The organism is Scytonema sp. PRP1 (assembly GCF_036697665.2).
Lineage (GTDB): Bacteria > Cyanobacteriota > Cyanobacteriia > Cyanobacteriales > Nostocaceae > Kalymmatonema > Kalymmatonema gypsitolerans.
The window spans coordinates 57,672-173,014 of the sequence record NZ_JBAHYJ020000084.1 but is presented as its reverse complement, the minus strand read 5'-3'; the positions used below and the strand labels follow the sequence as shown (position 1 = coordinate 173,014).

Here is a 115,343-nt window from a genome sequence, read left to right as displayed (position 1 = left end):
GGAGAGTCAATAAAGGCTGAAAAGCTTTTGCTTAATGTATGTTTCAGCATTTTTGGGGAAATTGACGCATCTTACAATTGACGCTAAGGGGGCAAGCGCTTTTAACGGAGCATGACAACGCTGCTAAACAATCGCTATCAAGTTATCGAGGTGCTGGGCGGTGGTGGCTTTAGCGAAACCTTTTTGGCAGAAGATACCTACGTACCTTCTCGCCGTCGCTGTGTTATTAAGCAACTGAAACCAATCACCCATGATGCTCAAATTTACGGAAAGATTCAACGGCGGTTTGAACGCGAAGCAGCAACCTTGGAGTATCTAGGCGAAGGTAGTGACCAAATTCCCAAACTGTTTGCCTACTTTACAGAAAATGGGCAATTTTATTTAATTCAGGAATGGATTGAAGGATCAACCCTGTCAAATGTTGTCAAAGCGAAGGGATCAGTCAGCGAAACTGTAGTCAGGGAAATTTTATTGAGTCTGCTGTCAGTATTGGATTATATTCACAGCAAAGGTATTATTCACCGGGACATCAAGCCTGATAACATCATTCTCCGCTCCTCCAATAGTAAGCCCGTGTTGATTGATTTCGGTGCAGTCAAGGCAATGATTCATTCAGTAGTGTCTCCAGGAAACCTTACTCAATCACTCGTCGTGGGTACACCAGGGTATATGCCTAGCGAGCAAGCTATTGGACGCCCAGTTTACGCGACTGATATTTACAGCCTAGGCTTGACAGCAATTTATTTATTGACTGGTAAACGTCCGCATGAGTTCCGAACCAACCCTGAAACAGGGGAAATAGTTTGGCAAGATTATGCTTCTGGGGTGTCTGCAAGTTTGGCGAAGGTGCTGAATCGAGCAATTAAGCCGCAAGCAAGCGATCGCTACACCACTGCTAGTAAAATGTTACGTGCTTTGCAGTCTGCTATTGCTCGACCATTGTGGTTACAAAGAGGGTTCTTCCCCCAACGCAGTGCTTTACACCAGTTCCATAGCAATGGCTACAACCCAAACAAACCCCCACAGGCTGCTGATTCCCCTACACCAACTGCTGCACAACCTACAGTAGCCCAATCTCCTACAACTCCATCAGTGCAGCAAACCCAGCTATTGTCTTCTTCACAAAATACTCTAGCGACACTTGTGTATTCCAGTAGGAAAAACTGGCAAAAGCCGAGTTGGATCGTCAGTAGTGTGGTTGTGGGTGGGTTGATGAGTGTGCTGGCGATCGCCCTTATAACCCGCAAACCAGCATCAGAAGTTCCGATTGCGACATCACCTGCATCCAAATCTAATACCACAAATCCAAAACTTTCACCACAATCCCCGGCTTCCACTTCTAAAAAACGCAATACGCCTGTAGCTTCGCAACCTACCTCACCTGCTCCTGTAGTTCCTGTCACTTCGGTACCACTAGAAAAAGACAATCAAAATTCTCCAGTTTCCACACCCAAGACACGTACAGCACCACGTAAAAACTCACTCGGTACTAGTAGTAACATAGCTCGCGTTCCAGCATTTCCTACTGGTACATCAAGAAGCAGTGTAGAACAAGTTCTTGGTAAACCAGTTCGAGATTCAAGAGGTATTTGGCGTAATACTCGTGCTGTCAGTTATGTATTAGTGCCAAATCAAATCCAGCTTGGTTATTTATTTGACCGTGATTCTGGAGTCATTCGCCAAACCGAAGTCGCTTTTGCTCAATCTGTAGACTTTCAAGTTATGCTGACAACTTTAGAAGGAATGTTAGGCAATAAAGCAACACAAGAAATTAACCAGGGGCTGCAACAGGTACAACAGCGTCAATTGGATCATTTCCGTTTTTCCACAGGTTCGTTGAAGGGTCAGATTGTGCGTCAAGACTGTGATTTTATTTATATCAGTATATGGGATGCAAATTTACATGATTTTGTGAGCCCTTCTGATGCTAGGAAATGTTGAACTGGATAACTTGCTTGTAGAGATTTAACGATATCAATAACACTGGCAAAGTCTTGTAGCTCAACTTCCAACCGACCACAAATAGAAGAAAAGTACGCCATAATCTAATATTTACCATACGGTTTAGATAAGACCAAAACCGTTATCAGGATGTCAATGTAAAGACGCGCTCTCATGAAAGCGCCTCTACACATCACCAAATCTCACTAAAAATTCTTAACTCAACCATATTGCACCATAACCTCTAAAAAATACCAACTGCTATCTGAATTCCTCTTTGAATTCGCTCTAGAGATTCAGTACTCATTTGACCATAAGGACCGCGCTCTAAATACGACTTTTGGACTGCTGAAATATTGTCACATATAGCCAGCGAATCTATTTCCAGTCCGCCCTCGCCAGCCACAATCAAGATGCGAGTCGGTGTCTCACCTGTGCTCAAATCACTGGTAAACGGAACAAGCAGTACTGTGCGGCTCAATTCGTTGCGGACATTGATCGAAACAACGACAACCGGACGCTTTTTAGTATCTGCTATCGAGGGTAATGCTCTAGCAAGATAAATTTCCCCTTGGCGTGGATAGCCTTGTGTCATCATCAATTCAAAGATTCTCTGCCCTTAAGCTGTCTTCCATTTGTTCTTGAGCAAATGTTGCCCATTCCTCTTCAAAATCAACATCAGCCTGTGTACGAGATTCGTAAAATTTCCGCAGTTGCTCTTCAATTTGTTTAGCGTACCAAAGGCGTATCCCTTCTTCAAAGGCAGCAGAACGGTTATTTGTCAGCTTGTCAACTTCTTCAAGCAGATGTGAGTCAACCGTAATTGAAACTCGTTGCTTTTGTTGAGATTGCGTCATCATCTAGAACAGATAAAATATGAGTCAAAGTATGATTATAAATATTACTTTTTATCCTATCATGATTATCTTGATAAACTGGCTGTGAAGTACCCCACCGCATAGGCGGATGGGGCTTCGCGTCTCACTCGCCGTTGCTCTGTTGGGTACACCTATTGCTAGATGTCGAGAACCAAATCTCGTCTGAGTCTGACACAGCGTCTCTGGTGATGTTTACCTTTATCTAGCTATCTGTTCACCGCAACCGCTTTCTATGATAGATAACTGCAAGTTGCACAAATACTAGAACCCGCGCAGCCGCCCTGCTTCCCAAGGCAGTTATTATTTCTTTCCCGTACAGTAGGCTTGGCTTATTCTTTTACCGCAGGGCGTAACCGATGCGTACCAGTGGTCTACTCTTTCCCCTTTTCTCACGCTAGTTACTTTGGCAAGCATATTACTGCTACTGTAGCCTGTTGTTTGCAGCCGTGTGGGTGGGTCGCAACCAGTACTATAATAGCACTAAAATAGTACTATTTTTCAATATGAAAGCGCTAAATATTCGTTTTTCTGACAAAGAACACAAAGACTTACAGCAAGCAAGTCAAGAATTGGAACGTTCCATCAATGAGTTAGTACGAGAAGCCGTTAGAGAATATTTGCTAAAGTTGGGGGCATCGAACCCCCAACTTTAGCCTGCTATCCATCCCCACCTCATAGGAGGATGGGGAATTCCGCAGAATTTGTTAAATCCTTCTCTCCTCCTCTGCGCTCTCTGCGGTTCAATAATCCAAACCCCCTCACCTTTTGAAAGCTTTATTGATACACTTGAACTTCATTAGCCCAGTTAACCAGCGCCTATGGTCTATGTAAAGCGCGTGGAACTCACCAACTTTAAATCCTTCGGCGGTACGACTTCTGTCCCCCTGCTGTCGGGGTTTACTGTCATTTCTGGTCCCAACGGTTCCGGTAAATCAAACATCCTTGACTCGCTGCTGTTTTGCCTGGGACTTTCCAGTTCTAAGGGCATGCGTGCAGATCGCCTACCCGATTTAGTCAACACCACCCAAACAAGCAAATCTCGTTCCGCTGTCGAAGCTAGCGTCACGGTGACGTTTGATTTGTCAGATCATCAACCAGAGGATGAACTGGAAACCTTGCCTGTTGTATCCATTGTTGAAGATGAGGAAGTTGGGGAAGTAGAGGAAGCGCCAAAGGAAGAAAGCGAGGAGCAAAAAAATCGTCAAGAAAAAATCCGCGCGACACCAGGTAGCGAGTGGAGTGTTACCAGAAGGTTGCGAGTCACTCCACAAGGAACCTATACATCGAATTACTACATTAACGGTATCTCCTGCACTCTGACAGAATTACACCAAGAACTAGAAGAGCTACGTATTTATCCTGAAGGGTACAATGTCGTACTACAGGGTGATGTCACCAGCATCATCTCGATGAATGCCCGTGAAAGACGGGAAATTATTGATGAATTGGCAGGGGTGGCAGCGTTTGACCGTAAAATTAACCAAGCAAAAGAAACTTTAGATGAAGTTAAGGATAAGGAAGACAGCTGTCGGATTGTAGAGACAGAGTTAATTGCACAGCGCGATCGCCTGTCTCAAGATCGCGCCAAAGCGGAAAAATACCAAAGACTCCGCAGCGAATTTCAAGAAAAACAATCTTGGGAAGCAGTTTTATCATGGCGTTCCCTACAAGCACAACAAGAAAAGTTAGTTGCAACTATTCAAGCAGGCTCTAGCACCTCGGCTGAAATCACAAATCAACTCACAACCCTTAACACAGAAATCGCCCAAAAAACCGTTGAACTAGAGCAACTCAACGCCCATGTGAAAGCATTGGGAGAAGAAGAACTTTTGGCGGTACAATCTACCCTTGCGACTCAAGAAGCCGAACGCAAACAACTTCAGCGTCAACAAAAGGAACTAGAAACAGCTTCCCAAGAAACCGCTAAGCGCCTGCAACAAACTCAAGAGGAAATTCAACAGCATCAGCAAACTATAGAACAACTCGGACAACAACAAATTGTAGACACGTTGCATGCAACATCTCTACAGCAACAACGAGATCAGGCGCAACAAGCATTAGAAAATTCCCGTGAAGCCGCAGCCGAAATTGCTTCTGCTTCCGAAGCGTGGGTACAGCAACAAACAGCCCTGAACCGCCAAATCGAAGCTGTGCTGCAAACGGTAGAACCTCAGCGCACAGAACAAGCACAACTGAGAGAACGTAATAACCAACTCCAGCAGCAAATTCAGGAGCAAACTCAGCTCATTCAAACATTAAAACCGGAAATTGCTGATAAACAATCTCAAATTATTAATGTAGAACTCTCAGATGCAACGTCTTTACAACAAGTCGAATCTTTAGCCGAAACGGTATCCGCCACAGAACAAGAACTGCAAATCCAGCAAGAAACCCAAAAGCGGCTGTTGCAAGAGCAACGAGAGAAACAACGCCAATTGGATAAACTAGAGGCGCAACAAGCAGCCCAGCAGGAAGTCCAAGGAACCCAAGCAAGCAAAGTCATCCTACAATCAGGTATGCCTGGTGTCTGTGGGTTGGTTGTGCAGTTGGGACGCGTGGAACCCCGTCATCAATTAGCTTTGGAAATAGCCGCAGGGGCGCGTCTGGGGCATATAGTTGTGGAAGATGACAGCATCGCAGCCACAGGAATTGAACTGCTTAAACAAAAACGTGCAGGTAGAGCGACTTTCTTACCGCTGAATAAAATTCATGCTTCCAAATTTACCCAAGATTTTACGTTGCGTTATGCCAACGGCTTTGTCAACTATGCCGTTAACTTGATTGAGTGCGATCGCCGCTATAAGGATGTGTTTACCTACGTGTTTGGTAACACAGTCGTGTTTGAAACCATAAATCAAGCGCGTCAGCATTTGGGGCTGTATCGCATCGTCACCTTAGACGGGGAATTGTTGGAAACCAGTGGTGCGATGACTGGTGGTAGCACAAATCAGCGTTCGTCGTTGCGGTTTGCGGGGGTGGAAGCTGCGGAATCTGAGGAAGTTTCTTCTTTGAAAAGTCGCTTGGCGGATATTGAACGGATTTTAGAACGTTGTAGCGAGGCAATAAGTACTTTATCTAGTAGAACAAAACGACTGACGCAAGAACTGACGGAAGCACGACAGACGCGGCGAGAACAACAACTGCAATTGGAACAGTTGCACAAAGAAATTAAGAGTTTGACGGCGCAATTGGAAACAACGCGATCACAGCTTTCGCAAAATCGTGAAAGACTGGCCACCGTCCAAGTCCGCCTAGAAGTTTTGGATCGGGAATTACCTTCTCAAGAGCAGCAATTGCAACAACTACGACAAGCTTTGGCGGAGTTGGAACAGTCGCAAACTCCTCAAGAATGGCAACAAATCCAAGCAACAATAAAAATCCAAGAGCAACAATTGCAACAGGGGGATGCAGCTTTAAGGGAAGGAGAGCAAAAGTTAAAAAATTTGGAAAATCAGCAGCAGCGGTTGCAAGAAAAAATTGCCGTAGGGGAACAGCGTATAGAAGAATACCATCAAGACCAAATAAATCAGCAAACTCAACTTACAGCACTCAGCACTCAGCACTCAACACTCAACAGTCAAATTGCTGAGACTCGCGCTGCTTTGAGTCAAATGGAACAAAATCTGGGGGAAGAGAAACAAAAACGCGACGCCACAGAACAAGAATTGCGATCGCACACGATGCGTCAACAACACTTGGAATGGGAACTGCAAAAACTGCAAGAAACCCAGCAAACAAGGGCGGAGGAACTCACTGCATTACAAACTCAAATGCAAACTATGGCGGCGGAATTACCCAATCCTTTACCAGAAGCGCCAGATAAAGTCAATTTAGAAGAATTGCAAAAAGAATTGCGCTCTCTTGGCAAACGCCTGCAAGCAATGGAACCTGTGAATATGCTTGCCTTGGAACAATATGAGCGCACACAAAAACGTCTTGAAGAACTTAGCCAAAAATTGCAGACTTTAGAAGCAGAACGCACGGAATTACTGCTGCGGATTGAAAATTTTACAACTTTGCGTCAACGTGCATTTAAAGAAGCCTTTGATGCCGTAAATGAAAACTTTCAATCAATTTTTGCCACTCTTTCTGAAGGTGACGGCTACCTGCAACTCGACAATCCAGAAGATCCGTTCAACAGCGGATTGAACTTGGTTGCACACCCCAAAGGCAAACCTGTGCAGCGACTGGCTTCTATGTCAGGAGGAGAAAAATCTCTGACTGCTTTGAGCTTTATTTTTGCTTTGCAACGCTACCGTCCGTCGCCATTTTATGCATTTGATGAAGTAGATATGTTTTTAGATGGGGCAAACGTAGAACGATTAGCTAAAATGATTAAGCAACAGGCGCAACAAGCACAATTTATCGTTGTCAGTTTGCGTCGCCCGATGATAGAATCAGCCGAACGCACAATTGGCGTTACTCAAGCAAGGGGAGCTTATACCCAAGTTTTGGGTATTAAGTTACAATCCAACCATAATTCTGCTTGAGTTTTTGTTAATAATAGTGTATAGATAAACCGGATTCGAGATCAGGACTCGGTATAGAATGACCTCTGAACAAAGTATTAGACGTTCCGATATTTTAAACACCCAGGTAATCACTCGCGACAACGGCAAGCGATTAGGAATCGTGAGCCAAGTTTGGGTTGATGTAGATCAGCGAGAGGTTGTGGCTCTTGGCTTGCGAGACAGCCTGATCTCTATTTCTGGAGTGCCACGTTATATGTACCTCAACAGCATCAACCAAATCGGTGATGTCATCCTCGTGGATAACGAGGATGTCCTTGACGATGTTGAGGTTGATCTCTACAGCAACCTGATGAACTGGGAGGTTATTACAGAGACTGGTGAAGTCTTAGGCAAGGTGCGGGGCTTCAAGTTTAATGGCGAAACAGGCAAGCTTTACTCAATTGTCATTGCCTCTTTGGGAATAGCGCAAATTCCCGATCAATTCTTGAGTACCTACGAGTTTTCAGTAGATGAAATTGTCAGCACAGGTCCTAACAGATTGATTGTCTTTGAGGGGGCTGAAGAGCGAGTCACCCAATTGACTGTTGGTGTGCTAGAACGCTTGGGTATCGGCAGAGCACCGTGGGAGCGCGATGTCGAAGAAGAATACTCCACCTACACTCCTCGCACAGTGACACCAGACAAGCAACTGCCAAGTGGAGTGCCATTAGAGCAACCTAAGCCGAAAATTATTCGTACACCCGAACCTGTAGCGCAGGAAGAATGGGATGAAGACTACTACGAAGAAGAACGTCCCCAGCGCCAGGTTATGAAGGCGCGACAGTATGAGCCTGTGCAATACGAAGAGGAAGAAGAAGATAACTGGAGCGAGGCAACAGGTAAAGACAGGTATCAAGCACAACCAAAGTATGACTCAGGTTCTTACAATAACAAGTCATACGCTGATCCATACGACGATTTAGACGACGATTTAGATCGTGATGCTTGGGATGATGAGCCACCAAAGCCAGTGAATATTCCCAAAAAAGTCAAAGAAAGACAGCCAGAGTACGAAGAAGAAGGTGGTTATTAAAACAGTTATCAGTTATCAGTTATCAGTTATCAGGCGTATGGTGGCGGGTTTAAATCCCCCACCAAAGCGAGCCGTCACTGCGGCTGGTACTGGTCACTGTTTTAAGCTAGGCTTCACGTCCCCTAACCCTGCGGGTATCTCCTCGCCTTGAGGCTGCGCCAACGCCCCTGGCGTTGGTTTCCCTCCGTAAGAAACTGCGGTACTGGTCTCACCTCCTACAGCGCTGGACTCACCGCTTGCGGCAAACTCACCAGTTCCCTTAGGGGATTAAGGAGTGGGGTGCAACGAATGTGGCAACTCTAATTAACCAAACATAATATTGCCCCCCCATTTGTGCTAATTTGTGCTGAAAAAGCAACAAAAAGCCCCCGAGATAATTCGGGGGCAAAGTCCATATAAGACTATTTTGCTCTTTTAGCTTTTGCCTATTCGACTTCAAAGCTAAAAGAGTTCAATTTATGAACCTTAGTAGCGGCCACGTCCGCCGCTGTAGTTTCCTCGGTTCCCGCCATTGCCGCCAAAGGAACCGGAACCTTTTTCTTCCCTGGGTCTTGCCTTATTTACTTTCAAGTCACGACCCATCCACTCAGCGCCATCAAGAGCTTCAATAGCTGCTGATTCTTCAGCATCTGTACCCATTTCCACAAAACCAAAACCGCGTAGCCGACCTGTTTCACGGTCAGTAGGAAGCTGAACTCGCTTTACAGAACCATATTCTGCAAAAACAGCATTCAGATCATCTTGTGTAACTTCGTAAGAGAGGTTACCTACATAAAGTGACATACATTGTCTCCAAAATCATAACTGTGTAGAGATTTAGATTTCGGAGACAAGCCTGTCAAGACTAAAAGGAAGAAGCCTGTCAATACTAAAAACAAACACTATCACCGAATTTATTCTCATCTACCATCATAACATAGCTGTCCGCCCAAAAGACGGCGAGCATGAAAAACTCTGAAGAAAATTTCTGCACTGACCTAGAGAAAGATTGCTATCTTGTGGAATTTTGGGAAAATTAAGGCAATGGCAGCTGTTATGGAGGTTGAGATGACAGATGGCAGTTTAAGAATTGTCTCGCTAATTCCAAGTGGAACAGAAATTGTAGCAGCACTCGGGTTGACTGATGCAATTGTCGGGCGATCGCACGAATGCGATTATCCCCCAGAAATCAAAGACCGTCCTGTTTGCACTCAAGCCCGGATAAATAGCGCTGCTCCTAGTGGCGAAATTCATGACAAAGTCAATAATCTCTTGCAATCGGCCCTGAGCATTTATCAAATCAAAACAGATGTTTTAGAAAAGTTACAGCCTACTCACATCGTTACGCAGGATCAATGTGATGTTTGTGCCGTGAGCTTAAAAGATGTTCAACAAGCAGTTGGCACCCTCACCAAGAGTTCACCTCAGATTATTTCTCTACAACCAAATATTCTCAACGATGTTTGGGAGGATATTCGACGAGTCGCTAACGTCTTTGGGGTAGACTCGCTACAGGTGATAGAAAACTTAGAAGCGCGGGTGAAAATCGTAGACCAAAAAACACAAGGTCTTTCTCAAACAGAGCATCTCCCTACCGTTGCTTGCATCGAGTGGACTGATCCTTTCATGGTTGCTGCGAATTGGATTCCTGAACTAGTGACCTTAGCAGGAGGACAGCCACTACTAAGCATCACAGGTCAATCTTCTACTCCTTTGAAATGGGAAACACTCATTTCTACCAATCCAGATGCCATCATTTTTATGCCCTGCGGGTTTGATTTAAATCGTACCCGTCAAGAAGCCCAATTGTTCAGCCAACGTCCAGAATGGCAACAATTGCATGCGGTACAAAGTGGCAGAGTTTACATCACAGATGGTAATTCCTACTTCAACCGTCCAGGACCACGACTCGTAGATTCCCTAGAAATTTTGGCGGAAATGCTGCATCCAGAAATCTTTCAATATGGGTATAAAGAACAGGCTTGGCAACTGTTATAAAAATAAAGAAATTTTTTTCTTTTTTCATGCTTAATTCTTTCGTCCTTATCCAGATGAGAGAATTAAGCATTTTTTCTAAATTCATTCTTTTTTCTTCTATCTTTTTTGCAGCCATTCTATCAAGGGTCTTAACGTTCCTGGTAAAGCAGCCTCACTCACAGTAACTGTGTGTTTTCTCCCCTTGTCTTCTACCGTTAACGTGTATTGAAAACGGTCAGCTTGAGCCGTAGAAGCTGTGATTTTTTCGGGTAAATTGAAGAAATCTGAGGCTTCTACCAGTTGGGGGAGTTGGTCGGCTTCATTTGCCGGAATGTCTGCCGTATCGACAGTTTTTGTGCTGCTTATCCCAGCAAAACCACCCGTGCGTTCAAATGATATCCGCATTTTCTTGCTCTCCGTCTTGCCATTTTTTGCAAGAGATAGTAAAAACTGGGAGAATAATATAATATCTCCCAGTTTAGCAAGAAGTAACAACAGTTAATGATGAATTATGAGACGTTAAAAGTTTCATAATTCATCATTCATAATTTTAAAGAACTCCTACCTTTTGCCAAGCATTCTGCACTGCTTTTTGTTCTTTACTTGCTTGACCGTACAGTTCTCCAGCCACTTGGATAGTTGTATTGGCAGCTTGTTTGAAATTGGCTTTGGATTTCAGGCGATCGCGTAAAGTTATGTACCATATTTTACCAGCTTTTTCCCAAGCAAAGCCGCCAATCTCTACCGCTGCTAGGTAAAAGGCATAATTGGGGATACCCGAGTTGATATGGACACCACCGTTATCTTGAGTACCCTTGTAGATGTTTTTCATATGCGCTGGCTGCGGGTCTTTACCCAATGCTGGGTCATCGTATGCTGTTCCTGGCGCTTTCATTGAGCGAACACCGACGCCTTTGACCTTAGGTGTAAATAGACCTTCTCCAATGATCCAGTCTGCCTGATCCGCCGTCTGTTTTTTAACTCGTTGTTTAACTAGAGAGCCAAAAACATCAGAAAATGACTCATTCAAGGCTCCAGGTTCTCCTTTATACACAAAACCTGCTTCGTATTGAGTAACACCATGAGTTAACTCATGTCCAATCACATCTATTGCCTTGGTAAACCGTTGAAACAGTTCTCCATTGCCATCACCATAAACCATCTGGTCGCCATTCCAGAAGGCATTGTCATATTTTACACCGTAATGCACGGTAGAGTCTAAACGCAGCCCCTTGTCATCAATAGAATTGCGCCCAAAAATCTCTTTAAATAAGTCATAAGTTGCACCTGCGCCATCGTAGGCTTCGTTAACAGCCGGATCACTGCTAGGGGGGTCGCCTTCTCCACGCACAAGTACCCCAGGGAGTTCTTCACTATTTTTAGCATCGAAGATGCTACGGCGCTTTTGACCAGGGGAAACCGCAAAATTGATAGCACCTATTACGTTGCGTCGTCCGCGAAATTGTGCTGAAACATTTAATGTGCGAAACGCCCACTCACGCTGTTCTTGGTTACCATTGACTGCAACGTGTTCGAGTATATGGGGTGGCAAAATACAACAGATAGGGCATCTGGAGTAAATTTGATAGTCACATTCAAACCCAACAGATTTTTTCTTTTTTCGAGCCATCTTAAAGATGTTCTCCTTTTTCAGATAAGTGATGAAAAACAGTGGCTCTTACTCTTTATTGACAAGGAGCAGAGAATGACTGCAAACGACAAACACCTGGTATTTTCTACTTTCTATTTTCAGATCTGCCTGTTAAGACAACACAGTACCTTACAGGGTACTTTCAAAATACTCGTTGCACCTTGATATCGCAAGTACAATCAGCAAACAGTTGTGTTAATGGGTCGCTTCTCGTTTATAGACCCAACGGTTTTAGATCATAGTTCCTCCTAAGAGGTAATTGTGGCTTTATTACTATTTTGTTACTACAAATTTGATTATATGTATCTTAATAAATTTTAAAAAATGAAAATTAGTACCGTGTTTATACAACGGCTAACTTCTACCTCTTCCTTTGTCTGACATAGGGTAGTAGCTCAAACGGGCACTTTTTAAACATTATAAGCTTGACTCAAGTTCTTGTTTGATTGCTCATCACTTACGAACAGATATCTTTCCCAAAATTAGGATAACTAGAATATTAAGCTTTTTTGTAACCTAAGCTTCTCTTATCCACCTGCAAACAATATCTACATGAATAAAAAAAAACGAAGGATGCTTCTGTTCTGAGAGACTCCTTAAATGAACTTCAAACACTGAAAAATAAACAAGGAGTTCGACTAAACGAGTAAGGTGAGCAGCGTTTGAGTAGACTGAAGCACAAGTATGCCATAAAAGTATTGGCTTCATCTGATCAGAAAGTAGAAGCATTGACACTCTCCGCCCTAAAAGTGCGGAGATTCTTGGTTCACAGTCCAACCGTAACCCCGCAGGATTGCTCCAACGAAGCTAGAGGGTCGAACTCCCCAAGCTTATAAGATTCCGTTTGCCCAACGGTACTTAGTCCCTTCTGCAAAATGTTGATTGCAGCGTTTACGTCCCTATCTTCCATGTAATTACAATGACTGCAAACATGAGTTCTAGTTGATAGGGATTTTTGCACTTTCTCACCACAGCTAGAACAGTTTTGGCTGGTGTTGTGAGGAGAGACAGCAATCGTTATCTTTCCATATTTGTAGCCAAAATAATCCAACCATCGGCGAAAAGTTGACCAACCTGCATCGGTTATCGACTTAGCTAGATGCCGATTTTTAACCATGCCCTTTACATTTAAATCTTCATAGGCTATTAAGTCGTTTGACTTGATTAAACGGAGTGCAACTCTTTTGCAAAACTCTTCTCGCTGCCTACTTACCCTTAAATGTTTTCGGGCATATCTAACTCTAGCTTTGTGATAATTTTGGGACTGTGGTTTGCCTTTTTGGTACTTTTTAGACTTGAGACGATTGAGAAGGGATAGGTGTTTTTCTCCTTGACGATAAAACTGTGGTGATGGTTCAATATTTCCACAGGATTCTGCTAAGAAATACTTGATACCTACATCAATACCCACTGCCTTTTGACTAGGAATTAGTGGTTTCACCGTATCTCTAGGGTCTAATTGCACCGAGAATTGCACGTAGTAACCATCGGCACGACGCACAATTCTCACTCGTTTCATCTGCTCTATTTGGTAGAAATTTAAATCTCTAGAACCTACCAGCCTTAGAGTACCTATTCCCTTTTTGTCTGTAAAAGTAATATGCTTTCTGTTTTCTGACAACTTCCACCCTGAGACTTTGTATTCAACAGAACGAGCATTTTTCTTGTACTTCGGATACCCTTTCTTCCCGGAAATCTGTTTTTTGCAATTGTCGTAAAAACGATTAACTGCTTTTAGAACTCGCTCAACAGCAGTTTGGCAAGCGTGAGAGTTTAATTCTTCTACAAATTTGAACTCTTTCCTTAGTAGCGTGTTGTATCTAAACATCTCGGTCTTGCCCACACCACGATTATCCATCCAATAACGAAGCACTTTATTTCGGACAAATTGAGATGTCCTGATAGCTTCATTTATGGCGTTTATCTGCTGTGGTTTGGGGTTGACTTTGTACTCGTAGACAAACACGTTTGATACTATATCGTTGGGTATCAAATCTTATGATAACACAAAATAAAAAGCCGCCCTCCACTTCGTTAAAGGGCGGGGCTTGTATCCCTTTATTTTTGGTCAAAATGCTCAAGGAAGTGTCACCTAAATACAGCGAGTTTGGAGATTTGACGAGGGACACCGGGATCCGGTAATGCGGGGAATCATTAAAGCAAGTGTTCCGCATTTCCATGTCTGTCTACACCCAACCACCAAACACCGCTAGCCCATAGTACTTCCAAGGAACTACCACCATTTCAAAACCAGCTTTTGTTAGCATCTGCAAATGAGCATCTAAGGTAGCAAGCTGGTCTTGACTAGAGTGCCCGTAAGTACTTGTAGTGCCAATTTTAGCACGAATCTCTGTGAGGGTTGTTCCCTGTTGGGCTGCCCATTCCTCTCGTACTGCCTTGTAAACTTCTGCTAAAGTGGGTGACTCCGGTAGAATGGGGTCTGCATTCCAAAAACAACCGCCCTCACAAAGACTTTCACGAATTCGCTGAAATAATTTTAATTTCATTTCATCGTGAAGATGATGAATTGCCAAAGATGACACACAAGCATCAAATTCCTGACCAATGCCTATTTTCTCTGGATGATTTGCCCACTCGCCAAAGTCCACTTCTACACCTGTCCACCTTTGCCCATATCCAGCTGCTGTGATTTTACCTTGGGCAAATTGCAACATTCGGGGTGAGTAGTCTATGGCAACGACTTGGGCATTTGGGCAACTGTTGAGTATCCTTAGACTGAGTTCACCTGTACCGCAGCCTAGTTCCAAGATGCGACGACTTGTAGAAGGTAGACAGCGCGTGATGACTAAAAGTATTTCATCATATCGCGGCAACAGCTGGCGAATACCAGTGTCAAAATCAGCAGTGTTGGCGAACACTTCTCCAGGAAATAGTTGTTGCATGAGAATTTGCACCGATAGACACACCTAATAATAATGCCTCATTTTAGACTTAGTCCTCTCAATTCTCTGTTATGGCAATCCGATTTCATTTATGAAAATTGACTGCCCTTCAGCTCCCCGACTTCTCTAGAAGTCGGGGAGCTTGTTTTTCATTAATTATTTAGGATTGCTATATGCTAATTACTATCAATAAGAAAAATGTCAATAGCAGGTAGTGGCAGTAAAAATCTAGACCAAAACCGCAAGATTGTTTAAGATGGTAAAAGACCCCACTAAATTGTGTGTGGTTGTGTGTTGTAAAACTTGGTTAATCAATGGTCAGGGGGTTTGACCCCTCTTGACCATTTTGTTTTTTTTTCGGTGAAATTCAAATTTTAAACCAGCTAAGGCTTGATTTTTAGACTTCCCTTTACTCATATAAATACTAGAATTTTCCTCAATGATTGGTAATTATAGTTAGTCGTTTTCCTGGATCAGTTGCATTAAGTCCTGACGGTTAAACCAAGGCTTGTGGTAGTCAAAATAAAACAATGAGATCGACTTAACAGCAGCAACGCTTCACAAAATCGTAAAAGCTTGGCTATTGAACGTTTTGTGGAAGTGGCTAGCTTTAATTGATTGAAACTACACCACGGAAGGAATGAAGTATCTTCAAAAACTTATTGAAATCAAAACTTCTAGGATCGATTTTTTGACCGGAACGATCCACTAATTTATGAGTTGTAATCCTTTGATCTGGAACATTACTTTGAGCAATGAGCCAAGCAAGAGATTCGTATTGAGCTTCTGTGTAGCCGCTATGGGTTTGTTGGTTATTCCCTATACCGGAAGGCGGGGTTTCTAAACCGACGTGATAAGCAAAGTTATTTACAGACGCGGGTAGCAGGGGATTAGTCTTGACAGTTTCTGAACCCAGTGGTCCATCAAACACTGAATTAGCCGCACCAAACGCTCGCTTTTCTGGAGGGACTAGGTAAACAACCGTGCCATCTAGCTTAATCATAGTATGGTAGCTTGCCTGAATATTCTCGTCCTCGTTAGGGTTTTTAAAGAAATTAACCGCACTGGAGGCTGGTGCATCGGTTTCATGAAGCACTATAATTGGCTGATTGTTAACAGGTCTACCATAAACGTCTGTGGTAAACCGCTCTCCAAAGTTAGTTGGATTTGCCCAAGCAATCTCGTATCTAGGTTTGTAAGCCCTAAAAGCCGCAGTGGTTTTGACTGAACCACTGGGAGTCTTTTGGGATTTGCCCTTTTGGTTTGTCTTGTCTTGAGGTTGGGATTTTGAAGCTTGAGTGGAGATAGCCGTGTTTGGATTTGGTGTTGTCTTGACTTCTGGTTGGCTGTTTTGGTTTGTCTTGTCTTGAGGTTGGGATTTTAAAGCTTGAGTGGAGATATTAGCCTTTGGACTTGGCGTTGCTGTCTTGATCTGAGGCTGTGACTTTGAATCTTGGCTAGACACCGTCTCTGGATTTGATCTTACTGTCTTGAGCTGAGGTTGGAAGTCTGAATATTCACTAGAGATAGCTGTTTCTGGTTTTGAGGTTGTCTTCTCCTGAAAAAACTCTACTCTTCTCAGAAGCAGCCCCAATGTAAAACCAACAAACACCAAAAGAACTACAAGCCATTGAGTTGTCTTTACTCTGAATCTCATTTTTTTAATGATTTTGATAAATAATTTATATATTTAAATTGAAAAAAAATAAATGTTAATATATATCACTTATACAAAATTACACACAAAATATTGATTTGTCTACGGGTTTCTTTCCCAAAGATACTGTAGGTCTTTCTGATTCTTGTAATCACAATGACATCCGCTTTCTTTGTGAGAGTTGAAAGCCACAGATCCCCGACTTCTTTAAGAAGTCGGGGATCTTGTTTCTCACGTAAACATTTGGCACTTCGATCAACGACCGACAAGACGTTTTTCCAAGCTTTTGAGCTTAGAGTCTATTGAAGCTAAGTTTGGAGATGTGGAGGAGTCTTGAGTTGCTTCCAAGGAACGCTTTGCCTTAAGTTCTGTAATCTTCGCTTTGATAGCTTCCGATACAGCATCATTGACAGCGAGTTTGTTGTCTGGCTGTATTTTAGCAATGCGTTGCGACAAGCTTCCAATCTGAGAGTCGATTTTTTGCATGACTGGGGCTTCTGAGGTAAATACAGGCTCTAGCAATGCTCGCTTGACTTCTAGTTCTGCAATCTTCGCTTTGATAGCTTCAAATACAGCATGATTAACAGCTGCTTGATTACCATCTGGCTGTACTTGTGAAAGGCGTCGCCGCAAGCGTTCAAGCTCAGATTCAATTTTTTCGATAATGGAAGCATCTGCTGTAAATACAGGCTCTAGCATTGCACGCTGTATTTCCAGTTTCGCAATCTGTTGTGTTACTGTCTTTATAGAGTCTTTGGAAGTCGATTCAGAATCAGCGATCCCAGTAGAAGCCGTGCGAACGGGCTGTTGTACTAACACTACACTTATAGTTGCTAGCCCTGAAACTATAATCATGACTAGCATAGAGAGCATAAGTGGCTTGTCCCTCATAGAAATTTCCTCCAGAGGTCAGATTAAACTTAAGTTTTTAAAAGTTTGCACTTAGGGTTGAGCTTGTTATTATACAGTAGCCGATGTATTTATTTACCAAATTTTATTTAAATTTAGAGATTTTCTTAACCACTAAAAGGTTCCAAATAATTTATAATTCGTAATTCGTAATGATAAACTCAATTACGAATTACGAATGACAATTTACGAATGATGACTACTCATCAATCTGACCGACGCGACGAATATTAAGAATGTCGCTAAGTTTCTTGATTTGGGTGAACAGTTGTTCGAGTTGTGGTTGATCGCGTATCTCGATCCCCAAGTCCATTAATGCCGGTTGACCATTAGCAGTTTTTACCTGAGCATAGCGTACGTTGATCCCCTGGTCACTTAAGCGAGAGAGAATATCCTTTAGCACTCCCACCCGATCTAGCGCTTCAATTTGAATATTCACGGGGTAAGTCTGAGGACGGCTTTGGGGTTCGCTTGCTGGGTTCCAATGAACTGGTACTAAGCGATCGCACTCCACAGTTTCTAGATTATGACATCCTTGGCGATGAATCGAAATACCTCTACCTCGTGTTACGACACCAATAATTGATTCTCCAGGGATAGGAGTACAACATTTCGCCAGATAATACACTAATCCTTCTACCCCAACTATTGGCGAATCAGTCGTGCGTGAGGTAGTCGGAGGGACATCTCGCAAAGCTTTGGCTGTTGAAGCTGGTTCTTTCGTAGCAACTAGGGCTGTCGTCGCAATAGGTTGTTGTGCTTTGACGAGTTCTCGCCAACGGTTTAGCACCAAATTCAGCGTCACTTCACCATAACCCAAAGCGGCGAGTAAATCTTCCATTGAATGATAATTACATCGCTCTGCAACTATCTGCATCGGTTGGGACTTAATTAGGTTTTCCACACCAGATCTACCCAATTCTTTTTCTAACAATTCCCGACCATGAGCAATATTTTCTTCCCGGCGCGATCGCTTGTACCACTGCTTAATCCTATTCTTCGCCGCTGAAGTTCTGACAAAATTTAACCAATCCAAACTGGGGTGGCCGTTTTTGTGCGTGACAATTTCTACGATATCACCATTTTGCAGCCGTGTTGAAAGTGGTACCATCCGCCCATTTACCCGCACCGCTGCACAGTGGTTCCCAATTTCTGTATGAATACGATAGGCAAAATCTATAGCTGTAGAACCAGGATTTAAAGCAACTAAATCTCCCTTAGGAGTGAAAACATAAACATCGTCTTCAAATAAGTTATCCTTGATGCTTTCAAAATATTCTTGAGCATCCTTGAGGTCATTCTGCCATTCTAATAGCTGCCGTAACCAAATAAACTTTTCATCTGCAGCCGTTCAATCTTGTATTATTTGAGAATCCTGTATTCTTTATAATTCCGGTGACCCAATTCCATACTCAATAAAGTGGTGCATTTCCAATGTCCTGATTTGCACCTCCAAAGGACGACCCCATGGAGCAATGACTCCAGTATGCAATGATTGGTAACGGCTGGGTTTGGGCAATCCTATGTAATCCTTAAATCTACCAGGTATTGGACGACAAGCATCATGAACAATTGCTAAAGCACGGTAACATTCCTCATTACTGTTGACAATTAGCCGCAAGCTGCTAGATCGTAAATTTCGTGAAATTCTTTGTTTTTCCGCTGCATCTTTTGGTAAATGCTGTAGAAGTGCTTTGGTCGTCCACTAAGGTCCAGACACTTAATTCCCGCTTCCACAAGCCGAGTCTGCAAAGTTTGGGCAATTTTTGTTAATCTCTCTTCCCGTGCCGTCCGTTTTTCGGCGACATACTCCTGAATTTGACGGTAAGCTTCTGGTTCCAGGTACTTGAAAGCTAAATCTTCCAGTTCCCATTTCATGTGCCAAATTCCCAACCGATTCGCTAGGGGAGCAAAAATTTCTCGTGTTTCCAAAGCTATCCGGCGGCGTTTTTCGTCAGGAAGGTGTTCCAGAGTCCGCATATTGTGCAAGCGGTCTGCTAACTTCACCACAATCACTCGAATATCTTGCGCCATTGCCAAAAACATTCGACGAAAATTCTCAGCTTGACTTTCGGTCTTGCTTTTGAAATTAATTTTAGAAAGCTTTGTCACACCTTCTACTAATAGTCGCACTTCTTTACCAAAGCGCTGCTCTATCTCTTCAATGGTGACATCTGTATCTTCCACTACGTCATGGAGAAATCCAGCTGCTATCATATCACCACTGCCCCCTAAATCTCTTAGCATTCCAGCAACAGCAACAGGATGACAAATGTATGGTTCTCCTGACTTGCGGTACTGACCCTCATGCAACTGATAAGCAAATTCAAATGCTCGACAAATCAAAGCCGTATCGCTTTGTCTTCGGTCATCTTCTGCTGCGGCGCTTTGTATAGATGACCCTTTTAGACAAATCTGTAGCCATTCCGGAAGGGTAATATCAATTCTGGAAGTTAATAGAGTGCTGCTCATAGAATAGGCGCGCCTACGTGATTACTACTAAAGTGCAAAAGTGGAAAATCTTGACGGTCTCGCCGTCACAAGAAACTGTAAATGACACACGCACTCTCGCATTTTTGTGCGGAGTGGATTTTCCAGTGCGGGTGTCTAGCATCATAGTTGGGAAAATGGATTGATACCAAATCCAGCCCCAAATTCTAAATGAGGCGAGAGATTCGGAAATAAAATTTAAGAAAGTTTAACCTATTAGAAAATTTTCTTGACATTACCTTGATTTTAATAGTATCTCAAGAAGAACTTGATGTCTCTAACTCGCGAGAAATACCACGCATTGAACATATTGCTGAAGCAATTGCATTCAGACGTCACGACTACCAAAGTAGATGCTCCCCAACTGCGGCAGAGTGTGACATCCTTGCAGCAATTTTTTCAGCAGCAGATTGTGCCTTTAGTTAATGACACAGACAGTATCGATGAGGGTCGGTTACAGTCTTATCAGACGGAGATAAGTAAGCAGCTGCGGCTACTGGAAATAGATGTGATATTTTTCCAAGGAGCGCGGCAAGCTTCCACTGCCAGGCATAGACTTGATGCCATCGGCGATCGCCTGACCACTCTCATTGAATACTCTAATGCCATATTGCAATAGAAAGTACCAGCAGGGCAAGCATTCGCACAAGAAAAAATGACAAATAAAAATTAAAAATTGAAAATGAAAAAATCTTAACTTTTTTGGTTCATATTCTTCCTCTATTTGTAGTCATCATTACATATTTAATTGGCACAATTTGTCGTAAATTTCGTCAAAAGTCAAGAGGTAAAGTCAAGAATTCTTGAAATTTGAGATTTTGACCAATAAAAAACTCGGAACGGAACCATCAAAAATCAGTATGAATACTTTATAAGCCAGTTACCAATCGTGGTAAAAGTATCCGAAAATTTCCGTGGATATCAAAGGATCGGTTGATACTGAATCCCCTGGATTTATCAGTGAATTTATGATGAACTTTATTTACGTTTTGTATTATTCTCAAAAAAATACTTAGGTAAAAACCCTGACATATGTAATGTGATACACTATCTTAATTTTAAAATTTAAAAGCTGAATAACTAATTATGAGTGAAGCCTTATTTTGTATTGAAAATTTACGAGTCGCCTATCCTCATCATGGTCATGAAGAACCTCGGTGGGCGATAGATGGTGTATCCTTCACATTGCAGCCTGGTGAAAGAATGGGATTGGTTGGAGAGTCGGGGTGCGGTAAGTCTACCCTAGGGCGGGCTGCAATGCGCTTGCTACCGCCATCTAGCCAAATTGAGGGACGCGTGACGTTTCAAGGGCGTTCAGTGTTTGATATGATGCCGGAACAGTTGCGAAAATTCCGGGGAGAAGCAGTATCATTGGTGTTCCAAGATCCGATGACGCGCCTCGATCCGTTGATGAGTATAGGCAACCACTGTCTAGAAACATTAAAGGCTCACTCACCGCAATTGTCGAGCAAACAAGCCAAGGAAAAAGCGATCGCTACTTTAGAAAAGGTGAAAATTCCTGCCAATCGTTGGCATCAGTATCCTCATGAGTTTAGTGGAGGAATGCGCCAAAGAGTCGCGATCGCCCTAGCCTTACTTCTCAACCCCAAGTTGATTGTTGCGGATGAACCCACCACAAGCTTGGATGTCACCGTCTCCGCACAGATTTTGCAGGAACTTACACGGCTGTGCAGCGAAGAAAACATGGCACTGCTGTTAATTTCCCATGATTTGGCTATGGTTGCCGAGTATTGCGATCGCATTGGGGTGATGTACTACGGCAAAATGGTGGAAATGGGTTCTTCAAAAGCTGTGTTCCAGCAACCCCAGCACGAATACACCCAGTCTCTCCTAAAAGCAGCTTTGCATATTCAAACAGTGGATGAAACAGAGACTGGGAGACATTCTTCCCAATCACCAATCTCTGATCCCCGAACCCCGATTTTACGCATCCGAGAATTAAAACAGCATTACACCTTAGAACCCAACATTGTAGAACGACTGTTGAAACAGCAAAATCAGACGATTAAAGCAGTGGATGGAATCAACCTAGAACTTTATGCAGGAGAAATTCTCGGATTGGTTGGGGAGTCTGGTTGCGGTAAAAGTACTTTATCGCGGACAATATTACAACTTATTCGTCCGACTGCGGGTAAAGTCGAGTTTTTGGGACAAGATTTAACTCATCTGTCGCGCCAAGAAATGCGTGTTTCTAGGCGGCAAATCCAAATGGTGTTTCAAGATCCCCATGCTTGCTTAAATCCAGCGATGACAGTAGGACAAAGTATAGCTGACCCTTTGCTGATTCACAAGCTAGCCGATGGGGCAAAGGCAAAACAAGAAGTGCTGTCGATGCTGGAAAAAGTCGGGTTAAAACCACCATCAGTTTACTATGAGCGTTATCCTTCAGATTTATCTGGTGGACAGCAGCAAAGAGTTGCGATCGCCCGTGCTTTGATTACTCGTCCTAAACTGCTCATCTGCGATGAACCAGTGAGTATGTTAGATGCTAGCGTACAATCGCAAGTTTTAGATTTGATGTTGGAGTTGAAAGAAGAATTTGAGTTAACGTATTTGTTTATCACTCATGACTTGTGGTTAGCACGGTTTTTGTGTGATAGAATTGCCCTGATGAACAGTGGCAAGATTGTAGAAATTGGTCCCACTAAACAGATTTTTGGCAATCCGCAACACCCTTACACAAAAACCCTACTTGCAGCGGCTCCTTTGTTGGCACGAGCATAAATAAGTCTCGAGTCTCAGATCTTGCACCCAACAAGAGCCAGAGGCTCTAATATCTCGTTACGAGGTTCAACCTGGTAACGAGGGTTTGGAGGCTTCGCCTGCTCAGTGTTGCAACAGGTGCAAGATGTTAGGAGTGCTACATCTGATATACTTACTCCTGTCACGCTCGAAGATTACCTATTAACGAACCGCCAAGACGCCAAGAACGCCAAGGAAAAGATAAGTAATCTTGTACCGGGAAGGGAGTAGCACTCGATAATCACGATTTAGGACTTTCTCATTTGCTTGCTTCAATTAATTTGGGCATTTCTACAGTCGAACCATGTAGCTCAACAAATCTGTTAAAAAGCCACATCGTTTCGTGGTTTGAAATCCTGTTTCGGTTGAGTAGATGACTTATATTTCTATCAGCCAGTTTCCGTAGATAAGGCAAATCCTCAAACAAAGTCAAACAAGAGGCAATGTGCAAGAGAATTTGCAATATGGGTTTAGGCCACTCTAGGTCACTGTAGATCTCAATAAAGAAATAATGCTCGTTTTCTGTTAACGGGCAGGCATAAAACATCACAGTTATTCTTTTGTCTCTGTAGACTGGAATACTCAGTTCTACGGTGTATGGATTATGCAATATTAAATCTACTTCAACAATTGGTTGTCTCCAAATTCTCAAAATATTAACTGGAGAATCCAACATTGTTTGAAATGTGATCATTCCCCCAATAGACGTAGATTGGACATTGCTAACCTTAATGACTCTCAAGTTATTCAGGCTGAACTTGTGAATACTTTCCAAATGTTTTAAATTCAACAGATGGTAGATTTGGCAGACATAAGGAAAAGGTAAAAGGTACTCCTGGCTAATCATATGCCGCTTCTTTAACTCAAACTGGCTGCCTTGAGTCGGACATAAATAGGATTGATGTAGATAACTTTGAACGCTCTCTACATCATCCACATCAAAACTCTGCTCTGGTTTTAAAAACAGCCAAGTCAAGAAAAAGAATGAGGCTGTAAAGATATGTATGATTTCTATAGGAGATAAATATCCATCAGCAAACGCAACAAGGCTTCTATCTGTTAGCCCAAAAAGAAAAGATGGAATTCCAATGAACCAAATACCACTTTTAAGTCTCAATATAGACAGAGCAAGATCTAATTCTATAGAAGGACGGTTTTTCTCCGTTTTGATGTCGTCATCTTTAATAAGATTAATAGACATAGTGATTCAAAAAGTTATTCACAAAATTGATAACAACTGAAGCTAAGAAATAATTTTGGTTCTTACTTCCACCTTAGATGCAGATAATGTAACAGCCCTCTGCCTTCAGTTATAAATCTTAATGAAGAGAATTTGCCGAAATTGAATTATCAGTAAATTCTCGCTATTTTTAGCGAACAAAAAAAGCAATATTATACATTTTGCTGTTTTGTATTTAATTTTACTTATAGTTAAAACTAGAGCATAGACTTTTTATGTCAGTCATTTTTTAGGCTCATAAAAATCAATAGGGTTCAGATAAGACCAAAACCCTTATCAGTAAGACAATGTAGAGACGCGCCACCTCTCGTCTCTACAAAGAACTGTATTGTCATAAAAATGGTGTTCCTTGACCAATGCCTTAAGTACCGATAATTACGGCGATAGCGAAGCTAATAACTAGTGAAAATATGTATAATTATTATCTAAATATTTTTCTATACTTTGTTTGAATCATCAGCAATGATTAAGGGACTTCTAATTAAAAAAATCTCCAATTTGTAGTACTCTCCAAAACAATGGTGGGTTACGGCGCTGCGGCAAGTCCTGTATCTAAAACCTCAACTGTCGTGTGCCTAACCCACCCTACATAATGGATAATTTATTTTTTGGTACTCCCTAACCACAATGCCACTGAGATTAACTTGCTAGCAGTTGTAGTCATTTATAATGCTGCAATTCCTAGCCTCATGATGAATAACTTTATTTTATTGCAATGACTCGAATACGTTTATAGTCTGCAAACCAAGTACCGTTTTTGTATAAAGTTGGACGCAACTGATTCTCGATATCAGTTAAGATGCTCATCTGAGCGTCAAGAGATAATCCATTAAAAAAGCTATTTGCAAACATTTTCAGCCAGTTTTGCATCCCTTGTTCTCCATCGTCCAAAGGCGTTGGACGTTCAAAAAGAGTTGCAAAAGTTAACTGCAAGCCATGTTTTTCTAGTAAGGTTCCGTATTCGCCAATACTCGGGAAGTGCCAAGGGTTTAATCCTGCATCAGCAGGATAACCAGCTTTTTGTAAGGCGTTATAAATTGCGGTAACAATGGCTTGTACGTTGCCTTTGCCACCAAATTCTGCCACAAATCGCCCACTAGGTTTTAGTGCCTTGTTTATACCAATGACAACTTCTTCAGCTTCTTTAATCCAATGAAGCACAGCATTAGAAAAGACAGCATCAAATTTTTCTGTAAATGGCAATTTTCTGGCATCCACCACAGAAAAATCTATCTGAGGATAGTTATGAACAGCTTGTTCAATCATTGTGGGAGCGCTATCAATGCCGATAACTTCTGCTCCCTTGCTAGCAATTTTATGAGTTAAATGACCTGTGCCACAACCTAAGTCGAGAATACATTGTCCGGGTTTTGGGGAGAGTATTTCGACTAAATCAGCCGCAAGTTCTGAAACAAAAGAATGTTTACTATCGTAAAGTTCTGCATTCCACTGGTTTTGAAAATCAGTTGCTGTTCTGTCCATATAAATACCTGAGTAATAAAAGTTGAATATTATGCATAAATTTGCCCTTAGGTTTGTGAACGCACCCATGCTCTAAATTCTCGCATTCTAGCGTTCTCACCTTTTTGAGAGTCTAGGTGGATAAATTGTGCTAATTCCTTTACAGGAAACGAGCCAAAAGCCAAACTTGTTTCAGACTCAATATAACCAGCATCTGTCAGAATATAAATTGTTAGTTGACCATCAGCAAAACGCCAAACTTCCGGCACTTTAAGTTCAGCATAAACAGCCATCTTATCGATTGATGAGTTGGTTACGTCAATTTCAATTGCTAAGTCAGGCGGTGGATCAACTTTGAGATCAATTTTGATTTTTCCCCGCATGATAGCTTCATTGTGGATATAAAAACATTCATCAGCTTCTTTGCCAACAGCCTTTGGTCTTGAACGCCAAGTTGTCGATTTCAACCCCAAAATTTCTAATTGAAGTTCTTCAGAGAGGATAGTTACTAGCCGTCCAAAAGTCCAGCCATACCTTTCATGTTCTGGTAGGGGCGTCATCAGTTCCAGAGTTCCTTTATAGTAAGCCATGCGGGGCGTAGGACGTTCAGCAAATACTTCTAAAAGCTGCTCGTACATTTCCCAACTGACGTCATATAGAACGAGGTGAGAACCCTCAAAAGGTGGTGTGGCTGGAGTTAGGGTTTGAGTCATGTTTAACTTAAGCGCTCATCTGATTACAAATTTAAACCAAGCATTGAATTCCAGCTATGCTGCAGTATAAACGCCATCGACAAAAAGCAGGGATTCGGTGGCTGATAGCGTTGATTATTGCGGTGTTATCACTGCTGGCACAGTTATTGGCAAATATGATGATCGCCGTCTTTAAATAGCTGTGTGACATAACTAAGTAGAGCTTTGCATAAATTCATAGCGAAAATTTGAACGAAGACTCTGTGTACCTTTGTCTTGAAAAGTTTCCTAGGTCGGGAAACCCCTTCGGGTATCTCCTATGCCTGCGGCACGCCAAGGGCGAACGGAGACGCTACGCGTATGCCTAGCGGCACGCTTTGCGCTTACGCCAGTTGCCTAGGTCGGGAAACAAGGACTGCAGCACTGGTCTCACCTCCTGCAGAACTTTTCGCTGCGTTTACCTCGGCTACCTGGAGCGTTTAAAAACGTTACGAATTAATGAAATGCTGTACTAAGTTAAGAGAGCTTTAGATAGTATTCAAACCGCTCCCGGAGTTGTTCAACACTCAAATTCCTAGTCCAGTATTCTACTAGAGCGTGACCAAATGCCCAAGCGTTGCGGTCAGGTGAAGCAGAGTTTTCCAGCAGCAGCGGCCACAGCGATCGCAGGTCAAAGTTGAGCGTGTTAGAATTGCCCGTATTTAAGAGCGAGAAAACGTCATATGCCATCTGGAGCTTACCAATGACAACTGGTGTTTGTTCGACTGGAATTTTCTCTGCTAGCAGATATGCCAGAGTTGGTGCTCCAGTTGATACAGTGGAAATGAACTGAAGAACGGGACTTTTGAGCAGTGCAGCTAGCCCTTGTGTAGTTGTCATTTGGAAGGTATAGTGGTCGATAATTTTGGCACTAGCAACGGTGCGCGCTTCGAGGTTACGCAAAAAGCGGGCAAGACGGAGTTGTTTGGCAGGTGCGATCGCATTTATCAGCCCCAAGGATAACGCGTCTACTCCCCAAGCAGTTCGGCTCGTTTTGTTATCACTTGTGACGACAGGCAAAACTAAATTAGAGAAGTCGCCCAGAAGCTTAGCACGATACTCAGTAGCTTGGCGAATGGCAATTTCCTTTGGGCGATCGCCCCATTGCCAGTCATAAGGTGGCTCCCACTCGCGGATGGGGCGGAGGCGATCTACTTGGGTGACGATAGTAATTGCAGGCAAGTCTGCAATTTCCGCTTTCATGTCTGTGAGAAAGTCTACATCCATTTGTAGCGCTGGATCTAGGGCGGGGGTGACGAGTAGCAGCAAATCGGCGTTTTTGGCATAGTCTAGCACGAGTTTGCGGAAGTCACCACGGTTGATTTGTTCATAACCAGGGGTATCCCAAAGTGTCAGAGTTTCCCCGGTTTGGGTTTGCCACTGGTAATTCTGAATTTTATCTGTACTAGGCAAAACATCGACGGCTGCTAAATCTGCCTGAAACAGCGTGTTAATCAGGCTGCTTTTTCCGGAGCCTGTTCGCCCAGTGAGCAGAATATTGACTGGTTTTTGCTCAACCGCCTCGGTGGGTTCTGCTTGAACAAGGATGTCTCGGAGTGTTTGAGTCTTTGCTTTGGGTAAAGTTGGTGTGGAAACGGAGGATGGTGAAGTGGGCAGTGTGCTACCGCCATAGAGGGCGATCGCCTGCCGACATAAGTTTCTCAGGGCAGCTTCCCGCAAAAGCTGACTCAAATTTACCAGCAGTTGCTCAGTTGCTCGGTTACTGGAACGCTGACTGGCAACTTTAGCCACCGCCACCACCGGGTTCAACACCCACTGTGCCCAGCTCCATGCTTGAGCGAGTTTACGAGCGGATGGTTCCAACTTACGGTAGACTTCGTATCCCTGGTATGCCTGCCCAACCGTGACTTGATTGAGGGCAGGGGATAACTTCTGTATCCACTGATCGAGATCATCCACTGTTCCCCGGATCAGCGCGTAAGCCTGGGGAACGTAAATGTTTAGCAGGGGATACTTTTCTTGGGGATTGTAGATATGAGCGATCGCAACTACAACATCCTGGCATCGCTGCCAAAAAGTTTGCCAGTCTTCCCAAATCGGGCGATCGCTTTGTGCCGTTTTCAGGATTTCTTGGAGTGCCGCTTCTGCTTGCTTCGCGGCGTCAGTTCCTTGTAGGGGCATATCATCCGCAGTGGATTCCAGTTCTTGGCTGACTTGCGCCATTACGGTTTCCACCTGCTCTACCGCAGATCGAGTCCATTTGGCTAGTAGCCAACGCCAGCCCACGAATATGAGGATGAACACGCCCCAAATCCAATTTATGCCCCACTCGTGAATTTGCAACCCTGCGGATACTAGCAAGAAAATGATGATGAAAGCGATCGGTGTTGCTAATACGATCCATTGCCAGAGTTTCAAGCGTACCATTGCTCTGTGCCTGCCTTGATGAGATTTCTTATATCACTATTGTCGATCTAATACTCGTTTAATGAGTGCTGCATAGGGTAGAGCGCTCTTATTTCGAGTGATAGACCTCTTAGTGCGAGATAACATGATGATTGACACTCTTCGCCCTTAGCGATTTCCAAGAAATAAATTATCCAATCTTGTGTGAGATGGGCATCCTTGCCCGCCCTCAATCTGAACAGGCGAGACGCCTGTTCCACAAGAGATTTTTGAATACTTTTTTATTTGGAAGTCCCTTATAGGGCGGAGAGTGTCAACGATATGCTAGGCAAAAGGGTGATGCTTCGCAGGAGCCAGCCCAACGAGACGATTGCCCAAGGCTTCGCCGTGAGCGCTCAGCCGAACCGGGCAGTGGCAAAGCCAATCGCACTGGATAGTAAAGAAGCAGCACCGAGTCATACAATGGTTGTATGCCAATGCTTGAAGAAATTCGTTGCAAAATTGCTCGCTAGCAATTTGAATTCTCAAAACATGCAGTTGACCAGTCTATCTTGCGTAGCATTCGGGTGCAGGAAATCAAGGAGGCGATTGCAGCCGGACAGGTTATCGAAGACTATCCTGATGATAAGTACGGACCTAGCTGCTTGATAAGTGGCTTGACGCCGACAAATCGACCAATTCATGTTCAATGCAGCTATCCCTCTCGCCGATTAATCAAAATCATCACCGTTTACGAACCTGATCCCAAGCGATGGAGCAATAACTGTACAACAAGGAGAATCAACGATGATGAGTGATTGGAATGAGATGCTAGTGGAGCAAAAAGTAACTTACTCCCTAGAGATGAATGGCAAGTTTTTTGTGATTGAAAATGTGCCTGCTCGGGTGAATCCAGAGACTGGAGAGCAGTTCTTTTGTCCATCTACAGTAGAACGCTTGCAGCAGATTATTCTGAACCAAGAAGAGCCTGTCCGGTTTGTTGAAACGCCAGTGTACAATTTTGCTGCATGAGGCGAACCTAACAAATGACTACACCCCATCGAAGTCAATGCAGCCTCCTTTACCGGAAGCAGCGATCCCGCCGAGGCGGGTACTTCGTGCGATTGCGGAAAGCGCACTACCCCTTGGGCAATCGCGCTCCCTTGCAATTGCAAGCTGGTTGTGGGAGTATGATCGCCCTATCCAATCGGTGATTAGCCTGCTACCCCAGAAACAGCTTATATGCAGGGTTGTGGCTTTCATCCCAATACCGATAACCGAGTGTATCGAGAAATGCTTGCCATTCCTCCATCTCGTGCGGGGGTACTTGCATCCCAACGACAATTCGCCCGTAGTCTGCGCCGTTGTTGCGGTAGTGGAACACGCTGATATTCCAGTTGGGACTCATGGAAGCGACGAACTTCATCAATGCACCAGGACGTTCGGGAAACTCAAAACGATAGAGTAATTCATTGTGGGCAAGGAGAGAACGCCCACCAACCATGTGCCGTAAATGCAATTTTGTCAGTTCGTCATCGGTTAAGTCAATGGTTTTGAATCCACAGGCTTCAAAGGTTTCAACCATCTTTGCTGCATCAGCACGGTTTTGAATTTGTACCCCCACAAAAATATGTGCTTCTTTTTCATCCGCAATGCGATAGTTAAATTCAGTCAGATTGCGTTTGCCAATACATTCACAAAACTTGCGCAGACTCCCCCGTTCTTCGGGGATCGCCACAGCAAAGATGGCTTCGCGGCGTTCACCCAACTCTGCCCGTTCGGCAACAAAGCGGAGTCGATCAAAGTTCATGTTGGCACCGCAAGCAACCGCAATTAACGTTTGTCCCTCGATTTGTTCCCGTTCTACGTAGGCTTTCGCACCGGCGATCGCCAGTGCCCCTGCTGGTTCCAGAATCGAGCGTGTATCCTCAAACACATCTTTAATTGCGGCACAAGTATCGTCCGTATCCACCAGAATAATGTCATCTACATATTGCTGACACAAACGGAAGGTTTCTTCACCCACTTCCCGCACTGCGACTCCATCAGCAAATAAACCAACTTGAGGCAAGCGTACCCGTCTCCCTGCTTTCAACGATTGATACATGGCATCGGCATCGACTGGTTCAACGCCAATAATCTTAATTTCGGGACGTAACCGTTTCACGTATGCCGCAATACCGGAGATCAATCCACCACCGCCAATCGCCACAAAAATCGCATGGATGGGTTGCTGGTATTGCCGCAGAATTTCCATCCCTATCGTTCCTTGTCCAGCAATCACATACGGATCATCAAAGGGATGAACAAAGGTTAACCCTTTTTCTGCCTCCAATTGACGGGCGTAGGCATAGGCATCGTCGTAGGTATCCCCATGCAACACAACTTCTCCCCCACGGGCTCTGACTGCATCCACCTTCATTTGTGGTGTCGTTACCGGCATAACGATAATTGCTCTTGTTCCCAGGTGACGAGCACCAAGGGCAACCCCTTGGGCGTGGTTTCCGGCAGATGAAGCAATTACACCCTGTGCCAACAGATCCGGCGGCAGTTGTGCCATTTTGTTATAAGCACCACGCAATTTAAAGGAAAATACTGACTGCATATCTTCCCGCTTGAGCAGCAGTTTATTATTTAGCCGTGTAGACAAATTTGGGGCATACTCCAGTGGTGTTTCCTGGGCTACATCATACACACGGGCAGTCAGGATTTGAACCAGGTAATCACAAAACATGGGCGTCAACAGAATGGTAAATGCCGGATGGATGATAATTTTACGATACTTGCGTACCTATTCTGTAGACAATGTTGACTATTTCAAAAATTGAGCCATTTGATAAGCCATAACTGCTTCATCGGCAGTCAGGATTGTCAAGTTGTGCTTTTATGGTGGAAGTTCAAGTAGGAAAGACACAAGAGCTAGAGCCAGAAACTTTGTCAAGTAGAGCAAGTTAAAATTGCCCCTATGCTAGGCTAGCAGCAGAGAGTATATAGAGTAGCGCAGGCGCAAGTGCGGTGAGCCGAGTTTTAACGCTAGAACTGAGCGAGGAAGCTTATAAAGCTTTACAGCAACAAGCTGAAATTGCAGATGTATCGATATCCGATTGGATAACTACTTCTCTTGAGCAACTGTACGGCTTACAGAAAAAACAACAAACTGAGGCATAAAAGGAAGGAGCACGTAAACCTTTCCGTCATCATGCTGCAGCTATTGATCTGGGTTGTGCGATGTACTAGATGGTTGAGGTGTTTCTTTAGGACATTATAAATATATATACAGGCACACAGGTTTTGTACTCGGTAGTTGCAATACATAGGCATTAGTAGGTTCAGGAATGCCACATACATAGTGGATTTACTCATATCTTGCACCTGTACGGGTAAACCACTAATACCCAAATGGGTGAGTAAGAAATTAAGACTAGAGATGAGGAATGAGCTTACGCGCAGAGAAAGCAATTTGTATAACTATGTTAATAATGATATTACGCAAGAGCGAAAAACACGGGCGATCGCCAACTTGGCAGAGAGGGTAAATTTGCATTCACGACCCAAAATATGCGAAAAAAGGGCGTGAAAAGCATATATAAAAGCAAGAACAATGGAATCAATTCTTGCCCACGCCCAAGAGTTAGTTTACACCCTCCTGTCATTGATGCCTTCTGTGTACCAACGAGATAATCTAGAAGCGATGTTGGGATTGTTTCTAGAAGCTCAAGGTTACCCCCTACCACAACACAGTCAAACCAAGTCAGCCAGCGCCCTGAGTCGTTTTCTCAATATTTACGCTTGGTCAACTAGAAAGATGATTCGCACGACTCGTGAACACGTACTCAAGGAGATTTTATCCCAGTGCCCCAAAGGACGCAAACCGTTTTTACAAGTCATCATTGATCTAACAACCCTAGAGAAATGTGGAAAATTTAAGTCCTTTAAGCATTTAATCACTGTCTACAACGGTAAACGAGGATTGCATTTGGTGGTGATGTATCTAGTCGTAGGGCAGTGGCGAGTACCGTGGAGTTTCCGTGTTTGGAGGGGCAAAGGGACTCCCTCTCCCGCACAACTGGGATTAAAGCTGGTCAAATGTTTACCTAAGAAATTAACCAAACACTTCAAGGTGATGATTTTGGCAGATACTGCATTTGGCAGCATTGAGTTTTTGCACGGTATACGCAAGCTTAAATATCACACAATTGTTGGTGTGCGCGTTGACCGTAAATTAGTTGATGGGCGTATCTTACGACGTTTACACAAACGGGGGCAACAAGTCTGGTTAGTGGGTTTAAACTTTCCGCTCACGGTGTCTTGGTATTACCTTAAGCGTGATCATGGCAAGTTGGAAAAACGCTTTGTTCTTTCTATCAGACCTCTCAAAGCTAGCACTATCAATTGGTGGGGTAAACGTCGTTGGCAGATCGAGGGTTGGTTTAAGACTGCAAAACATCGATTTGGATTACACCGCTTTGGTCAAGGAACACTTTTAGGCGTTTATCGTTGGCTAGTACTCTCACTTATTACCTATATTTTGGCACATTGGGCTTATTTATCGATCGCCACCACAAATCTACCAGATTGGGGAGAAGCTGCACAAATCGCATTTCAAACAATATTTCCACACTTACTTCTGTGTTGTTTTTTACTTGACGTTGAACGAATGCGTCCAATTGCACTTAGTCATGGAATTGACATTCAAATTTCCAGGTGCAAGATATGAGAATACAGAACTTATGTGTTTGTTTTATAGGGGTTATTTGTGATCGCTTTGTTAGTATGGAGTAGTAAGCGTCACTGTGTCAAACGTTCATACGTAAAAGCAAACACTCACTCTTTATCATTAAAAGAGTATAGAATTAACCAAGAAACCATACTCGTATTAGTACTGACGTTAGAAAATGAGTAGTCTGTTTTTAACCCCGAATGATTTTGAAATAATTTTTACTTCTCACTTAAAGATAGAGACTTACTCTAAATCAATAGACTCTCTTTTTAGTTTACGGAGCTTACACAAGATAAATTACAAGCCATATTATCAGAGAAACTATGTGTGGGATGATCACAAGGCAACTTATTTTATAGAAAGTATCTTATTGGGAACTGAAATTCCGCCTTTAATATTTTTCAACAATGGTGCTGGCATAGAAGTTATTGATGGAAGACAAAGATTTGAAACTATAAAGCGCTTTAAAGAAAATCACTTCTCTCTAACAATAAATGGTTTAGCATCCTTGAAACAGCTTGCAAAATCAACGTATGAATCTTTACGAACAAATTCTGAGACGGCAAGTATTATTGATTTATTTCTTGATGCAAAAATTAGAATTATAGAGTTTGAGATAGTTAATGAGCCTAAACTTGAGCTAGCTTTAGAAGATAAGATTAAAAAGGAAATCTTTGGTCGATACAATTCTGGTATAACCCCTTTGAAGAAGCCAGAGATAGATAACGCTATTTACGACACAGATTTAATCTTTCAATATTTCAGGAGAACTGTAAAAGATAATGTTGAGTTTTGTAATATAATTGATGAGGTATTTTTGTCACTAAGAGAAAGTAGGAAAGAGTTTGATAGTGGGAAAATACTACAATTTATTAGGAGATATTTGGTTATTCATCAATTTCCTATTAGATATTATGCGTGGGGAAATAACAGAACCGAAACACTGGATAAATTGTACGAGCATTTGGTTAATCAGACAGAAGATATAAATAAACTCTGTAATAGATTTATAGAAAAAATTCATATTGTTTACAAAATTAAGCGTATTTTCACGGAGCTTCACCTGAATTACAATCGTTTGGTTTTTGAATGCTTACTATGGGGTTTACAGGTATTAAATTCAGAAGGGGTTGACTTATATCAATTTGAAGACAGTAATTTGATTAAGCGCTTAGGTTATGAAATATCAGAGAATATTGGTAAGTATACAGAGATAGAATTACATTACTATAGTCAAGTTTATGAACGTTTCTCATTCACAGCAAGCTTACTAGAGAAAGAATTCAGTATCAATCTCCGTGCTTATGTCGATGGGGATAAAAAAACTAGAGATGACTTAAAGCAGCTTAGGAGAAGTGAAAACAATGATACTGTTACAAAATTAGGAGAACTTGCATCTCTGAGGGTAACAAAGCCGGAGCCATCGCGGAATTCAATTGATGATATTGCGAGGGTAATGGGACGTAATATGTTTCTCGTTCGTCCTTCTTACCAAAGGTCAGAAGTTATTAGTGTTTCTAAAGCATCTTCTATTATCGAGAGTATTCTCTTGGACATTAGCCTTCCTCCAATATTTATTTACAAGCGCAAGGATGGTACTTCAGAAGTGATAGATGGTCAACAACGACTATTAACAATTTTGGGATTTATTGGTGAAAATTACATAGATGAGAATGGTCGTAAATGTACAACTAAAAATTCTGGTTTTGCATTGAAAGGGTTAAAAATTTTGGAAAAATTAAATAACAAAACATATAAAGATCTAAGAGATTTGAATCCCTCTCTACAGGATAAAATCTTAGATTTTGAACTATTTGTAGTTGAAATTCAGGAGAGCCTCAATCCAGAATTTAATCCAGTCGATCTATTTGTAAGGCTGAATAATAAACCATATCCTATTCGCGAGAATTCCTTTGAAATGTGGAATTCGTGGGTAGATAGAGAAGTAATTGAAACGATTAGAAAAAATGTTGAAAAGCATAGGGAATGGCTTTATACGAAGCTGATTAAGGGACGTAATGATAGGGATAGAATGGAAAATGAAGAACTTTATACGTCTTTAGCATACCTTGAGCTTCAGCGAATGAAGAGTAAGGAATCCGAGAAATATCTATACATTTATAGTAGAAATGATGGAATTAATGTAAGAATGGGTTCATCTCAAGACATTACAAGGCTACTTCAAAGTGTTTCTGAAGATGAAGAAATGAAAGGTAACTTTTTGAAGGCAGTTAAAAGTGTAGAAAGTTTTGTAAGGAAGATAAAACTTGTTCTGCTTGATAGAGATGTTGAAGGAGATAAACGTATATTAGAAAACTTTTTTAGCAATGAATTAAATTCGGTTTTCAAAGCTCAAAGACAATCTCGTTCATTCAAGCGTACAAAACAAGACTTTTACATTCTTTGGTATCTCCTTGCCCCACTTAATTATGAAATGGTTAAGTTCTATAGATTAGAGATTAAAGAAGACCTACAAAGTCTTTTCTATGCTTTGAGGAATAATTCCGAAAACTCTTCAAAAGAAGCTTTTCTCTCACAGGCTCAGAACTTTCACGAAAAATACTCAGTTGAGAAAAGGCAAACTAGACTTTCTGAAACAGACAAAATTGAACTGCTAAAGGAACAAGGTAATCGCTGTGCTATTTCAGGAGCACCTCTTTTTATGGGAGACGAGATTGAGGTAGATCATCATGTTCCTCTGAGCATAGGAGGTGTAGACTCTGTAGAAAATCTTCAAATGGCTTATAAGGATAGTAATCGTAGGAAGGGAGCTAAACCTCCGTCTGATTAGAATTCAGTACGAGCACCTCAACCTGAATCAACGCTGAGTCATTCTGCATCAATCCCTTCCCACACTTGAGAAACAGGTAAAGTGTTTCCTGTCATGGCATCATACCAACCCTGACGAAAACTTTCTGCGGCAGATTCAGAGATTTCCTCGTCCTCTTGGTTGTTTTCTTTCTCAACTTCTTCTGGAAGCAGTACAATTACTCTAACGCGAGTATGCTTATCCACATTTAACGGTACATCTAGGGAAAGTTGCCCCTCCTCATCCACAGTTCCCATCCCTTCAATCGCTTTCATTATTCCTCCAGTGGGATTTGCCTTCACTAGTTTAAGTACCAAGTCATTAGAAGTGAGAGAAATTTAATTTGAATTATGGCAGAGTTGAGGAGAAACAAGTGCAATGACGCACAAGGTGCCTTTGTGGCGATTATGCGTTCTTTGTAGCGTGTCCCAAAGGGGACTCAGTCCACAGCAGTCCTGGCGATCGCTACTTCCGTTTTGCCTTTACTGCCCTAGACTCCACTGTGAACGCTGGAATGTCTTGCAGTTCAGTTTCACTCAGGCTGTATTGTTCACAAACCAAGCTGAGACGAGTGCCGCTGGTTTTAACCGCATTCACAGAATGCATCAGATCGCCCTGGAAATACACAAGTGTGTTAGCTTGTGGCTTAATCTGCCCGACTTGCTGTTTTTGACGGCGCAGCACCAGTTCTCCGCCTTGCAAGTTTGGCGGTACTTGCACATAAAGAACACTAACCACTACCGGAGGCTCAATGGTTTTGCAGTAAGATCGCAGCGAGCGATCAATATGTGGATCGACGCGGGAGCCTTCTTTAAGCAGGAGGGGGTTAAGATAGAAAGCGTTGCAGGTGGGCTGTAGCGCCTGGTCGAGATAGGGCTTAAAAAAAGGAAACCGCCGTTCCACTTCTGCAAGTTCTGAACGTTGGAATACCACAGAAAACCCTTTGGTGTCAACAAAGTCGCGGTTAAGGTTGTTGATTCCAAGATAAGGACACGCTAGAATTTCTCCTCGCAAATCGTTGAGGTAAGTGATTGGGAATGCGTCTTGGTGTTGAGAATAGTAGTTCAAGTGTTCAAGGAGTTCAAGAGTTTCAAGGTGAGCAGAGATTCAGATTGGTAATCAGGCGGATGCCTTTGGCAGGCTACAAAAAACGCCAGGCTGAATAAAGAAAGCGATCGCTCAATTATCTTGTGTCAAATGCTTCCTGGTCAAATTTTAACTAATGTGGGTTCTGGAAAGCAGTAAGTCCCCCGTCATAATCTTTAGACTTCTTGCAAAAGTCGAAAAAAAGGGATTTCCAGAAAATAAATTGTCCAAAAAAAGAGACAGCATTTTCTCAAGAATGATAATCATCAAAGCAGGGCTGTTTCATTCCACAAGGAGGAGGAGTTTGTCAATATCATTTGGGTTAAGGCAGTCCGTCTAAAACTGTGGGTACTCACGCCCATTATCCCCACTTGCTTACACGCTTCCCTTAATATCCTTGCGGCGCTATCTTCAGCCAAATGTCCGTTAGAGCGACCGGGAAACAGGTAAATATCACCACGGATTGGGTAGTAGTTAGTCAACAGTTGCCGTAAGTCCTCAATAACTGGGATAGACCTGGTAGCCAACTTACCTTTAGTGTTGGCTTTCCTGATGATGAGCCGAGGTCTAACCTGTCCCTTGGGTGTGTAGATGTCCTCAGACAGCAGGGTACACGCTTCACGGATTCTTGCAGCAGTAAACAGGCATACACCAAACAAGGTTTTATCACGCTCTGAATCAAACCCTTGGGCAAAAACTAGCTGTATCTCTTACTGCGTTAGAATCTTGGCGCGACCGTGCCTGTTGATTTTCATCCCTAGACCAAAACCACTGTGATCCACAGCCTACAGCTGATCTAAGCACTAGCGATACCCGTTTCTACGTCTAAGGATATAAGTTTATTTAATTTTGAGATATTAATGAGATATTCATGAGATATTAAGATATTAAATTGAAAAATTAATTCCGATAAAAAGTTATGGCAACCGAGCAAGAGCTTCAATCTCTTTTTAATAATTTAGATCGCGATCAAGACGGCAAAATCTCTATTAATGAGCTTTTTTTAAGTCCTGGATTAAGTGCAATTATCTTATCAGAAACAAATACCACGAGCCCCCAGGAGTTACTGTCACGGTATGGTTTAGTCGAAGACGGTAGTATTACCTTTGAAGAGTTAAAGGAAGTAGTTGAGAAAGCAAATAATTTAACCTAGCAGTCAAAAACCCAATACCTAAAATCCCTCTATAGACCACGCTTTGAGGGATTTGCAATTTCTAGGTCATTGGTGACTTGCTCCTGGGAATTCCAGTGTCTTTTGCTTTTAGAGATTAAATGGTTCTAAGATTTGGATAGGCATTTTTATACCGTGAAAAGTAGAAAATAATGGTTGATTCAAAAGGTCATAAGAGTTGACTACGACTATTTGAGGAATAGCGCCAGTCTTCAGAAAATTTATTGCATGATTGGGTATTTCGTCAAAAAATACAGCCGTGTGTATAACTCCTTTATGTTGAATAGCAATATCTAAAACTGTTTCAAGTACCAGACCAAAATTCCAAAGTTCATCGATTGTTGGAATCGCATCTTTTCTTGTTGACTCAGTATTAAATAAATATTCATCCCAAACTATCTCAATAATGGTGTTTTCACTTTTTGCAATTGGATAATCTGGAAAAATCCCCCAGTATGGTGCGTCTCTGTTTACACGCCAAGTAATAGTTGGTAAGACTTCACTCTTGACATATGCGTCATATCCGACAAATTTGGCTTCTTCTCTCAAGAATTTAATAAGTAAATCTTGAGCGTATTTTTGAGCGTAAGTTTTAGATTTTTTATTGAAGTTGTCCATTATTGAGTTTTCTCCTTAATTTATTTCGTCGTCAAAATTAATCAAGCTCATTTGAATCATAATTCGATACCACCGTCAAATTCTTCTGGGTCGTCAGTCTCTATCGTTGTAGAAGCTGTTGACGGTGTAATGGGTACAACTTCCCGAGAAATTACCGGGCTGATTACAGAATTTATGGGTACAACTGGGTACTTTCCTTCTAGATATCGCAAGTAGAAAGTTATCACGTCTTCCACAAACCTACCTTAATGGGAGGTCTGGAGGGCGATAGTGCCCCCACTACAACGGTACTCCGTTTAGTGGTGGGGTACATGGACCCTCCAGGTTCTTTCTGTGGGTTCAATGCCCACAGAAAGAACAATCCTACGTTATAAATTTAAACGTAGGATTCAGGAACGCCATGCTAGTTTTTGAGGCAAAGTTGCAAGGAACAGAGGAGCAGTACAGATTGCTAGACGAGGCAATCAGGACTGCTCGTTTTGTTCGCAACGCTTGCCTTCGACACTGGATGGATGGGAAGAACATAGGTCGATATGACCTGAGCGCATACTGCAAAGTATTGCGAGAACAGTTTGATTGGTGCAAAAAGCTGTCTGCACAAGCGTGTCAAGCTTCTGCTGAGCGTGCCTGTTGACACTCCCCATGCCTAAAGGCAAGGGGATTCTTGGCTCAACGTCGCAACTTGCTCAACCAGGCTTGCGCCAACAAGAGTAGCGGTTCCGACTCCCCAAGCGTTACTTCCCGGATGCCCTCCGGTAGACTTTGCTTTTGACAAAATATTGATAGCTGCATTCACATCGCGTTGTAACACACATCCACATTTGCAGGTGTGTGTTCGGGTTGACAACGTCTTTTTGACGATATTTCCACAACTACTGCACTTTTGGCTTGTGTAGTGAGGTGGAACAGCCACAACTTGAGTATTAAACTTAACAGCAAAGTATTCTAGCCAACGACGAAAAGCACTCCAAGCAACATCACTGATTGACTTGGCTAAACGACGATTTCTTACCAGCCCTTTCACATTCAAATCTTCATAGGCGACAAAAGCGTTAGCTTCGCATACGTTACGCGCAACTCTCTTAGCGTGTTCATCCCGTTGCCTACTTACTCTTAAATGTTTCCGAGCATATCGTCCTTTGGCTTTTCGTCTGTTGTTTTTCCCTTTTTCTTTAGTGTAAATGCGGCGTTGAGCGTGCTTGATTGACTTCTCGGCTTTACGCAAGAATCGAGGATTCTCTTCGTGATGCCCATTAGAATCAGAGTAAAAGTATTCCAAACCAACGTCCAAGCCAACCTCAGAATCCCCGGCTCTGGATTCAGTGATTATGTCTACCTTGACGCAAAACTGCACATAGTACCCATCAGCGCGACGAACAATCCGTACTCGCTTAATCAGGTCTACGGGATATGCGTGGATGTCCCACTTGCCCAACAATTTAAGTTCGCCAATGCCTTTCTTGTCTGAAAAGGTGATTCGGCGCTTGGTTGGGTGAAGTTTCCATCCTGATGTCTTGTATTCAACTGAGCGAGCGTCTGTCTTAAACTTTGGATACCCCTTCTTCCCAGGTTTGTTCTTTTTGCAATTGTCAAAGAACCGCGAAATAGCACGTTCTACATTTTCAACTGATGCTTGACAAGCATGACTATTTAAGTCCTTGACAAATGCGTATTCAGCACGCAACTGAGTGTTGTACTGGTACAGTTGCTTTTTCCCAATACCACGATTATCCATCCAGTACCGCAACACTTTGTTTCTTACAAACTGACTTGTTCGGATAGCCTCGTCTACAGCTTTTGACTGACTGGGTTTTACTGCTGCTTTGTACTCTAGCACCAACACTCTTAATCACCTCCTTGTTAGATAGCTTATATGTATATAATAATTATATACATATAAGCTATCTAATTTTTAGGAAGTTCTATGAAAAATTACAAATCAAATCGGAATATTGTCTACTCATGCAAATATCATGTTGTTTGGTGTCCAAAATATCGTCGTCCTGTATTAATTGGGGAAGTTGAGACACGATTGAAAGAACTTCTGTATCAAATAGCTAAAGAGATTGAAGTAGAGATTATTGAGCTTGAAGTGATGCCAGACCACGTACACGTATTGCTTGAGTGCGACCCACAATTTGGTATTCACAAAGTAATGAAGAGACTCAAAGGTGCGACTTCTCGCTATTTAAGGCAGGAATTTCCTCATCTAAAAAGCCGGATTCCAACATTGTGGACGAATTCTTATTTTGTCTCAACAGTCGGTGGCGCACCCTTAGAGGTAATTAAACAGTATGTTGCCAATCAAAAAGAAGTATGACGGGGATTAAAATCCCCTACGGGCTTATCCCCATAAATAGAATTTAGGGGCTTGCGCCCTCCGACCTTCGGTCAAAATTGCTCCAATTGTGGCTCCGAAGTCAAGAAAAGTCTCAGTACTAGGACGCATAATTGTTCTCATTGCGGACACATTCAAGACCGCGACCACAATGCAGCACGAAACATACTAGAAAAGGCATTACGTACCGTGGGGCACACGGGGAGTCACGCCTCTGGAGAGACCGACCTCTGTCTTGGTGAAGCAATTCCTCAAGATAAGCCGACTTGTGGAAAGAGGAAGCCCAAGAAGTGATTCTTGGAATCCCCCGCTACACCCGCAAGGGTTAGCGGTGGGAGGATGTCAAGAGACTTACAAGCCTGTTCCCTGTTCCCTGTTCCCTGCTATAGTGCGGGAGGATGTCACGGATTTGCTGCCGCAAAAGTATTACATTGTGCAGGATTACCCGTCTGAATGCCCCGCTGGAACCAGCGAACTCGCTGGGCTGAACTACCGTGCGTAAAAGACTCTGGGGTAACATACCCTTTTGCCTGACGTTGCAAACGATCATCGCCAATACTGCTGGCAGCATTAAGTGCCTCCTCAATGTCGCCTTGTTCAAGGATCTGCCGCGAACGATTGGCATGATGCGCCCAAATGCCAGCAAAACAGTCCGCCTGTAACTCTTGCCGAACTGAAAGCTGATTTGCCTGTACTCGATCAACTTGACGCTGCATTGACTGAACTTGATTTGAAATACCCATGAGATTCTGGACATGATGCCCAACCTCGTGAGCAATTACATAGGCTTGGGCAAAGTCTCCCGGAGCCTGGTATCGATTCTTCAGATCCTGATAAAAGCTTAAGTCAATGTAGAGCTTTTGATCGGCGGGGCAATAGAACGGACCAACCGCTGATCGCGTAAAGCCACAGGCAGATTGTACCGCATCAGAATAGAGAACTAACTTAGGCTCTACATAAGTCTGTCCCCTTTGCCGAAACAAACTTTGCCACGTATCTTCGGTATCTGCTAGGACAACCGAAACAAAATCAGCCATGCGATCGCTCGTCGCAGAACGTTGTGTTTGAGGAGACTGCGAGTAAGGGCTGTCGCTCGGCGCTTGTTGTTGTTCCCAAAGGACACTGGGATCGCCGCCCAAGAGGGCAACAATCACTGACAGAACGATTGCCCCAATGCCACCTCCCACCACAGGAGCCGAAATCCGACTTCCACGCCTGTCCTCAACATTGGTGCTTCTACGACCGAATTCCCAGCGCATAACCAAGAGTCTCCAAACTACTTAACCTGGCAAAAGTGAACAAAGTACAATTGCCTTCGGCAGGTTCAAAGGGCGAACGCACCAAAGCCAGACTTTCCATAATTCACCAAAAATATTAATGATTTCATTCATCAAAATCCTCTGCCAGAGGGACAGCACTTATTTGATAGGCACTCCTACTTAGGAAAGGCTATGTCATAGCGGCGGTGATACGATCAAAGCAATCGCCTTCTACTGATATGTATCGAACCTTTATCCCTGGCATTGCTCCACCCCTAGTACAGCCTGAACCCTCCTGGTGGTTTGCGTTTGTTGGCAATAAATTGCTGGTTCGCGCCGAAGGAAAGGTCAGCGAAATTCCCAAGCTCATTACTCTGGCAGAAATTGGCTTAGAGCCAGTGCGATCGCAGTTCTTAGGCACCCTGGATGGACAGCCCTGTTACTCGGCAGAACTGCCCAAGGATGCGTTAGCCCCCGATGGCTTCACCTTGCAAGGATTGCGCGAATTGTACGGAACGTTGGATGAAGAGTTATATACGCTCAGCGGTCGCGCTATCCAAATCGTGGAATGGGACAGCACTCACCAGTACTGCGGGCACTGCGCAACTCCAACAACCCAATTATCTCATGAGCGTGCCAAACGTTGCCCCAACTGTGGACTCGTGAATTATCCTCGCCTCTCGCCTGCGATTATTGTTCTCGTTTCTCGGGGTGAAGAACTGTTGTTAGCTCGCGCCCCTCGGTTTCCACCGGGAATGTACAGCGTGCTAGCTGGCTTCGTGGAACCGGGAGAATCGTTGGAAGAGACGGTAGTGCGCGAAGTCCGCGAGGAAGTAGGAATTGAGGTCAAAGATATTCGCTATTTTGGTTCGCAACCCTGGCCGTTTCCCAACTCACTAATGATTGGATTCACAGCCACTTATGCAAGTGGTGACATCGTCATTGAACCGCAAGAATTAGTAGAGGCAGGTTGGTTTAGTAAGCACAACTTACCGCAAATTCCTCCTAAGCTGAGTATTGCCCGCAAGCTGATCGACTCGTTTGTGCTCTGAGTCCATCCACCTTAAATTGGGGTGTGATGAAAAATTTAATTTATGGTTCAATCAATTATTGTTTTTGTGATTATTGGGCTGATTATCGCTGGAATTTTAATCAGTCCCCTTTTGACTAAACAACGTAGAAACCGTCTTAAACGTCGTCCTTTCCCCCCACTTTGGAATGCGATTATTGAGAATAATCTTCCCATTTATCTCCATCTTGCTTCCGCTGAACGCCGACGGCTTCAAGGACATATTCAAGTATTCTTAGCGGAAAAACAATTTATTGGCTGTGGAGGATTGCAGGTGACGGAAGAAATGAAATTGGCGATCGCTGCTATCGCTTGTTTGCTCCTGCTCAATGAGCGAGGACAATACTTCCCTAAACTTCGTTCAATTCTGATTTATCCCAGTACTTATTTTGTTAATGAAACTGTTGCCACTGGGAATTATATTGTTGAGGAAAGGCGTGTGGCAAGACTGGGGGAATCATGGACTCATGACCAAGTGATATTGTCTTGGGAACAGGTACAACAAGACACTCTCGACTGGAGCGATGGACATAACGTTGTGCTTCATGAATTTGCCCACCAGTTGGATCAAGAGGATGGGAAAGCGGAGGGTGTTCCTATTTTGCAACGAAAATCAGATTATCCCATTTGGGCGCAGGTGATGGCTGAAGAATATCAACAACTGTGCAATGATGTTCAACGAGGCGTAAAGACTGTAATGGATAGCTATGGTACAACTAATCCCGCAGAATTTTTTGCTGTAGCGACTGAAACATTCTTTGAAAAACCGCAGCAATTGCTGAAGAAGCATGCGGCACTTTATGAACTACTGCAAGGCTACTATCAACTAGATCCTGTGCAATGGGGTTAGATATTAGATTGGGTTGAGACGTAAGACCTAAGATCTTATTCAGTGGTGATTATTTTCGTTTCTTAACCCATCCTACGACGGTAGAGTTTGCTGCGCTTCAATTAGTATAAATTTATATTTATCGAATATTCGTGTAAACTATTAAATACAGTTAATACAGGTGCGATTCATATGAAGATGGAGCCTGCATACACTTCTGTGGGGAAAATTTTTGAGTACAGACCGATGTTTTTTATCCCCAAGTATCAAAGAGCTTATGCATGGGAAGCTGAATCGGTTGAAGATTTTATCAAAGATTTGAAAAACTGTTTTGAGAGAAGAAAATCACATACGCCTGTTAATCATTTTTTTGGAGGGGTTCTCTGCGTTAGATATCCTGTCGAGGGAGCTGTCAATCAACACGAATATGAAATTATTGATGGACAACAAAGAATTTCAACCTTTACGCTATTGATGTCTTGTTTACTCAATATATATAAGGAGTTGCTCGAACAAGCTAAGAATTCAGGAGATGCAAATAATGAATTCATCTTGGAGAGACGCGTCAAAGCCCTTTCTGAAAGATTTATAGAGTTTAGTCAAGAGGTTCAACGAAAGGTAAACTCTGTTGAAGTTATGAGACTATCAAGAGTAGATCATCCCTTCTACAGAGAACTTATTCGTGGGATGAATCCATCTCCTTCAAGAGATTCTCATCAAAAGATTAATCGCGCATACCAAACTCTACTAAAAGCAGTAGGAAATATAATCAGTCCATCCAAGTTAGAAGAAAAAATGGACGACATTGAAATAATACAAAATATTATAGATAATGACTTTACAATACTATACATGGTAACTGATAGTAAAGAGGATGCGTTTAGATTATTTCAAGTTATTAATGATAGAGGAACAAATTTAACAGTTGGCGATTTATTAAAAGCAAAAACTTTAGAAATTTTAGAAGGTTTTAGAGATTCTCAAGATAGTTGTGAGAAATTCTGGGACGATATCCTCGCCGATTCTCCATCAGATACAGGAAATTATTTGAACTGGATTTATGAATCGTACAAAGGTAAGAGAGCTAAACAAGATGAACTATTTGATATATTTATTGATGGTTTCTTGCCAGAACATAAAAAACATAAAATAGAAGAATTTTCAGATCGTGAATCTAAACAAATATATCAAACAGTCAAAAATATACATGAGGATATTTTTAAGTGTAGAAAATTGCTGGAAGGACAATGGCTATATACAACTCAACAACCAATAACTAATTGGGATAGGACTCGCTTAAATATTCTTGTGAAAGAACTTGACCATACTTTATCTGTACCGCTCTTTCTAGCAGCTTCACAACTTGACCATAGGATTTTCTCAGAAATAGTACAGATTATAGAAAAAGTTTATTTCCGATATAAAATCATATGCAATCAGCACGCCACATCATTAAAAAGTATTTATTATGAGGAATCGCTTGCTATCCGGGAAAACCCAAGCTCTTATAATGTTTCGGGATTAAGGCAGAAATTACAGAAGCTAATTAACTCGAAAGCATCAAATCTCACATTTAAAAATGGTCTTGAAATATTAGAATATAAAGAATCTGGAGGTAGTAATAAACCTCTGAAATATTATTTGATGACTTTAGAATATTATTACCAGTGGTATCAAGCTGGAGGTACAGGAAATCCGTCATGTAGAGATAAAAGTAGAGTCTATGACTTTGCTGGAACTTCCATTGAACATATATATCCACAAAATGCAGGTAAGAACTTTAGAGATGAAAAGTTGGAACCCCTGAAAAATACATTGGGAAATCTGACTATTTTAGACCCGGCGCAGAATACCATAGGCGGAAATGACCCTTTTGAGGCAAAAAGGTCGCTTTATCAAGAATCATCAGTAGTTTTAACTAGAAACATAGCAACAAACCAAACTTGGACTGAACAAGAAATCACAAATCATAAGAATTTACTCATAGATATTGCGCTCAAAGTTTTTTATCCATAATTTTCAACTCAGTAGACACATTTTAAAGCAATGGAGTCAGCAACCGAGATACTCTCACGGCTAACTTGAACCACAGAGGTTTTCTATCGTACTCAAATAGATCAACAGCAACAGAGGCAGCCAAATCACTCTGTAACATTTTCTCCACACTTTCAACAAAGTGAGGATCAGCAACAAATCCCATCACTTCAAAGTTGAGGAAGAACGAGCGATTATCCAGGTTGACAGTTCCTACTCCTGCCATGTCCTGATCGATGAGCATGATTTTCTGGTGCATGAACCCATTTTTGTAGCGATACAGCTTAATAGCGATCGCCTCCATTTCAGTGTAGTACGAGAAAGAACATAGATAAACAAATAAGTGATCCGGTCGGTTCGGTAAGATAATTCGCACATCTACACCGCGCATCGCTGCCAGTTTCAAGGCAGTTAGGGTTGAGTCATCCGGCACAAAATAAGGAGTGGCAATCCACAGGCGAGTCTGCGCTTGATTGATAGCATTCACGAAAAAAAGGTTACAGGCTTTTAGCCGATCTGCTGGTCCGGTAGGAAGTACCAAGGCGGTTTGGTTGGTTTGCCGATTAACTTTAATCTGCCAGTTAACATCGAGAACTTTTCGAGTTGCCCAGTACCAATCTCGCAGAAAGGAATTTTGCAGACTTTGTACAGTCGGACCTTGCAGCATCATGTGGGTATCACGCCAAGGACTGAGGCGGGGATTTTTTCCCAAGTATTCGTCACCAATATTTAGACCACCCACAAATGCTGTTTCACCATCTACCACTAGAATCTTGCGATGATTGCGGAAATTGAGTTGGAAACGATTACCTCTGCCTTTGGTGGTGTGGAATGCACTCACCTGAATGCCATTTTTGCGCAGAGACTTGATATAGGAGCGAGATAGTTTGTTGGAACCAATTTCATCGTAGATAAAATAGATGCGTACTGCTTGCTTTGCTTTAGCAATCAATGCTTGCTTAAAATCGTTACCTGCTTGGTCATCATTAACGATGTAAGATTGTAGTAGAATATAGTCGGTTGCTTGTGCGATCGCTCTCAACATCGCCTCATAAGTTTGCTGACCATCAATTAGCAATTGAGCTGCATTACCTGATGTAAAGGGAATTCCTGTAAATGCCTCAGCAAGTGGTTGCAGACCTGCTAATTTCTTTGGTGGTGCGACCTTAAATTTAGCAATTTCAGTGTAGGTTTCACGAACAAGCTTATGGTGTTGGGCGTAAACTGAGCGCAGGGCTTCAGCATATCCATGAAATTTAGTTCTTCCTAAAATCCAATATAATGGAATAGCTAGCCAGGGAAAGGTGATCAGAGAAATTCCCCAGGCGATCGCCCCTTGAGAAGAACGCACATTCATCACCGCATGGGCAGCATGCAAAATTCCCAAGCTATGAACAACAACTACTGTAGCTGCACTAAGAAGGGCTAAAACACCGCTATCTACAAGCATCTTAAATTTTTATTGAGTATCGATATAAGAAAATTCTGCCAGTAAAGGTTTGTGATCGGACGAAGAAACATAATCTAACACTTTAGCACTGGCTTTGTTTTCACTGAGTCCTCGGTAAAAGATATAGTCTAGAGGAGGTGATAACAGAAATCGTTTAATTTTCTTGCTTTCATGGGGTGCAAAAACGACTGGTGCTAACCCCAAACGAGTAACCGCTTGTTCAAGCAAAGCAGCTCTTTTTCGACTCCAGGTATTGAAGTCTCCTGAAAATATAACAGGACCATGATGTGTAGATAAGGCAAACTCTAACTCATGCAGTTGTGTTTTGAATTTGTTTAAATCCACAAAATTGATGAAATGACTATTGATAACTAACAGAGTTTCTCGTTTATTAGATAACGGATACTCCGTAATGAGGGAAACCTTAGGAGTTTTAACAATCGGTTCATGATGTTTAGTGAGAATCGCTCTGCTGGTGAGTGGACTGATTTTAGCTGCCGTTAAAATTCCAGAATAAGTCTGATGATGAGCATCGATAAAATTAGGGGCAAAATTCCAACTCATTTCTCTCAATTCAGCGGCATGTTCTGCATCCATTCTCAAGCGAACTTCTTGCAAAAAGATAAGCTCTGGTTTGTATTGCTCAAGAATGGCTAAAAAATCTTTAATCCAAATTTTGTCATGATTTTTCTTCGCAATATTCCAACTCAACACTTTAATTGATGTACTATTGAGTTCTGTTTGAAGAACATGGCTTCTATCAATTGTGGATTCTTGTGTGCGAATGAATCTATACGATGGAACAAATTTTCTTGCAAAACTGTCTGCGTGTTCTTTGAAATCAAGCATTACTACTCCCTTCCCAGTCTAAAATTACCTAAATTTCTCTAACTCTTACCTCTGTGTCCTCTGCGGTTTTTTAATTAAGTAATCTTCGGGCGGGAAGCGAGTAAAAGTTTACTGGGCTTTCTATAGCTTAACGCTATTAGATAGTCAAGAGAGCCTATCACATTGGAGGATGTTGGGTAATATTGTATCTACTTCCATCATGTTCTTGAATCAAGAATTATCCTTGCTGAGATAAATCCATGAAATTTGCCAGCTTATAAACAATCCGCGCACCGACATTGCCATCCCACTCAGCATCACCAATTTCGCAGACATCAAAGCCAATAATTTTTCTACCGCTATTAACCAACTCACGGAACAGACAAAAAGCTTGCTCCAATTCCAGTCCACCAGGAACAGGAGTCCCTGTACTCTGACAGAATTTTGGATCAAGACCATCGACATCAAAGCTAATGTAAACGTACTCGGGCAAATGAGCGATCATTTCTCGGCATAAATCAATCCAAGTCGTTCCAGAGTAGAGCTTTTGTTTAATTGCTGGGTCGTAATAAGCAACAATTCGAGCATTCGATTCGTTAATCATTTGCACTTCATCATGAGAAATATCACGCAACGCTACCTGCACTAACTTGGAAATTTGCGGTAGCTTCATCGCATTAAACATGATGGACGCATGGGAAAACTCAAATCCCTCATAGGCATCGCGTAAATCTGCGTGTGCGTCAATGTGCAAAATACCGTAGCTTGCGTATTTAGCTGCTAATGCTTGATAATAACCTAAAGGTGAACTGTGATCCCCGCCAATAACTGCGACTCGCTTACCATTGTTAATTGCTTCCTGACACTGTTCAAACAGCCATTGATTCACCTGTTGACAAGCTTGATTAATTTCTGTCAGGACAGGTGTTAAATCTGGTGTTTCTGTGAGTGCTTGACCTTGCTCTAGTCGTTTGATAATTTTTGCCGCTAGAGCGCGATAGTATTTGTTCTTCTCTAAAATATCCTGGGGAATTTCTACCATGAAAATTCCCTGCTTCCATCCGTCAGGATTATCGAAATCGAACAGATCCAGTTGCGGCGAAGCATCCAAAACCCGTTGTGGTCCGTTGGCGGTCCCTGCGCCATAGGAAACAGTGACTTCCCACGGTACACCAAAGACAATCAGGTTTGCAGACTCGTAATTGAACGGTAAACCCAAGAGGTTGCCATTGATTTGACCGACGCCGCTGGGATTATAGTCTTGGAGTTGATTACTCATAGATCATCTTCTGGATTTACGTGGGTAGACAGCACGCCGCCTGGTGGATACCAGCATTGTAGTCGCGCAGGTTATGCTGTGGCTGCAAATTGCGCTGCTTTATTTTAATCAAAATTTCTTGTAGTAAGCTGCTATCTCATCGCCAAATATATGAACGGAAAAACATTCTACCTATGCCGTTCAATGTTTATAGTCAACAGTTGAGTGTTGACGCGAAGAATTTTCTGGAATGACTTCATCTACCTACAACAACGCCTCTACCACCTGGTCAAAATTGCGGCAATACACCTGTTGGCTGTACTCCTGCCACTGTTTATCCGAGGAGTGAGGAAACCGTGTCAATGTAGCCTGTTGGACATATGCCATCAATGGGCGACGAAGACTTTCATATTTCTTGAAAGCTTCGGCTATAGCTTGCGTGTTATCCCAATGATTCTTCTGTGCAATGTTAGCGATAAGCGTTGTAACAGCTAGTGCATCTTCTAATCCTTGATTAGCGCCTTGAGCCATGAAGGGAGGCATTCCATGCGCGGCATCACCTACCAATACGACTCGCCCTGCACTCCAAGGTGGTTGAATTGTAACAGGATGACCTTCAATATTGGGCTGGGCTGTGCTAGGAAGTTGTACAGAATCTGAAATAGTAGCGTGGTGAATGTAGTACGGACGCTGCTGCATATTGGCAGGAGGAGATATACGCACTAATTGCGTGAGTACAAAGGGAAAGCCTACCTTCTCCAACTCCTGTACAGCTAAGTCAATTAAAGAACTTCCAGACTTCCTCTGCAACAAGTCCAAAGGCAAAGCAAGATGTACGATGTACCCAACTTGACCAGTTGGTCTGCGAAATAACATCATCCTCGGGTTTGGCGTACAAGCGGGATCTCTAGATATTTGATCATTAGTGATTGTGACAATTGGTGAGTCCTGCAAGAATTTCTCTTCCAGTTCTGTCCGCAGTTCGTTTGGTATCTCCGCTATTTCCCGACAAGATACTGCTGCAAACCCGGAGTATTCAGGTCGGGCAAAAGCTTGGTACGGACTATCTGTGTAAAGCACCCTACGAATCGTAGAATTTATCCCATCTGCTGCAACAATGAGCTTAGCTCGGATCGATTTTGTTTCTAATTGTTGGGGGACATTATCTGAATTCTGGGACTGTTTGTCATTATTTTTCTGCTCGTCTGCCCAATACGCATAGGGGTTGGCTTCTACCCCTATATCAGAGACGCAATCTATCCGCACACTCCCAGTCTCTGGTTCATCCACAACATTAATACAACGGTGATTGGCTTTGACTCGGTCTTGGGGAAGTAGGTGTCTTAGGGTTGTCTGCAAATCATACCAAGCAATTGACACTCGACCCTCCCCATAATCTTTAAACCAGACATCGTAACTAAGAGGGATTGACCGAATCCGCTGCCCCTGCAAATTTTTGTAAACCCATTTGGGTGAAGTCTTTGGAGGTTTTTGTCCCTGAGTTGTTTGTGCAGTTTTCTCGTCATTGGACTGCTTAGGATTCAAGAACTTATTGCCCGTTTTCTTGACTTCTTCGTAAGCGTTAGAATCTAAATATTTGATAGCTTTTAATCCATTGGGCAGAAGATCTAACACCTGACCAACCTGACGAAAGGCGCGAGTTTGATCAACGACAAGAACATTTTCAATACCACGCTTGCGTAAGCCAATGGCAGTTGCTAACCCGATAGGTCCAGCGCCAACTACAACAATATCATAGATCCCCGTAGGAGAAGAAGACGAGACAGACGAGACAACAGATCCAGCCAAGGTCTCAACTTTGGGCGATGTGTTTGTAGGTGTATGAGGGCTTGAGTTAGGTTCTGGCATATTTATACACAGGAATCGTGGATAAGAACTGGGCAATGTGGGAATTAATAGCTATCCAGTAAGATAGCATCATTCATAAAACAGCTTTTGTACCATAGATGTAACGGACTTGAAAGCGCGCGGCATCCATAAAGGCGGTTCATAGTATAGTTCTGAAAAGTGTAGAGTTTCTGGTTATAAAATCATAGACATACTAGCCCTAGTTAAATCTAAAAGCTGATGACACAGGCAATTCTTAACCAAATCCTAGATCAACTTGAAGCGCTTGAACCACAAGAATTACAGCAGCTTAACCAAGTCATCCAGAAGCATCTTGCAGCTATTGAAGAAGCTGTTCAACGGACGACATTTCATCAAGCACTGTTAACATCTGGCTTAGTCAAACAACTGAAGCAACCCTCCTACAATCGGCAAACTGAACGGCGACTCATTCAGATTCAGGGAAAGCCTGTTTCTGAAACAATTATTGAGGAACGCCGCTAGATGGCAGTTTACTTTCTTGATAGCAGCGCTTTGGTGAAACGCTACATTAGTGAGATAGGTTCAGCATGGGTTGTGAATTTGTTTGATCCTGCATTAAACAACGAAGTATTAATTGCTGCAATTACATTTGTTGAAATTATTGCGGCGATTACAAGACGGGCGCGTGGTGGCAGTATCAGTCTTACAGATGCTACAGCAACGTGCAATCTGTTCAGGAGTGACTTATTATCTGAGTACCAAGTTGTAGAAATCACGGAAAATATTATCAACTCTGCAATGGCATTAGCTGAAGTATGGGGATTACGAGGTTACGACGCAGTTCAGCTAGCAGCAGGTTGTGCGGTAAATGCTCTCTGCATAACTAACGGCTTGCCCCCTGTGAACTTTGTCTCTGCTGACGATGAGTTGAATAAAGCAGCTGCAAGTGAAGGGCTGATGGTTGAAAATCCCAATAACTACCCGTAGGGCGATCGCCTCCTTACCACAACTAGAATTGACACATCAAAACGGCGTCTTTGCCTGTAAATGAAGGGTTTCTCCTAACTGTGGATGTTCAAAAGAAAGTTCCCTTGCATGCAGATGTAACCGATTTGCCGCTGCACGACATCCATAAAGGCGATCGCCTAAAATAGATTTACCAAGACGGCTATGTAGAGACGTAGCATGCTACGTCTCTACACTGCCAAATCTCACCAAAAATCCTTAACTGAACCGTATTGGACTATAATGCTTTGCTGGATTAATTGAGTCATTTACTAGAACGGCGTCTTTGCCTGTAAATGAATGGTTTCTCCTAACTGTGGATGCTCAAAAGAAAGCTCTCTCGCATGCAGATGTAACCGATTTGCAGGTGCACGACATCCATAAAGGCGATCGCCTAAAATAGGTATTCCAAGTCCTCTCACATCAGCAGCATGAACTCTCAGTTGATGGGTGCGTCCTGTTAGCGGTATAAACTCTACACGAGTGTAGTTTCCTTCTGTTGCTATCACCTGAAACTGAGTTATGCTGGGTTTTCCGTACTGGTAATTGACTTGTTGATAAGGGCGATTCTGAGGATCTCCCCACAATGGTAGTTCAATCACACCTCGATCAGTTGTCACACAACCGGAAAGCACAGCTTCATAAACTTTGTGAACCTGTCGGTGCTGAAACTGCTGACTCAATTGCCGATAGGTTTGTAGATCGCGAGCTAAGAGAAGAATACCAGATGTTTCCTGATCCAACCGATGCACGGCAATAATCCCCATGCCATCTGGTAAAATCTGACGCAAACGACTGAGAACGCTGTCTTGAGTGTCGCGATAACGCCCTGGAACTGATAATAGTCCTGCGGGTTTGTTCACAGCAATCAACCATTCGTCTTCATAAAGAATGGGTATCACCTCTCCCCAAACCCCTCGGCTGGTAGGGGAGGGGCTTAAAACTCCCCCTTCCCTTTTAGGGAAGGGGGCTGGGGGGTTAGGTTTCCACGGAGGCAACCCTGACAGCAGAAATCCCATCAATGGCTGACAGCGTTCTGCACAAGCTCCGTAGAATTTTCCCTGAATTTTATCCTGATTAATTAAGGACGAACCCCACCAAAACTCTGCCATTGCCAATGGTTTTAAACCATGCGTCGCCGCATAATGCAGCAGCTTTGGCGCACAACAGTCTCCTGTTCCTGTGGGCATACCTTCTGGTATCAACTGCTGCAACGATAAAGATTGTCCTAAAAAATTCATCAGGGTGTAAGTAGCGTGCATCTGTGCCTGGAGTTGGCGGGACAGTTCTCTACGCCGCTGTTTCAGTTCACCCATCCGCGCATCTGCTGCTGCAATAAGCTGCTGAAGCGGCTGCAAGACTTCATCCCGTTGCCGTTTAAGTTGCCGTCGCTCAATCCCATGTTGACGACTTTCTTCGTCGAGTTGTTCCAACGCAACTATGAGCGCTTCTCCAATTAGCTTTTCGTAGCATATCTGACGTTTTTCGTGTCGTTGGTTTTTGCAATCTCGATGGCGATCGCTCATTTGTTGCAGGCGTAACTCAAACTCACTTCTACGCTTTTCGTACTCCTGGCGTTCTGGAAGTTGCTTGAGGGTAATGAGTTCCTGCTTGATCGCTTCCAACTGCGCCAATGTGCGGGCTTCCTCTAATGCCACTTCGTCTCGTCCTGGAATGGGGGGTACCCAGCCCTCAACCAGGCTGTCACCATTCAGTAGCCCGGAGAAAGCTTTGAGTACCCGTTGTTCGCCAGTAGGCAGTTCCACGAGTAATACTCCATACATCTTACCTTCAGAGGAATAACGCTCATCCGTGGCAAGATCTTGCATTAAAGCATGGGCGATCGCCTCGGACATTGGTGTGCGGGGTAGTCTCAGGAGTTCACCAGTTTGAGGACAACGCCCTTCATACCAATAGCTAACAGATAAGTCGCTGACAGCAAAATTGCAGTTTATGAAATCACAAAGCGAGTGCAGAACGACCATATATAAAGCTTCTAATCTGGCTTACTTGGACTTATAGCGGTAAGAACCCGGAGTAAGGTATAGAAAGAAATAATGAACCACAGATGGGTACAGATGGACACAGATAAATAATTGCTTCATCCAATTGAGTTGCGCTATATCAGGAACTTTTCTATAAAGTTATCCCGTTATATAGGAAGGCATTATCCCAAACATAATCAATCACTGCTCTGGCATCCTCCAAAGGTAGAACATGGCAAAATCCCTGGTTATCATAGCTTAATAAAGGCATTTCCGGGACAATATCTGCTTCTTCAGCATTTGTGATCACTTTGCCACGAATATCTTGCAGATTGTTCAAGGGACCGTGGATATCGAAGTTAATCCTGATGCCCAGCTTCCTCTCCATCCAAGTTTCAATGCGAGAGTCTAGCTGTTTCGGAGTTAGCGGAGTCGCACTGGTCAGGAGATGGTAATATACGAGAATAATTTCCTTACACTCTTCTTCCTCAGCCATGTCAATGAGCATTTGAAAGACGCTGGCATTGTTAGCTAAATTCTTGAAGAAAAGCGTGTCGGTAACATCTTTTTGGAATTTGATTTTTTTGTTTTTGTAATTGGTGTATTGCTTGAAGGCAAATCCACCGAGTGCTATCCCTAAAGATAGCGTTGCCACTAGAATGGGCATCACATCTCGCACCTTATGCTCTTCTAAATCTAGCGATTCGACTAGCAATGGTGCATTGAACACTAACGAAATTGCAGCTATGAGCAATAACAGATTTGGCAATGCTTTTAAGACCAGGGGAATTGCAGCCCCAATTGCAGGAATTCCAAATAACAGTCGATCTTTCCAAGTCATACTGGTAATAACATTGGGAAAGAGTAAGTCAATATCTAGTTTTGGAATATTCTTGTAGAAGTAAACATACATTTTACCAGGGGTAAAGTTCAACTCCTCTATCTTGACTTTCTTGGCACGAAAGTAAGCCGCTTCTTTGAACTTAATGAGTAAAACAATTCGTTCCAAAATATTAATCGTCTTTTCTTCCTGCCAAAAGAAGAACTTTTTCAGCGAAATTTTCTGGTTAATATCGCCTTGGTAATAGCAACAGAAACGCTCAAAGTCATCGAAATCAACCTGAGTTTTCAAATCAATCAGAGATTTCTTTCCCAATGCTCGTTGTACAATCGATTCAGGCAAAAGAATGTAATTCGCTCTTTCTAAAATGTGTTGAAATGCATCAACCACTTTTGACTCCATCTCGTCGTATTGGTCGAAGGTTGGTTGAGTGAGTGGTTGAACATCTGCATTGGGATTGAAGGGTACGTAGTTGTCTTTGATAATTTCCAGCGTCTTGTGAAAGCGAAAGTGGTAATACGCGGATAGGATTTGGCAGAAATCTTGAAACTTTTCAGCATCAGCGGCACTTAGCTGACCATCTTCCAGGCAAAGTTTGATAATATCGGTGCGACGGTAGGGAATGAACGCTTCTCGATTTTCATAAACTGCCATGATCTAAAATTAGTCGGAGTCCAACTTATAGGTTTGCAATCGCCTCTGCCAGACAAAAATCGCGATGGTTCAACATCATCCACCAATTTGGATCTCAATGACTAGTATCTTGAGTAGGAACTTTAGCAAAAACTGTTGATTCAATACGGTGATGATGAGCAACGTATTGCATTAAACTATAGGGATCGCCTTTACCAAAGGTGTGCGGGGTAGTCGCAGGAGTTCGCCCGTTTCAGGACAACGCGCTTGATAGTCATAGCTGGCAGAGGAGTTGCTGATAGCACAATTGCAGTTTTTGACACTCCCCGCGTCTTTAGACGCGGGGATTCTACATTCTACGTCGCAACTTGCTCAACCAGGCTTGCACCAAGAAGAGTAGCGGTTCCGACTCCTGTAGCGTTACTTTGGGACTGCCCAACACTCACGCTTGTCGTGCAAGATTCAGAATATTTATCGCTGCATTCACGTCTCTTTGTAACTCACACCCACAACTACATTTATGAGTGCGAGTTGAAAGGGATTTTTTGACAATTGTTCCACAATCCGAGCATTTTTGAGATGTGTATTTTGGATTGACTGCAACAACTGTGGTATTGAACTTGCCAGCAAAATATTCTAACCAACGACGAAAAGTAGACCAAGCTACATCATTAATAGACTTGGCAAGACAATGATTTTTTACCATGCCTTTCACATTCAAGGCTTCATAGGCGACTAAGGCGTTAGCCTTGCATAAGTTACGCGCGACTCTCTTCGCGTGTTCATTCCTCTGCCTATTTACTCTTAAATGCTTCTTTGCATATCTAGCCCGCGCTATCCGTCGCTGGTTCTTCCCTTTTTCTTTCTTGTAAATCTGACGTTGAGCGTGTTTAATCGCTTTCTCGGCTTTCCTAAGAAACCTTGGATTTTCTTGATGATGTCCATTGGAATCAGAGTAGAAAAACTCAAGCCCTACATCAAGCCCTAACTCACCGTTAGCTGTTCTCGGTTCAGGTTTAGCCTCAACGTCAACTGCAAACTGGCAATAGTAACCATCAGCCTTACGGACTAATCGAACACGCTTGATTGATTTGACTGAGTAAGTGTGAATATCCCACTTGCCTAACAACTTGACTTCACCAATACCCTTTTTATCAGTAAAGGTAATACGTCTTTTTGTCGGATGCAATGACCATCCCGAAGTCTTGTATTCAACTGAACGGTTATGTTTTTGAAAGCGTGGAAAACCTTTCTTGCCTGGTTTCTTAGACTTACAATTATCGTAAAACCTAGCAATAGACAGCCAAGCTCTTTCAGTTGCAGACTGACAAGCCATTGAATTCAAGTCTTTAACAAAACTAAATTCTTTACGCAGTGTTGTTGAATAGTTGTTCAAAGCAATCTTGTCTACTTTTGCTTCTTTGGGTGCATCCATCCAATATCTAATAGCTTTATTTCTGATGAATTGAGTGGTTCTAATAGCTTCATCAATAGCTCGATACTGCTGTTGTTTACCTTTCACTTTGTATTCAAATACCAGCACTGCGTTATCACCTCCTTGTTTTTCTCAACTAAAATTATGATAATATGAATGTACAATATTTGTTCGACGATGTGAAAAATAAACGATTGGCTTTTAGATTGTCAGAGCGTAGATATCATAAGCTACTCTTATTGTCTGTTCAACTAGACAGAACCATGTCTAGTTTGGTGGAAGACTGGATTGACTCTTTGCCTGAGCCACAAAAAGAAAACATCACGGTAGGCTAAAGCCTACGCAGTGGTTTTCATCCCCGGCTTAAAAGCACGGGGTTTTCAACCTACCCCTTATAAAATCTGAAAGCGGATGCAGAACCATCATAGAAGGTATTGTTGGAAATCTGGTTGTTCTCCATATCTGATGACATCACGATTGTTGTTTCAACCCCTCTATGATAAGTGCTAGAGTTCTTAATTATGGGAGCAAAATTTAGCAAACGAGCTATGCAGACCATTACCGACATTGGTACGTTTATTGTCCGTACGCCGGGAACTTGCGGTGGTCGTCCCCGCATCGCCGAAACTCGCATTACGGTTCAGTACATCGTGAATGAGATTAAAGCAGGTGTCACGCCTGAAGAAATTTTGGAAGATAAACCGCACTTGACGCTAGCAGGGATTTATAGCGCTTTGGCGTACTATTATGCCAACAAAGAATCGCTTGACGCCGAATTTGCAGCCTACAACGAGGAATGTCGTCGCCTCGAAGCTGAGTATAAAGCAGGAAATCTGTCGTGAGCCGAATTCGTTTGTACTTGGATGAAGACACGATTAAAGGGGCGCTGATACAAGCTCTGCGAAATGCAGATTTGGATATCGTTACAGTCGCAGATGCTGATAGATTAGGATATCCCGATGAAGAACAACTAATTTGGGCAGTTGAGCAAGGGCGAGTCATTTATAGCTTCAACATTAGGGATTTTTGCAGATTGCACGGTGAGTTTGTGGTTCAACAAAGATGTCATGCTGGCATAGTTCTCGCACCGCAACAACAATACTCGGTTGGACAGCAGTTACGCGGTTTGCTCAAATTAGCTGCTGATAAGTCAGCCAAGGAGATGGCGAACCAACTGGTGTTTCTGAACGCTTATGTTGAGAAAAGTATTACATGAATGAAAGAAAGTAGATTTAAAGAATATGTCTAATGCAGTTAAAGTATTTTTTTCCTACTCCCATAAGGATGAAGATTTGCGAGACGAATTGGCAACTCATCTGAGCTTGATGAAACGTCGGGGATTTATTGAAGCTTGGCATGACCGGGAAATCAGTGCTGGTAGGGAATGGGCAAATGCGATCGATGACAATCTTAACACTGCGGATATCATTTTATTGCTGGTGAGCGCTAACTTTCTGGCTTCAGATTACTGCTACGACATTGAGATGCAGCGAGCAATGGAACGACATGAGGCAAGAGAAGCTCGCGTAATTCCGATTATTCTCAAGCCAGTAGACTGGCGTGATGGACCTTTTGCCAAACTGCAAGCATTTCCTAAAAATACCAAAGCTGTGACAACCTGGCAAGATAAAGATGAGGCTTTTTTGAATGTTGTTCAAGGAATTCGCACAGTAGTTGAAGAAATGGCGAAATCAAAAACCTCTTCAACCGCTTCTGAAACTACTACAGCAGCGACTTCAACCTCTCTTGCAACGAGTGGCGGTATAACTGATAGCCAACGTCGCAGATTGAAGCAAGAACAAGATTCACTGCAACAACAATATGACTTGGTTAGCACAAAATTAGGCAAGCTGCGCGAAGCATACTTGATTGAAACAGATACAGCAAACTCGAGCAGGCGATCGCCTCTTACCGTAAAGCGTTGCAAATCGACCCAAATTTTGCATATGCTTACAATAACCTGGGGTTAGCGCTGTACTATCAAGGCAAACTCGATGACGCCATCGCCTCTTACCAAAAAGCGTTGCAAATCGAGCCAAATTTTGCATATGCTCACTTTAACCTGGGGTATGCGCTATCCAATCAAGGCAAACTCCATCAGGCGATCGCCTCTTACCGTAAAGCGTTGCAAATAGACCCAAATTATGCATATGCTCACTTTAACCTGGGGTTAGCGCTGTCCGATCAAGGCAAACTGGATCAAGCGATCGCAGAACTGGAAATAGCTGTTCGCCTCGAGCCTAGTAGTACGCTGTTTCGTAACAACTTAGAGATTTATAAGAACGAAGAAGAACTGTCATTCTGAGTGTAGCGCTAGCGAAACGTTACCGTTCGCCCAGCGTGTCCCCTTGGAACTCAGCGTGTCTGAAAGACATAAAATCTCCCTTGATACTTCGCTACACTCCGTTTCGCTCAGTATGACATTCTCGACTTTGCGTAATATCATGTCCGGCTAATTACTTATGATTCCCACGTTAACTGTACCCCACCCCGCGCCGCCCCTCCCCCTTCGGGTATGCCTAGTGGGTACGGCCACGGCTATCGCCGTTCGCGCAGCGTCTCCGAAGGAGATACGGCACGCTACGCGTAAGCCTGCGGCACGCTTTGCGCTTACGCCAGTCGCCTACGGCGGGAAACCCGCCTGCAGCGCTGGACTCACCGCAAGTGGGGAGGGGAGGTGAAGCGTAGCTTTACCGGGGTGGGGTTCTTAGGGTAATGATAAGTATTTAACCGGACTTGATATAAGTCCTGTTTCATATTTAACCTTAAATAACAGCACAAGCCATGAGTACACTTCCTACAACAATCACCGCGATCGCACTGATTTTGGGAGTATACTGCTGCAAGGGTTGAACCCATGAAAAACGCTTTAGCCAGTGCTGAGCATAGATAACCGCTAAACCAACGCTCACTAATACGACTGCTAATCCAAAACTAAACGCACACACTAATAACAAGCCGTATACTGTTTGATGAAGAGCGATCGCGCTCAACAACAATACCAGAGCTGACGGGCACGGAACTAAACCACCTGCGATTCCCAAAGTTAGAAGAGACTGTAACGTGATTTGAGAATCAGAGGGATAGTGGATGTGATTAGGAGAATCATGGTGAGTATGGTGATGATGGTGAACATGGTGATGATGTTTGGGTGCAGGATTGAGATGTCGCTCAAGTAACCAAAAACCAACACTACAAACCATCAACCCGCTCAAAAAACTTAATATTGGATACAATTGCTCTGGTAAAATATGCTGAGATAACAACAAAGCTACAATTCCTAGCGCGAAAACGCTAATCGTGTGAGTAAGCGTTGTCACCAAACCCAGCACGACTGCCTGTTGAGGAGTGCCCCGCGAACCGACGAGATACGCCGCTACCATCGTTTTTCCATGTCCGGGTGAGAGGGCGTGTCCGGCTCCAGCAATCAGGGCGATACCGATCCCACTTAACATTAATGTTGGGGATAGAGTCATGCGAGCCAGATTTTGGGTGAGGAAGCTACCATGTCCGATATGAGCAAGAACTGGCTGACTAGGCAGGAAAGTGATCAGTAATGCAAAGCTAACAATCCAAGTCAGTCTCATAGACGGTTCGCTTCCGACGAGGCGCGGTACAAGCCATAACCAACCAATGCCAAAATGACGCTGATTGTTGCAATCACGACGTTGGGGTAGATCGGAATACCTGCTAGTATTGGGGGAGCTTCTTTAAGATCGGCTTGCAAACTGGTTCCAGGAATCACTAGCGTTACAAAGAAAAAGGCTGACCAAAAGATAACAGGCACCAACATTGCAACGGTATAACCAATATCAGGTTCTAGCGATCGCCGCCATAGCAACCACAGTGCCATAATAGTCATTCCACTAAGCAACCACAGCATCACCGCATCATGGAATTTAGCGTGAGGATGCCATTCGGGATTGAAAAGGTGAGTCACGTTCCAATCTACCGCTACGGAAACTACAGCAGTGCTGACGAGAACAACAGAAAGCAAGATACGACTGATTCTTCTCATAAATTCGTTGGTAGAACCTTAACCCTGTGAAGTATTACGTTTAGTGATAAGGGGATTATTACGCGTAGAACCCACAGATGAAGATACAATGCACTACTGGATAAACGATAGACTTTTCTTGCTGGATCGAATTATGATTTAGCCCATTCTTGCTATGGGGAGTCGTATCGCACAGTGCTACTTTTTCCTTAAAAACATTTTGGGTGTAACTCCGACATATTTTCTAAAGTGCCTTGTGAAGCGACTTTGATCCGCGAAACCAACGAGTAGAGCAATTTCAGCGATCGCATATTTCCTTTGTTGCAATAGTTCTTTAGCTTTTTCCATTCGTTGCTGAAGCACGTATTGATAGGGTGCTACACCCATTGACTGCTTAAATAATCGGCAAAAATGATATTGACTGATGCCTGAAATTTCTGCTAGTTCATTTAAATGAAGCGGTCGGTCTAAATAGGTGTGGATGTAGTCTAGCACTTGCTCGAGTCGATTGTTAGACAATCCTCCTACATCGTGTAGCTTTTTCGGCGCAAACGCACAGTATTGTCGCAGCAAGTGAATGATAAACACCTGTGTAAGCGATTCGACATAAAGTTGTCTACCGATGCTATCCGCATCAAATTCTGTTATAAACAGGCGAGCGATCGCTTGAATCTGTGGATCATAGGCACTGACTGTACTAAGTAATTCAACCTTGTTTTCATTCAAAAGAGCAACTTCTTGTGCCGTTTGATTCAAAAAGAGTGGATCAATCACAAACATCAGCGATTCATCGGTACTATCCCATGCCCAAACCCCCGACACCTGCGCAGGACAAATCCAGAAATCTCCTTTGGTTTGAGGTTTTTCAGATTCTTGTTCACCGATGCGAGTCAGTTTTTGTTGATTACCATCACTTAACAGAAGACAAAGCAGATGATGATTGCATCCGGGAAAGTCAAGCTCGTTCGGTGCTGAGATATGTCGATCAATGGTTAACCCGGGTAGTTGAATAGTGCGGCGTTCAGAAATCCATGTTTCCTTCATACAAACTGAATGGGTTTATCAACGTTTCGTACAAGGCAGAGGTGTACATCCTTAGCACTCAATTTGGTACTGCGCAAGAAGGAAACAGAATTAGGTTAGAGAGTTTGAGGAAAAGAGATGCTGCAAGAATTCAACGCTTGGCTTGGGATGTTGTCAATCAATTTTAGATTTTAGATTTTAGATTTTAGATTTTAGATTTTAAATTATCGTTCAATCCAAAACCCAAAATTTAAAATCTAAAATTCGCTCACTAAGATGTTGTCATCTCGGAATTAGGTAATAATAGTCACCCTTCCTGTATCTAAATCATAACGACCTCCGACGATTTTTAATTTGCCGGACTGCAACCGCTCAGTTAAGAGTGGCGATCGCTTCAATCGTTCAATTTGATATTGCACATTTGCTACCACAGCGTTTTCAACTGCGTCCCCCGACTGATCCTTGACTTTTTCCACGGCTGGCTTAATTGCCTTAACAAAGCTACTAATATCACCCAGTAGGGCTTGGTTTTGTACAGCTGCGGTAACTGCCCCGCATCGTTCATGTCCCAGCACCATGAGCACAGGAGTCCCCAACAGGGCAACTGCATATTCAAGACTGCCCAGTGCTTCAGGGATGACAATATTTCCGGCAATCCGAACATCAAAGATGTCTCCAATGCCCTGATCAAAAACAATTTCTGCGGGTACTCGTGAATCCGCACAACTCAGGATGGTTACAAATGGATGTTGAGCTTGAGCAACTTCCTGCAACCGAGCCTGAGATTGATCGGGATATTGAGGGTGATGCTGAGCAAACCGCTGATTTCCCTCCATCAACTTTTGCAATGCGGCATCGGGACTAAGGGATTGAGCAGTTGGGGTCAATTCAGCGGCTTTCACCTGTTCAACTTGCCAAAGGAAATCACTAGCAGTGAATGCCAAACCAAATGCCCCCGTGACTCCCAACTTCAAGAAGTCACGACGTTCCATGAAATGCTTCTTTGGGTTCATCATTCTCTTACATCGACGCGACACATCTTACAGAACGAACTTCCATAACATCCGAAATGTAACAAGTACCTCCAAACTTATTAAGCAAAGGTTTGATCTTTTCCACAACAGGCTTGATTTGCTCTGGCATACAGAATGCGATTATGTAAACATTATCAAGCATCGTCATGTCTAAATCTTCCCTCGTGCCTCCTAATCCTTTGCCGGCAACATTTCGGATCACAATATGACCGTTTACACCAGACTTATCTAAACCATCTAAAATTTTGCCAAGCTCAAACGAGTTGGCAATGATTTCTATCTTTTTAACTAAGTGCATATTATTACCTCCACAACAGGTTAATCCCGTACATATATAGGGGAATTCCCACAATAATATTGAACGGAAATGTCACTGCTAAAGCAGTAGAAACATACAGACTGGGATTCGCTTCCGGAACAGTCATCCGGATAGCTGCTGGGACAGCGATGTAAGAGGCACTCGCACACAGCACAGCGAACAACAGCGCATTTCCCTGAGACATACCAATCAATCTGGCAATCAATAACCCAATGGTTGCATTGAGTATTGGAATTAGTATCGCAAATGAAATGAGGAAAAATCCGGTTTTTTGCAAGTCTTTAATTCTTCGAGCAGCAACCAGTCCCATGTCTAGTAAAAAGAACGTAAGAACCCCATAAAACAACCCCTGAGTAAAGGGTTCCAAAACTTGCCAACCGTGTTCTCCCGTCAAGACGCCAATCACGAGGCTACCAACCAGGAGAAAGACTGAACTGTTGAGAAACGCCTCTTGCAAAACTTCAGACCAGGCGATTTCCCGTGGTTTCCCTTGGTCAAGAGTAAATAAATTTACCAGTATAAGACCAACAATGATAGCTGGAGATTCCATTAGGGCAAGGGCTGCGACCATGTAGCCATCAAAAGCAATGCCAAGCTGAGTTAAAAAAGCACTAGCTGTGATGAACGTGACAGCACTGATAGAACCATAGGTTGCGGCGATCGCAGCAGCATCATAAGTATCCAGCCTTAGTTTGAGGATAAAAAAGGTGTAAATTGGGACAAAACACGCCATCAACATGGCTGCCAAGAGCGTCAGAACCACTTCCTGAGTGATTCCACTTTTGATCAGTTCAACTCCTCCCTTAAACCCAATCGCCAACAGCAGATAAAGCGACAGGAGTTTGGGTGCAGGTGCAGGAATTTCCAAATCGGACTTGACAAAAACGGCTGTCATCCCCAAGAAGAAAAACAGGATTGGTGGGTTGAGAATGTTGGATATGATCAAGCTGGCATCCATGTCTATCGCTCCTTGTGCTGATGAAACCGAAAATTAAAAAAACTTTGCATTGTAAGAAACTTAACCATAGCCATTGAATTCATGAGTATCGTGTAGGGTGACCTCATGTCAATTGGGTGATGATGTATCTATAAAACACTACGAATTACGAGAACCTCAATTAACCCCAATTGGTCGTGCTAAACTCCTTTGAACGTGTTTGTGTTGAGCATTCTTTATCTCATATTGGTCATTGGCAAGGGGAGCAGGCTCATTGTCGATTCTCGTAAAAACTTATTTGAGCTTCATCACACACCCGTTGTTCATAATCTTCATGTCCTTGCAAAAAATTTTACTCACACTACTGAATTTACCTCTACTTCTATTTGATTACTGAATCGGTGTTCTAGTTGCAATTTATTAGACATCTGGTGAAAAACAATGTAGAGACGCGCCATGGCGCGTCTCTACAAGGATTGTAAACAACGCAAAATTAATTTCTGGAGATGTCTATTGTGGTTTCGCTCATTACCTTTCTGGCAGTTTTGGGCTTTTATGTTTGCAGGTCCCAACAAGTAACCATTTTTTGATACAGTGATGCTTTGTGGATCGCTCTTCATCTCTATGTCCCAGGTATCGCTTCCCCAATCGCTCCAGAAAGACCTACCCCTCACCGCTCTTGCGCCCATGCAGGATGTGACAAACCTCTGGTTTATGAAGGTCATTGCCCACTACGGCAGTCCTGACTACTTTTTCACGGAGTATTTCCGCGTGAACGATACCTCACGGCTCAATCGTAGCATTCTGGCAGCAATCACCGAAAACGACACGGGTCGCCCCGTTTTTGCTCAAATGATTGGCGAAAGCATTCCAGACTTAGTAAGAACAGCACAGGAACTTTGCCGCTATAATATCGCTGGAGTTGACTTGAACATGGGCTGTCCAGCACCTAGAATCTATCGCAAAAATGTTGGGGGTGGATTGCTGCTCTTACCAGAAAAAGTGGATCGGATTTTGGGAGAACTGCGTTCTGCTGTGAACGATCGACCTTTGACCGTCAAGATGCGCGTAGGCTTTGAAAATACAGATACCTTTTACGAAATTCTAGATATGATCAATCGCCACAGCATTGATTTGCTAAGTTTGCATGGTCGTACGGTGAAAGATAGGTACCACGGGGCAGTGAAATATGATTTGATTGCTGAAGCGGTCAAACGGGTGGATTGTCCAGTGCTTGCCAATGGCAATATCCATTCTGCGACAACTGCCCTATCTGTGCTTTCTCAAACGGGCGCGGCGGGTGTGATGGTGGGACGCTGGGCGATCGCCAATCCTTGGCTTTTTAATCAAATTCGGCAGGCTTTGCGCTCCGAGCCGATCACGCCCGTTCCTTTAGTAGAGGTACGCAGCTATATTGATCGTTTATGGCAAACCCCCACAGCAGCAACAATGCCAATGCGTTCACGCGTAGGCTACCTCAAAATGTTCCTCAACTACATTGCCCTCTTGGTTGACGCTGAAGGTCATTTCCTGCGGCTGATGCGACAGGCGCAGACCGAGGTAGAACTGTTTAACCTCTGCGATCGCGTTCTCCTTGCTGATAGTACGAGAACTTTAGCCCTAACACCCTCCTTGAGCGTTTAACGCCTGGCAACTATCAGCAAATACCTGGCTACGCACTAACTACTAATACAATTTCATTAAAAGTGTTGTATGGTGTTGGGCAACAATCGCTAACGACAAGCTGCTATTCTTGTACACGCGCGTCCAAAGGTGATTCAATTCTCGGTCTAGCGCGAGCCACGAAAGCGGGAAAGAGGGTTTGAAATCCAGCTTGCCGCTGTGCAACAGGCTCTGGAGCAGAGTTCCAGAGGCTTTCGTAGTAAAAGAAGGCTACGCCCAAGCCTCGTTGTTGGGCAGCCCGCACCTGGGACTGAATTTGTTGCATTGAAACTCGGTTAGTTCGTAACCCTGCCATAACACCAACTCCAGTGGGAATCATTTGTTGCGCTTCTTGAATTTCTGCACGGGAAATATTGGCGATAAAACTTTGCAGATTGGGACGATAAATTTGCACAATGAGTTCATCCACAATATTCAGCCGCATCCAAGTGAGCCAGTCTTGGAGTTGAAACTTGTAAGCAAAGTCATAGTAATTGGGAGAAATGGAGAAAATCGCATTGGGTTTTCTCGCTTTCACTGCTTGATTGAGTTGTACCATGAACGCCGTGATTTTATCTGCCCGCCAGCGCATCCATGCGGGATCTTGGGGATCAGTCGGGGGATTATTCTTGGTTTCCTGAGTATACAAGGCAACCGTGTATTTATCGTAGCCAAATTCGTGGGGCAAACTCATGTGATCATCAAACTGAATGCCATCGACATCATATTGGGTGACGGTTTCCAGCACGAGATCGGTGATAAACTGCTGCACTTTTGGATGGAAGGGATTGAGCCATGCAACCTCACCAGCAGCACTGATAGAAGTTTCGCCGCCATCGCGCTTTTGCGTGAACCAATCCGGATAATTCAATGCCAGTTCCGATGTCGGGGGAGCCATGAAGCCAAATTCAAACCAGGGAATCACAAGCAAGCCTTGGCGATGTGCTTGGGCAATCAGGTCTGCAAGAATATCACGTCCATCTGAGCCTCGCAAGACAAACGGTTGGATACCAGCACGTTTTGCCACGGCGCTGGGATACATCACATATCCAGAATTCCACACCACAGGGTAGATTGTGTTGAAGTTCAGCCGCCTCAATTGAGTCACAGCATCCTGGACTTTGGCTCGATCCTTGAGGGTGTCAAAATCATTGTTGGTCATCCAAACCCCGCGAATCTCCTGACGGGGTAGCTGTGCGATGGCGGGGGTGAGGCTATCGACTAACAGTACTGTAACGAACGATATCAGAACCAGGAGTGGAAAAAGACTCTTAAGCAATCGCCGCCAACCTTGAGGAATGAAACGTAATTTCATAGCGTTGAATGATGTATCAGCTACCCACGCCCGCCATCGTATGCTTTTGTGATGGAATCTACTCATCATATAGTCTACAAGTATTTATGCTTATTAGAGACTTGGTTTGTTGGTAGTTGTTTATTCAATGCGGCGCATCAAATCGTTGCATCCTTTGAAACTGAAGCAGACTTAGTACACTAGGAATAGTTGACGCAGCTACTAGGTTAGTAGTGCCAAGTACAGCTTTTTTGATAAATAGCGATCGCTAATAAGTCATATTATGAAACCTGATATTCTTGTACTGAAGTGCCTGATAATGAACTTTTAAAAAGTATTTGTAAAGATTGTGGGAATCTACAGAGAGTGAATATGCAAATGAGCCAAAAACTCTACCTCCCAACGATGGGCTGCGGAACTTGGGCATGGGGAAACCGACTGCTTTGGGGATACGATGAAAGCATGGATGACCAGTTGCAAGCCGTTTTTAACCTTTGTGTAAGCAACGGTGTGACTTTATTTGACACGGGTGATTCTTACGGAACTGGGAGATTGAATGGGCAAAGTGAGCGACTCTTGGGACGGTTCTCTAGGGAATATCTTGGTTCGGGTAAAGAAAATATTTGCATTGCCACCAAGCTTGCTGCTTATCCGTGGAGATTGACACGCTCCTCAATGGTGTCTGCTGGTAAGGCGTCTGCCAAGCGCTTGGGAAGAAACGTGGATTTGGTACAGATGCATTGGTCTACAGCAAACTATGCTCCTTGGCAAGAGGGAGCGCTTTTGGATGGTCTTGCAGATTTGTACGAGCAAGGACTCGTTAAGGGAGTGGGCTTATCCAATTACGGACCGAAACGGCTCAAACAGGTGCATCAAAAATTTGTTGAGCGAGGAGTTCCAATCGCTACTTTGCAAGTTCAGTACTCTCTGCTGTCCACCTATCCTGTTACGATATTAGGACTAAAAGACGTTTGTGATCAGCTTGGAATAAAACTTATTGCTTACAGCCCTTTGGCTTTGGGGCTATTGACAGGAAAGTACTCAGACGGTCGTTTTCCAAAGGGAATCCGAGGTTTCCTGTTTAGGCAGATATTACCAGGAGTGCGATCGCTTTTGTCATGTTTACAAGAAGTTGCCCAATCAAGAAACAAAACGATGTCCCAAGTAGCAATCAACTGGTGTATCTGTAAAGAAACGATCCCCATCCCTGGAGCAAAAAGCGTGGAACAGGCAAAGGAGAATATTGGTGCTTTGGGTTGGCACTTAGATTCTAGCGAGATTAGCGAGTTGGATAAAGCGGCTATGAGTGTGGATAAAAAAATGGTACAAAATATTTTTCAGACTAAGTAAAATCTCGGTTATGAAACTCGCCCCTCCTGACAAAATGCAATTACCTGTGCCTTGACTGCATCGAGCGGAAAGTTTTCTGGATAGGTCGAGAACATCAGCATGATACCTTGCAGTGTTGCCGAGAAATAACGGCATTGCTGTTGGGAATTTGCTACCCCAAGGTTGTGAAACATCTGGGTCTGCACTTCAAACTGTCTTTTTTGTTCATTCATCTAGACCTCCCTTCGGTTACTCCCGCCACACACGAAGTGTTGGGGGTACGCGGCATTTTTGTTACTTGCTTAGCTGAATCGGTCAGAAGCTTTGTGATTTGACTTCATTAGGAGTGGGCGACAGCTTAGCAAAATCGAATACAAGCGAATACCATAGCGCAATACGGTTCAGATAACACCAGAAACCTTATCACCAAGACAATGTTGAACTCTCGGATGGCGCGTCTCTACACACGTGATTTTTTACACATCAACCTTAACTGAACCGTATTGTACCATAGCGGATTGTAACTGTAAATAATCAGTATCTTATCCCGCTTTTGGGCATGGTTTTAGGTAATGCCCTCACGGGTACATCTTTGAGTTTAGATCGCTTAATGGAGGACTTGACCAGCCACCGGGAAGAAATAGAGGCGCTACTGGCTTTGGGTGCTTCTCGTTGGGAAGCCGCACATCAAGCTATTAGGGAGGCTTTGACAACAGGAATGATTCCTACTATTAATTCTATGATGGTGATGGGATTAGTTAGCCTCCCGGGAATGATGACTGGTCAAATTCTAGCTGGGGCAAATCCTAGTGATGCCATTCGCTACCAGATTGTGATTATTTTTGCACAGGCAGCAGGCACAGCGATCGCCACAATGGGCGTTGTCATCCTGGCTTTTCTAGTTCTGTTTAATCGAGATCATCAACTTGCAGATTTGTTACGTAAGCTTGATTAATTTGAATTTCACCAGGTTGGATGATTTGCAGGCTTGGTTAGAAGCAAAGAATCAATTAATCTACTGGCTTTTAAGAGACTGACACCGCAACTGCAATCAAGTCGCTTGTAGTCGGGCTAAACCCCAGACTGCACACCCCACAAACTGGCATAAATCCCATCAAGCGCCAGTAAATCCTCGTGCTTGCCCTGCTCAACAATTTGACCATGCTCCATCACATAAATACAATGACTATGACGAATTGTAGAAAGACGGTGAGCGATCGCTATAGTTGTGCGATTTTGAGTAATCATAGCCAAGGATTTTTGAATAGCCGCTTCAGTTTCATTATCTACCGCAGAGGTCGCCTCATCTAAGATGAGAATGGGTGGATCTTTGAGAATAGCACGAGCGATCGCCAAGCGTTGTCTTTGTCCACCAGAAAGTTTTTGACCGCGTTCGCCCACAATAGTATCGTATCCTTGCGGTAGTTGGAGAATAAATTCGTGAGCCTCGGCTAATTTGGCAGCGTGGATAATTTCTTCATGAGTTGCATCAAAACTGCCGTAAGCAATATTTTCCGCCACCGTACCGTGGAATAGAAACACATCTTGACTCACCCAACCAATACTACGCCGCAGTTCGCCTAGTTGCAACTCTCGAATATCGATACCATCGACCAGGATTTGTCCACTTTGGACTTCGTAAAAACGTAGCAGTAGTTTGACTAGGGTACTTTTACCAGAACCTGTTGCACCGACAATACCAATGTTTGCCCCAGCCCGAATGTGTAGTGATAAGTTTTTGAGGACATTGGTGCGATTGTTGTAAGCAAAGGTGATATTGTCAAGATGTACTTCACCGCGTACTGTTTTTAATGGTAGTGGGCGGTTCCCTGTAGGAATAGCAATCGGAGTATCCAACAATCCCATGACTCTACGGATGGAAGCCATAGCCCGTTGATACTCATCCATGATCGAACTCAAAGTGGCAAATGGCCACAGTAATTGCTGTACAATGAACACCATGAAACCATAGGTTCCCACAGTTAACTGATTATTTGCCACTGCAACACCACCAAAAAACAGCGTGGCGATGAAACCTATGACAACCACAAATCGAATCGCCGGAAAAAAAGCAGCAGAAAGTGCGATCGCACGGGCGTTACTGCGGCGATAAGCTTCACTTTCTGAAAGGACACGTCCTCGTTCATAGGTTTCAGCAGTAAAGCTTTTAATTGTGGCAATTCCTGAGAGATTATTAGCTAAACGACTATTGATAAATCCGGCTTTGTCGCGCACATCTGCATAACGGGTAGCGAGTCCTTTTTGGAATGCCAATGAACCCCAGAAAATAAAGGGTGTAGGTAATATTGCCAACCATGCCACATTAGGAGCAATAAGAAGAAACGAGCCGCCTACAGCTAAAATTGTGGTGAGAAATTGCAGAATGCTAGCAGCCCCAGAATCGAGAAACCGTTCTAGTTGATTGATATCATCGTTTAAAATTGATAGGAGTGTACCTGTAGAATGTTCCTCAAAGTAGCCCAGTTCTAGTTCTTGTAAATGGCTATAGGCATCAAGACGTAATTCGTGCTGTATGGTTTGGGCTAAGTTACGCCACAGGCGATCGTAGAGAAATTCAGATAGCGACTCTAAGCTCCAAATTAATAATGTTAATAACGATAGTATCGCCAGTTGTCCAATGATGTTGGTGATGCCGATTTGAGCAATGATGGAATTTTCTTTTTCCACTACGATATCTACTGCAACACCAATTAAATACGAGGGTGCGAGGTCGAAGATTTTATTGAGGATGGTAAAGGTGACGGCACTCCATATTTGAGGGCGGTAGTCTTTGGCGTAGTGTAATAAACGTAAGAGTGGATGCTTTTTAGACGTTGGGGAAGAGTACATGGTCATATGTATTTTTTGTAGCCGAATCCTGATAACTAAGGCTGAACGCAATTCTCCATGTTTTCAATCCTCAAGATTTATTGAGGGACGTTGACAAATTTTATCATCATAATTTTTACGAAAAGTCAGCATTTGGTTAAGTTTAATATTCTTTGAGAAGTCAAGTCTATCTAAGAATGGAAAATGCTAAATCATTTTATCTAGTCATTGTGATGCAGAACATGAGCAAGGCAAGCTGTTTATTGTGGAAGTGAATCGAATCCGGATTCGAGAAGATTGTGCGATCGCCAATTTGCCAAGAGACGACGGGCGCAACTGTAAACTGCTGTCGATCAAAAAAGTCAATGAAACTTTCGGTAGTTCTTGCTGCTAAGTTCAAGCGATACAAGAGTGTTAGGCGGATAAGTGCGTAAACGCGGAGCGGCTTGTCTGTGACATCGTGGTGGGCGCTTTGCGCGATGGCACGGAGTGCCCGCCTGCGGCGATCGCCATAGGCGAGATTAGACATCGCTTTTGACAGGACTTTGACTATCGCGCAGATATAACTGTAGCTACGTTTCCACAGGTGGAATTTGCGCGAAAATAGCAGACTGTAAAAGTTCAGGAAATTGTTTCCAAACTACAACCCCTTTAGCACTTCTGACGTATAGTTGGATTAGTTGAGCGACTGAAACTGGCGTAGACAGAAGCAGAATCTGTGAGATTGTAGACTAATCCTACACTGGGGGCAACAAACGTTGCCTCTCCATTTGTTCTAATAGCGGTGGCAGTTGCAGGCTTCACCTCGGACTTAAACGAGCCATAACGTAAACCCGCAAGAACACGAAATCGCCCAAGGGTCATGAAATTTTGTACATAGATACCATATTGTGTGTTGCCAAAAAACTGCTTACCCAAAATAAACCTAGGAAGTGGGACGTTGAAAACAGGATTGAGTGGGTCGATAGAACCAGTAAACACATTGTTGATGTTTAAAATTGTGTCGGCTTTGAAGGCATTGTACTCAACACCCACTAGTAGTTTATGAGCCAATTCGCCAATTTTGAAATTGCCTTGTACCTCAGCCCTCAAATCTCCTTGGGTATAACTTTCTGTAAGTGGTCGGGTTAGAAACTGTAGCCTATTGCCAGTAAAACTAAAAACAGAGAAGATATCTAAATCTCGGTTGATGTCGATGTATTGACCACTAAGATTGAGCGACCAATTTTTACCTAATGGTTGGTCAATGTAGGTGCTTACTCGATAATTATCACGCTGACCGCGATCGCGTGGATCGACATAGCTGCGATCATAAAGAAATGGGTTATTGAAAAACTTGATTCCTGAATTGTAGTTTAGCTGTTGCTGAAAATACTCAGCTTCCAATGCTACTGAACCACCATTACCAGTTAACCAAGTCAGCGAAGGTGCAAGTAGAAGGCGTTTGTCCTCAACGTTATCATAAAACGAATCAGCGTCTTGAGCAGCCCCTACAAATCGATAAAGCAACGTCTTATCTGCATTCAATGCGCCTGTAAAATCGACTTCTCCACGATAGAAATTAAAGCTACCTGCCTGAAAAGTAATATTATTACTGGATAATGCTTGGGGTTTTTTCGTGATGTAGTTGACTACGGCTCCTGGTGCACCTGTTCCATAGAGTAAGGAAGAAAGTCCTTTGAGAATTTCAATCCGCTCCACATTTGCCAGATCTCGAACCACAAAACGCTGGCTATCTCGTAAACCATTAATGTAGGTTTGTCTAGCAACACCAAAGCCCCGAATCGTAAATTCAGGGATATTCCCTCCCTGATTATCACCTGCGCCCGAGCCTCTGGTCACACCAGGAACAAAGGGGATCAAATCTTCTCCACGCCTGGGAGCCGTGTCTTCAATCAATTCTCTTGGAATCACATTAATGGAAGCAGGAGTTTCCAGAAGAGGAACATCTAATCTTGTGCCAGTGGTAGCATTTCTTACGCGATATCCATCATCTTGCTCACCCGTGACTACCAACTCAATCGGCTCATCACCTTGTGCTGATGGTTGACTTGGCTGGGTTTGAGTTGTTGGTTCCTCTTGTTGAGGCTGTGGTGATTCTGGTTGCTGTGGCTGTTGTGCAGAAGTTGCAGCACCAGCCACAGAGAAGATCAGACCCTCATCTGGACTATCAAACAACTCAACAGTTGGAACACCCGCATCACCCGTTACTGTTACCCGGATAGTATTAGCATCGAGATTTGTGACTGTTATTTCAGTCACACCTGCAATCGGTTTTTCCGAGCGGAATGTGAATGCCTCACCCGACGGTAAACGTAGTTGGGCATTCGGAATATCAGCGATAAAGTTATTGCCCTCACTACGATTTGTAACTTGCAACTGTTGACCTTTGGCAGTCTGTAAAATCACCTCCACACCTTTGTCTGTGGGATTAGCTTTCACCGACGTCACTTGTATAACATTTTCCTGGGAAGGAGGATTAGTTGGTGTCTCTGATTGAGAGAGCAAACCTTTAATATTGGTGGCTGGAAACTTTAGTTCACTCAACCGAGGAATATCTGTAGTTAATTTTTTATTATCTGATTTAACTTGAGCCATAGCAGGCTGACTCAGAGCAAAGCTGGAAACATATCCGAGCAAGCTAAGTACCAGCCATGAATTTTGTTTGGGCAGAAATATCCAACCTTTCATCTTCTTACACCACACTTATGAGAAATCAAATAGAGATTTGACTTATTGCATATAATTGTTGATTGCAATGAAGCATAGTGTAGGGAAGTACTAGGGTAAGAGTCTATCCCAAAACGGCATTACAGACGTAAAACGGCATTATATAGCTAAAATATTTCTCTTCCCTAACAAAGATTCACTAGGCGTAATGCCAAATTTTCTTTTAAAAGCAGTAGCAAAGTGTCCCTGATGGGCATACCCTACTAAATTGGCAACTTCAGCAACGCTCAGCTTCCCCTCCCGCAAAAGTTGCTCTGCTTGCTGCATACGCTTATTAGTGATGTAGCCAAACACTGTTGTGCCAAATAATTCCCGAAACCCATAACGCAAAGTGCGATCGCTTACACCTATCATTTGCGCCAATTCCAGCAAGGACGGCGGGTTCTCCAACCGTGTCAGTAAAATCTCCTTAGCGTAATGAATCCGGGTGATGGTTTCTGGCTTCAATCGCGGCGATGGTTGTAATCCATCCTGAGCAGATAATATCGGAGCTAATTGCAACGCCATTAGTTCTAATACCTTTGCTTGTAAATATATCCGCTTTGTCATTCCCTGGTAGGGACAGTTGACAATTTGTTGTGCTACTCCCCTAATAGCAGCTGTGGTTTCCGGGTAAAGCAAAGTCTGCCACTCATCACCCTTTGCCAACAAGCGCAACTGGTGGGGAATTTCTCCCTCTTCATCGGGGAAAAAACTTGCTAACAAGTCAGGAGGCACATGAATGTTAATACCTACGCGTCGAGATTTAGCTAATTTGCCGGAAGCCTCACGCCATATCTGTACTCAGATTGGCGTGAGATGGATAGGCGGTCAATCGAGGGGGTTCAACACCCCTCTTATTGACAAACGACGAATGAGTTCCCTAACTACATCGTTTTGGCTGCGTTCTGTATGCTCACAATACTTTGATAAGTGTTGCTTTTCTCGTTCAGACAGCCGGATATTGATTTGAGTCATGCTAGCAATACTGATATAGATATGCTAGCATTTTACTGTACAGGTTAATCAATTACAGCTAACCGCTGCCTGTACGCTGAACCTTGACAACCTGGAATATGGGGTTCCGTCCAGAAACAGACTACACGTAGTCGCACCTGTGGGCGGGTAAAATTCCAGCAGTATAAAGGTGTTGAACATCAATGCAATTGTTCCGGCGCGGAGGGGCATCCCGTGTCGTTAATAAAGCTCATCGAGTATCCGAGGCAATAGCTGGAGTTGGTGAGAAGCCTAGCACCATACTCGTTAGAGTTGGTGTAGGAGTATGTCACGTAACTCCAAAGTCATTTGGCGTTGAACACCGCTACCAGATATGCACGTATATCCTTCCCCCACTTGTCCCCCATATTCGTCTATAGTTCTTCCGTAAAGGAGGACAAAAAATTGCAGTGGGTGATCCCATTCAGGGATTTTCACTAACACATCATCGTGATATTCATAGTCAAAAATTCCAAGCTGGAATTCTGGATGCACCTCAACATCCCGCACATAGCCTTTGCCGAGTCGCTTGGGGAGTTCTTGGAAGATTTCAAATGACTCTCGTTCCGGTTGTTGTGGGTTGTTATGGTTACCTTCCGCCCACAGTTCCGACTCCTCTTTCATAGTTAAAGTGATGGTCATGACTGGTGTTGAGTAGTAATTAGTTATTTAATGATAAATAATATCATTTAGCAGAAATTGAATAAAGCCGTAGTGACTCGCTTTTTATACCAAGCAATGTCTTCAATCTATTAGTAAATCTCTTCTGAAGACAGCTTCGCTAAAGTGACCATTTTCAGGAAGCTCAAAGTAAATGATAAATTATCCTAATAAAAAAGAAAACATTTTCTGAGAAAAAGTTGAAAAAATATAGCAATAAGTATAAAGTATTATCTTAAATATTTTCACTCACATTTAGCCTGTCAATTAAGTGAATTCAAGAAAAGACATTGCTCAAATCACTAAAGTTATAAAAAAGACTATCAATTAATATGTTGAAATTGCAACTTTCAAAGGAACTACGGGTAGCCCCCAAAAACGAACATATTTTTCAAGTAACCACAAGAGAATGACAAGAGCAACCACAGCCTCACCCAGAAGTTGGAAAACACCCGAAATATCACCTTTGGTGGGTCTGTTTCTGGGACTAGTTATCCTGCTCATTTGCTTAGTATATAGTGTGACAGTGGGTGCAGCAGAAATACCTCTAAACAAGATTCTGGAATCGTTTATCACCTTTGACAATTCCTATGAACATTTAGTCATCCAGACTATAAGATTACCGCGATCGCTCATTGCTATCCTTGTAGGTTCAGCCCTTGCAGTATCTGGAGCATTAATGCAAGGTTTGACGCGCAACCCTTTAGCAGATCCAGGGATTTTGGGTATTCAGTCGGGTGCAGCAGTGGCAGTAGTTGCAACAATTTTTGTTTTTGGTAGCACATCTGTTAATGATTACACGATTGCAGCATTTCTGGGTGCAGGAACCACGGCGATATTAGTCTATTTCCTTGGTTCGCTGGGAAGGGGAGGAGCGACCCCACTGAATTTGACAGTAGCAGGTGCAGCGTTAACTGCTTTTATTTCTTCCGTCACCACTGCTATCCTCATCGTCAGCCAACGAACGTTAGAAGAAATTAGATTTTGGTTAGCTGGTTCATTGGCTGGTCGCGATGTCAACATATTTTTCCAAGCATTGCCTTTTGTCGTTGTAGGATTAGGAATTGCTTTTGCCCTTGGTAGACAAATGACCACCATGAGTTTAGGTGAAGATGTCGCCAAAGGCTTAGGTCAACAAACAGCTTGGATCAAAATTATCACAGCCATCAGCGTCGTTTTACTGGCGGGAAGTTCAGTAGCTATTGCTGGACCAATCGGCTTTATTGGCTTGGTCGTTCCCCACATTGTGAAATTTTTTATAAAAGCTGATTACCGTTGGATTTTGCCTTATTCGGCAGTTTTCGGGGCAATTTTACTCTTGGTTGCAGATATTGCTGCTCGGGTGCTGCTCAAACCGCAGGAATTACCTGTGGGTGTTATGACAGCACTGATTGGCGCTCCCTTTTTTGTGTACTTGGCTAAGTCAAAGGTGAAAAAATGAAGTTGGATTGGCTAGTCATCCGTTCCGAAGCGATATCCTTCCGGATCGACCGACGTGTACCACTGATGCTGCTATGTTTAGCAGTGGTGATTGTGGTAGCAATGGTGATGAATGTAGGACGGGGTGAATATCCCATCTCGCCCTTGGATATTGTCAAAACTGTATTAAGTATAGATACAGGCAACCCAGATCATGCCTTCGTGATTCACAACCTGCGTTTGCCTCGTACTCTTGTTGCTTTTATGGTGGGAGTAGCGTTGGCAATTTCTGGCACTATTTTCCAAGGTCTCACACGCAACCCACTCGCTGACCCTGGTATTATTGGCATCAATGCCGGGGCAAGTCTGGCAGCAGTAACGGTAATTATACTATTTCCGTCAGCACCTGTTTACACCTTGCCTCTATCAGCCTTTGCTGGTGCTTTGTTAATGGCTGTTTTGATTTACTCGCTGGCTTGGAACAAAGGGAGTTCCCCTATTCTGTTTATTTTAATGGGCATTGGCTTGTCTGCGATCGCCAGTGCTACAACCAGCTTATTGATTACCTTTGGCGAAATTTACAACGTTAGTGATGCTTTGGTATGGTTAGCAGGCAGTGTCTACGGACGCAGTTGGGAGCAAGTCTTTTCTCTGTTGCCTTGGTTGATTGTTTTTGTCCCAATGGCATTGACACTAGCCAGACATTTGAACGCTCTTAACTTAGGAGATGATGTTGCCAAAGGTCTAGGGACTCGTGTGGAATGGCAACGTGCTTTACTCGTGTTAGTGGGTGTAGCCTTGGCAGGCGCATCAGTCGCCACTGCGGGAATGATTGGCTTCGTTGGGTTAATTGCACCTCATTTAGGAAGACAGCTGGTAGGTCCAAACCATGAAGGGTTGGTTCCCACGTCTGCACTTTTGGGAGGAGTGATTGTTGTACTCGCAGACTTGCTAGGAAGAACGCTGTTTGCACCTATCGAACTTCCTTGTGGGGTGGTGACTGCTGCTATTGGTGCTCCTTATTTTCTATATTTGCTCATCCGTAACCGCAAAAAGTAAACCAGGGAACTATCAACTATGAAAGGACTATCAACCAAAGGTCTGTCTTTAGCTTACGATGGTACTACAATTATCCGTGACTTGAATTTGGCAATCCCCACTGGACAAATGAGTGCTTTAGTTGGTGCTAACGGTTGTGGGAAATCAACGTTGTTACGAGGTCTGGCAAGATTGCTTAAGCCTCATAGCGGTACGGTATATCTTGATGGAAGCTCAATTTTTAATCTTTCCACCAAAGAAGTCGCACAGCAATTAGGAATTTTGCCCCAAAGTCCAGTTGCACCAGAAGGGTTAACAGTCAGAGATTTGGTTGCACAAGGACGTTACCCTTATCAAAATTGGTTACAGCAGTGGTCAGCAAAAGATGAAAAAATTGTGCAGCAGGCACTGTTGATTACAGATATGTGGTCGTTAGCAGACAGGGCATTAGATACTTTATCTGGTGGACAACGACAAAGAGCTTGGATTGCTATGGCGCTGGCACAGGATACAGATATTTTACTTTTGGATGAGCCGACGACTTTCTTGGATTTGGCGCATCAGATAGAGGTTTTGGATTTGTTGTATGAGTTGAACCAAACTCAGGGACGGACTATTGTTATGGTGCTGCATGATTTAAATCAGGCGTGTCGTTATGCTGATTACTTAGTTGCTATCAAAGATGGTCGGATTTTTACTGCTGGGGAACCGAAGCAGGTGATGACTGAGGAAATGGTACAAGAAGTTTTTGGATTAGAGTGTCGTATTGTTGCTGATCCAGTTGTGGGAACACCGATGTGTGTCCCGATAGGACGTAAGGGACTTCCAAAAAATAAAATATCTCATAATAACCCAAGTTGCTAGTTACTCTTGTGGGCGATTGCGCAGAGCGGAGTGCCCAAAGGGCAATCGCTGATGTTACTCCGTTACATAAAACCTACTCACTGCCTGGGTCAATTCCAAATAATGAGTTAGTACTATTAGCAATGACTTGCTGCACCAGTGCTTGCTCTCGCTCTTCCAGAAACTTCAAAAAGTCGATGTACAGCAAGACCATCACCTTCTTGCCTCTAGTAATATTTTCAATTTCTAAATTTGCCAATATGGAATTTGGCACAATAAAAAGTGTACTTTTTGCCGCTGTACGAATCTTGGTAGAGCGTAAACCAATCGACTCCACTCGACCAAATAAACCTTCTGGAATTTGTTGAGAACGTTGTAAACGAATATATTCTCCAGGAACAAAGGGGCGATCTAAATACAACACGATAGTTCCCAATAATTGCTCTAAAGTCTTCTGAGAAGCAAAAGCAACCGCCACACCCGCAATTCCTAAACCCGTTACTAAACCAACTAAATCAAATCGGTTCTTGGCAAAAGCTAGCACAGCAAAAAAGCCAATAATCACATTTGCTAAAGTCTCAAATACTAGTAGTAGTTCATCAACTTCCCGACCGAACTTGCGGAGTAAATCTATTCCGTAAACAAGGAGAAATTGACGAAATAAACGCGAGACTAGCCAGGCTAAACTAATAATAACTGCCAAATCAATAAAAGGATTAATAAAGTTATAGACTAGTTGATACTCCTTAATCCAATTTAAAGAGAAAGAAATTAAGATTAAGGTACCAGCAAGTTTAAATAAGTTTCTAATTGGATAGATTAATTTTTCATAAACTGTAGTCAGTTGCTGTGGAAAAAATTGCCTGAGAAGCAACCTAACAAGCAAAGGTGTATATCTTCCTACTAGGAAAGACAACAGTATAAATAGTAGAAAGATTCCAAACTTAATTAATATAGGTTTAGCTACTTGTTCAAAGTCTCTAAAATTTTGAATAATTTCTGAAAAATTCATAAATGAGTTTTAAATTGTAATAGGAGAATCAACATAGATAGTTGGCTCGTCAATATCAAAGGCGATACCATATTCTTTTAAACGCTGGGTAATACTTTGATTAGCAAGGTCAAGGAGTTGACGTCGCAGTCCCATTGAAACTTCACCAGAACCTAAAATAAAGAAGGTAATTTGTGCTTGTGTTCGCTCTGCTGTTTGTACTTTAGAAGACTGCCCTACTTGCTCTGGCAAATCTTTAAAAATAACATCGGTGCTGCGCGTATCAATTCCAAAAATATCGACGGTACTTTCAAGGATAACCTGGCGAATCAAAGCTCGTTCTTCATTCTGAACGGCGCGATAGAAGTTTAAATAAGTAATTGCCATCACCTTCTTAGCGCCACTAAAGTTTTCAATGTTAACCTGCGTAAGTGAACTGTTAGGGACAATTATTACTGTACCCTTACCAGAGGTGCGAATTTTGGTAGAGCGTAAGCCAATTGATTCAACTCGACCAAAAGTTCCATCTGGTAAGCCAATATAGTCATCAATGACAAAGGGACGATCAAGATAAATAACGACACCACCTAATACTTGTTCCAATATCTTCTGGGCAGCAAAGGCTATTGCTAAACCACCAATCCCTAAACTCGCTACCAGTCCAAAAATATTGATTTGATGAGTTTCGGCAAAGATAATAGTTGCGACAACTACAATTATTATATTTGCAAGTAACTTAGTAAGAAGTAGTAATTCACTGTTAACTTTTCGCCCACTTTTGATTGCTGCATCTAATAGATAGAAATCAAAAAACTGCTTGAATATTTGAGAAGCTAACCAACTGGCAGTAATCGTTAAAGCTAATCCAATGGGAATTTCTATCAGCCTAGACCAATCAGATTCTGGGAGTAAAATTGCGAATATATCAGCAAGTAAAAGACAAAATGCAACGCGCAGCCAGTTTTCATAAGGCTTGACAACTTTTTGATAAGCAACTCTTTCTTTCAAAGAAATGAAACGAGTTATTAGTGATTGTGCAAAGCTCATACTACGTAAACCCAGTATAGGGAGAAACAAGCCACCACTGATGAAAGCCAATAACCAAGTCAATCCTAGAGCGCCGATATGTAATCTCCCATCGTTATTCAAAATTTCAAACAAGGAATCTAGCACTAGTAAACTCCATTTTTTTGGTGATACATACTATTACATTTTGCTGGAATAAATCTAAACTGCATTCCTTATGCTTCAATAAGGGACAGCGCTTAATATTTGCTTATGCTCTAAAGTTAAAGTATAGGCGCGGATCTCCCGCCGTAAACGCAAAGCGTACCGCAGGTATACGCGCTGCATATGCCTATGCCCTACAAGCAAGCTACGCAAACGGGCGATGGTGCAAAGCGATCGCCTCACTTCGATTCTCCAAAAGAGGCGATTGAATAGGACGAGCCGTTGCCATACCAGCATTCCTTGAGCTGATTGGGAAATTGTGCTCGCACAAGCAGTTGTTGAGACATAGCATTAGGTGGGTATGTCTGAGGAGCCAAGACTCTATGGTTGTAGGGTTCTTCATACAAAAAGCCAAAGCAGGGATTGAGCGCCGAGCCAGAACTTGCCAATGCAGTTAAAAGACTGGCTAAAAGAACAATCAGTAGCCTCGCCCAAAATGTCACCCAAATTGTTTCCACTAGCTCAATACTTTTTTGGCTCAGGTGAGTAAGTTTATTCATAAACATTGCTCCGTTAATTTTTCTGTTGTCTAATTAGTTTTTTGTCAGTATAGGCAACATCTTTTCGCCAAATACCTCAATGAACTGCTGCTGCTCTGGGTTAACGTTATGCAGAATGATATCAAGTTCGGATGAAAACTTGTCATTACCCTAGCAACCCCACCCCCGTAAAGCTACGCTTCACGTCCCCGGACCGCGAGCGGAGAGCAGCGCCCTTCGGGTTCGCAGTCGCCTGCTGTCGGGAAACCCTCCTGCAGCGCTGTCTCACCGTGCGGGGGTTCCCGAGGCAGTGCGTTGCGGGGGTTCCCCCGTTGTAGCAACTGCCGTCCCGTTGAGGCGACTGCGGGGGAGGGGATAAAGGGGAGCCAGCGCGAATGACGGCTTTCCCGACAGCAGGCGACTGGCGTGTGGGGTGCAGTTGCTGAAGTATAGCCGTCGCCAAAGGTGTTAGGACAAGTCGGCTGTAGACGGCTGCAACAGCATGATTTGTGGATTGAAAAGTTGTCCTAAGCTTCGTGTCGGTTGCTATAAATTGTGATTTTCACATGGGCATCTTGGTCTGAAGTATTCAGCAGACAGGCAGTTTCATGGCTGGTAAACTGCAGTTCAGGTCCGTGGCTATAAGCGGGGATGTAACCTTCAGCTATTGCCCACCTTGTTTGTCCAATTGGGTTACTCATAATCGAATCTCCTGAGTTCAAATTTGCGCTTGCAAAATTTTTCTATTCACCCACGCTCAATTGATGCAGAGAAATCTGTTTGCATACACTCTCTAGGGCTAGCATCAGTGACTGCATCAGTTCAGAATTTTCACTATAGTCAGCAGGTGCTAGGTTGACTACTCGCTGACTTTGGGTAATGCTTAACTCTTGCCCCCAATCCTGGGGTGTGCGGTTTTTGTAAACGCCGATCACTATCCCCTGTTCCTCATTCAGTAGTGAGAAGCAAGGAATATCAGACGCTCCATCTCCAACATAAATCACCTGCGTCAATGGTACGTGCAGTTCCTCTTGTGGCACATCCCGATAAACAAATGTCCGACCATCGTCCTTGTCATAGTCTACACCTTTGGCAATTTGGAACAGATAGCGCGTTTTCTCAGTGTGAGTAACAATCTTCTTGAGAAACTCAATTCCCCCCTCTTTGCCATAGTGAAACTCGCAGCCCCACATTGCTTTAAAGTTAGGGGCAATGCAGTTATGACGGGCAATTTCTACCATCCCGCAGGTGATTAAGTAAAACTCAACTTCCACTTTTGGATTGAGTTGATAAGCAAGCTGTCGCAGGCGATCAAACATTTTCGACACCCCATCAAAGGGAGCTAACTGTTGACCAAACCAGACAAGATATTCCTGTGTAATTTTGTTGCCTTGTCGCTGCGATTCCTCAATCAAAGCGTAGAATCGGGCAAGTATCTTGTCCCAACCGCTGTCAATCAGTGGTTGAATACGTCGGGCGCGAAATTGAAGAGCGTCAATACCGCAGCTGTTGAGCAGACTATCGACAGTATCCGGCACAAGAGTATCGTCGAAGTCGAAAACTACGGCAATGCGGTTAGAAAGTGATTTAGTTGCTAGAGTCATAACAATAAGCTTCAGTTACAGTTAACCAACAACGGCAATTTGATAGTTGCGGTTCTCCCAGTGGTTAGGGTGATCACGGGTAACATACCTCCTATCAAGTTGACTCGAAACTGCCGACGTAGGGCGAGCTTCTACTGACTACTGACTGAGTAGCTGGTAAAGGTAGATAACCGCAAATACAGCGAAGAAAATTCCGGCAACAGCAGTTGCACCAAACGTAAACTTTGACGGGCTCAATTCCTTGGGCAACATCCGGTAGTTCAGGTACAGGGTCAGTCCCGTGACAATGGGGATGTGAGCAGCTTCAATTGCTCCTGCTGTTTGCAACAAGCCGACAGGTTCGCCAAAGAACAGGTAGATGGCAATGGGCAGCACTGCCAGAAGCACCACTATGTAGAAACGCTGCAAGAACTTTTCGTTCGTCCAGCGACCCCGTACCCCAAACCCTTGTAAAATAATCTGCGTACCATCAGCAAACATCCGCCCAAAGCCATCTTCAACTGAAAGGGTGGTGCTACAGAAGGTAATAAAAACGATCGCCACCATAAACCAGAAGCCTAAGGGTCCCCACAAATCGCCCAGTAAACGACCCAGAGTTTCGGCAACCTGACTTTCTTTTGGCACCAACCCTTCTGGACGCAGCAACTCTCCACCAAGAATCAGAAAAGATAGTGCTGCCAATAGCGCACCAACCACCGCTAAGGTGTTGGAGAAGGTCATCAGAGAAATCCAGCCACGCAGCTTTTTTCTTTGCTCCTGACTTAGTTGCTTGGGGTCAATTGCTTCTTGCCCCTTGATACCAGCAGCGCCGTACCCTTTAGCTTCCACCCAATAAGAGTACCACATCAATCCTGCTGCCCCTGCTAGCATAAAACCCAGCCAAGGGAGAATTTCCTGATATTGCACGTTATTAGGGATTTGAGGGACTAAACCCCCTGCCAGTTGTTGAATGTTGGGGAAGACAAAAATTGCTGCAACTACCACTGCCACTGTACGGGCGATACCTATATAGGAGGAAATCTTTTCAACTACAGAGTATTGCCCTAAAACGACGATCGCCGCCGTTACAAGGATGATAATCACCGTCCACATCTGGGCAGTTCCTCCTGTCATTAAAATCAGTGCTGTGGCGGCAGCACCTGCGAGTCCCGCAACGGTAGAGATTGCTACAAACACCTGCGGCAGCAAAATCAGCCAGACTGCCCAGTTTTTCGGACCGGGAATTTGCTTGAAGCCTTCAAGTATCGTTGCGCCAGTGCAAACTGAAAAACGACCCACTTCACGGTTAATAAACCATTTGAGGATCACGGCGGCAAGCAGCGCCCACAGCAGAGAATAGCCGTAGAGAGCCGCGATTCTAGGTGTAAACAGCAACTCTCCTGAACCCGCTGCCGAGAGCATCCACAAAAAACTTGGTCCCAACCACAGAAAGCGCTGCCAACCCTTTGGTGGCTGCGGTATCTGTTGATTGCTGCCCTCACTCTGCTTGTTAGATGTTTCTACTGAAGAAGTGTGATTATTTTTATCGTTCATTTTTGTGCCATTTTTGCTTGCTTTTAGGACTAATTTCTAAAGTCCAAGGCATGAGCGATTCACTCAATGCAGCCACAGCAATGCATTGCCAATGGTTGCAACAATCATGTTTATCTAGAAGGTGTCACGCTTCTTGCTACAAGTAAGTTGCTGTTTTATGGGACTATACCCAGGCGATCGTCTTCTTCATATTCAGATCCTTCACAGCCAGCAGCAAGCGCTAACATGGACCCAAGAAAAAGCACAGAAATCATTTTTTTAGAAATAGCCATTGTTCTTATTTCCTTGTCATTATTTGACTAGATTTTTTACCTTTCAGGCTTTATAAAAAAAGATGTATAACCAATAAATAAATGACATACTAAAAAAGTAGATTCAGACAATTACATGACTACTGCTTTAATAAAAAATTATTATTAGTTATGGGTTACAGATACACTGCTAATTTTTATTTAATTAAAAAAAAAGGAACTGATGAATTAGAAATTTTCCATCTCAAATCATTGTTTATTTTGTTATTTAACCTGCAAAAAACTTAGATAAAAAATTTAAATTTTTAAGAAAATATTAAGCGTGTCAACCTAATTGAAGGACTGAGGAACTGTATACAATTTGAAGATAAGCCTCAATAGTGGAAAACTTGTGGAGAATTCAAGCTTGTTTTCCAAAGTAATACTAAAGAGATAGTGCTACTAACTCAATTTGAATAGCTAAGGATGACAGCAAGCCTTAAGTTGACCGCACTCCTATGCAACATATCTTGGTTCAGGTCATAATACTATTGAGGACTAAATCAATCTATCCAAAGGAATAAGAATACGTTACTGAGGGTATTTGAGATTCTTCAGTCTTTAGTCTTCTTCACCAAGAAAGAACTTAGAACAAGCATTGCCAGAATTCAGCTTAGGAATTAAAAACTCTGTTGTTAAATATCAGCATGAGTTTTGTACAACCAGAGTGGAGAGTGTTAGTCAGAAGCCCCTAAATTTATTTATGGAAAAGATTCTTTCCTTACTTAAATGCCTCAAAATTATTTGTGGGGATATTCTGCATTCTGCGTTCTTCTTAATGCTAAGTGCATCATGTCATATAACAACTGCTAAGCGTTCTCCACCAGTTTTCCACCATTGAGACTTAAGCTCAATGTGAGTTCGACAATTTAAAAAATTGCAGGAGGTAAAGCAGGTAAGTGTTTCGGGTAAATATCAAGCGAAGGTTTTTAAGTACAAATCGCCGTTGTTAACTAATGCGCTCTTTAACTTTAACAGTGGAGGCGCTCAGCAAACTTGATGGTTGACTGGATTACTAATGTTATTTCTTCCCTTCGATACCTGGGCATCGCTCTATTAATGTAATGGCGCTGGAAAATATCTTTCCTCCCTTGCCTTCAGAGGTAATTATGCCTTTAGCAGGGTTTACCGCCCAACAGGGCAAGTTAAACAGCTTACTTTGGGTCGTTTTGGCAGGGAGTCGAGCTTACAGACTAAACCTTTATTCTACCTAAGCAATATCAATTAAAATTCCTCATTTCATCTTTGCTCGATAGTAGTTTTACTTGAGCGCACAACCTAATGCAAGACGTACTATTTGTGCAAATTGCTATCACTATTGCTGTACAGATGAGAAAACAACAAACAGGTGTATTTATGACTGTAACGACAGACGAGGAACTTAAAACTATAGTCGTGGATAAACTTCGCTGGGACGATCGTGTGAACGCAGCTGAAGTTAATGTAATAGTTGAGAATCGCAAAATAACCCTCAAAGGTACAGTGTCAAGCTACAGAACCAAACGTATCGTCAAGGACAATGTGAGAGAGGTTGCGGGAATAATTGAGATAGATAATCAACTACAGGTGCAGTATCCACTTATGACCCCTCTCCCTACAGATGAAGAAATCGCATTAAATGTGATGAATGCTCTTACTTGGAACGCAGATATTGATGCTAGTAAGATTAATGTCAGCGTTATTGGAGGTTTTCTAACTCTGCAAGGCGTAGTGGATGCTTTTTGGAAGAAATTTCAGGCACAAAATACTGCCTACGGGATCACTGGGGTTATTGATGTTGTCAATGAACTAGCGGTTGTACCTACCAAGGAAGATCAAGATGAGGAGATTGCAAAATGCATTGCGAATGCCTTGGAACGCAACATGGATGTAGAAGCTGGAGATGTAAACGTGATAGTAGAGAATGGTAGAGTTTCCCTAACAGGTTTTGTTCCTAATTGGGCAGCGTGGCGAGCTGTGCATAACACAGCTTCCCATACCACAGGAGTCATTATGGTAGTAGATAAGCTCGTCATTCGTTATCCAGATAATTGAATAGACACTCAAATCTGAGACAAGACAGAGTAGTTGTTGATCGTTTTTTTCTACGATTTAAAGCCAGAATTATCAATTTATCCTTGCCTCGAGGCTGCCTTGATTGTTCGCCAGTTGATTAGAAAGCCACCCTGCAAATTGTCCCTCATATTCATTCGCCTCTCTTTCCAGTTTATTCTTTTCGTACCTCTGACCAGCCCTTCTGAACTCCCTAAAATAATAGTATCCAAACTTATCTGCACCACCGAATTGCTCACACTGCCTAGAATGTGTAAGCTCATGAGCTAACAACGTAAGCTGACGAGAATCATCAAGTTTGTATGAATCTTCAACATAAATACGTTCGCAATAGGTTTGAGCAATAGAATCAATCTGACTAATATCTATTTTGAAATCAGCATACAACCAGTCATCCATCAATTTTGCGTTGTAGATAACCAGAACACGATCAACTAAATCTCCAAAATAGGGTCGCAAATATCGCTTCTGTGTCTCGTCTAAGTATTGACTAATACCGTTATTAGCACGCATTAATTGAGCAGCGGCTTGATATGCTATTGCACCTCCCTGACCCCATGCTTCTTCACTAAGCTGCTTAATATATGGATAACAATCTATGTTTGCCAAATGACACCGTTCACCCTGAACTGATTGAAACTTTAAACCTCCAAGACCTACTATATTTAATGCTATTAAAATACTAATTAAAGCTAAGCGAATGATTTTTTTCATAACATTGTGATTGATGTTATTTAAACTTTATTTAGACCTCCTACTTACGGATTGCATGAGCGGAAATGGACTAAGTACTGTACCTACTACCAGTGATGCGTCAGTAAGGAGAAAGCCCTTGAGTACTAAGGTGCTTGTACGAATAAGTATTTGGGTTAATTTAAGTGAAATAATCTTGAACTTAAAGATACATTTCAGTAGTGGAAAATTCGTGGAGAATTCAGTAAACTTTCAACACAAAGAGTTCGGCTACGTTAATATCAACAACACTGGGAGACCAACAAATACCCTTTCCATTGCTCTTGCCAGTGATCGCCAGGGTGTTTGATTTGGTTTCTGAAATTGGAGCTACCTTAGGGATTAGTCTAATTTCTCTAATTCTGTTATCTCAAAATGTTTGGCTATCCCTCAAAGTCCTGGTAGCTTGTATTGTGCTTCAGCAGATACAAAATAACTGGTTGACTTTGCGACTAAACTAGCAGTTGAGCGTTGAGTACTAATTTTAGAACAAACGACTATACAAATGGCTGTCAACCTGTGGATTGAGCGACTTGCACGGTTCGGTTATGCGGCTAAAGGGGGGTCTACTTTATCGTCGGCTTGCTAGCGCTGCCTGTGGGATTTGGCATCGGCAGCAAAACAACTGGCACGAGTGGTGCTCTGCAAACTATCATTACGCAGCCGTTTGGAAAATTTTTGCTTAGCGTGGTTGCTTTTGGTCTAATTGGTTACGCAATCTGGCGTTTCACTCAAGCATTCATAGATCCTGAATACCAAAACACGGATGGGAACAGAGTTGTACAGCGCCTTGGCTACGCGCTCAGCGGTCTGAGTTATGCAGGTTTAGCCCTTACTGCGGTGCAGCTCGTTATTGGTTGGGAAGCCAACAACAGTAGTTGGAGGCAAGACTGGACGGCGCGCTTGCTTGCACAGCCCTTCGGTCAATGGCTAGTCGGAATTGTTGGGGCAATTGTGCTCGGCGTGGGTTTTTCCTATGTGTATAGAGCTTACACTGCTAAATTCCTTGAACGGTTCAAATTGGACGAGATGAGCAATGCCCAGGTAAAATGGGCGACGCGCATCGGCAGATTTGGTATTGCTGCACGTGGCATTGCTTTCGGCATCATCGGCCTTCTCCTGATTCAAGCTGCTGTTCAGTCCGACCCAGACGAAGTCCAAGGACTGGGTGGTGCTCTGGAAACGCTGGCACAAGAAACTTTGGGTCAGTGGATTTTGGGTATTGTTGCGGTTGGTCTCGTAGCTTATGCTATCCATATGCTGGTACTAGCGCGGTATCGTCGGATTATAATCTAATGAGTCTGCGGCTGGTAGCTTTGTCTGCCAACTCATTCTACCATTTGGCTTGACTGAGCGATCACTACGGCTTTGCCCTCATATTCCACTTCCAGCTCCGGCTGCAAGTCAAAATCGAAGTCTCTCTCGATTTCTGCTGTAACGAACTTGCGAACTGAACCGATCACCCGGACAGTCTTGCCCTGATCAATGGAGCCTGCTGCTGGAATAGCACCAATGACTAGCAACTCTTTACCGCCAACAAGCTCTTTGTCATCGAGTGTGAATGCATTTGGGCTGATGACTTTTGCAACTTTGCCGCTAACGGTTACCGTCTTGCTTATGAATTGGCTTGGTTCCTCGGCGATTTCACCTGGACGGGGCGTTAGAACTACTGCCGTAGCGATAAGCACAGGCTTACCCCTGAATTCCACTTCAAACTCCTGAGGCAAGTCCAAATCGAACTTACTCTCGATTTGCGATCCCAAGAACTGACGAACCGTGCCTGTCACCTGAACGAGGGTATCCTTGACTATGGGAGATTCTGTGGGATTCACGACCAGCACCTCTGGGTCGTTAAAGAGTCTATTACCTTCAATTGTGAATGCCTTCGGACCAAGGATTTTTTCGACTTCTCCATTGACGGTTACGGTCTTGCCTATGAGGTCGGCATTTGGCGCGTTGACGACTTCACTTACCGTTGTGCCAGCCTCAGGACCAGGTGACGGAGTGCATGCAGGCAGAACCACAACAAAGAGTGCCAGGGCAATTGCTCCATTAGTTTTCCACAACGCCTGAGCAAAGCTGCCATTACGGTTCGGCTCACAATTGGGAACACAATTTTTACTTAGTCTATTTATCAATCAAAACATCCCCTTAAACTTACTATTGGTCACATTCTCTTTGAGTTCTAGGGGTTGATCTACCTCAGACAGTAAGAAAACAGTAGTTATTAAAAAACTACCTCTATCCAATAATACAGAGAAAGCCCTAGGTCAGCTAAGGCTTTCTTTTGGTTATTGACATATTAGAACTCGCAGCCTTGTTTCCATAATTTGGAAACGTCTCAAGAACCAATTTCTAGATTAATCAACTGGGAGGTACTAATCTCTATAGCCAGTGCCGACTGTATCAGGTTCACGATAAGCAGTAGGTTCTTGGCGACGGCTTTTTCCAGCCAAACCAAATAGACCAACCAAACCAATTAATCCTAGCCAGCCCCAATCGAAATCGTCATCTTCATAAATTCCTGTCTGCTCATATGATCCTCCAACTCCGGGTTCAACTTGAGCCGTTGCAGGCAGAGTTAAGGGCATAATTGCCGTGGACAATGTGAGAGTGGCAACTCCAATCATTTTGAACAAATTAGCACGTACCATGGTTAAATTTTCCTTTCATTTGTGAAGTATAGCGGTTCTCACTTGAGTCAGATACACCACCACGAATAATGTAGAGACGTAGCATGTACTTTCACTACAGCCGTGTATTGCACACAACCGAGAAGCGCTATAATGGTGAACTAATAACTACTACTTAAAACCACAGGCAGAACTACATTTCAACTCCACCTGCACTGTTTGTTAAGACTTGAGGTCAACTTTTGAAGAGGACAGAAGGGATCAATTGGAAAGAGATTCTGACCCCTCTAAATTGAAGACTACCAAATCGTTTGGGGAGCGTGCGGGAGACTCTAGATTTGGAGAAGACTTCTACCCAGTCTGGGCTGCGGCTTGAAAACTTTTGGTACAATCCAAAGTTCTTCCCTTGTGCCCTCTGCCACCTGCTTTCTTGCCCAAAGTGCTGGTCACGACTTAATTAAGAGCGTTATTTTAATGTGTGATTTGAGAATTCGTCACCTATTTTTATCTACAATCGGACGACCTTCGGTATCCACATCTAGCTCTTCTCGACGAACCTGTTCTTGGGAGCTAACCATTTCTTGCTCTACTTGTTTCCTGATTCTGACTTCTTCACGCAAGACGGCTTGTTTGTGGATATCAGCCTTCTCTTCGTAGATATCCATACGTGCGACTTCTCCAGAGCGGAAAGCAGCTTCCCCAGGAGAAACAGCTTGAAGAGCGTTTTCTGGAGTCACTCGCTCAATCACAACTCGTTCTTTTTCTACTGGTACTGAAACCCGTTCTGTTTCTGTTTCAACGTGTTTGCCAATTGTTACTTCTCCAGCCTTATGGCGGGTTTTATTGGCAACCAGCCGTTCTTCGTACAGTTTGAGCGTTTGATGATCCTGCTCATTCATCTGGTACAGATCCGGCTCTTGTTGGTAGGTGTATGCATTGCGATCGTAATCAACATTTCTAGCCGCAACTCGAGTAGCCTTTGTTTCAGGAGCTTTGTAGGGTATGGGTGCTGCAGGTGCATCTAAAGGAGCCGATGCCTCTAAAGGTGCTGATGCCTCTAAACGTTGAGTGCGATAAACTCCCCGCACTCGCTCTTCATAATCGTAATCAATTCTCAGGTCTTCGCTGAACTCAGGCAAATCTTTTGCTTGCTCTTTGGTGAACCCCACAGCATAAACGCGGCGATCGCCTTGGTCAATTCGGGTACGACCTACTGGTAGTAATACTTGCTTTCCCAAGATCCAAAAACCAGTGTCAACGACCAAATACCGGAAATGACCTGACTCGTCAACTAATATATTTTTAACGGTGCCGACTTTTTCATCATCTCTATCTGAATAGACATCATAACCCTTGATGTCATCACCACCAAAAGAGCCTTGGTAGTTTGCGTCAAAATCCTCAAGTTTGTAAAGAACCATTTTGCGATTGTTCCTGTATTGTATTCTACTCAACTTAATATCTATCGCACGTTCCAAGTGTCAAGCCAGGGCTATACAATTAGCTTCTCATATTTAAGCTTAGTCATTTGCGCTTGCACTGCGCTGGGCGGTTCGCAGCAGAGTTTGGAGCCACTTTTACAATGAAAAGTCCTCGATTTTGATTCCCCTTAAAACCAATATTACTTTAGTTGAATTCCTATGGAATATCAGGGGTTAACTCAACTAAACGAATGCCTAAATATGGATGTTCAACAAAGAAAGGTGGAAGATATAGTTTTAAGTTAACTGGCAAAAGTGGAAAACTCGTGGAAATTAGCAATTCTCACAAAAAGTACTACTTAAGAAATAGGTTTTAAGCTCGACAAAATCGTAATTGCTCACAGCAAAAAGCAAGGCTTGTTGAGAACAGAGAAAAAACAAGCCCGTGCCATATCCTTAAGTAACATTCAAGCCAGGGGGGCTGCGACCAGCAATAGACAAAATATCAAATAAAGCAGAAATAGCATCCCCACCCTGTAAACGAACAGTCTCCAAAAAGCTGAACATTTGGGCAACCAGGTTGGCACCCCAGTCACTTCTGGCTCCGCCACTGACTTTACGGTGTATAACAATGGGACGCAAAGCTCGTTCCGCATCATTATTATCAGGCTTAACTTCAGGATGACTTAAAAAGGTAAACCATTGATCCCAATGTCGTTTGATTCGGTCAGCTAATCGTTGAGCATCAGCAGGGAAACCTTTTTCTGGAGGGTCGTCTAATACCGCTTGGAGTTGAAATTCGATCTCGTCACGCGATTGCGCGGAGCGCAGTGGGCTAAAGCCCAATCGCCTCAGATCAAGCAAACCAATTTTGCCACAGTGATAGTCACTATGTAAGCATCTTGCAGATTGACACTCCTCGGGCTAAAGCCTCGAGGATTCTTGGCTCAACGACTCACCACTAAACAGCAGGCCCCGGCCAACTGCCCAGGAGGGTAAATCTCCCCAAGCGTAAGTTCCCGTGTGCCCCACGGTAAGTTAATTTACCTGGTTTTCGGTTTTAACCGAACCGTATTGGAAGTGGCTGCATAAATTAATTGGCTTACCCCTATCAAAAGAGAGACGCTAGATATTCTTAAGCAACTGCTTTATAAGTGTATCTAATTTGCGTTTAGTTAATTTTACAAGTTTCATCGCAACCTAATTGCAATTTTAGTAGCAGCTATTTCTTTCCCAAAAAGTCATCAAATCAATCGCAACCCACAACCGAAAACACCATGAACACATATACTCTTAGCACTAATAATTCTCATTCCCACGCGGTCAGCGAACCCAACCAAAGCGAAACAGCTTTAGCACAATTACGTACCATCGTCGCAAATTTACTCAAATCTGACCCAGAAGACGTTGATGTTGATGCACCTTTTTTGGAAATGGGTGCTGATTCGATTGTACTCGTTGATGCGATTCGTCATATTGAAAATACTTTTGGCGTTAAGATTGGGATTCGTCAGTTATTTGAAGAATTAACAACTCTAAGTGCATTGGCAAGGCATATCGAACAAAATACGACTATACAATTGCCTGTAGTAGAAGAGATTTCGCAGCCAGAGAATGTAGTTTCGGTATCATCGCAACCCCAACTCACTTTAATGCCATATAACAACCACCTAGGGAACGCTGCTTCAGAGAACTTTCTAGAAGAAGTCATTAACTTACAGATGCAGTTAATGTCGCAGCAGTTAGAAGTTCTGCGCGGTACTGGCTTGGCTTTGGAAAATTCTTTTCCACACCAAAATGGTCACTCCAAGTCGGCTGCTCAAACAAAAGCAGTTGTCGTTAATACTCCTCAAAAAACCGTATCTGCATCATCCCCAAGCAAACCATCCTCCTCAGTTTCATTCTACCGACCAGCAGAAATTCGCGCTAGAGGGTTGACACCACAGCAGTCTAGCCACTTAGAAAACCTCATTGCACGCTACACTCAACGTACTCAAGCATCAAAAAAACTGACACAAACTTATCGACCTGTTTTAGCAGACAATCGAGCATCTGTAGGTTTCCGCTTCTCTACTAAAGAAATGCTCTATCCGCTTGTTGGTGAACGTTCTCAAGGTTCGAGAATGTGGGATCTCGATGGTAATGAGTATATAGATATTTCGATGGGATTTGGGGTGAATTTGTTTGGGCACAATCCCGAGTTTATCACCTCGGCGATCGCACAGCAACTTCAGCAAGGTATGCAAGTTGGTCCTCAAACCAGCCTCGCGGGAGAAGTCGCACAGTTAATTTCCGAACTTACAGGATTAGACCGTGCCTGCTTCTGCAATTCAGGAACCGAAGCTGTTATGACCGCTTTACGTTTGGCACGCTTGGCAACTGGACGTAACAAAGTTGTCATGTTCTCTGGTTCTTTTCACGGTAATTTTGACAGCACTTTAGGCACGGCAACGGCTGGGAATGAGAATCCTGCGGCGTTGCCGATCGCCCCAGGTATCGCGCCCAAAATGGTGGAAGATATGTTAGTGCTGGACTATGACAATCCCCAATCCTTAGAGATTATTAAAGCACATGCCCACGAACTGGCAGCTGTGTTGGTCGAACCCGTACAAAGCCGCAAACCTGATTTACAACCGAAACAGTTTCTGCACCAACTCAGACAGTTGACACGAGAAGCGGGAGTGGTTTTGATATTTGATGAAATGATTACTGGTTTTCGCATCCATCCAGGCGGGGCGCAGGCATGGTTTGGTATTGATGCAGATATCGCTACTTACGGTAAGATTGTCGGTGGTGGTATGCCAATCGGGGTTGTGGCTGGTAAAGCTAAATACATGGATGGTCTTGACGGTGGGATGTGGAACTACGGCGATGCGTCCTACCCACAAGCAGATACAACTTTCTTTGCGGGTACTTTCTGCAAACATCCTCTAGCAATGGCTGGTGCCCGTGCTGTCTTGCAAGAAATTAAGCGGCGTGGTTTGCCTTTACACCAAGAGTTAAACCAGCGCACAGCGAAAATGGCGGCGACTCTCAATGCTTACTTTGAAACCGAGAATTTACCGATTAAAATTGTTCATTTTGGCTCTTTGTTCCGCTTTGCCTTTTCGGAAAATGTTGATTTGTTGTTCTATCACCTCCTGTGTCGCGGAATTTATATTTGGGAAGGACGCAACTGTTTCTTGTCTGCTGCTCATAACGATGAAGATGTCAATAAGTTCATTCAAGCTGTAAAAGAGAGCGTGGAGGAGTTGCGAAGCGGCGGTTTTTTTCCTCAGTTGCCCTCGGTAACTTTATCGCAGGGCAAAAAAGAATTAACTGAAGTGTCTGATGCTGTCACCATCGCCCCTTTAACTGCGGCACAAAAGCAACTTTGGGTGTTGACGCAGATTGAGGAAGAAGGTTCGCTGGCTTACAATGTCTCAGTGAGTGTGGAATTGCAAGGTGCGTTTAACTTACCAGCGATGCGTCAAGCTGTGCAAAAACTTGTAGACCGTCATGAGGCATTGCGGACTACCATCAGTAGCCAAGGCGATTTTCAAAAGATATTATCATCTTTGAAAGTAGATGTTCCTTTGGTTGATTTTTCTCTTGTTGAAACAGACAAAGTCACTGAGTGGTTTAAAAATCAAAGTCAGAAAGCTTTTGACCTCAACGAAGGAGTTCTTTTTTGCGCTCATATTTTGAAACTGGCAGAACAACGACACGTACTGGTACTAAAGGCACACCATATCATTGTTGATGGTTGGTCAATGGGTGTGATGTTGCAGGAACTCGCAACGTTATATTCAGCCGAGTGTCAAGGTGTTGTTAACAAGTTGGACTTGCCAATGCAGTATCGCGAGTACGCACTGTGGCAAGATCAGCAAAGCCAAACAAGCGAAATGGCTGAACATGAATCTTACTGGTTACAAAAATATACAAGTTCTGTTCCGAACTTGAATTTACCAACAGACCACCCACGTCCACCAGTTAAAACTTATAACGGTAGCAGACAATCCTTACATCTTGATGCGAGTTTTTGCGATGAAATTAAACGCTTGAGCAGACAGAATGGTTGTACTCTGTTTATGACACTGTTGGCAGCATACACAACTTTACTTTATCGCCTCAGTGAGCAAGACGATATAGTGGTTGGTATTCCTGCAAGTGGACGTTCCATCGAAGGCACTGAAACAATGGTAGGTTATTGCAGTCACTTATTGCCTATCCGCAATCACATCTTGGGCGATGCTACTTTTAAAGAGCATCTCAAAACCCAAAGAAGTGTTTTATTAGAAGCCTACGAACACCAAGATTATCCTTTTGCAAAGTTAATCGACAAGCTCAATATCCAACGCGATGCTAGCCAATCGCTTCTGGTGACAACGACCTTTAATTTTGACCGACCTGTAGATCTACCAGCAATGCCTGGACTGCAAACCAAGCTGCTGTCTCAACCTATCAGTTTTGCTGACTACGACCTGAGCTTGAATGTCTCGGAAATTAACGACGAACTGCTGTTGGAGTGCGATTATAATACAGACTTGTTCGATGCTACCACCATTGACCGCTTGTTGGGACATTTCCAAACCTTACTAGCAGGAATTGTAAAAAATCCGGAACAAACTGTTTCACAATTACCCTTGCTGACAACTTCCCAAAAACATCAACTGCTGGTGGAGTGGAACAACACTCAGATGGACTTTCCTCAAGATAAGTGCATCCATGAGTTGTTTGCACAACAGGCAGAATTAACTCCTAATGCTGTAGCAGTAGAATTTGGCGAACAAAAGCTAACCTATCGCGAACTAAATAGCCGCGCCAACCAATTAGCGCATTACCTACAAAGTTTAGGTGTAAAACCAGAAGTCCTCGTCGGTATCTGCCTTGAACGTTCGCTCTTAATGTTGGTTGCGATGCTGGGTATTCTCAAGGCTGGTGGTGCTTACGTACCTTTAGACCCGGCTTATCCCCAAGAACGGCTGGCTCATATGCTATCTGATTCTCAAGCGTCGGTGCTGCTGACTACTGCCAAATTACAAAGTCAACTGCCTCCACATTCAGCAAAAGTAGTGCGATTAGATACAGATTGGGCAGTGATTTCGCGTAAAGAAAATACCAATCCCGTTAATATCGCCAAGCCAGAGAACTTAGCGTATGTGATTTATACTTCAGGTTCTACAGGCAAATCGAAAGGAGTACTGATTCCGCACCAAGCTTTAGTAAATCATAACTGCGCGATCGCCAAAAATTACGAACTGACCGCGAGCGATCGCATCCTACAATTTGCTAGCTTTAGCTTTGATGTTGCTGCTGAAGAAATCTTTCCTACCTGGTTGAGTGGAGCGACTTTAGTACTGCGTCCTGCCGAAATTCCTACAATTTCAGATTTTGCTCAATTTGTCAAGCAGGAAAAATTGACGGTGTTAAACCTGCCAGTACCGTACTGGCAAGAGTGGGTAGCCCAAATGCCCCAAGTGAACTGGGCAGAAAGTGTACGCTTGCTAATTGTAGGTAGCGATAGAGTGCAGTTAGAACGGTTTACTTCTTGGCAAAAGCATGTAGGAGCAAATGTCAGCTGGCGTAATGCTTATGGTCCGACCGAAGCCACCATTACCGCTACTGTTTGCAGTTCTACACTGAGTTGCGAACAAGCAAAAACCAATTCCTTACCCATTGGTCGTGCGATCGCCAACACCCAAACATATATTCTTGACCGCCACCTGCAACCAGTGCCTATTGGTGTTATCGGTGAATTGTATATCGCTGGTGCTGGATTAGCCAGAGGCTACCTCAACCGTCCGGAATTAACAGCCGAGAAATTTATCTCCAACCCCTTTAGTCACGAAGCAAAAGCGCGGATGTACAAAACTGGCGATCAGGCACGCTACTTGAGCGATGGTACGATTGAATTTATCGGTCGCATTGACCATCAAGTCAAGATTCGCGGTTTTCGTATTGAACTTGGGGAAATTGAAAGTGTACTCACCCAACATCCCAACGTACAAGAATCTGTAGTTGTTGCTCGTCCCGACCAAAACGGTAACCAACGTCTCATCGCTTATCTTGTCTCGGATCAAGCACAACCCAACAATAGCGAACTGCGTAGCTTCTTAAAAGAAAAGCTGCCAGAGTACATGATACCTTCTGCCTTTGTGGTGTTGGAGTCGCTGCCGGTGATGCCCAATGGCAAGTTAGACCGCAATGCTTTACCCGCACCAGAAGTAGCTACGAAGCATGAAGAAACAAGTGCGATGGCACGGAGTGCCCGCCTTGCGGCGATCGCACCTCGCACAAATACACAAGAGATACTAGCAGAAATTTGGGCGGAAGTTCTGGGACAAAAACAAGTAGGTATCCACGATAACTTCTTTGAATTAGGTGGAGATTCGATTCTCGCTATCCAAATGGTTGCCCGTGCTAACCAAACTGGTTTACAGTTTACCCCCAAACAACTCTTCCAACACCAAACTATTGCGGAATTAGCGAATGTAGTTGGCAATACTGCTTCTATTCAAGCCGAACAAGGTTTGGTGACTGGTTCCGTAGACCTTACACCCATCCAAGAATGGTTCTTTGACGAAAATCTGCCCGAACCGCACCACTACAACCAGTCTGTGTTGCTGGAAGTACCAAACAACCTGGAACCGAAGCTCATAGAACAAGCAGTGAAACAATTGCTACTACATCACGATGCCCTACGGCTGCGATACGTACCATCAGCATCTGGCTGGCAACAAATTAACGCTGCTCCTGATGATACAACACCTTTCTCTGTAGTAGATTTATCAACGCTGTCATTACAGCAACAACAAGCAACGATTGAGTCTACAGCCTCCGAAATGCAGGCTAGTCTAAACTTAGAAAAAGGAGCAATTGTAAAAGTAGCGCTGTTGAGTCTTGGCAGCGATAAACCAGGTCGGTTGCTGTTCGTTGTCCATCATTTAGCAGTCGATGGTGTTTCTTGGCGGATTTTGTTGGAAGATTTGTTTACAGTTTATCAACAACTTCTTCAAGGCGATGCTATTCAACTTCCACGCAAAACGACATCTTTTAAAGAGTGGGCTTCTGTGCTAAATTCCTACGCAGAATCTGAAGCAGTCTCCAAAGAAAAAGATTATTGGCTAGCACCTGAACGTAATAACATTTCTCCCCTACCCAAAGATTATCCTGTAACCAAAGAAGCTAACACCGTAGCTTCTACAAACCAAGTATCAGTGACTTTGGATGCACAACAGACTCAAGCATTGTTACAGGAAGTACCCGCAGCTTACAATACACAAATTAACGACCTGCTATTAACCGCCTTAGTACAAGCCTTTGCCCGCTGGACTGGAAATAATCGCCTATTAATTGACTTAGAAGGTCATGGACGCGAGGAATTATTTGAAAATGTGGACTTATCGCGTACCGTTGGTTGGTTTACCACTGTATTTCCCGTAGTTTTACAGCTTGCAAATGTAGAAAATCCAGGGGAAGCATTGAAGAGTATTAAAGAGCAACTACGCAGCATTCCCAATCGCGGCATCGGCTACGGACTATTGCGATACTTAAGCCAAGATAGTAAAATAGGCTCGCAGCTACAAGCGATGCCGCAAGCAGAAGTTAGTTTCAACTATCTTGGTCAGCTAGATGTCATTGGATTAGAAAATCTTGGAGTGACATTAGCCAAAGAGTCCACGGGACTAAGCCAAAGCCCCTTAGGAATTTGCAGCCATTTACTAGAAATTGATGGATTTGTAAGCGATGGTAAATTGCAATTTACTTGGAAGTATAGCGATAATATCTATCGCCGTTCGACCGTAGAACATTTAGCGATAATGTTTGTAGAGGAATTACAATCTCTGATCGCCCATTGCTTAAAATCAGATGTAGGAGGCTATACACCTTCCGACTTCCCAGAAGCAGATTTTAACCAAGAAGAATTAGATGAGTTACTCGGTGACCTTGCTCTAATTGAAGATAGCTGTTTTGATTTGTTAGGCGAAGAATTTGAGGATGATTTCGAGCAAGAGTTTGAAGATTTGTTAGGCGAAGAATTTGAGGACGATCTCGATAAGGAGTTTGAAGATTTATTCGACGAAAAATTGTTCCTCTAAGACAGCTAATAAGCTGAAACACATCTAACTTGCATAATCTCAAGTTTTGATAAAAAGCGTCAAACTCTTTTATCTCTTACTCTGTGCCCTCTGCGCCTCTGCGGTTTAAAATGCAAATTAAATGTGGAACAGCTTATAATGCTAAATCATAGTGTAGCGCAGGACGGAAAGCCTGCGCTTTTTCATAGGCAAAAACATTTGCTATACAAGCAACAATAAAAATAAAAGATTGATGTAGGAAATAGGTGCATAGAACTATTACTTGATGCCACAAGCTTTAGATTTTGCACCTCATTTTCAATTTAAGTATCTTGGATGTTTTATAGATTATTCACGTAAAAAAGAAGATTTCAAAGTAGAACGTCTAAGCGGTACAAAACCGTTCTGGTTAAATAACCGTGCGGAAGTTCGTAGTAAGGGCTAAAGCCCTCTTCCACTAATGTAAGGACTAATACTAAGTTGCAGTCATAGAGACAAGTTGTCATGCTGAGCGTAACGTTAGTGAAGCGAAGCATCTCGCGAGATTCTTCCCTATGCCTGCGGCACGCACTCGCGTTCGGTCAGAATGACATGTTTGAACGTAACTTGATATAAAGTCCTTACTACAAATAAGTTTTATTATTGGTATTTTTCAGAACATGATATGAAACCAAATTATCGGGTCAAGCCTTAAAATACAATAGTTTCAGAATATTATCTGTCTACAGTAATAAAAGAACGCCAGACATAAGTGCATAAAGCTCAAACTTCACCCCTATAGAGAAATAGGGGTAACTTAAAAGCAGCTAATTTTATGTCTGCATTCTGTATTGCCCATTTTGGTGTTGCTGAATCGTGGTATGTATGAATCTTTGTGGAGACGCGATTAATTGCGTCTCCACAAAGATTACGACCACACAAAAAATAAATTTCATACTTGGAATCAGCAACGCTCTAATTCGTAATGACTCTTGTATTACGAATTATCTTGCCGATGATATCTGCATAAATCAAGTTTTAGTACTGGAAGGATTTTATGAGCAAACAAAACAAAAACGTTGAAGCTATCTATCCTCTTTCCCCAATGCAACAGGGTATGCTTTTTCACACCCTTTACGCTCCTAATTCGGGAATGTATTTTGAACAGTTGGTCTGCACTTTGCATGGCAACCTTGATGTTAAGGCATTTCATGGAGCTTGGCAACGAGTGGTTGAACGCTACCAAATTTTGCGTACTCTGTTTATTTGGGAACAAACGAAACAACCGCTACAGGTTGTCTGTAAGTCTGCAACTCTACCTTGGTTCAACCTCGACTGGCAAGAACTTTCTTTAGTTGAACAACAACAAAGATTGGAAAAATTATTACAAGCAGAGCGGGAAAAAGGTTTTAAACTTGACCAAGCTCCGCTGATGCGCTGCACCCTAATTAAAGTGGAAGCGGATACCTATCAATTTATTTGGAGTCATCACCACCTGTTAATGGATGGCTGGTGCTTGTCTATCGTCCTCAAAGAAGTCTTAGCTTATTATGAGGCTGCTGTCCAAGGTGAGAATTTATATTTAACTCCTCCACATCCTTACAAAGATTATATTGCTTGGTTGCAACAACAAGACCTCTCCCAATCTGAGGCATTTTGGCGTCAGGCACTCCAAGGTTTTACTAACCCTACTCCTTTAATTACAGATAAAGTTGGCAGCAATAAATTCCAACAGGAGCATGTTTACAAAGAACAAAAATTGTTGTTGCCAAAAACACTGACATCTAAATTGGAATCTCTAGCAAAAGAAAACCATCTTACTCTTAATACCCTGTTACAAGGAACTTGGGGGCTATTACTTAACCGCTACAGCGGTGAATTTGATGTATTGTTTGGCACTACAGTTTCCGGTCGTCCTTCCGCTCTGACGGGGGTAGAGTCGATGGTGGGGCTATTTATCAACACTTTACCAGTACGACTGCAAGTTTCACCAGGAGCAAAACTGTTGCCCTGGTTGAAACAGCTACAAGCTCAGTTGGTGGACTTGGAGCAGTACGCTTACACTCCCTTGGTTGATATTCAAGCATGGAGTGATGTCCCTCGTGGTACACCTTTGTTTGAAAGCTTAGTCGTTTTTGAAAACTATCCGTTAGATGCATCTTTGCAAGAAGGGAGTGGTAGTGTAAAAGTTAGCGATGTACGTGGCTTTGAACGCACTAACTACCCTCTGACAGTAGTAGTAACTCCTGGTGAGCAATTGTCCTTGCAAGTTAGCTACAATGCATCTCGCTTTAATGTTGCCATCATTAAACAGATGTTGGAACATTTGGAAACAATGCTTGCAGATATGGTGGCTAAACCACAAGCTAGCCTTTTGGATTTAGAGATGATCTCTCAAAGAGAGCGACAAAAATTACTGATAGATTTTAACGATACAAAAACCGACTTCCCTGAAAACAAATGCATCCACCAATTATTTGAGTCACAAGTAGAACGTACACCAAACAACATCGCCGTTGAATTTGATCACCAGCATCTGACTTACAGAGAACTTAATACAAAGGCGAATCAACTAGCCCATCAACTACAGAAATTGGGAGTCGGACCAGAAGTACTAGTAGGGATTTGTGTAGAACGTTCCTTGGATATGGTGATTGGTATTCTTGGTATCCTCAAAGCTGGTGGTGCCTATGTGCCTTTTGACCCAACATATCCGACGGAACGGTTGGGATTCATGCTGGAAGATGCCCAGATTTCAGTCATGTTAACTCAACAACGGCTTGCTCATAACTTTGCGGAGTCTAACACCCGCGTGATTTGCCTCGATACAGATTTGTCTTTGATCGCCACTGTGAGCATGGAAAATCCACTCAGCCAAGTGACACCGGAAAATCTTGCTTATATCATCTACACCTCTGGTTCGACTGGCAAGCCGAAGGGGACAATGATTCCCCACCGGGGTGTTGTAAATTACCTTAGTTGGTGTATAAAAGCTTATGCAGTCGCAGAAGGTTACGGTGCTCCAGTGCAATCTTCGATTGGGTTCGACGCCACCATTACCAGCTTATTCTCTCCGTTATTGGTCGGGCAAAAGGTGGTATTGCTACCAGAGAAGGAAGAAATTGAGGCTCTCTCAGCACTTTTGCAGTCAGCTGATAACTATAGCCTTGTGAAAATAACTCCAGCCCACTTGCAAATGCTCAATCAGATGCTACCTGAGAAAAAAGGTGTGACCGAAACCAAAGCATTGGTGATTGGTGGCGAAGCACTGTTGGGTAAAAGCTTGACATTTTGGCGTCATCATGCGCCTAATACCCGAATCATTAATGAATATGGTCCTACCGAAACTGTGGTTGGTTGCTGCGTTTATGAAGTGTCAGAGCAAACTTGTTTATCAGGTGCAATTTTAATTGGTCGTCCGATCGCCAATACTGAGCTTTATTTGCTCGATGAGAATCAAAAGCTCGTACCTATTGGTGTGATTGGTGAATTATACATCGGTGGCGCGGGAGTGGCTAGGGGTTATCTGAATCGTCCACAGTTGACGCAACAGAGATTTATCCCCAATCCTTTTAGTGAGGAACCTGGGTCTCGGTTGTATAAAACGGGAGACTTAGCCCGCTACTTGCCGGATGGTAATCTTGAGTACCTCGGACGTATTGACCATCAAGTTAAGATTCGTGGTTTGCGCATCGAACTGGAAGAAATTGAGTCCTTACTTGGTCAGCACCCCTTAGTTAATTGTGTGACTGTTATTGCTCGTGAAGACCAGCCCGGAGACAAACGACTGGTGGGTTATATTGTGCCTCACGAGAAAGTTCCCACCACCAGCGAACTGCGCCGTTTTCTTAAAGAAAAATTGCCTGAATACATGGTGCCTTCGGCTTTTGTGATGCTAGATGCTTTGCCCATCACCCCCAACGGCAAGATAGACCGTCGCGCCTTACCTGTACCGGAAACATTTGGTGATGTTCAAGATGATTATCAGGCACCCCGCAGCCTTACAGAAGAAGTAGTGGCTACTGTTTGGCTAGAAGTCTTGGGAGCAGAAGTAGGCGTGAATGTTAACTTTTTTGAAGCCGGTGGACATTCTCTGCTAGCAACTCAAGTTATCTCGCGATTGCAAAAAGCCTTTGCTGTCAAGCTGCCTTTGCAGTACCTGTTTGAGTATCCAACGATAGCAGAACTAAGTGAGTGCATCGATAAAGTTCGCCAAGGTGGAAAAAGTTTCCAAATACCTGCTATTGAACCAGTATCGCGCACAAACAATTTGCCTTTGTCCTTTGCTCAACAAAGATTGTGGTTTTTAGACCAATTGGAAGGGGGAAGTTCCACTTATAACGTGCCTGCTGCTTTACAGTTAACGGGTTCCTTCAACCCAGTTGCTCTAGAGCAAAGCCTGAGAGCGATCGTACAACGTCACGAAGTGTTGCGTACCACTTTTTCGATGGTGAATGGTTACCCAGTACAGGTTATCTCTCCCTCTGTAACTATCACCTTGCCGATAGTGGACTTGCGATTTTTACTAGAACATGAACAATCTGTCAAGGTACAGGAATTAGTTTTAGAAGCTGCTCAACAGCCATTTGACTTGGCGAATGAACCCTTACTTCGAGCGACTTTACTACGTCTAGATGAAAAATCCCACATACTGCTGTTGGTGATGCATCATATAGTCTGCGATGGTTGGTCAATGGGGATATTTCTGCGCGAGTTGTCTGCTTTATACGCTGGTTTCGTTCAAGGTGTACCTACTTCCCTCGAAGAGTTGCCCATCCAATATGCAGACTTCGCTTACTGGCAGCATCAATGGTTACAAGGTGAGGTGATGGAAGCCCATCTTTCTTACTGGAAGCAGCAACTCGCCAATCTACCTACCCTGGAACTGCCTACCGACCGTCCGCGTCCCGCATCGCAAACATTTCGCGGTACAAGGCAAAATTTAGAACTACCCAAAGACCTGAGCGAAGAAATTAAAGCCCTTAGTCGCAGGGAAGGAACGACTCTGTTTATGACCTTGATGGCAGCATTTAATACCTTGCTACACAGCTATGTTGGTCAGGATGACATCGTTGTAGGTACAGATGTTGCCAATCGCAATCGGCTAGAGACGGAAGGAATCATTGGTTTCTTTGTTAACCAATTGGTACTACGTACTGACTTATCAGGTAATCCGACTTTTCGCGACTTACTCGCACGTGTTCGCCAGGTAACAATGGATGCTTATGACCACCAAGATATGCCGTTTGACCAACTGGTAGCAGCCCTTAATCCAGAAAGGGATTTAAGCCGTACACCACTATTTCAATCTAAGTTTGTCCTCCAAAATGCCCCTATGCCTGCGATGGAGTTAGAGGACTTAACTCTCAAGGTTTTAGAAATTGATGATGGTACAGCTAAATTTGATTTGTTGTTGACTTTGTGGGAGACAGAACAAGGACTTACAGGCAATTTCGAGTACAGCACAAACTTGTTTAATACTGACACCATCGAACGCATGCTAGCAGATTTTGAAACCATTTTGCGTGCTGTTATCGCCCAACCTAACACCAACTTACAATCCCTCAAAGAAATATTGCTAGCAAAAAATGAGCAAAAACAACTCATCAAAGACCAAAAACTTGCAGAAGCGACAAGAAATAAATTGAACAAGTTCAAGCGCAAATCTGCTTAATTTTCTAATCCCAATGGTTTGTAGTGAGTGCTTCAGTGCTGAAATGAGCGACGAATTGCTCACTACAACCCATCAGCCGAATTTGATATTAATTGACACAATTCCAATGTAAGGATGAACGAAAATGAAGAACTTAGAGTTAGAAACAAACAGCATCAAAAGATTACAAACCACAAAACGCAAAGTCGTTGAAAAATTAGTAAATTTGCAACCACTCAACTCAGCAAATTCTTTACCGTTAGTCATTTCTCCTGCTGTAGATGGTATCAGTTTAATCCCCTGGGCGCAGCAAAATCGCGATTTGATGGAAACTAATTTACTTAAATATGGTGGCGTACTTTTCCGAAATTTCCATGTAAGTACAGTTGAAGAATTCCAAAAGTTTGTAGAAGTAGCTTCCACCGGAGAACTCTTAAATTACACCTATCGCTCAACGCCACGCACAGAGGTCAGCGATAAAATTTATACTTCAACTGAATATCCTGCCGACGAAGTGATTCCGCTACATAACGAAAATGCTTACTCTCCCATTTATCCAATGAAAATAGCGTTTTTCTGCGTTAAAGCATCAGAAATTGGGGGAGAAACACCAATCGCTGATAGCCGTAAAATATTTGAACGCATCAACCCAGCCATCAAAGAACGGTTTATCGAAAAAAAAGTCATGTACGTGCGGAACTATGGCGATTTAGATTTGCCCTGGCAAGAAGTTTTTCAAACCACAAATAAATCTGAGGTAGAAACTTATTGCCGCAAGTTAGGTATTTCATTTGAATGGACAAGTAACAACACCCTCAGAACAAGCCAAGTTTGTCAAGCTGTTGCCAAACATCCCAAGACTGGGGAAATGGTGTGGTTTAACCAAGCTCATTTGTTCCACATTTCCAGCTTGAAAGCAGAAGTACGCGAATCATTGTCTGCATTGCTTAAAGAGGATGAGTTTCCTCGCAATGCCTATTACGGTGATGGTTCTCCCATCGAAACCTCTGTTTTAGATGAAATTCGTGAAGTATATCGCCAAGAAGCAGTTATTTATCCTTGGCAGGAAGGAGATGTGTTGATGCTGGACAATATGTTAGCAGCACATGGACGGATGCCATTCGTCGGCAAAAGAAAGATTGTAGTTGCCATGGCAGAACCTTGTTAATTGTCATGGTTCCTCCCAACCCCTGCTGCCTATTTGTATCAACTTTAAAGTGAAACGGTGTAAAGCGAGTAGGATGCTCTTCTCCCAAATGCTTACTACATAAGCATTTGGGAGTTTTTTTTGAAATGTTGGCAACTGACAGCATAAATTGATTTGCCTACCCCTATTAAAACATAGATGCAGGTGTGGATGTTCGTTATTACACGAGGTAAGCCACTATTTTGGTGTGATTTTATTAAACTCACATCGAATTATATTGCAGGCATTTATTAATTTGATGACGTTGTACTCTCACAAAGGAGCTTAACTTTATGCACGCTCAAATGACCAATCTTGTTCGCATTTCTCCTCAACAAAAGCATTTATGGTTGCAACAAGAAGATAATCGCCAAGCTTACTGTTCCCAAATTGCGATAAATATCGCAGGTAATCTCAATCCTGATATTCTTAAATTAGCTTTAGAAAATATCATCGATCGCCAGGAAATCCTTCGCACCGCTTTTCATTCCTTACCGGGTATGAATATTCCCTTACAGTCAATCAGCACTTCCAGCAAGTTCTCCCTTCAAGAATACGACTGGAGCGGTTTGACTTCTCAAGTACAAAAAGCAAAAATTGATACGCTTTTTCAAGATGAAAGTTTGCAAGATTTCAATTTGGAACAAGGTTCAATTTTGAACGTTGCTTTAATTAAACTGTCTTCGGACAAGCATATACTGTTTATCAGCTTACCTGCTTTATATGCAGATATGGCAACACTCAATAATTTTGTACGTGAAATCGGTCGTTCTTATACAGCTTGCTTGCACGGCGAAGAATTATCAGATGAAGTGATGCAATATGCAGACATCTGCGAATGGCTGAATGAATTATTAGAATCTGAGGACACAGAAACAGCAAGAAACTATTGGGAGCAACAAGATATTTCTTCTGTGTTAACTTTGAAACTTCCCTTTGAAAACAAAAATGTAAATCAGCCATCTGCAATACGATTTGAACCGAAATCGCTTTCCTTAGAGATTCATCCAGATACGGTAGCAAAACTTGAAATATTGCAAGAAAAGTATAACACTTCAGCCGAAACAATTTTACTAGCTTGCTGGCAAGTGCTGCTTTGGCGCTTAAGCGGACAATCTGATATTGTGATTGGTACTGCTTGCGATGGGCGCGAATATGAAGAATTAAAGGAAGTTTTGGGGCTTTTAACTAAGTATTTGCCTACTCATTCGCATCTAGAAGGAAATTTAAAATTCTCGGAACTTCTGGAAAGAGTTTCGGAATCTTCGCGCTTTGCAAAAAAATGGCAAGAGTATTTCGACTGGGAGCATATTGTCACTGCAAATGATAAATTTACTTCTCGTGCATTTTTTCCTTTCTGTTTTGATTTTACAGAACAGTCTGAGAGCTATGTAGCTGCTGATATTTCATTTTCAGCATATCAAAACTACGCGAATACAGAAAAATTCCAAATAAAGCTCTCCAGCCTTTACGGTAAAACTAATTTATCTTTGAACTTTGATTACGATTCTAACTTATTTTCTGAGGATAGTATCAAAATTATTTCCAAACAATACCAGACCTTAATAGCAAGTGTCGCTAATGGAGCAGAAGCTGCAATCATTGATTTAAATATTATCAGCGAAAGCGAACGGCAAAGGTTGCTGATTGATTTTAACAATACAAAAACCGACTACCCGCAAGACAAATGCATCCATCAACTTTTTGAAGAACAAGTAGAACGTACACCCAACAACATTGCTGTTGAATTTAATAACGAGTATCTCACTTATGCACAACTAAACGTAAAGGCAAACCAGCTAGCGCATCAACTGCAAAAGTTGGGAGTCAAACCAGAAGTCTTGGTGGGAATTTGTGCAGAACGTTCGTTAGATATGCTCATCGGTATCTTTGGAATTCTCAAAGCAGGTGGTGCATATATACCTTTTGACCCCACATATCCCCAGGAACGGCTGGGATTTATGTTAGAGGATGCTCAAATCCCGATACTGTTAACTCAACAACGACTTGTTGATAAGTTTGTTGAATATAACACCAATGTCATTTGCCTTGATAAGGATTTGGAAGCAAACGCTACTTTAAGTATCGAAAATCCTGTTAGCAATGTTACATCGGGAAATTTGGCTTATATCATCTACACCTCTGGTTCTACTGGAAAACCCAAAGGAACAATGATTCCTCACAGAGGTCTAGTTAATTACCTCAGTTGGTGTACAAATGCGTATGCCATCGCCCAAGGTTACGGTACTCCAGTGCAATCTTCGATAGGGTTCGACGCTACGATTACCAGCTTATTCTCTCCGTTATTGGTCGGACAAAGGGTGGTACTATTGCCCGAGAACGAAGAAATCGAAGCTTTGTCAGCACTTTTGCAGTCTGATAAAAACTATAGCTTGGTTAAAATTACTCCTGCTCATCTGGAAATGCTCAATCAGATGTTACCCAATTGCAAAGATGTAACCGAAACGAAAGCATTGGTTATCGGTGGCGAAGCACTATTGGGTAAAAGTTTGAAATTCTGGCGTGATAATGCCCCAAATACAAGAATAATAAACGAATATGGTCCGACCGAAACTGTTGTTGGTTGCTGCGTTTATGAGGTTTGCGAGCAAACTTCTTTATCAGGTGCAATTTTAATTGGTCGTGCGATCGCAAATACTCAACTTTATTTGCTTGATGAAAATCAAAAACTTGTACCGATTGGTGTTCCCGGCGAATTATACATCGGTGGCGCGGGAGTCGCTAGGGGTTATCTCAATCGCCCAGAATTAACACAACAGCGATTTATTCCCAACCCCTTTAGCGATGAAGTTGGTTCTCGCCTATATAAAACAGGGGATTTAGCGCGATATCTACCTGATGGTAATATTGAGTACCTCGGACGCATTGACCATCAAGTTAAAATTCGAGGCTTCCGCATTGAATTAGAAGAAATTGAGTCCGAACTTGCTCAACATCCCTTGGTAAATTCTGTCACCGTTATTGCCAGGGAAGACCAACCTGGAGACAAACGTTTGGTAGGTTATATTGTTCCCCAAGAGCAAGCCCCAACAAGTAGCCAACTGCGCCAATTTTTACAGGAAAAGTTGCCCGAATACATGATACCCTCTGCCTTTGTGATGCTCGAGGTAATACCTCTAACCGCTCATGGTAAGGTAGACCGTCAAGCCCTACCGCAACCCGATACATCTCGTGTTGATGAGCTAAAAGCAGAATTCTTGGCACCACGCGATGATTTGGAACTGAAATTAGCGAATATCTGGGAAAATCTTCTAAACGTCCATCCTGTGGGAGTAAAGGATAGCTTTTTTGAACTGGGCGGTCACTCGCTTTTGGCTGTGCGCTTGATGGCTCATATTAACCAAGAGTTTGGTAAAAGCTTGGCTTTAGCAACACTTTTCCAAAATGCCACAATCGAAAAATTGGCTAATATTCTTCGCCAAGAATCAGAAGTATCATCTTGGTCTGCTTTGGTAGAAATTCAAAAAGGTAATTCCAAGTATCCTTTCTTCTGTTTACCCGGAGGTGGCGGTAATGTCCTTTATTTACATAATTTGGCGCGTTATCTAGGTCCAAACCAAACATTTTACGGCTTGCAAGCACCAGGTTTAAATGGAGAATCCGAACCATTAACCCAAGTTGAGGACATGGCGGCTTACTACATCCAAGCGATACAAACCATTCAGCCCTCAGGACCGTATTTTCTCGGGGGTCACTCGTTTGGGGGTATTGTTGCCTATGAAATGGCTCAACAGTTGGTCAAATCAGGACATGAGGTTGCTCTGGTTGCCATTTTAGACGCTCCAGCCCCGGTTGCAAGTGACAAACCCGTATATGTTGATGTCGATGATGCAACTCGAGTGACCGAAACTGCTCGCCTCATCGAACGTTGGGTAGGCAAAAACTTAGATATATCTTATGAGATTCTCCAGCCGCTAGAACTTGACGAACAATTGGAATATCTCAAAGAGCGATTAATCGCCGTTGATTTACTACCCGCTGGTACTGATACAAAGCAAGTACGCGGTTTGGTGCAGGTTTTCGAGGCTAACATGCAAGCTAGTATTAACTATCTATCGCACCAAGTCTACCCAAATCAAATTACCTTGTTGCGAGCTAGCGAGATTAGTACTGAGGATGCTGCACTTTTGACTGAGTTACGCCAAGATCCAGCATGGGGATGGGGTCAGTTTTCCGCTCAAAATGTCGATATTCACCTTGTCCCAGGCGACCATATTACGATGATGGCTCAACCCCACATCCAAGCTGTCGCAGAACAGTTAAGAATCTGCATTGAGCAAGCAAATGTAGGTTAATGAGGAGTATTGAAATGACCCAACATCCAAAAAATACAGGAATGCAAATTTTTACCCTCATCTGGTTCGGACAGGTAATTTCTCTCATCGGCTCTCAGTTAAGTAACTTTGCTTTGGGTGTATGGGTATACCAGCGAACTGGTTCAGTAACACAGTTCGCCCTCATTTCCCTATTTACAAGCTTGCCGATGATTCTCATTTCCCCTATAGCAGGCACGCTGGTAGACCAATTCCCACGCCGCTGGATGATGGTATTTAGTGATTTAGGAGCAGGTATTGCTACAGGGGTGATTGCAATTTTGTTGGCAGCAGGCGACTTGACGATTTGGCACATATATATAGGTGCAACCATAAGTTCCTGCTTCAGCGCCTTTCAATGGCCCGCTTATACGTCTGCCACTACCCTCCTCGTACCTCCACAACACCTTGCTCGCGCCAACGGTATGTTGCAAATAGGGGAAGCTGCTGGTCGGTTGGTCGCACCGATGCTAGGAGGGGTGCTGCTGCTCATTCTCGATATCGATGGCATTCTCTTTATTGATTTTGCCACCTTTATTTTTGCTTTCAGTATTCTTTTACTAGTTCCGTTCCCAAAACAGTACATTGATCGCCATCGCGCCGAAAAAACTCCTTGGTTCAAAGAAGTATCCTACGGCTTGATATATATACTGAAAAGAAGAGGACTGTTTGCGCTGCTGCTTTTCTTCGCCGTTAACAATTTCCTCGTCGGAATTGTGCAGATGCTAATTACGCCCCTAGTATTGTCCTTCGCTTCAGCTACGGACTTAGGTACAATTATGACTGTTGGCGGTGTGGGAATGCTGGCAAGCAGCGTTCTCGTCAGTACTGTGAAAACACCGCAACATCTAATTCTAAGTATATTTAGCTTTATGCTGCTAGGTGGAATCTGCATTACGTGTGCAGGGTTCTACCAATTCGTTCCCGTCTTAGCGCTGATAGCTTTCCTCTTTTTCTTCGGTCTACCAATTATTAACAGTTCAAGCCAAGTTATTTTCCAAAGGAAAGTACCCTCTAGTGTCCAAGGTCGAGTTTTTGCAACAATAGGAGCGATCTCCAACGCATCGCAGCCTTTTGCTTACACAGTCGCAGGACCACTAGCAGATAAAATCTTCGAGCCATTAATGACTCCTAACGGGCTTTTAGCTGGAAGTATTGGAAAAATTATTGGTGTCGGTACTGGACGTGGTATCGGTTTGATGTTTATTGTGATGGGAATACTAACCGTATTGGCGACGGTTATCGCCTACCAGTATAAACCGTTGAGACTAGTAGAAAAGCAACTGCCGGATGCTGTAGCTCAGGATTGACCTTTCAAACAAACCGAATGAAGGGAAGTTCAGGTTAATTGATATTCCTCAAAAGTATACACACAAAAAATCTGTTGTTTGAGTTTTGCATATGACTATTATGAAGCCAAAACGGGTAGTAGTTACAGGTTTAGGAGCTATTACCCCCCTAGGAAATCAAGTAACGAAATACTGGAACGCCTTGCTTGAGGGACGCAGTGGTATTGCACCCATTACCTTGTTTGATACCTCTCGCCATACTTGTCGCATTGCGGCAGAAGTAAAGGGCTTTGAGCCTTGCGATTATTTAGAACGCAAGGATGTAAAGCGTATGGATCGCTTTGCCCAATTTGCAGTTGCTACCAGTATTCAAGCGATCGCCGATGCCAAATTTGAAATCAATGACCTGAATGCCACTCAAGTAGGAGTGATAATAGGCAGTGGCATTGGCGGTATCAAAGTAATGGAAGAGCAACAAGAAGTTTACTTAACTCGCGGTCCTGACCGCTGTAGTCCTTTTTATGTTCCGATGATGATTGCAAACATGGCAGCTGGATTAACAGCAATCCATACAGGTGCTAAAGGACCTAACTCCTGTACTGTTACCGCCTGTGCTGCTGGTTCCAATGCTGTGGGAGAAGGTTTTCGTTTAATTCAATATGGTTATGCCTCTGCAATTCTATGTGGTGGTACGGAAGCAGCAATTACCCCTCTATGTGTAGCTGGCTTTGCCGCAGCTAAAGCTTTATCAACTCGTAATCAAGAGCCTACTCGTGCTTCTCGTCCCTTTGAGCGCAACCGAGATGGGTTTGTGATGGGAGAAGGTGCTGGCATTTTATTACTAGAAGAGCTAGAGCATGCTTTGAGCCGTGGGGCTAATATCTATGCAGAAATCGTTGGCTATGCAATAACTTGTGATGCCTACCACATGACAGCTCCATCTCCTGGTGGCGAGGGAGCGGCTAGAGCTATGGAACTTGCTCTCAAAGATGCTGGCTTGTTCCCCAATCAGGTGAGCTATATCAACGCTCACGGCACTAGCACTGCTGCTAACGATGTTAATGAAACTTTAGCGATTAAAAAAGCTCTCGGAGAGAATGCCTTTCGCACACCCGTTAGTTCCACTAAATCGATGACTGGACATTTGTTAGGTGGTGCAGGAGGTATCGAAGCTGTGGCAACAGTTATGGCAGTGTTTACAGACAAAATTCCTCCTACTATCAATTTGGAGGAGCCAGATCCTGAATGTGACTTGGACTACGTCCCCCATAAAAGCCGGAATCAACGAGTTGAGGTTGCCCTTTCTAACTCTTTAGGTTTTGGTGGTCACAATGTCACTTTGGCTTTCAAAAAATTTGAGGGCTAATCTCTACCTCTAATGGATATGTCATGATAGCAGAAACTTTTGCAGGTGTTGCCTTGACTGGTACTGGTTCAGCTGTTCCAGACATGGTTATAACTAACGATGACCTTACTCAAGTGGTACAAACTTCTGATGAGTGGATTAAAAGCCGTACTGGCATCGGCGCTCGCAGGCTGCTACGAAACGAAGAGAGCCTGACTTCACTAGCGGTGCGAGCTGGCAAACAGGCACTTTCATCTGCCGGTTTGGCTGCTACCAACATAGATTTGATTTTGTTAGCCACTTCCACGGCAGATGACCGATTTGGCAACGCCGGTCGGATTCAGCATGAACTAGGTGCAAAGTGGGCAGTCGCTTTTGACTTAACTGCTGCTTGTTCGGGGTTTGTGTTCGGCTTGGTAACTGCTGCCCAGTTTATCCGCACTGGTACTTACCGCAATATTTTGCTGATTGGTGCAGATGTTCTCTCCCGGTGGGTAGACTGGTCAGATCGACGTACCTGTGTGCTGTTTGGAGACGGTGCTGGGGCAATAGTTATCCAAGCTCACCATGAAGACCGACTCCTGGGCTTTGAGTTGCGAAGTGATGGCAGCGGCCATCACCATTTGAACATTGCTTGTCCGTCGCTACAACGTCAACTTACCAACGACATAAATGTTGGTCAGGGAACCATTACACCAATCACGATGAATGGTCAAGAGGTCTATAAATTTGCTGTGCGATCTGTGCCGGAAGTGATTGATAAAGCCCTCTATCG

92 protein-coding genes and 9 pseudogenes (1 of these 101 only partly in view) are annotated in these 115,343 nt (G+C 43.2%); 47 read left to right on the top strand and 54 right to left on the bottom strand.

All coding sequences use genetic code 11. From position 1 onward, the window contains the following. Positions 1 to 111 precede the first annotated feature (111 nt). Positions 112 to 1,941 carry a protein kinase domain-containing protein gene (locus V5G28_RS20080; RefSeq protein WP_332987939.1) on the top strand — a complete coding sequence of 610 codons (1,830 nt, stop codon included), beginning with the start codon at positions 112 to 114 and terminating at the stop codon, positions 1,939 to 1,941. A 244-nt stretch (positions 1,942 to 2,185) separates the two neighbouring features. Here the strand turns inward: V5G28_RS20080 and V5G28_RS20075 are convergent, their stop codons facing one another. Beyond that, positions 2,186 to 2,539 (bottom strand): type II toxin-antitoxin system PemK/MazF family toxin, encoded by a 354-nt coding sequence (locus V5G28_RS20075; RefSeq protein ID WP_332987938.1) that lies wholly within the window; start codon positions 2,537 to 2,539, stop codon positions 2,186 to 2,188. A gap of 4 nt (positions 2,540 to 2,543) precedes the next feature. After that, positions 2,544 to 2,801, bottom strand: coding sequence for a type II toxin-antitoxin system CcdA family antitoxin (locus V5G28_RS20070; RefSeq protein ID WP_332987937.1), 258 nt, complete (start codon positions 2,799 to 2,801; stop codon positions 2,544 to 2,546). Positions 2,802 to 3,322: 521 nt separating this feature from the next. On the opposite strand from V5G28_RS20070, the gene V5G28_RS20065 reads away from it, so the two are divergent. The 3 genes from V5G28_RS20065 (at position 3,323) to V5G28_RS20055 (ending at position 8,363) form a co-directional block, all read left to right on the top strand. Continuing rightward, entirely contained in the window at positions 3,323 to 3,472 is a 150-nt protein-coding gene (locus V5G28_RS20065) for a ribbon-helix-helix protein, CopG family (protein ID WP_332987936.1), read from the top strand. Positions 3,473 to 3,637: 165 nt separating this feature from the next. Beyond that, positions 3,638 to 7,309, top strand: a complete 3,672-nt coding sequence (smc, locus tag V5G28_RS20060) for a chromosome segregation protein SMC (protein ID WP_332987935.1) — start codon at positions 3,638 to 3,640, stop codon at positions 7,307 to 7,309. 58 nt (positions 7,310 to 7,367) lie between these two features. Then, entirely contained in the window at positions 7,368 to 8,363 is a 996-nt protein-coding gene (locus V5G28_RS20055; RefSeq protein WP_096562171.1) for a PRC-barrel domain-containing protein, read from the top strand. A gap of 465 nt (positions 8,364 to 8,828) precedes the next feature. On the opposite strand, the gene V5G28_RS20050 is transcribed toward V5G28_RS20055, so the two are convergent. Continuing rightward, a complete protein-coding gene (locus V5G28_RS20050) occupies positions 8,829 to 9,146 on the bottom strand; it encodes an RNA recognition motif domain-containing protein (protein ID WP_332987933.1) in 318 nt (105 codons plus the stop codon). 264 nt (positions 9,147 to 9,410) lie between these two features. Here V5G28_RS20050 and V5G28_RS20045 point away from each other — a divergent pair, with 264 nt between their 5' ends. Beyond that, positions 9,411 to 10,340 (top strand): cobalamin-binding protein, encoded by a 930-nt coding sequence (locus tag V5G28_RS20045; protein WP_332988138.1) that lies wholly within the window; start codon positions 9,411 to 9,413, stop codon positions 10,338 to 10,340. Positions 10,341 to 10,436: 96 nt separating this feature from the next. Here the strand turns inward: V5G28_RS20045 and V5G28_RS20040 are convergent, their stop codons facing one another. The 7 genes and pseudogenes from V5G28_RS20040 to V5G28_RS20010 all read right to left on the bottom strand — a co-directional run bounded on the left by V5G28_RS20040 (position 10,437) and on the right by V5G28_RS20010 (position 19,911). Beyond that, a complete protein-coding gene (locus tag V5G28_RS20040) occupies positions 10,437 to 10,724 on the bottom strand; it encodes a protealysin inhibitor emfourin (RefSeq protein ID WP_332987932.1) in 288 nt (95 codons plus the stop codon). 145 nt (positions 10,725 to 10,869) lie between these two features. Further along, on the bottom strand, positions 10,870 to 11,949 hold the full coding sequence (locus V5G28_RS20035; protein ID WP_332987931.1) for a M4 family metallopeptidase: 1,080 nt from the start codon (positions 11,947 to 11,949) through the stop codon (positions 10,870 to 10,872). A 787-nt stretch (positions 11,950 to 12,736) separates the two neighbouring features. Next, a complete protein-coding gene (locus V5G28_RS20030; RefSeq protein WP_332987930.1) occupies positions 12,737 to 13,936 on the bottom strand; it encodes an RNA-guided endonuclease InsQ/TnpB family protein in 1,200 nt (399 codons plus the stop codon). A 220-nt stretch (positions 13,937 to 14,156) separates the two neighbouring features. Then, complete coding sequence (locus V5G28_RS20025) at positions 14,157 to 14,873, bottom strand: class I SAM-dependent methyltransferase (protein ID WP_332987929.1); 717 nt, start codon at positions 14,871 to 14,873, stop codon at positions 14,157 to 14,159. 610 nt (positions 14,874 to 15,483) lie between these two features. Next, entirely contained in the window at positions 15,484 to 16,530 is a 1,047-nt protein-coding gene (locus tag V5G28_RS20020) for an N-acetylmuramoyl-L-alanine amidase (protein ID WP_332987928.1), read from the bottom strand. Between the two features lie 255 nt (positions 16,531 to 16,785). Then, positions 16,786 to 17,421: a hypothetical protein gene (locus tag V5G28_RS20015; protein WP_332987927.1), complete on the bottom strand. Its 636-nt coding sequence runs from the start codon at positions 17,419 to 17,421 to the stop codon at positions 16,786 to 16,788. Between the two features lie 217 nt (positions 17,422 to 17,638). Next, positions 17,639 to 19,911, bottom strand: a pseudogene (locus V5G28_RS20010) (RelA/SpoT family protein). Between the two features lie 289 nt (positions 19,912 to 20,200). On the opposite strand from V5G28_RS20010, the gene patD reads away from it, so the two are divergent. Further along, positions 20,201 to 20,548: a heterocyst frequency control protein PatD gene (gene patD / locus V5G28_RS20005; RefSeq protein WP_096562178.1), complete on the top strand. Its 348-nt coding sequence runs from the start codon at positions 20,201 to 20,203 to the stop codon at positions 20,546 to 20,548. Positions 20,549 to 21,015: 467 nt separating this feature from the next. Further along, positions 21,016 to 22,674, top strand: a complete 1,659-nt coding sequence (locus V5G28_RS20000; RefSeq protein ID WP_332987926.1) for an ABC transporter ATP-binding protein — start codon at positions 21,016 to 21,018, stop codon at positions 22,672 to 22,674. Positions 22,675 to 22,951: 277 nt separating this feature from the next. Here the strand turns inward: V5G28_RS20000 and V5G28_RS19995 are convergent, their stop codons facing one another. The 3 genes from V5G28_RS19995 to V5G28_RS19985 form a co-directional block, all read right to left on the bottom strand. Then, entirely contained in the window at positions 22,952 to 23,893 is a 942-nt protein-coding gene (locus tag V5G28_RS19995; protein WP_332987925.1) for a hypothetical protein, read from the bottom strand. 741 nt (positions 23,894 to 24,634) lie between these two features. Next, positions 24,635 to 25,414 carry a class I SAM-dependent methyltransferase gene (locus V5G28_RS19990; protein ID WP_332987924.1) on the bottom strand — a complete coding sequence of 260 codons (780 nt, stop codon included), beginning with the start codon at positions 25,412 to 25,414 and terminating at the stop codon, positions 24,635 to 24,637. A gap of 47 nt (positions 25,415 to 25,461) precedes the next feature. After that, a complete protein-coding gene (locus V5G28_RS19985; protein ID WP_332987923.1) occupies positions 25,462 to 26,106 on the bottom strand; it encodes a Uma2 family endonuclease in 645 nt (214 codons plus the stop codon). Positions 26,107 to 26,162: 56 nt separating this feature from the next. Between V5G28_RS19985 and V5G28_RS19980 the strand changes: the two genes are divergently transcribed. Further along, positions 26,163 to 26,285, top strand: a complete 123-nt coding sequence (locus V5G28_RS19980; RefSeq protein WP_332987921.1) for a hypothetical protein — start codon at positions 26,163 to 26,165, stop codon at positions 26,283 to 26,285. Between the two features lie 316 nt (positions 26,286 to 26,601). Here V5G28_RS19980 and V5G28_RS19975 read toward each other — a convergent pair whose 3' ends face one another. Together V5G28_RS19975 and V5G28_RS19970 are read right to left on the bottom strand one after the other, a co-directional pair. Then, the gene (locus tag V5G28_RS19975) at positions 26,602 to 28,512 is read right to left on the bottom strand and encodes a GTPase family protein (protein ID WP_332987920.1); all 1,911 of its coding nucleotides are present in this window, start codon (positions 28,510 to 28,512) and stop codon (positions 26,602 to 26,604) included. A gap of 292 nt (positions 28,513 to 28,804) precedes the next feature. Then, positions 28,805 to 28,990, bottom strand: coding sequence for a hypothetical protein (locus V5G28_RS19970; RefSeq protein WP_332987919.1), 186 nt, complete (start codon positions 28,988 to 28,990; stop codon positions 28,805 to 28,807). A gap of 34 nt (positions 28,991 to 29,024) precedes the next feature. On the opposite strand from V5G28_RS19970, the pseudogene V5G28_RS19965 reads away from it, so the two are divergent. The 3 genes and pseudogenes from V5G28_RS19965 to V5G28_RS19955 form a co-directional block, all read left to right on the top strand. Beyond that, a pseudogene (locus V5G28_RS19965) lies at positions 29,025 to 29,288 on the top strand (DUF4258 domain-containing protein); the annotation flags it as partial. Further along, positions 29,278 to 29,502 (top strand): hypothetical protein, encoded by a 225-nt coding sequence (locus V5G28_RS19960; RefSeq protein ID WP_096562185.1) that lies wholly within the window; start codon positions 29,278 to 29,280, stop codon positions 29,500 to 29,502. The pseudogene V5G28_RS19965 and the gene V5G28_RS19960, both read left to right, overlap by 11 nt. 14 nt (positions 29,503 to 29,516) lie before the next feature. Next, entirely contained in the window at positions 29,517 to 29,684 is a 168-nt protein-coding gene (locus tag V5G28_RS19955) for a hypothetical protein (RefSeq protein WP_332987918.1), read from the top strand. A gap of 8 nt (positions 29,685 to 29,692) precedes the next feature. On the opposite strand, the gene ilvA is transcribed toward V5G28_RS19955, so the two are convergent. Continuing rightward, positions 29,693 to 31,204, bottom strand: coding sequence for a threonine ammonia-lyase, biosynthetic (gene ilvA / locus V5G28_RS19950; protein ID WP_332987917.1), 1,512 nt, complete (start codon positions 31,202 to 31,204; stop codon positions 29,693 to 29,695). Between the two features lie 281 nt (positions 31,205 to 31,485). On the opposite strand from ilvA, the gene V5G28_RS19945 reads away from it, so the two are divergent. From V5G28_RS19945 to V5G28_RS19935, 3 genes and pseudogenes are all read left to right on the top strand, one after another. After that, positions 31,486 to 31,638, top strand: a complete 153-nt coding sequence (locus V5G28_RS19945; protein ID WP_332987915.1) for a hypothetical protein — start codon at positions 31,486 to 31,488, stop codon at positions 31,636 to 31,638. A 433-nt stretch (positions 31,639 to 32,071) separates the two neighbouring features. Then, positions 32,072 to 33,133: pseudogene (locus tag V5G28_RS19940) on the top strand (transposase); the annotation flags it as partial. Positions 33,134 to 33,365: 232 nt separating this feature from the next. Continuing rightward, positions 33,366 to 35,981, top strand: coding sequence for a GmrSD restriction endonuclease domain-containing protein (locus V5G28_RS19935; protein ID WP_332987912.1), 2,616 nt, complete (start codon positions 33,366 to 33,368; stop codon positions 35,979 to 35,981). A gap of 38 nt (positions 35,982 to 36,019) precedes the next feature. On the opposite strand, the gene V5G28_RS19930 is transcribed toward V5G28_RS19935, so the two are convergent. From V5G28_RS19930 to V5G28_RS19920, 3 genes are all read right to left on the bottom strand, one after another. After that, positions 36,020 to 36,274 carry a type II toxin-antitoxin system RelN family antitoxin gene (locus V5G28_RS19930; RefSeq protein WP_332987911.1) on the bottom strand — a complete coding sequence of 85 codons (255 nt, stop codon included), beginning with the start codon at positions 36,272 to 36,274 and terminating at the stop codon, positions 36,020 to 36,022. Between the two features lie 190 nt (positions 36,275 to 36,464). Further along, positions 36,465 to 37,067: a 2OG-Fe(II) oxygenase gene (locus tag V5G28_RS19925; RefSeq protein WP_332987910.1), complete on the bottom strand. Its 603-nt coding sequence runs from the start codon at positions 37,065 to 37,067 to the stop codon at positions 36,465 to 36,467. A gap of 284 nt (positions 37,068 to 37,351) precedes the next feature. Then, positions 37,352 to 37,792, bottom strand: a complete 441-nt coding sequence (locus tag V5G28_RS19920) for a tyrosine-type recombinase/integrase (protein WP_332988137.1) — start codon at positions 37,790 to 37,792, stop codon at positions 37,352 to 37,354. A 212-nt stretch (positions 37,793 to 38,004) separates the two neighbouring features. On the opposite strand from V5G28_RS19920, the gene V5G28_RS19915 reads away from it, so the two are divergent. Next, on the top strand, positions 38,005 to 38,238 hold the full coding sequence (locus tag V5G28_RS19915; protein ID WP_332987909.1) for an EF-hand domain-containing protein: 234 nt from the start codon (positions 38,005 to 38,007) through the stop codon (positions 38,236 to 38,238). A gap of 108 nt (positions 38,239 to 38,346) precedes the next feature. Here V5G28_RS19915 and V5G28_RS19910 read toward each other — a convergent pair whose 3' ends face one another. Further along, the gene (locus tag V5G28_RS19910; RefSeq protein WP_096562192.1) at positions 38,347 to 38,874 is read right to left on the bottom strand and encodes a hypothetical protein; all 528 of its coding nucleotides are present in this window, start codon (positions 38,872 to 38,874) and stop codon (positions 38,347 to 38,349) included. A 56-nt stretch (positions 38,875 to 38,930) separates the two neighbouring features. Next, positions 38,931 to 39,110, bottom strand: coding sequence for a hypothetical protein (locus V5G28_RS19905; RefSeq protein ID WP_332987908.1), 180 nt, complete (start codon positions 39,108 to 39,110; stop codon positions 38,931 to 38,933). A 164-nt stretch (positions 39,111 to 39,274) separates the two neighbouring features. On the opposite strand from V5G28_RS19905, the pseudogene V5G28_RS19900 reads away from it, so the two are divergent. Further along, positions 39,275 to 39,502, top strand: a pseudogene (locus tag V5G28_RS19900) (RNA-guided endonuclease TnpB family protein); the annotation flags it as partial. A gap of 18 nt (positions 39,503 to 39,520) precedes the next feature. Here V5G28_RS19900 and V5G28_RS19895 read toward each other — a convergent pair. Beyond that, complete coding sequence (locus V5G28_RS19895; RefSeq protein ID WP_332987907.1) at positions 39,521 to 40,717, bottom strand: RNA-guided endonuclease InsQ/TnpB family protein; 1,197 nt, start codon at positions 40,715 to 40,717, stop codon at positions 39,521 to 39,523. A gap of 81 nt (positions 40,718 to 40,798) precedes the next feature. Here V5G28_RS19895 and tnpA point away from each other — a divergent pair, with 81 nt between their 5' ends. Beyond that, a complete protein-coding gene (gene tnpA, locus V5G28_RS19890) occupies positions 40,799 to 41,194 on the top strand; it encodes an IS200/IS605 family transposase (protein WP_332987906.1) in 396 nt (131 codons plus the stop codon). 57 nt (positions 41,195 to 41,251) lie between these two features. Then, positions 41,252 to 41,506, top strand: a pseudogene (locus V5G28_RS19885) (zinc ribbon domain-containing protein); the annotation flags it as partial. Between the two features lie 107 nt (positions 41,507 to 41,613). Here V5G28_RS19885 and ypfJ read toward each other — a convergent pair. Beyond that, on the bottom strand, positions 41,614 to 42,471 hold the full coding sequence (ypfJ, locus tag V5G28_RS19880) for a KPN_02809 family neutral zinc metallopeptidase (protein WP_332987905.1): 858 nt from the start codon (positions 42,469 to 42,471) through the stop codon (positions 41,614 to 41,616). Between the two features lie 206 nt (positions 42,472 to 42,677). Between ypfJ and nudC the strand changes: the two genes are divergently transcribed. From nudC to V5G28_RS19865, 3 genes are all read left to right on the top strand, one after another. Further along, entirely contained in the window at positions 42,678 to 43,523 is an 846-nt protein-coding gene (gene nudC / locus V5G28_RS19875) for an NAD(+) diphosphatase (RefSeq protein WP_332987904.1), read from the top strand. A gap of 42 nt (positions 43,524 to 43,565) precedes the next feature. Next, a complete protein-coding gene (locus V5G28_RS19870; protein ID WP_332987903.1) occupies positions 43,566 to 44,390 on the top strand; it encodes a zinc-dependent peptidase in 825 nt (274 codons plus the stop codon). A gap of 171 nt (positions 44,391 to 44,561) precedes the next feature. Then, positions 44,562 to 46,385 (top strand): DUF262 domain-containing protein, encoded by a 1,824-nt coding sequence (locus tag V5G28_RS19865; protein WP_332987902.1) that lies wholly within the window; start codon positions 44,562 to 44,564, stop codon positions 46,383 to 46,385. 22 nt (positions 46,386 to 46,407) lie between these two features. Here the strand turns inward: V5G28_RS19865 and cls are convergent, their stop codons facing one another. From cls to V5G28_RS19845, 4 genes are all read right to left on the bottom strand, one after another. Continuing rightward, complete coding sequence (gene cls, locus V5G28_RS19860) at positions 46,408 to 47,853, bottom strand: cardiolipin synthase (protein ID WP_332987901.1); 1,446 nt, start codon at positions 47,851 to 47,853, stop codon at positions 46,408 to 46,410. A 9-nt stretch (positions 47,854 to 47,862) separates the two neighbouring features. Continuing rightward, positions 47,863 to 48,702 (bottom strand): endonuclease/exonuclease/phosphatase family protein, encoded by an 840-nt coding sequence (locus V5G28_RS19855; RefSeq protein WP_332987900.1) that lies wholly within the window; start codon positions 48,700 to 48,702, stop codon positions 47,863 to 47,865. A 217-nt stretch (positions 48,703 to 48,919) separates the two neighbouring features. Next, positions 48,920 to 49,960 carry an agmatinase SpeB gene (gene speB / locus V5G28_RS19850; RefSeq protein WP_332987899.1) on the bottom strand — a complete coding sequence of 347 codons (1,041 nt, stop codon included), beginning with the start codon at positions 49,958 to 49,960 and terminating at the stop codon, positions 48,920 to 48,922. Between the two features lie 243 nt (positions 49,961 to 50,203). After that, the gene (locus V5G28_RS19845; RefSeq protein WP_332987898.1) at positions 50,204 to 51,808 is read right to left on the bottom strand and encodes an FAD-dependent oxidoreductase; all 1,605 of its coding nucleotides are present in this window, start codon (positions 51,806 to 51,808) and stop codon (positions 50,204 to 50,206) included. 219 nt (positions 51,809 to 52,027) lie between these two features. Between V5G28_RS19845 and V5G28_RS19840 the strand changes: the two genes are divergently transcribed. Beyond that, positions 52,028 to 52,291, top strand: coding sequence for a hypothetical protein (locus tag V5G28_RS19840; protein WP_332987897.1), 264 nt, complete (start codon positions 52,028 to 52,030; stop codon positions 52,289 to 52,291). Further along, positions 52,292 to 52,756 carry a type II toxin-antitoxin system VapC family toxin gene (locus V5G28_RS19835; protein WP_332987895.1) on the top strand — a complete coding sequence of 155 codons (465 nt, stop codon included), beginning with the start codon at positions 52,292 to 52,294 and terminating at the stop codon, positions 52,754 to 52,756. Positions 52,757 to 53,046: 290 nt separating this feature from the next. Here V5G28_RS19835 and V5G28_RS19830 read toward each other — a convergent pair whose 3' ends face one another. The 3 genes and pseudogenes from V5G28_RS19830 to V5G28_RS19820 form a co-directional block, all read right to left on the bottom strand. Further along, a complete protein-coding gene (locus V5G28_RS19830; RefSeq protein WP_332987894.1) occupies positions 53,047 to 54,759 on the bottom strand; it encodes an RluA family pseudouridine synthase in 1,713 nt (570 codons plus the stop codon). A gap of 151 nt (positions 54,760 to 54,910) precedes the next feature. Then, positions 54,911 to 56,254 carry a TMEM143 family protein gene (locus V5G28_RS19825; RefSeq protein WP_332987893.1) on the bottom strand — a complete coding sequence of 448 codons (1,344 nt, stop codon included), beginning with the start codon at positions 56,252 to 56,254 and terminating at the stop codon, positions 54,911 to 54,913. A 335-nt stretch (positions 56,255 to 56,589) separates the two neighbouring features. Further along, positions 56,590 to 57,776 (bottom strand): annotated as a pseudogene (locus V5G28_RS19820) (RNA-guided endonuclease InsQ/TnpB family protein). 44 nt (positions 57,777 to 57,820) lie between these two features. Here V5G28_RS19820 and V5G28_RS19815 point away from each other — a divergent pair. From V5G28_RS19815 to V5G28_RS19795, 5 genes are all read left to right on the top strand, one after another. Continuing rightward, entirely contained in the window at positions 57,821 to 58,003 is a 183-nt protein-coding gene (locus V5G28_RS19815) for a hypothetical protein (protein WP_332987892.1), read from the top strand. Between the two features lie 213 nt (positions 58,004 to 58,216). Beyond that, positions 58,217 to 58,510 carry a DUF433 domain-containing protein gene (locus V5G28_RS19810; RefSeq protein ID WP_332987891.1) on the top strand — a complete coding sequence of 98 codons (294 nt, stop codon included), beginning with the start codon at positions 58,217 to 58,219 and terminating at the stop codon, positions 58,508 to 58,510. Beyond that, positions 58,507 to 58,884, top strand: a complete 378-nt coding sequence (locus tag V5G28_RS19805; RefSeq protein WP_332987890.1) for a DUF5615 family PIN-like protein — start codon at positions 58,507 to 58,509, stop codon at positions 58,882 to 58,884. Before V5G28_RS19810 ends, V5G28_RS19805 begins: the two co-directional genes overlap by 4 nt. A 25-nt stretch (positions 58,885 to 58,909) precedes the next feature. Continuing rightward, on the top strand, positions 58,910 to 59,638 hold the full coding sequence (locus V5G28_RS19800) for a toll/interleukin-1 receptor domain-containing protein (RefSeq protein WP_332987889.1): 729 nt from the start codon (positions 58,910 to 58,912) through the stop codon (positions 59,636 to 59,638). Further along, positions 59,569 to 59,973: a tetratricopeptide repeat protein gene (locus tag V5G28_RS19795; protein WP_442994281.1), complete on the top strand. Its 405-nt coding sequence runs from the start codon at positions 59,569 to 59,571 to the stop codon at positions 59,971 to 59,973. Before V5G28_RS19800 ends, V5G28_RS19795 begins: the two co-directional genes overlap by 70 nt. Before the next feature lie 460 nt (positions 59,974 to 60,433). Here the strand turns inward: V5G28_RS19795 and V5G28_RS19790 are convergent, their stop codons facing one another. From V5G28_RS19790 to V5G28_RS19765, 6 genes are all read right to left on the bottom strand, one after another. Beyond that, the gene (locus V5G28_RS19790) at positions 60,434 to 61,255 is read right to left on the bottom strand and encodes a nickel/cobalt transporter (RefSeq protein ID WP_332987887.1); all 822 of its coding nucleotides are present in this window, start codon (positions 61,253 to 61,255) and stop codon (positions 60,434 to 60,436) included. Then, entirely contained in the window at positions 61,252 to 61,686 is a 435-nt protein-coding gene (locus V5G28_RS19785) for a DUF6640 family protein (RefSeq protein WP_332987886.1), read from the bottom strand. Before V5G28_RS19785 ends, V5G28_RS19790 begins: the two co-directional genes overlap by 4 nt. 177 nt (positions 61,687 to 61,863) lie before the next feature. Next, positions 61,864 to 62,709 (bottom strand): helix-turn-helix transcriptional regulator, encoded by an 846-nt coding sequence (locus V5G28_RS19780; RefSeq protein WP_332987885.1) that lies wholly within the window; start codon positions 62,707 to 62,709, stop codon positions 61,864 to 61,866. A 272-nt stretch (positions 62,710 to 62,981) separates the two neighbouring features. Further along, the gene (locus V5G28_RS19775) at positions 62,982 to 63,680 is read right to left on the bottom strand and encodes a carbonic anhydrase (RefSeq protein WP_332988136.1); all 699 of its coding nucleotides are present in this window, start codon (positions 63,678 to 63,680) and stop codon (positions 62,982 to 62,984) included. Positions 63,681 to 63,708: 28 nt separating this feature from the next. Further along, positions 63,709 to 64,020, bottom strand: a complete 312-nt coding sequence (locus V5G28_RS19770; RefSeq protein ID WP_332987884.1) for a P-II family nitrogen regulator — start codon at positions 64,018 to 64,020, stop codon at positions 63,709 to 63,711. Positions 64,021 to 64,024: 4 nt separating this feature from the next. After that, entirely contained in the window at positions 64,025 to 64,999 is a 975-nt protein-coding gene (locus tag V5G28_RS19765; RefSeq protein ID WP_332987883.1) for a sodium-dependent bicarbonate transport family permease, read from the bottom strand. Positions 65,000 to 65,093: 94 nt separating this feature from the next. Here V5G28_RS19765 and V5G28_RS19760 point away from each other — a divergent pair. Both V5G28_RS19760 and V5G28_RS19755 read left to right on the top strand, forming a co-directional pair. Then, a pseudogene (locus V5G28_RS19760) lies at positions 65,094 to 65,368 on the top strand (hypothetical protein); the annotation flags it as partial. Between the two features lie 234 nt (positions 65,369 to 65,602). Further along, positions 65,603 to 66,622: a tRNA-dihydrouridine synthase family protein gene (locus tag V5G28_RS19755; RefSeq protein ID WP_332987882.1), complete on the top strand. Its 1,020-nt coding sequence runs from the start codon at positions 65,603 to 65,605 to the stop codon at positions 66,620 to 66,622. Between the two features lie 103 nt (positions 66,623 to 66,725). Here V5G28_RS19755 and V5G28_RS19750 read toward each other — a convergent pair whose 3' ends face one another. Further along, on the bottom strand, positions 66,726 to 67,955 hold the full coding sequence (locus tag V5G28_RS19750) for a glycoside hydrolase family 10 protein (RefSeq protein WP_442994276.1): 1,230 nt from the start codon (positions 67,953 to 67,955) through the stop codon (positions 66,726 to 66,728). Between the two features lie 351 nt (positions 67,956 to 68,306). Between V5G28_RS19750 and V5G28_RS19745 the strand changes: the two genes are divergently transcribed. Next, a complete protein-coding gene (locus tag V5G28_RS19745; RefSeq protein ID WP_332987880.1) occupies positions 68,307 to 69,284 on the top strand; it encodes an aldo/keto reductase in 978 nt (325 codons plus the stop codon). Between the two features lie 8 nt (positions 69,285 to 69,292). Here the strand turns inward: V5G28_RS19745 and V5G28_RS19740 are convergent, their stop codons facing one another. Then, entirely contained in the window at positions 69,293 to 69,496 is a 204-nt protein-coding gene (locus tag V5G28_RS19740) for a hypothetical protein (protein WP_332987879.1), read from the bottom strand. 284 nt (positions 69,497 to 69,780) lie between these two features. Between V5G28_RS19740 and V5G28_RS19735 the strand changes: the two genes are divergently transcribed. Beyond that, the gene (locus V5G28_RS19735) at positions 69,781 to 70,218 is read left to right on the top strand and encodes an ABC transporter permease (protein ID WP_332988135.1); all 438 of its coding nucleotides are present in this window, start codon (positions 69,781 to 69,783) and stop codon (positions 70,216 to 70,218) included. A gap of 116 nt (positions 70,219 to 70,334) precedes the next feature. Here V5G28_RS19735 and V5G28_RS19730 read toward each other — a convergent pair whose 3' ends face one another. The 4 genes from V5G28_RS19730 to V5G28_RS19715 form a co-directional block, all read right to left on the bottom strand. Next, a complete protein-coding gene (locus V5G28_RS19730; RefSeq protein ID WP_442994280.1) occupies positions 70,335 to 72,113 on the bottom strand; it encodes an ABC transporter ATP-binding protein in 1,779 nt (592 codons plus the stop codon). Positions 72,114 to 72,309: 196 nt separating this feature from the next. Then, entirely contained in the window at positions 72,310 to 72,621 is a 312-nt protein-coding gene (locus V5G28_RS19725; protein WP_332987877.1) for a hypothetical protein, read from the bottom strand. 122 nt (positions 72,622 to 72,743) lie between these two features. After that, entirely contained in the window at positions 72,744 to 74,783 is a 2,040-nt protein-coding gene (locus tag V5G28_RS19720) for a TonB-dependent receptor domain-containing protein (protein ID WP_332987876.1), read from the bottom strand. Between the two features lie 138 nt (positions 74,784 to 74,921). Then, on the bottom strand, positions 74,922 to 75,539 hold the full coding sequence (locus V5G28_RS19715; RefSeq protein WP_332987875.1) for an AraC family transcriptional regulator: 618 nt from the start codon (positions 75,537 to 75,539) through the stop codon (positions 74,922 to 74,924). Positions 75,540 to 75,543: 4 nt separating this feature from the next. Between V5G28_RS19715 and V5G28_RS19710 the strand changes: the two genes are divergently transcribed. Beyond that, on the top strand, positions 75,544 to 75,774 hold the full coding sequence (locus tag V5G28_RS19710; RefSeq protein WP_332987874.1) for a hypothetical protein: 231 nt from the start codon (positions 75,544 to 75,546) through the stop codon (positions 75,772 to 75,774). A gap of 290 nt (positions 75,775 to 76,064) precedes the next feature. On the opposite strand, the gene V5G28_RS19705 is transcribed toward V5G28_RS19710, so the two are convergent. Then, on the bottom strand, positions 76,065 to 76,439 hold the full coding sequence (locus V5G28_RS19705) for a hypothetical protein (protein ID WP_332987873.1): 375 nt from the start codon (positions 76,437 to 76,439) through the stop codon (positions 76,065 to 76,067). Between the two features lie 427 nt (positions 76,440 to 76,866). On the opposite strand from V5G28_RS19705, the gene V5G28_RS19700 reads away from it, so the two are divergent. Genes V5G28_RS19700 through V5G28_RS19690 form a run of 3 tightly spaced genes read left to right on the top strand, consistent with a single transcriptional unit; the run spans position 76,867 to position 79,778 of the window. Next, positions 76,867 to 77,898, top strand: coding sequence for a FecCD family ABC transporter permease (locus V5G28_RS19700; protein WP_332987872.1), 1,032 nt, complete (start codon positions 76,867 to 76,869; stop codon positions 77,896 to 77,898). Next, positions 77,895 to 78,935 carry a FecCD family ABC transporter permease gene (locus tag V5G28_RS19695; RefSeq protein WP_332987871.1) on the top strand — a complete coding sequence of 347 codons (1,041 nt, stop codon included), beginning with the start codon at positions 77,895 to 77,897 and terminating at the stop codon, positions 78,933 to 78,935. The genes V5G28_RS19700 and V5G28_RS19695 overlap by 4 nt, the downstream gene beginning before the upstream one ends. 18 nt (positions 78,936 to 78,953) lie before the next feature. Further along, positions 78,954 to 79,778, top strand: coding sequence for an ABC transporter ATP-binding protein (locus V5G28_RS19690; RefSeq protein ID WP_332987870.1), 825 nt, complete (start codon positions 78,954 to 78,956; stop codon positions 79,776 to 79,778). 73 nt (positions 79,779 to 79,851) lie between these two features. Here the strand turns inward: V5G28_RS19690 and V5G28_RS19685 are convergent, their stop codons facing one another. The 6 genes from V5G28_RS19685 to V5G28_RS19660 form a co-directional block, all read right to left on the bottom strand. Beyond that, positions 79,852 to 80,769 (bottom strand): mechanosensitive ion channel family protein, encoded by a 918-nt coding sequence (locus V5G28_RS19685; protein WP_332987869.1) that lies wholly within the window; start codon positions 80,767 to 80,769, stop codon positions 79,852 to 79,854. Between the two features lie 9 nt (positions 80,770 to 80,778). Further along, entirely contained in the window at positions 80,779 to 81,921 is a 1,143-nt protein-coding gene (locus tag V5G28_RS19680) for a mechanosensitive ion channel family protein (RefSeq protein ID WP_332987868.1), read from the bottom strand. Between the two features lie 236 nt (positions 81,922 to 82,157). Then, complete coding sequence (locus V5G28_RS19675) at positions 82,158 to 82,478, bottom strand: hypothetical protein (RefSeq protein WP_332987867.1); 321 nt, start codon at positions 82,476 to 82,478, stop codon at positions 82,158 to 82,160. Positions 82,479 to 82,984: 506 nt separating this feature from the next. Then, positions 82,985 to 83,158: a sensory rhodopsin transducer gene (locus V5G28_RS19670; protein ID WP_332987866.1), complete on the bottom strand. Its 174-nt coding sequence runs from the start codon at positions 83,156 to 83,158 to the stop codon at positions 82,985 to 82,987. Between the two features lie 42 nt (positions 83,159 to 83,200). Further along, complete coding sequence (locus V5G28_RS19665; RefSeq protein WP_332987865.1) at positions 83,201 to 84,061, bottom strand: HAD family hydrolase; 861 nt, start codon at positions 84,059 to 84,061, stop codon at positions 83,201 to 83,203. Positions 84,062 to 84,199: 138 nt separating this feature from the next. Next, the gene (locus tag V5G28_RS19660) at positions 84,200 to 85,594 is read right to left on the bottom strand and encodes an Nramp family divalent metal transporter (protein WP_332987864.1); all 1,395 of its coding nucleotides are present in this window, start codon (positions 85,592 to 85,594) and stop codon (positions 84,200 to 84,202) included. 1,289 nt (positions 85,595 to 86,883) lie between these two features. Between V5G28_RS19660 and V5G28_RS19655 the strand changes: the two are divergent. Beyond that, positions 86,884 to 87,062: pseudogene (locus V5G28_RS19655) on the top strand (DedA family protein); the annotation flags it as partial. A 103-nt stretch (positions 87,063 to 87,165) separates the two neighbouring features. Next, positions 87,166 to 87,918, top strand: a complete 753-nt coding sequence (locus V5G28_RS19650) for a BON domain-containing protein (RefSeq protein ID WP_332987863.1) — start codon at positions 87,166 to 87,168, stop codon at positions 87,916 to 87,918. 72 nt (positions 87,919 to 87,990) lie between these two features. Here V5G28_RS19650 and V5G28_RS19645 read toward each other — a convergent pair whose 3' ends face one another. After that, positions 87,991 to 88,650 carry a hypothetical protein gene (locus V5G28_RS19645; RefSeq protein WP_332987862.1) on the bottom strand — a complete coding sequence of 220 codons (660 nt, stop codon included), beginning with the start codon at positions 88,648 to 88,650 and terminating at the stop codon, positions 87,991 to 87,993. Positions 88,651 to 89,250: 600 nt separating this feature from the next. Here V5G28_RS19645 and V5G28_RS19635 point away from each other — a divergent pair. Continuing rightward, positions 89,251 to 89,964, top strand: coding sequence for a DUF1206 domain-containing protein (locus V5G28_RS19635; RefSeq protein WP_332987861.1), 714 nt, complete (start codon positions 89,251 to 89,253; stop codon positions 89,962 to 89,964). 32 nt (positions 89,965 to 89,996) lie between these two features. Here V5G28_RS19635 and V5G28_RS19630 read toward each other — a convergent pair whose 3' ends face one another. The 4 genes and pseudogenes from V5G28_RS19630 to V5G28_RS19615 form a co-directional block, all read right to left on the bottom strand. After that, positions 89,997 to 90,806, bottom strand: coding sequence for a hypothetical protein (locus V5G28_RS19630; protein ID WP_332987860.1), 810 nt, complete (start codon positions 90,804 to 90,806; stop codon positions 89,997 to 89,999). Between the two features lie 240 nt (positions 90,807 to 91,046). Beyond that, positions 91,047 to 91,322: a WGxxGxxG family protein gene (locus tag V5G28_RS19625; protein WP_332987859.1), complete on the bottom strand. Its 276-nt coding sequence runs from the start codon at positions 91,320 to 91,322 to the stop codon at positions 91,047 to 91,049. 473 nt (positions 91,323 to 91,795) lie between these two features. Next, positions 91,796 to 92,722, bottom strand: a complete 927-nt coding sequence (locus V5G28_RS19620) for a DUF2382 domain-containing protein (protein ID WP_332987858.1) — start codon at positions 92,720 to 92,722, stop codon at positions 91,796 to 91,798. Positions 92,723 to 93,178: 456 nt separating this feature from the next. After that, a pseudogene (locus tag V5G28_RS19615) lies at positions 93,179 to 93,631 on the bottom strand (IS66 family transposase); the annotation flags it as partial. Positions 93,632 to 93,999: 368 nt separating this feature from the next. On the opposite strand from V5G28_RS19615, the gene V5G28_RS19610 reads away from it, so the two are divergent. The 8 genes from V5G28_RS19610 to V5G28_RS19575 form a co-directional block, all read left to right on the top strand. Next, the gene (locus V5G28_RS19610; protein WP_332987857.1) at positions 94,000 to 100,803 is read left to right on the top strand and encodes an amino acid adenylation domain-containing protein; all 6,804 of its coding nucleotides are present in this window, start codon (positions 94,000 to 94,002) and stop codon (positions 100,801 to 100,803) included. Between the two features lie 265 nt (positions 100,804 to 101,068). After that, positions 101,069 to 101,227, top strand: a complete 159-nt coding sequence (locus V5G28_RS19605) for a hypothetical protein (RefSeq protein ID WP_332987856.1) — start codon at positions 101,069 to 101,071, stop codon at positions 101,225 to 101,227. A gap of 591 nt (positions 101,228 to 101,818) precedes the next feature. Beyond that, positions 101,819 to 106,435: an amino acid adenylation domain-containing protein gene (locus tag V5G28_RS19600; RefSeq protein WP_332987855.1), complete on the top strand. Its 4,617-nt coding sequence runs from the start codon at positions 101,819 to 101,821 to the stop codon at positions 106,433 to 106,435. A gap of 124 nt (positions 106,436 to 106,559) precedes the next feature. Then, on the top strand, positions 106,560 to 107,582 hold the full coding sequence (locus V5G28_RS19595; RefSeq protein WP_332987854.1) for a TauD/TfdA family dioxygenase: 1,023 nt from the start codon (positions 106,560 to 106,562) through the stop codon (positions 107,580 to 107,582). Between the two features lie 311 nt (positions 107,583 to 107,893). Continuing rightward, positions 107,894 to 111,916, top strand: coding sequence for a non-ribosomal peptide synthetase (locus tag V5G28_RS19590; protein ID WP_332987853.1), 4,023 nt, complete (start codon positions 107,894 to 107,896; stop codon positions 111,914 to 111,916). 14 nt (positions 111,917 to 111,930) lie between these two features. Further along, entirely contained in the window at positions 111,931 to 113,244 is a 1,314-nt protein-coding gene (locus V5G28_RS19585; protein WP_332987852.1) for an MFS transporter, read from the top strand. Positions 113,245 to 113,335: 91 nt separating this feature from the next. Then, positions 113,336 to 114,589, top strand: coding sequence for a beta-ketoacyl-ACP synthase II (gene fabF, locus V5G28_RS19580; protein WP_332987851.1), 1,254 nt, complete (start codon positions 113,336 to 113,338; stop codon positions 114,587 to 114,589). A 23-nt stretch (positions 114,590 to 114,612) separates the two neighbouring features. Then, positions 114,613 to 115,343: the 5' portion of a beta-ketoacyl-ACP synthase III gene (locus V5G28_RS19575; protein ID WP_332987850.1), read on the top strand. The gene runs 271 nt beyond the window's last position; only the first 731 of its 1,002 coding nucleotides appear in the window; the start codon lies at positions 114,613 to 114,615; its stop codon lies beyond the right edge, outside the window.

Excerpts from the sequence above, each read along its gene's own strand:
- V5G28_RS19995 (WP_332987925.1), bottom strand. The coding sequence starts at position 23,893 with ATGTCTATTAATCTTATTAAAGATGACGACATCAAAACGGAGAAAAAC.
- V5G28_RS19915 (WP_332987909.1), top strand. The coding sequence starts at position 38,005 with ATGGCAACCGAGCAAGAGCTTCAATCTCTTTTTAATAATTTAGATCGC.
- tnpA (WP_332987906.1), top strand. The coding sequence starts at position 40,799 with ATGAAAAATTACAAATCAAATCGGAATATTGTCTACTCATGCAAATAT.
- V5G28_RS19740 (WP_332987879.1), bottom strand. The coding sequence starts at position 69,496 with ATGAATGAACAAAAAAGACAGTTTGAAGTGCAGACCCAGATGTTTCAC.
- V5G28_RS19660 (WP_332987864.1), bottom strand. The coding sequence starts at position 85,594 with ATGAACGATAAAAATAATCACACTTCTTCAGTAGAAACATCTAACAAG.
- V5G28_RS19685 (WP_332987869.1), bottom strand. The coding sequence starts at position 80,769 with ATGAATTTTTCAGAAATTATTCAAAATTTTAGAGACTTTGAACAAGTA.
- V5G28_RS19610 (WP_332987857.1), top strand. The coding sequence starts at position 94,000 with ATGAACACATATACTCTTAGCACTAATAATTCTCATTCCCACGCGGTC.
- V5G28_RS19870 (WP_332987903.1), top strand. The coding sequence starts at position 43,566 with ATGGTTCAATCAATTATTGTTTTTGTGATTATTGGGCTGATTATCGCT.
- V5G28_RS19855 (WP_332987900.1), bottom strand. The coding sequence starts at position 48,702 with ATGCTTGATTTCAAAGAACACGCAGACAGTTTTGCAAGAAAATTTGTT.
- V5G28_RS19750 (WP_442994276.1), bottom strand. The coding sequence starts at position 67,955 with ATGAAATTACGTTTCATTCCTCAAGGTTGGCGGCGATTGCTTAAGAGT.
- V5G28_RS19730 (WP_442994280.1), bottom strand. The coding sequence starts at position 72,113 with ATGTACTCTTCCCCAACGTCTAAAAAGCATCCACTCTTACGTTTATTA.
- V5G28_RS19675 (WP_332987867.1), bottom strand. The coding sequence starts at position 82,478 with ATGAATAAACTTACTCACCTGAGCCAAAAAAGTATTGAGCTAGTGGAA.
- V5G28_RS19720 (WP_332987876.1), bottom strand. The coding sequence starts at position 74,783 with ATGAAAGGTTGGATATTTCTGCCCAAACAAAATTCATGGCTGGTACTT.
- V5G28_RS19620 (WP_332987858.1), bottom strand. The coding sequence starts at position 92,722 with ATGGTTCTTTACAAACTTGAGGATTTTGACGCAAACTACCAAGGCTCT.
- V5G28_RS19955 (WP_332987918.1), top strand. The coding sequence starts at position 29,517 with ATGACTACACCCCATCGAAGTCAATGCAGCCTCCTTTACCGGAAGCAG.
- patD (WP_096562178.1), top strand. The coding sequence starts at position 20,201 with ATGTCTCTAACTCGCGAGAAATACCACGCATTGAACATATTGCTGAAG.
- V5G28_RS19930 (WP_332987911.1), bottom strand. The coding sequence starts at position 36,274 with ATGAAAGCGATTGAAGGGATGGGAACTGTGGATGAGGAGGGGCAACTT.
- V5G28_RS19830 (WP_332987894.1), bottom strand. The coding sequence starts at position 54,759 with ATGGTCGTTCTGCACTCGCTTTGTGATTTCATAAACTGCAATTTTGCT.
- V5G28_RS19765 (WP_332987883.1), bottom strand. The coding sequence starts at position 64,999 with ATGGATGCCAGCTTGATCATATCCAACATTCTCAACCCACCAATCCTG.
- V5G28_RS19960 (WP_096562185.1), top strand. The coding sequence starts at position 29,278 with ATGATGAGTGATTGGAATGAGATGCTAGTGGAGCAAAAAGTAACTTAC.
- V5G28_RS19585 (WP_332987852.1), top strand. The coding sequence starts at position 111,931 with ATGACCCAACATCCAAAAAATACAGGAATGCAAATTTTTACCCTCATC.
- V5G28_RS19845 (WP_332987898.1), bottom strand. The coding sequence starts at position 51,808 with ATGCCAGAACCTAACTCAAGCCCTCATACACCTACAAACACATCGCCC.
- V5G28_RS19745 (WP_332987880.1), top strand. The coding sequence starts at position 68,307 with ATGCAAATGAGCCAAAAACTCTACCTCCCAACGATGGGCTGCGGAACT.
- V5G28_RS19840 (WP_332987897.1), top strand. The coding sequence starts at position 52,028 with ATGACACAGGCAATTCTTAACCAAATCCTAGATCAACTTGAAGCGCTT.
- V5G28_RS19725 (WP_332987877.1), bottom strand. The coding sequence starts at position 72,621 with ATGTCTAATCTCGCCTATGGCGATCGCCGCAGGCGGGCACTCCGTGCC.
- V5G28_RS19785 (WP_332987886.1), bottom strand. The coding sequence starts at position 61,686 with ATGAGAAGAATCAGTCGTATCTTGCTTTCTGTTGTTCTCGTCAGCACT.
- V5G28_RS20065 (WP_332987936.1), top strand. The coding sequence starts at position 3,323 with ATGAAAGCGCTAAATATTCGTTTTTCTGACAAAGAACACAAAGACTTA.
- V5G28_RS19645 (WP_332987862.1), bottom strand. The coding sequence starts at position 88,650 with ATGAAAAAAATCATTCGCTTAGCTTTAATTAGTATTTTAATAGCATTA.
- V5G28_RS19590 (WP_332987853.1), top strand. The coding sequence starts at position 107,894 with ATGCACGCTCAAATGACCAATCTTGTTCGCATTTCTCCTCAACAAAAG.
- V5G28_RS19815 (WP_332987892.1), top strand. The coding sequence starts at position 57,821 with ATGAATGTACAATATTTGTTCGACGATGTGAAAAATAAACGATTGGCT.
- ypfJ (WP_332987905.1), bottom strand. The coding sequence starts at position 42,471 with ATGCGCTGGGAATTCGGTCGTAGAAGCACCAATGTTGAGGACAGGCGT.
- V5G28_RS19810 (WP_332987891.1), top strand. The coding sequence starts at position 58,217 with ATGCAGACCATTACCGACATTGGTACGTTTATTGTCCGTACGCCGGGA.
- V5G28_RS19695 (WP_332987871.1), top strand. The coding sequence starts at position 77,895 with ATGAAGTTGGATTGGCTAGTCATCCGTTCCGAAGCGATATCCTTCCGG.
- V5G28_RS19935 (WP_332987912.1), top strand. The coding sequence starts at position 33,366 with ATGAGTAGTCTGTTTTTAACCCCGAATGATTTTGAAATAATTTTTACT.
- V5G28_RS19835 (WP_332987895.1), top strand. The coding sequence starts at position 52,292 with ATGGCAGTTTACTTTCTTGATAGCAGCGCTTTGGTGAAACGCTACATT.
- V5G28_RS19700 (WP_332987872.1), top strand. The coding sequence starts at position 76,867 with ATGACAAGAGCAACCACAGCCTCACCCAGAAGTTGGAAAACACCCGAA.
- V5G28_RS19665 (WP_332987865.1), bottom strand. The coding sequence starts at position 84,061 with ATGACTCTAGCAACTAAATCACTTTCTAACCGCATTGCCGTAGTTTTC.
- V5G28_RS19790 (WP_332987887.1), bottom strand. The coding sequence starts at position 61,255 with ATGAGACTGACTTGGATTGTTAGCTTTGCATTACTGATCACTTTCCTG.
- V5G28_RS19800 (WP_332987889.1), top strand. The coding sequence starts at position 58,910 with ATGTCTAATGCAGTTAAAGTATTTTTTTCCTACTCCCATAAGGATGAA.
- V5G28_RS19595 (WP_332987854.1), top strand. The coding sequence starts at position 106,560 with ATGAAGAACTTAGAGTTAGAAACAAACAGCATCAAAAGATTACAAACC.
- V5G28_RS20080 (WP_332987939.1), top strand. The coding sequence starts at position 112 with ATGACAACGCTGCTAAACAATCGCTATCAAGTTATCGAGGTGCTGGGC.
- V5G28_RS20015 (WP_332987927.1), bottom strand. The coding sequence starts at position 17,421 with ATGAGGGACAAGCCACTTATGCTCTCTATGCTAGTCATGATTATAGTT.
- V5G28_RS19985 (WP_332987923.1), bottom strand. The coding sequence starts at position 26,106 with ATGACTCAAACCCTAACTCCAGCCACACCACCTTTTGAGGGTTCTCAC.
- V5G28_RS20045 (WP_332988138.1), top strand. The coding sequence starts at position 9,411 with ATGACAGATGGCAGTTTAAGAATTGTCTCGCTAATTCCAAGTGGAACA.
- V5G28_RS20000 (WP_332987926.1), top strand. The coding sequence starts at position 21,016 with ATGAGTGAAGCCTTATTTTGTATTGAAAATTTACGAGTCGCCTATCCT.
- V5G28_RS20055 (WP_096562171.1), top strand. The coding sequence starts at position 7,368 with ATGACCTCTGAACAAAGTATTAGACGTTCCGATATTTTAAACACCCAG.
- cls (WP_332987901.1), bottom strand. The coding sequence starts at position 47,853 with ATGCTTGTAGATAGCGGTGTTTTAGCCCTTCTTAGTGCAGCTACAGTA.
- V5G28_RS19910 (WP_096562192.1), bottom strand. The coding sequence starts at position 38,874 with ATGGACAACTTCAATAAAAAATCTAAAACTTACGCTCAAAAATACGCT.
- V5G28_RS19770 (WP_332987884.1), bottom strand. The coding sequence starts at position 64,020 with ATGCACTTAGTTAAAAAGATAGAAATCATTGCCAACTCGTTTGAGCTT.
- V5G28_RS19670 (WP_332987866.1), bottom strand. The coding sequence starts at position 83,158 with ATGAGTAACCCAATTGGACAAACAAGGTGGGCAATAGCTGAAGGTTAC.
- V5G28_RS19990 (WP_332987924.1), bottom strand. The coding sequence starts at position 25,414 with ATGGACAGAACAGCAACTGATTTTCAAAACCAGTGGAATGCAGAACTT.
- V5G28_RS20040 (WP_332987932.1), bottom strand. The coding sequence starts at position 10,724 with ATGCGGATATCATTTGAACGCACGGGTGGTTTTGCTGGGATAAGCAGC.
- ilvA (WP_332987917.1), bottom strand. The coding sequence starts at position 31,204 with ATGTTTTGTGATTACCTGGTTCAAATCCTGACTGCCCGTGTGTATGAT.
- V5G28_RS20025 (WP_332987929.1), bottom strand. The coding sequence starts at position 14,873 with ATGCAACAACTATTTCCTGGAGAAGTGTTCGCCAACACTGCTGATTTT.
- V5G28_RS19710 (WP_332987874.1), top strand. The coding sequence starts at position 75,544 with ATGTTAATACCTACGCGTCGAGATTTAGCTAATTTGCCGGAAGCCTCA.
- V5G28_RS20050 (WP_332987933.1), bottom strand. The coding sequence starts at position 9,146 with ATGTCACTTTATGTAGGTAACCTCTCTTACGAAGTTACACAAGATGAT.
- fabF (WP_332987851.1), top strand. The coding sequence starts at position 113,336 with ATGACTATTATGAAGCCAAAACGGGTAGTAGTTACAGGTTTAGGAGCT.
- V5G28_RS19690 (WP_332987870.1), top strand. The coding sequence starts at position 78,954 with ATGAAAGGACTATCAACCAAAGGTCTGTCTTTAGCTTACGATGGTACT.
- V5G28_RS19775 (WP_332988136.1), bottom strand. The coding sequence starts at position 63,680 with ATGGAACGTCGTGACTTCTTGAAGTTGGGAGTCACGGGGGCATTTGGT.
- V5G28_RS20075 (WP_332987938.1), bottom strand. The coding sequence starts at position 2,539 with ATGATGACACAAGGCTATCCACGCCAAGGGGAAATTTATCTTGCTAGA.
- V5G28_RS19600 (WP_332987855.1), top strand. The coding sequence starts at position 101,819 with ATGAGCAAACAAAACAAAAACGTTGAAGCTATCTATCCTCTTTCCCCA.
- V5G28_RS20035 (WP_332987931.1), bottom strand. The coding sequence starts at position 11,949 with ATGGCTCGAAAAAAGAAAAAATCTGTTGGGTTTGAATGTGACTATCAA.
- V5G28_RS19650 (WP_332987863.1), top strand. The coding sequence starts at position 87,166 with ATGCAAGACGTACTATTTGTGCAAATTGCTATCACTATTGCTGTACAG.
- V5G28_RS20020 (WP_332987928.1), bottom strand. The coding sequence starts at position 16,530 with ATGAGATTCAGAGTAAAGACAACTCAATGGCTTGTAGTTCTTTTGGTG.
- speB (WP_332987899.1), bottom strand. The coding sequence starts at position 49,960 with ATGAGTAATCAACTCCAAGACTATAATCCCAGCGGCGTCGGTCAAATC.
- V5G28_RS19625 (WP_332987859.1), bottom strand. The coding sequence starts at position 91,322 with ATGGTACGTGCTAATTTGTTCAAAATGATTGGAGTTGCCACTCTCACA.
- V5G28_RS19780 (WP_332987885.1), bottom strand. The coding sequence starts at position 62,709 with ATGAAGGAAACATGGATTTCTGAACGCCGCACTATTCAACTACCCGGG.
- V5G28_RS19605 (WP_332987856.1), top strand. The coding sequence starts at position 101,069 with ATGCCACAAGCTTTAGATTTTGCACCTCATTTTCAATTTAAGTATCTT.
- V5G28_RS19705 (WP_332987873.1), bottom strand. The coding sequence starts at position 76,439 with ATGACCATCACTTTAACTATGAAAGAGGAGTCGGAACTGTGGGCGGAA.
- V5G28_RS19980 (WP_332987921.1), top strand. The coding sequence starts at position 26,163 with ATGCTGCAGTATAAACGCCATCGACAAAAAGCAGGGATTCGGTGGCTG.
- V5G28_RS19755 (WP_332987882.1), top strand. The coding sequence starts at position 65,603 with ATGTCCCAGGTATCGCTTCCCCAATCGCTCCAGAAAGACCTACCCCTC.
- smc (WP_332987935.1), top strand. The coding sequence starts at position 3,638 with ATGGTCTATGTAAAGCGCGTGGAACTCACCAACTTTAAATCCTTCGGC.
- V5G28_RS19975 (WP_332987920.1), bottom strand. The coding sequence starts at position 28,512 with ATGGTACGCTTGAAACTCTGGCAATGGATCGTATTAGCAACACCGATC.
- V5G28_RS19865 (WP_332987902.1), top strand. The coding sequence starts at position 44,562 with ATGAAGATGGAGCCTGCATACACTTCTGTGGGGAAAATTTTTGAGTAC.
- V5G28_RS20070 (WP_332987937.1), bottom strand. The coding sequence starts at position 2,801 with ATGATGACGCAATCTCAACAAAAGCAACGAGTTTCAATTACGGTTGAC.
- V5G28_RS19825 (WP_332987893.1), bottom strand. The coding sequence starts at position 56,254 with ATGGCAGTTTATGAAAATCGAGAAGCGTTCATTCCCTACCGTCGCACC.